Origin of the sequence: Roseovarius sp. (genome assembly GCF_965228755.1) — a bacterium.
Taxonomy (GTDB): Bacteria; Pseudomonadota; Alphaproteobacteria; order Rhodobacterales; family Rhodobacteraceae; genus Roseovarius.
Genome location: NZ_CBDDIG010000003.1, coordinates 1 through 109,577, shown reverse-complemented (window position 1 = coordinate 109,577; position 109,577 = coordinate 1). Strand labels below are relative to the sequence as shown.

Sequence of the window (109,577 nt, the reverse complement as noted above, 5' to 3'; positions counted from 1 at the left end):
CCATCGCGGGGGCCCTGCCGGAGATGCTGCGCAACATGACACCGGCCAACGACGCGCGGCCGTGGCTGAGCCGCGTGGTGCCCTCGCTTCTGGTCGAGGGGCTGACGCTTGCCGGGGAGTGACCTTTCGCTGCTGATTGACGCGGCGCGGCAGGCGGGCGAGGTCGCTTCGGGGTTCGCCGCCGAGACGGCCAAGCGCTGGGACAAGCCGGATGGCCTGGGCCCGGTGACGGAGGCCGACCTCGCCGTGAACGAAGTGCTGGAGCGGGTGCTGCGCGGGGCGCGGCCCGACTATGGCTGGCTGTCGGAGGAGAGCGAGGACGGGGAGGCGCGGCTGGCCTGCCGGCGCATCTTCATCGTCGATCCGATCGACGGCACGCGGAGCTTCATCGAAGGCTCGGGCACCTGGGCGCATTCGCTGGCGGTGGTGGAGGATGGCACGGTGACGGCGGGGGTGGTCTTCCTGCCGATGCGTGACAGTCTCTATGCCGCCGCGACGGGGCAGGGTGCGACGCTGAACGGCACGCCGCTGAAGGTCTCGGACCGGACGGAGCTGACCGGCGCCTCGGTGCTGGCGGCCAGGCCCGGCTATGCGCCGCAGCACTGGCGCGGCGCGGTGCCGGAGGTGAAGCGCCTCTACCGTCCGTCGCTCGCCTACCGGCTGAGCGTGGTGGCCGAGGGCCGGGCCGACGCGATGTTCACCCTGCGCCCGACATGGGAATGGGACGTGGCCGCCGGCGACGTGATCCTGCGCGAGGCGGGTGCGGCGACCTCGGACCGGGCGGGAAAGCCGCTTGTCTTCAACAACCCGCATCCGCAGGTCAACGGCATCGTCGCCGCCAACCCGGCCCTGCACGGGGCGATCACCGGCGCGCTGGTGGTGTGAACCCGGCCCGCCGGGCGCGCCCCTCCCGGCGCAAACGAGATTGCCTTTTCTTCTTGGTCGAAATATCCCGGGGGGAGCGTTGAAATCTTCGATTTCGACGTGGGGGGCTGGCCCCCCTGTTTCGGTCGGATCGCCCGCAGGGCGGTCCGATCCCTTTTGAAGACCGACGGGAAGCCCCGAAGAATGGCCCGATCCGACAACCTGACCGGTGCGCTGCTGATGATGGCGTCGATGGCGGCCTTCACGCTGAACGACACCATGATGAAGCTGATGGCGGGCGAGATCCCGCTGTTCCAGCTGCTGTTCCTGCGCGGCGTGCTGACCACCGTTGCCGTGGCGGTGATCGCCTGGCGGATGGGGGCGCTGCGGGCGCAGGTGTCGCGGCGCGACCGGTGGGTTATCTTCTGGCGCACGGTGGGCGAGACCGGGGCCGCCTATTTCTTCCTGACCGCGCTGTTCAACATGCCGCTGGCGAACGTCACCTCGATCCTGGCCGCGCTGCCGCTGACGATCACGCTGGCGGCCGCCATCTTCCTGCGCGAGCCGGTGGGGTGGAAGCGGCTGGCGGCGATCGTGGTGGGGTTCGCGGGGGTGATGCTGATCGTCCGGCCGGGTGCGTCGGATTTCAACGTCTATTCGCTTTACGCGCTGATCGCGGTGGGGTTCGTGACGTTGCGCGACCTGTCGTCCCGGCGGCTGTCGCCGCAGACGCCGTCGATGCTGGTGACGCTGATCACCTCGGCCGTGATCATGGTGTTCTTCGGTCTGGGCAGCCTTGCGGACGACTGGGCGCCGATGGATGGCCGCGCGCTGGGGCTGACCGCGGGGGCGGCGTTCATGATCATCGGCGGCTACCTGTTCTCGATCATGGTGATGCGGGTGGGCGAGATCAGCTTTACCGCGCCGTTCCGCTATACCGGCCTGATCTGGGCGCTGGTGCTGGGCTGGCTGGCCTTCGGCGAGTGGCCCGAGACGATCACCCTGGCCGGCGCCGCGATCGTGGCGGGCAGCGGGCTTTTCACGCTCTACCGCGAGTCGCGGCTGGCCCGGGCCGAGCGCATCGCGCAATCCGCGCGCACCCGCCCGCGGGGGATGTGACGGGCGGGGCAGACCGGCCCCGGGCCAGGCACATAAGGCGTTCCGCCCGGCACAAACCCGCGCGGGAGGCTGTTGACAACGATTCCGACTCCGCCTATACGCCGCTCCATCCCGGCCAATGGGGCATTCCCCGAGAGCCGATATCAGAACTGTAGTGGTCATGATCCGGGCGGTGTGCGCCCCGATCCTCTGGAATTCCACCGCGTCGTACCGGCAGGTAGCAGGGTACGGGTGCGGTTATTGCGTTTTGCGGACGCGTAAGGCGCGCATTTTGATGAAACCCGCACGGGGATGCCCGTGCAGACACATGTGTTGAGAGACGGGGAAAGAGACCCAATGCCAACGATCCAGCAGCTGATCCGCAAGCCGCGGCAGCCGAAAACAAGAGCCACCAAATCCATGCACCTGCAGGGCTGCCCGCAGAAGCGTGGCGTTTGCACGCGCGTCTACACCACGACGCCGAAGAAGCCGAACTCGGCCATGCGGAAGGTTGCCAAGGTGCGCCTGACCAACGGCTACGAGGTCATCAGCTACATCCCCGGTGAAAGCCACAACCTTCAGGAACACTCTGTCGTCCTGATCCGCGGCGGCCGTGTGAAAGACCTTCCCGGCGTCCGTTACCACATCCTGCGCGGCGTGCTCGACACGCAAGGCGTCAAGGACCGCAAGCAGCGCCGCTCGAAATACGGCGCCAAGCGTCCGAAGTAAGAGGAAGAGAAGATGTCCCGCCGTCACGCTGCTGAAAAACGCGAAATCCTGCCCGATGCCAAGTTCGGCGACCGGGTTCTGACGAAATTCATGAACAACCTGATGATCGACGGCAAGAAATCCGTTGCCGAGCAGATCGTCTACAACGCGCTCGACCGGGTCGAGGACAAGGTCAAGCGCGCGCCCGTCGAGATTTTCCACGAGGCGCTCGACAACATCAAGCCGTCGGTCGAGGTTCGCTCGCGCCGGGTTGGTGGCGCCACCTACCAGGTGCCGGTCGAGGTTCGCCCGGAGCGCCGCGAGGCGCTGGCCATCCGCTGGCTGATCAACGCGTCGCGCGCCCGGAACGAGAACACCATGGAAGAACGCCTCGCCGGCGAGCTGCTGGATGCTGTGAACAGCCGCGGCTCGGCCGTGAAGAAGCGCGAAGACACCCACAAGATGGCCGAAGCCAACAAGGCCTTCAGCCATTACCGCTGGTAAACCCTAGAGGCATCTGACCAATGGCACGCGATTATCCGCTGGAACGCTACCGCAACTTCGGCATCATGGCCCACATTGATGCCGGCAAGACCACGTGTTCGGAACGCATCCTGTTCTACACCGGCAAGTCCCACAACATCGGCGAGGTGCATGACGGCGCCGCGACGATGGACTGGATGGAGCAGGAACAGGAACGCGGCATCACCATCACCTCGGCCGCGACCACGACCTTCTGGCAGTGGCAGGAAGACCCGACCAAGGAAGGGACCTCCGACACCAAGTACCGGATGAACATCATCGACACGCCCGGCCACGTCGACTTCACCATCGAGGTGGAACGCTCGCTGGCCGTGCTCGACGGTGCAATCTGCGTACTGGACGCCAACGCCGGTGTCGAACCCCAGACCGAGACCGTGTGGCGCCAGGCCGACCGGTACAAGGTGCCGCGCATCGTCTTCGTCAACAAGATGGACAAGATCGGTGCCGACTTCTTCAACTGCGTCGAGATGATCGAAAGCCGCACCGGCGCCAAGGCCGTTCCGATCGCCCTGCCGATCGGCGCCGAGAGCGAGCTGGAAGGCACCATCGATCTCGTGACCATGGAAGAATGGGTCTGGAAGGGCGAGGACCTGGGCGCCTCCTGGACGCGCGGCCCGATCCGCGACGAGCTCAAGGACGTGGCCGAGGAATGGCGCGGCAAGCTCATCGAGAACGCCGTCGAGATGGACGACGACGCGATGATGGAATACCTCGAAGGCAACGAGCCCGACATCCCCACCCTGCGGAAACTGATCCGCAAGGGTACGCTGTCGCTGAGCTTCGTGCCGGTTCTGGGCGGGTCCGCCTTCAAGAACAAGGGTGTCCAGCCGCTGCTGAACGCCGTGGTCGACTATCTGCCCAGCCCGATGGACGTGGTCGATTACATGGGCTTCGCGCCGGATGACGAGACCGAGACCCGGAACATCGCGCGCCGCGCCGATGACTCGATGCCGTTCTCGGGCCTGGCGTTCAAGATCATGAACGACCCGTTCGTGGGCTCGCTGACCTTCACCCGGATCTATTCGGGCGTCCTGAAGAAGGGCGACAACATCATGAACTCGACCAAGGGCAAGAAAGAGCGCATTGGCCGGATGATGATGATGCACTCGAACAACCGCGAGGAGATCGAGGAAGCGTTCGCGGGCGACATCATCGCGCTGGCGGGTCTGAAGGACACCACCACCGGTGACACGCTGTGCGACCCGAAGAACCAGGTCGTGCTGGAAACGATGACCTTCCCCGACCCGGTGATCGAGATCGCCGTCGAGCCGAAGACGAAGGCCGACCAGGAGAAGATGAGCCAGGGCCTGGCGCGGCTTGCCGCCGAAGACCCGTCCTTCCGCGTCGAGACCGACCTCGAGTCGGGCCAGACGATCATGAAGGGCATGGGCGAACTTCACCTCGACATCCTCGTCGACCGCCTGAAGCGCGAGTTCAAGGTGGAAGCCAATATCGGCGCCCCGCAGGTGGCCTATCGCGAGACCATCGGTCACGAGATCGAGCACACCTACACCCACAAGAAACAGTCGGGTGGGTCGGGCCAGTTCGCCGAGGTCAAGATGATCATCAGCCCCACCGAGGCGGGCGAAGGCTACAGCTTCGAAAGCCGCATCGTCGGTGGCTCGGTGCCGAAGGAATACATCCCCGGCGTCGAGAAGGGCATCGAGAGCGTCATGGACAGCGGCCCGCTGGCCGGCTTCCCGGTGATCGACTTCAAGGTCGCGCTGATCGACGGCAAGTACCACGACGTCGACTCGTCGGTCATGGCCTTCGAGATCGCCGCCCGGATGTGCATGCGTGAAGGTCTCCGCAAGGCCGGCGCCAAGCTGCTTGAGCCGGTCATGAAGGTCGAGGTGATCTCGCCGGAGGAATATACCGGCAACGTCATCGGCGACCTGACCAGCCGTCGCGGCCAGGTGTCGGGGCAGGAGCCCCGCGGCAACGCCATCGCGATCAATGCGAACGTGCCGCTGGCCAACATGTTCGGCTATATCAACACGCTGCGTTCGATGTCCTCGGGCCGCGCGCAGTTCACGATGCAGTTCTCGCATTACGATCCGGTTCCGCAGAACATCTCGGACGAGATCCAGGCGAAATACGCTTAACGGGATGCCGGGCTGAAGCCCGGCCTACCCACCCACCGTAGGCCGGGCTTCAGCCCGGCACCCGAAAAGACAAGGAGGCCATCATGGCAAAGGAAAAGTTTGACCGTTCGAAACCGCACGTGAACATCGGCACGATTGGGCACGTTGACCACGGCAAGACGACGCTGACCGCGGCGATTACCAAGCAGTTCGGCGAGTTCAAGGCGTATGACCAGATCGACGCGGCGCCGGAAGAGAAGGCGCGCGGGATCACCATCTCGACCGCGCACGTGGAGTACGAGACCGAGGCGCGCCACTACGCCCACGTCGACTGCCCCGGCCACGCCGACTACGTGAAGAACATGATCACCGGTGCCGCCCAGATGGACGGCGCGATCCTGGTGGTGAACGCGGCCGACGGCCCGATGCCGCAGACCCGCGAGCACATCCTGCTGGCCCGCCAGGTGGGCGTGCCCGCGCTGGTGGTGTTCCTCAACAAGGTCGACCAGGTCGACGACGAGGAACTGCTCGAGCTGGTGGAAATGGAAGTCCGCGAACTTCTGTCGGCCTATGACTTCCCGGGCGACGACGTGCCGATCGTGGCCGGCTCGGCCCTGGCCGCGCTGGAAGACCGCGACGACAACATCGGCAAGGACAAGATCGCCGAGCTGATGGCCGCCGTCGACGAGTACATCCCGACCCCCGAGCGCGCCGTGGACCAGCCCTTCCTTATGCCGATCGAGGACGTGTTCTCGATCTCCGGCCGCGGGACGGTTGTGACCGGTCGTGTCGAGCGTGGCGTGATCAACGTGGGCGACGAGATCGAGATCGTCGGCATCAAGGACACCAAGAAGACGACCTGCACGGGCGTCGAGATGTTCCGCAAGCTGCTCGACCGCGGTGAGGCCGGCGACAACATCGGCGCGCTGCTGCGCGGTGTCGACCGTGACGACATCCAGCGGGGCCAGGTGCTGTGCAAGCCGAAATCGGTGACGCCGCACACCAAGTTCGAGTGCGAGGTCTACATCCTGACCAAGGATGAAGGCGGCCGTCACACGCCGTTCTTCGCCAACTACCGCCCGCAGTTCTACTTCCGGACGACGGACGTGACCGGCACCGTGACCCTGCCCGAGGGCACCGAGATGGTCATGCCCGGCGACAACCTGAAGTTCGGTGTCGAGCTGATCGCCCCGATCGCCATGGAAGACGGCCTCCGCTTCGCCATCCGCGAAGGCGGCCGGACCGTCGGCTCCGGCGTCGTGTCGAAGATCATCGAGTAAGAACTACCCCAAGGGTTCGACGAGGGAGGCCGGGTGGTCCGGCCTTCCTCCTATCAACTCCAACGCCGCGAAAGGCTACCCCAATGCAAAGCCAAAACATTCGCATTCGGCTGAAGGCATTTGACTACCGCGTACTGGATGCCAGCACGCAGGAGATCGTCAACACCGCCAAACGGACCGGTGCCGAGGTACGTGGGCCGATCCCGCTGCCGAACAAGATCGAGAAGTTCACCGTTCTGCGTGGCCCGCACGTGAACAAGAAATCCCGCGACCAGTTCGAGATCCGCACCCACAAGCGGCTGCTCGACATCGTCGACCCCACCCCGCAGACCGTGGACGCGCTGATGAAGCTCGACCTCGCCGCGGGCGTGGACGTTCAGATTTCGGTTTAAGGGAGGGTAACGATATGTTGCGCTCTGGCGTAATCGCAAAGAAAGTCGGCATGACCCGGCTTTTCATGGAGGACGGGAAGCAGGTTCCCGTGACCGTCCTTCAACTGGACAAGCTTCAGGTGGTCGCACAGCGCACCGCCGAGAGCCACGGCTATTCGGCCGTTCAGCTGGGTGCCGGCACGGCCAAGGCGAAGCGGACCTCGAAGGCCATGCGCGGCCATTTCGCCGCCGCCAAGGTCGAGCCCAAGCGCAAGATCGCGGAATTCCGCGTGGCGCCCGAGAACATGATCGACGTGGGTGAGGAAATCACCGCGAACCACTATTTCGAGGGTCAGTTCGTCGACGTGTCGGGCACCTCGATCGGTAAGGGCTTCCAGGGCGGCATGAAGCGGCACAACTTTGGCGGCCTGCGCGCCAGCCACGGTGTGTCGATCAGCCACCGCGCCCACGGGTCGACCGGCCAGTGCCAGGACCCGGGCAAGGTGTTCAAGGGCAAGAAGATGGCCGGCCACATGGGCGCCGTCCGCGTGACCACGCAGAACCTGCAGGTCATCAAGACCGATGCCGACCGTGGCCTGATCATGGTCAAGGGCGCGGTTCCGGGCTCGAAGGGTGGCTGGGTCACGATCAAGGACGCGGTCAAGAAGCCGTTCCCGGAAAGCGCGATCCTGCCCGCGGCCCTGAAATCGGAAGCCGAGGCTGCCGCCAAGGCCGCCGAGGAAGCCGCTGCCGCCGCCGCTGCCGAGGCCGAAGCCGAAGCCAAGCGCCTTGCCGAAGAGCAGGCCGCCGCCGAAGCCGAGGCGCTGAAGGAAGCCGAGGCCGACATCGAAGCCGAGAAGAGCGACGATGACGGTGAGAAGAAGGAAGGCGAGGAATGAAACTCGACGTGATCAAACTGGACGGCGGGAAAGCCGGCTCGGTCGATCTGGGCGAAGAGATCTTCGGCCTGGACCCGCGCGCCGACATTCTTCACCGCGTCGTCCGCTGGCAGCGCAACAAGGCGCAGCAGGGGACCCACAAGGTCAAGACCCGGAGCGAAACCAGCTACTCGACCAAGAAGATCTATCGCCAGAAGGGCACCGGTGGCGCCCGCCACGGCGACCGCAACGCGCCGATCTTCCGCAAGGGTGGCATCTACAAGGGCCCGGTTCCGCGCAGCCATGCGCATGACCTGCCCAAGAAGGTGCGCAAGCTGGGCCTTAAGCACGCGCTTTCCGCCAAGGCGAAAGCCGGCGAGCTGGTGGTGATCGAGGCGGCGGACGGCATTTCCAAGACCAAGGACCTGGCCAAGCAGGTCCGCGACCTGGGATGGAAGCGCGCGCTGATCATCGACGGCTCGGAGGTGAACGCCGAGTTCGCCCGCGCGGCCGCCAACATCGAAGGTCTGGACGTGCTGCCGAGCATGGGCGCGAATGTCTATGACATCCTCAAGCGTGACACGCTGGTGCTCACGAAGGCGGGTGTCGAAGCACTGGAGGCTCGACTGAAATGAGCGCGAAACCGGAACATTACGACGTGATCCGCAAGCCGGTGATCACCGAGAAATCCACCATGGCGTCGGAAGCCGGCGCGGTGGTCTTCGAGGTGGACATCGACAGCTCCAAGCCGCAGATCAAGGAGGCCGTCGAGGCGCTCTTCGGTGTGAAGGTGAAGGCTGTGAACACCACGATCACCAAGGGCAAGAACAAGCGCTTCCGCGGTGTCAAGGGCACCCGAAAGGACGTCAAGAAGGCGTATGTGACGCTTGAAGAGGGCAACACGATCGACGTGACGACCGGTCTTTGATCGGGTGACGTCGGTCGGGGGTTGGCCCTGGCCTTGTGAGAAATAGGACCCCGGCTGCGTGGAGTGGCCGGGGTTTTTTCGTTGGGTGATGTGGTGGAACCAACGATACGGCTTGGCACACGCCCGGAATAGAGGCCGAAGGCCGCCGGGCGAGCGTTGGGAATGGCAGGGTGTAGGCGGTGGAGATGGTTTGGCACCCACCCAACGAGCGCAACACGCGCGGAGTCAAGGGCTTCAGCCCGCCGCGCGATCGCCAGGCCGCCCCGACGGGCTGGCGATTGGGAGAGGGCAGCGCGACATCGCCAGGTTTTTCGGATGCGGAGAGATAAAGTGGTGTCCACGTATGTTGGTTCGCCACCCCGCGGCCTGGCGATCGCGCGGCTTCGAGGCCGTGGGATAGGTGTGTTGTCTCCCACCCCACGCCACAAGCGGCCCGCAGGTGCATTTCTGCCCTTACTCCCTTGACCCCCACCGGTCTCTCGCTTAAACGGACCCATCTGCACTGCCCCGGATTCGTCTGGGGCTGTGTTTTTATTGTTCGCGAGAACATCACCGAACCGGGGACCTTCGGGGCCCTACACCCGAGCCGGGCTGAAGCCCGGCCTACACATAGGCGGATCCCGATCCGCCGTTAGCTAACGGAAGACAGAAAGCATGGCACTCAAGTCGTATAAGCCGACGACGCCGGGCCAGCGCGGGCTGGTGCTGATCGACCGTTCGGAGCTGTACAAAGGACGCCCCGTCAAGGCCCTCACCGAGGGTCTGACCAAGTCGGGCGGCCGGAACAACACCGGACGTATCACTGCACGACGCCGCGGGGGCGGGGCCAAACGGCTCTACCGGATCGTCGATTTCAAACGCAACAAATTCGATGTGGCCGCCACCGTAGAGCGGATCGAGTACGACCCGAACCGGACGGCCTTCATCGCGCTCATCCGCTACGAGGATGGCGAACAGGCCTATATCCTGGCCCCGCAGCGGCTGGCGATCGGCGACAAGGTCGTCTCGTCGGAGCGCGCGGACATCAAGCCGGGCAACGCGATGCCGTTTTCCGGCATGCCGATCGGGACGATCGTTCACAACATCGAGCTGAAGCCCGGCAAGGGCGGCCAGATCGCACGCGCCGCGGGCACCTATGCCCAGTTCGTCGGCCGTGACGGCGGCTATGCGCAGATCCGCCTGTCGTCGGGCGAGCTGCGGATGGTGCGCCAGGAGTGCAAGGCCACCGTGGGTGCCGTGTCGAACCCCGACAACTCCAACCAGGATTACGGCAAGGCCGGCCGCATGCGCCACAAGGGCATCCGCCCCTCCGTCCGCGGTGTCGTGATGAACCCGATCGACCACCCGCACGGTGGTGGTGAGGGCCGCACCTCGGGTGGCCGCCACCCGGTCACGCCGTGGGGCAAGCCCACCAAGGGCAAGCGCACCCGCAACACCAACAAGGCGTCGCAGAAACTTATCCTGCGCTCGCGTCACGCACGGAAGAAGGGCCGCTAAGACATGGCACGTTCTGTATGGAAAGGCCCCTTTGTCGATGCCTACGTCCTGAAAAAGGCCGAGGCAACGCGCGAAAGCGGGCGCAAGGAAGTCATCAAGATCTGGTCGCGCCGCTCGACGATCCTGCCCCAGTTCGTGGGCCTGACGTTTGGCGTCTATAACGGCCAGAAACACGTTCCGGTTCTGGTCAACGAAGACATGATCGGCCAGAAATTCGGGGAATACGCACCGACCCGGACCTATTACGGTCACGCGGCCGACAAGAAAGCCAAGAGGAAGTAAGCCATGGGCAAGGAGAAGAATCCCCGCCGCGTGGCGGACAACGAAGCGATGGCGAAGCTGCGCATGCTGCGCACCAGCCCGCAGAAACTCAACCTGGTTGCCGCGATGATCCGGGGCAAGAAGGTCGACAAGGCGCTGAGCGACCTGACCTTCTCGAAGAAGCGGATCGCGCAGGACGTGAAGAAATGCCTTCAGTCCGCCATCGCGAATGCCGAGAACAACCACAACCTGGACGTCGACGAGCTTGTCGTCGCCGAGGCCTATGTGGGCAAGAACCTGGTCATGAAGCGCGGTCGTCCGCGGGCACGCGGCCGGTTCGGGCGGATCATGAAGCCGTTCTCGGAGCTGACAATCAAGGTGCGTGAAGTCGAGGAGCAAGCCTAATGGGTAACAAAGTCAATCCGATTGGCATGCGCCTGCAGGTGAACCGCACCTGGGACAGCCGCTGGTATGCCGATACGAAGGATTACGGCAATCTTCTTCTGGAAGATGTCCGGATCCGCGAGTTCATCAAGGAAGAGTGCAAGCAGGCCGGCGTCAGCCGCGTGATCATCGAGCGTCCGCACAAGAAGTGCCGCGTCACGGTGCACACCGCGCGCCCCGGCGTGATCATCGGCAAGAAAGGCGCCGATATCGAGAGCCTGCGCAAGAAGCTCGCCAAGATGACCGACAGCGAACTGCACCTCAACATCGTCGAAGTGCGCAAGCCCGAGCTTGACGCCGCGCTGGTTGGCGAAAGCATCGCCCAGCAGCTCGAGCGCCGGGTCAGCTTCCGCCGTGCGATGAAACGGGCCGTGCAGAACGCGATGCGCATGGGTGCTCTGGGTATCCGGGTCAACGTGTCGGGCCGCCTCGGCGGGGCCGAGATCGCCCGGACCGAATGGTACCGGGAAGGCCGCGTGCCGCTCCACACCCTGCGCGCCGACATCGATTATGCCCATGCGGAGGCGTCCACGCCTTACGGCATCATCGGCGTCAAGGTCTGGATCTTCAAGGGTGAGATCATGGAGCACGATCCGTCGGCCCGTGATCGCAAGGCCCAGGAACTTCAGGATGGTCCCGCGCCCCGTGGCGCCGGCGGCCGCCGCTGAGGAGGGATAAGAGATGCTGCAACCGAAGCGCACCAAATTCCGCAAGCAGTTCAAGGGCCGGATCAAGGGCGAAGCCAAAGGCGGCTCGGACCTGAACTTCGGCACCTATGGGCTCAAGGCAACCCAGCCCGAGCGCGTCACCGCGCGCCAGATCGAGGCCGCCCGCCGGGCCATGACGCGTCACATGAAGCGTCAGGGCCGGGTCTGGATCCGGATCTTCCCGGATACGCCGGTGACCTCGAAACCCACCGAAGTGCGGATGGGTAAGGGCAAGGGCTCGGTCGATTTCTGGGCCTGCAAGGTCAAGCCCGGCCGGGTGATGTTCGAGATCGACGGCGTTTCCGACGCCATCGCGAAAGAGGCCCTGCGCCTTGCCGCGATGAAGCTGCCGATCAAGACCCGCATCGTGGTCAAGGAAGACTGGTAACGTCATTTGCCTGCAAATGACGCAGGCGGTGTAGCGGATTTCGAAGAAATCTGCGGGCCGCCTCGCCCGAGAGAATTCGGAACCCCCGTCGAGAGATCGGCGGGGGTTTTGGTTTTTTTGGGGGGGCGGGCATGGTGGGTTGGCACCCACCCTACGGCGGGCTGCGTCCATCGCTTAAGGGTTGAGACATCGGGCCGGGGATTGATACGTTGGCGTTTGTCTGTTTCATCTTGAAAAGGGGTTTTTCTTGAAGGGTTTTGAGAATGCTTTTGCGCCTGACATTGCTGGTCTGGCTCGTGGCCGTGTCATGTGGGAAGGCCCAGCCGATGCGTGATCCGACTGCGGACGCCAACGAGTTGCTGGACGCCATGATTGGGTTCTCCGCGCAGATGTTGCGCGAACATGGTGAGTTTTACCCTTATGGCGCGGCGATGTTGCCCGATGGTGAGATCACGGCCGTGGGCGCCTATGACGGCGATGAAACTCCTGCGTCGCAGGACGTGATCGACTTCCTTGTTGAGGGATTTCAGGCGGCGGCCAAGTCGCAGGAATATGTTGCAACTGCGCTCTTTTTCGATGCGCGTGTCAACCTGCCTGATGGCGGCGGAGAAAGTGACGCAGTTGTCGTCAATATAGATCACGTGAACGATTTTTCGGTGATCCTGGTCATTCCTTATTCCCTTGGCAACGACACTTTGACGCTAGGCGAGGAAGTCACGTACGAGGGAGATCATACGATATTTCCGCGCGATTGATCCAAAAACCAACTGTCCACACAAGGTGCCAGGATCGCTGTTTCGGGGCTTTTATATGAAGGACCGGTGCATGGATGTCCGCGCGGCTGGGCCGACCTTTGGCGGAGCCATTGACGTCGCCGGGGAAGCGTGACTGTGGCTCGTTGCCCGCCCCGGGCTTGACCCGGGGCCTTTGCGTTGCAAGAGGTCCCGGCTCGGGGCCGGGACGGGTGTTTGTGGGGGTGCGGTGCGTTTGCACCCAGCCTACGAGATGCGCACTGCCACCTGTTGGTGTTCGTGGTTGTAGGTGAGGTACTCGTAGGTCAGGCCCCGGGCTGCCACGAATTCCTGGAAGGCCTTGTATTCGCCGTCTTCCCAGCCGCTGTAGTTGAAATACTCGTCGAAGACGATGACCGTGCCGGGGACGATCCGGTCGGACAGGCCGTCGAAGATGGTCCTGGCGGAGCTGTAGAGGTCGCTGTCGACATGGAGGTAGGCGACAGGCTCCGGCGGGGAGGGGAGGGACGCGAGGAAGGGGGGCAGTGTGTCGGCGAAAAGGCCCTTGTGGAGGGTGACGTTGTCGGGCACCTCCGGCAGGGTGGGGCGCGAGAACTTGGCCGCCGGGAAGCCGTCGCGCCAGGGTTCGGGGAGGCCCTCGAAGCTGTCGAACCCGTGCAGGTGCCAGTTTCTCTTGCCGGCGATATAGGTGGCCGTGCGGGCCTCGAAGACGCCGAATTCCAGCACCAGCCCGTCGAGCGTGACCGCCTCGATCGCCACGTCGTGGACCTCGTGCCAGCGGCGGACGGATTGCACCAGCGGCATGTGGCGGCGGACATAGGCGGCGGTGGATTGCGTCGCCTCCTGCTGCAGGGCGAGCGAGATGTCTGAGACGGCCGAGCGGTAGAGCCGCAGGATGCGCGCCCGGATACGCTCGCGAAGGCGGGTGATCATGGTGGTCCTGCTCCTCTTGCCGGTCGACGGGCGGCTTATCTCCCAGACGGCGGCAAAGCTCAATGCTTTCGGGGCTCGCGCTGGCCGGGGCGCTGCGCTAGACCGGGGGCATGGCCCAGATCGACTCGCTTTTCGTCACCCGTCTCTACCGTGCCCCCCTGACCGAGCACGGGCCCGCCATCGATGCAGATGAGCTGGAGGCGTCATGCTATTCCATCGCCGAGGATGACGAGGCGGGGCAGGCCTGGTGCGAGGAGAACGGCTATCCGGGCTATACCTCCTATGCCTCGCTGACCGACCTGCCGTGGCGGTTTCCGATCTTCGCGGACGTGGTCAAGGCGCTGGATGCGCATGTGGCGGCGTTTGCGGAGGACCTGGAGTTCGACCTCGACGGGCGGGAATTGAAGCTGGAGGATATCTGGATCAACATCCTGCCCGAGGGAGGCAGCCATGGCAGCCATATCCACCCGCATTCGGTGATTTCCGGCACGACCTACGTGGCGATGCCCGGCGGGACCAGCGCGTTGAAGCTGGAAGACCCGCGCCATGCAAGGATGATGGCGGCGCCGGCGCGGAAGAAGGACGCGCGGCGGGAGCTGCGGACCTTCATCTACGAGGCGCCGAAGGTGGGGGATGTGCTGCTGTGGGAAAGCTGGCTGAGACACGAGGTGCCGGCGAACATGGCCGAGGATGATAGGATTTCGGTGAGCTTCAATTACGGGTGGGGGTGACCCCAGTTTGATTTATGCCCTCGCGCGGAATCGAGGGCGAAGCCCGCCGCGCATCGACGGGCCGCCCCGACGGCACGGCGATTTGGTGAGGTAGGCGCGACGTCGTGAGGGTGGATGTGCTTGGCGGGGATAAAGTGGCGTCCACCGCCGTTGGTTCGCCGCACCGCGGCCCGCCGATGCGCGGCTTCTCGGTCGGCCGAATGGTGGGTTCGCACCCGCCCTACGGAAATCGGAACTTCCCCCTTGCCCTGTCGCCGCGCCTCCCTTATAGAGCCCAAATCCGCGAGCCCGGGATGCCCCCGGGATTCGCTTGTTTGCAATTCATCCACCGGGTTTGCAGGTGACCCTGAGCCAATCGTCAGGGGCCGACCGGTGTTTTGAGAGAAGGACGATGGCGACATGAACGCTGCAGAGCTGCGTGACAAAACGCCCGACCAGCTGCGTGAAGAGCTGGTGAACCTGAAGAAAGAGCAGTTCAACCTGCGCTTTCAGGCCGCGACCGGCCAGATCGAGAACCCCGCCCGGATGAAGACCGTGCGCCGCAACGTGGCGCGCGTCTTGACCGTGCTGAACGAAAAAGCCGCGTCCGCGGCAGCGGAATAAGGAGGCCACCCATGCCCAAGCGTATCCTGCAAGGCGTCGTGACCTCTGATGCCAACGCGCAAACCGTGACCGTCTCGGTCGAACGCCGCTTCAAGCACCCCGTGCTTCAGAAGACCATTCGTAAGTCCAAGAAATACCGGGCTCACGACGAGAAGAACACCTACAAGGTGGGCGACCAGGTCCGCATCATCGAATGCGCACCGAAGTCCAAAACGAAACGCTGGGAGGTGCTGGAAGCCTGAGGCTCTAGCACACCCGGTTTGAGCGAAACCCTGGGGTCGTTACCCCAAAGGTCGGGAGAAACCAAATGATCCAGATGCAGACCAATCTGGATGTGGCTGACAATTCCGGTGCCCGGAAGGTTCAGTGCATCAAGGTCCTGGGTGGTTCCAAGCGTAAATACGCCTCCGTCGGCGACGTGATCGTCGTCTCGGTGAAGGAAGCCATCCCCCGCGGCCGTGTGAAGAAGGGCGATGTCCGCAAGGCCGTCGTCGTGCGCACCGCCAAGGAAATCCGCCGTGAAGACGGCACCGCGATCCGCTTCGACCGCAACGCCGCCGTCATCCTGAACAACGCAGGTGACCCGATCGGCACCCGTATCTTCGGGCCGGTCGTGCGCGAGCTGCGCGCGAAGAACTACATGAAAATCATCTCGCTCGCCCCGGAGGTGCTGTAAGATGGCTGCTAAACTCAAGAAGGGCGACAAGGTCGTCGTGATCTCCGGCAAGGACAAGGGCAAGGAAGGCACAATCACTTCCGTCGACTCGAAAGCCGGCAAGGCCGTCGTCGACGGCGTGAACATGGCCATCCGCCACACCCGCCAGAGCCAGCAGAGCCAGGGCGGCCGCCTTCCCAAGGCGATGCCGATCGACCTGAGCAACCTGGCGATGCTCGACAAGAACGGCAAACCCACCCGCGTCGGCTTCAAGATCGACGGCGACAAGAAGGTGCGTTTCGCCAAGACCACGGGGGACGTGATCGATGCTTGATACCGAGAATTACACCCCGCGCCTGCGCCAGCAGTTCCGCGAGACGATCCGCCCCGCGCTGAAGGAAGAGTTCGGTTACACGAACGACATGATGATCCCGCGGCTGGACAAGATCGTCCTGAACATCGGCTGCGGCGCCGAGGCGGTGAAGGATTCCAAGAAGGCCAAGTCGGCCCAGGAAGACCTGACGCTGATCGCCGGTCAGAAGGCCGTCGTCACCAAGGCGAAGAAATCCATCGCCGGCTTCCGCGTGCGTGAAGACATGCCGCTGGGCGCGAAAGTGACCCTGCGCGGCGACCGGATGTACGAATTCCTCGATCGCCTGATCACCATCGCGATGCCCCGGATCCGCGACTTCCGCGGCGTGTCGGCCAAGTCCTTCGACGGCCGCGGCAACTATGCGCTGGGCCTGAAGGAGCACATCGTCTTCCCCGAAATCAACTTCGACAAGGTCGACGAGGTGTGGGGCATTGACATCATTATCGGAACCACGGCGAAGACCGACGCTGAAGCCAGGGCGCTGTTGAAGCATTTCAATATGCCCTTCACCAGCTGAGCCGGGAGGAATTTGACATGGCTAAAAAAGCAATGATCGAACGCGAGAAGAAGCGTCAGCGCCTGGTGAAGCAATACGCCGCCAAGCGTGCCGCTCTGAAGGAAATCATCAGCGACGAGTCGAAGCCGATGGAAGAACGCTTCCGTGCCTCGCTCAAGCTGGCGGAACTGCCGCGCAACAGCTCGGCCACCCGCCTGCATAACCGCTGCCAGCTCACCGGCCGGCCGCACGCCTACTACCGGAAACTGAAAGTCAGCCGGATCGCCCTGCGCGACCTCGGCTCGGCCGGTCAGATGCCGGGCGTGGTCAAGTCGAGCTGGTAAGGAGGGACATGAGATGAACGATCCTATCGGCGATATGCTGACCCGTATCCGCAACGCGGGCATGCGCGGCAAGTCCACCGTCATGGTGCCGGCCTCGAAGATGCGCGTGCGCGTGCTGAACGTGCTGGCGGACGAGGGCTATATCCGTGGCTTCGAAGATGCCACCGACAGCCGCGGCCACCCCGCCATCGAGGTCAGCCTGAAGTATTTCGAAGGCGCCCCCGCCATCCGCGAGATGAAGCGGGTCTCGAAACCCGGCCGCCGGGTGTACATGGGCGTCAAGGACATTCCGTCGGTCCGCCAGGGCCTCGGCGTGTCGATTGTCTCGACCCCGCAGGGTGTGATGTCGGATGCAAACGCACGGGCGGCCAACGTTGGCGGCGAAGTGCTTTGCACCGTATTCTAAGGAGGCCTGATTATGTCTCGTATCGGTAAACAACCCGTGGCCCTGCCCGATGGCGTCACTGCCTCGCTCAGCGGCCAGACGATCGAGGTGAAAGGCCCGAAGCAGACCAAAAGCTTCACCTTCACCGACGACGTCACCATCGCGATCGAGGACGGCCAGGTCACCGTTGCGCCGCGCGGCAAATCCAAGCGCGCGCGTCAGCAGTGGGGCATGAGCCGCACGATCATCGCCAACCTCGTTCACGGATCGAAAGAGCCCTTCAAGAAAGAGCTCGAAATCCAGGGCGTCGGTTACCGGGCGCAGGTTCAGGGCAATGTCCTGAAGCTGAACCTCGGCCTGTCGCACGATGTGGATTTCCCGATCCCGGAAGGTATCACTGTCACGGCGCCGAAGCCCACCGAACTGGTGGTCGAGGGCCATGACAAGCAGCTCGTCGGTGAAGTCGCGGCCAATATCCGCGACTGGCGGCGCCCGGAGCCCTACAAGGGCAAGGGCATCCGCTACAAGGGCGAGTATATCTTCCAGAAGGAAGGCAAGAAGAAGTAAGGACGCGACAGATGGCAAACAGCAAAAGACAACTGTTCCAGAAACGCCGCCTGCGCGTTCGGAGCAAACTTCGCAAGGTCAATGCCGGGCGTCCGCGCCTGAGCGTGCACCGCTCGTCGAAAAACATGAGCGTGCAGATCATCGACGATGTGAACGGCGTCACCCTGGCTTCGGCCTCGACGCTCGAGAAGGATCTCGGCTTCGTCGGCAAGAACACGATGGATGCGGCGAAGAAGATCGGCGCCACCATCGCCGAACGCGCCAAGGCGGCGGGCATCACCGAGGCCCAGTTCGACCGCGGCGGGTTCCTGTTTCACGGCCGGATCAAGGCGCTGGCGGATGCCGCGCGCGAAGGCGGCCTGAAAATCTAAGGCGCAGGTGCCCCGGTCTACCGGGGCGCCTCGATGATCCGGGTCGGGGGCACGAGGCCTTCCGACACCTGGATTGGACAAATTCTAGGCCCGCGAGGGCGCCAGGAAAGGATGCCAGATGGCAAGAGATGACAACCGCCGCGGAGGTCGCGATCGCGACGAAGCGCCGGAATTCGCCGATCGCCTTGTCGCGATCAACCGTGTTTCGAAAACCGTGAAGGGCGGCAAGCGCTTCGGGTTTGCAGCTCTCGTCGTCGTGGGCGACCAGAAGGGCCGCGTGGGCTTCGGCAAGGGCAAGGCCAAAGAGGTGCCCGAGGCGATCCGCAAGGCCACCGAGCAGGCCAAGCGCGGCATGATCCGCGTGCCGCTGCGCGAAGGCCGCACGCTGCACCATGACGGTTACGGCCGTCACGGCGCCGGCAAGGTGATCATGCGCACCGCGCCGCAAGGTACCGGTATCATCGCCGGTGGTCCGATGCGCGCCGTGTTCGAGATGCTGGGCGTTCAGGACGTAGTGGCCAAGTCGGTCGGCACGCAGAACCCCTACAACATGATCCGTGCCACGCTGGACGCGCTGCAGTTCCAGGCAAGCCCGCGTCACGTGGCACAGCGCCGCGGCAAGAAGGTCGCCGACATCCTGAAACGGGATGAAGGTCCGAAGGGCGAACACCCGGCCGACACGGCCGCGGAAGCGTAAGGAGACAGGGACATGGCCAAAACCATCGTCGTCAAGCAGGTGGGCTCGCCCATCCGCCGCCCCAAGGAACAGCGCGCCACGCTCGTTGGCCTGGGGCTGAACAAGATGCACAAGACCCGTGAGCTGGAAGACACCCCCTCGGTGCGCGGCATGATCAACAAGATCCCGCACCTGGTGGAAATCGTCGAAGAGCGCGGTTGAGTTAAGGTTTGGTGGGTTAGTACCCACCCTACGGATAGGCGCCCCGGTCAGAGATGGCCGGGGCGTTTTTCGTTTGTGGTTGTGGGGCAGAGGCAGCCCGAATAGCGCCGAAGGCGCCGGGCGAGCGCCGGCCCGTCCCCACGGGCAGGCGCTTTGTTCTTGGCACCATAAAGTGCGGGCCGGTGCCGTTGCAGCGCCTACCCACGGGCCGGCGCTCGCCCGGCGGCAGCGGTGTCGCGCCCCGGGCTTGACCCGGGGCCCCTGGCCGCGCGAGGTCCCGGCTCGGGGGCCGCGACGGGGGCCTGCGGCATTCCTCCCGTTGCCCCGGCGCGAGCGGTCTGCCAAAAGAGAAACAGATCCCCCGGAGACCCGCCCCCGTGCCCGCCATCGACCTTGAAACCCTGATCCGCGAGTTCATCACGCTTTTCGTCGTGATCGACCCGATCGGCACGCTGCCGGTCTTCTATTTCGCCGTCGCGGGCGTGCCGGAGAAGCTGCACTGGCGGCTGGCCGTGCGGGGTGTTCTCGTGGCCGCGATCGTGCTGATGGCGTTCCTCGTGCTGGGGCAGGTGGTGCTCGAGGCGATCGGGCTGCGACTGGGGTCGTTCCAGATCGCGGGCGGGCTGATCCTGTTCGTTTTCGCGCTGCAGATGATCTTTGGCGAGGCCAAGGCCGAGCGCGAGATCGAGGCGGCGGAGAAGGACCACATGAGCGGCGCGGTGTTCCCGCTGGCGATGCCCTCGATCGCCTCGCCGGGGGCGATGCTGGCGATCGTCATCCTGACCGACAACAACCGGAATTCCATTCCGGATCAGTCGGTTACGGCGGGACTCCTGGTGGTGGTGCTGCTGATCACGCTGCTGCTTCTGCTGTTGGCGAGCCGGTTGAAACGGGTGATCGGCAACACCGGGGCGAACGTGATCAGCCGGGTGATGGGGATGATCCTGGCGACGGTGGCGGTGGACGCGGTGCTGAGCGGGCTGGAAGTGGTGGGCGTGCTGAGCCTTGTGGGGGCGGGGTAGGAGAGGTGGATTTCACCCATCCTACGGGCGGCCCCTGTCGGACGCGATGTCCTAAGCGCCGTGGATCAGTGGCAATGGTAGGGTTTCGACCCGGCGTGGCAGCATTTTCCCGGAGGCGAACTCTTGCGGCATCCGCCGCTGTGCCAGACATCGTCTGCCAGTAAGCCCTGCGGCGCGCCCTGGTTGACTGCGAAAACCGGGCTGGACGAGGCCAGGATGCTGATGATCGCCGCTGTGATGAACCGCTTCATGTTAATCTCCCCCCACATGATGCGTTAACAGTTTACTAACTTTTTGCCTTTCGGGGTAAAAAATATCGAATTCGGGGAGGGGCAGGTTCGTCTAGCCGGCCGAAGTCGCGGGACGGGCAGGGGCCCGCCCGATCAATGCACAGCCCAGCGTCTCGCGCAGGGCCGCGGCCAGTTCGTCGACGGTTTCGGTCGAGACGTACATGCCGCCCGTCCGGTCGGCGAGGCACTTGGCGACGGTCGTGCCGTCATAGCCCTCGGCCTCGGGGCTGTTCCAGCTGAACGGGTCGTAGACCACGCGGAAACCGATGACGTGGACGGTGAGGTCGTACCCTTCCGCGGCCAATGTCGCGCCGAGGGCGCAGGGGCGGCCGCCGCAGGTTTCGTTGCCGTCGGTGACCAGCACGACGATGCCGGGGGTGCTGCGGTAGTCCAGCGTTTCCGCGGCCGCGAGGACGGAGGCGGCGAGCGGGGTGAGGCCCTGTGGGGCGAGGGTGTCGATGGCGCCGGTTATCGCGTCGGCCGCGTCGGGGATGGGGGCGAAGCGGAGGTCGATGCCGGTGCAGCTTCGGTCGCCGCCGGGGCCGTAGACGAGGAGGCCCACGCGGCGGAAGGGGGCGATCTGGGGCATGGCGCGGTGCATGGCCGTGCGGGCCTCGGCGATGCGGGTGGGCTGGCTGATGTCGGCGCCGATCTCGGCCATGGAGGCGGAGCCGTCGAAGACCAGCATGGCATCGGTGGCGCAGCTCGGGGCGGCGGGGCTGGACGCGAGGGCGAGGGCCGAGGCGAGGAGGGCGGCGCGGAGGGTCATGGGAGAAGGAGATAACGCGGGGGGCGAGAAATCAATCGGGTTTGGTTGGGGGGTGGCGGTTTCGGCTGGGGGCGCGCGGCGGGCGTCACCGGGGCCGTTGCGCCGCGGGTCCGCCCCGCGACCTCCGCCCCCGCACAGGCCCCTTGATCCGCCCGCGCAACCCGTCTATACGCGCCCGGTGGCCCGGGATGGGCCCGACTCGAAAACCAAGACATGCCGAGGTTGTCCTCACCCGCTTCGGGGGGCACATCCGGCTCAGGAGAAGCGATATGAAACTGAACGAACTGCGCGACAACGCGGGCGCGACCAAACCCCGCAAACGTGTCGGCCGTGGCCCGGGCTCGGGCATGGGCAAGACCGCCGGCCGTGGTATCAAGGGCCAGAAATCCCGTTCGGGCGTGGCCATCAAGGGCTATGAAGGCGGCCAGATGCCGCTCTACCAGCGTCTGCCCAAGCGTGGCTTCAACAAGCCGAACCGCAAGAAATACGCCGTGGTCAACCTCGGCCTGATCCAGAAATTCGTCGACGCCAAGAAGATCGACGCCGGCAAGCCGATCACCGAGGACGTGCTGGTCGAAAGCGGCCTCGTGCGCCGCAAGCTCGACGGCATCCGGGTGCTCGCCAAGGGCGAGATCAGCGGCAAGCTGACGCTGGAAGTCACCGGCGCGTCGAAATCGGCCGTCGAGGCGGTCGAGAAGGCGGGTGGCTCTCTGAATGTCACAACCGCGCAGGCGGCCGAATAAGAGGTTGTGAGCGGCCTTCGCGCCGCTTACATAGCCCCTAGTTTTCCTTAGGACGCCGCCTTTGCCGGAAAACGGCTCTGGCGGCGTTCGTTTATAAAGAAAAAGAGACCCGCGCATGGTATCCGCAGCAGAACAAATGGCCGCCAACACCAGTTGGTCCGCCCTTGGCAAGGCCACCGATCTTCGCAAGCGCATCCTGTTCACCATCGTCCTGCTCATCGTCTATCGCCTCGGCACCTATATTCCGGTTCCGGGCATCGACGGCGCCGCGCTTCGCGACTTCATGGATGATGCGAGCCAGGGCATCGGCGGGATGCTGTCGATGTTCACCGGCGGTGCGCTGGGGCGGATGGGGATCTTCGCGCTGGGGATCATGCCCTATATCTCGGCCTCGATCATCGTGCAGCTCATGACGGCCATGGTGCCGGCGCTGGAGCAGCTAAAGAAAGAGGGCGAGCAGGGGCGCAAGAAGATCAACCAGTACACCCGCTACGGCACGGTGGCCCTCGCGACGCTGCAATCCTACGGGCTTGCCATGAGCCTTGTCTCGGGCGACCTGGTACAGGCGGACCTTCCCGTGCCGTTCTTCGTGGCCTCCTGCATGATCACGCTGGTGGGCGGCACGATGTTCCTGATGTGGCTGGGCGAGCAGATCACCGCGCGAGGCGTGGGCAACGGCATCTCGCTGATCATCTTCGTGGGCATCATCGCCGAGATCCCGGCGGCGCTGGCCCAGTTCTTCGCCTCCGGCCGCAGCGGCGCGATCAGCCCGGCGGTGATCGTCGGCGTGATGATCATGGTGGTGGCCGTGATCGCCTTCGTGGTGTTCATGGAGCGCTCCTTGCGCAAGATCCACATCCAGTATCCGCGCCGCCAGGTCGGCATGAAGGTCTATGACGGCGGGTCGAGCCACCTGCCGGTCAAGGTGAACCCGGCGGGCGTGATCCCGGCGATCTTCGCCTCTTCGCTGCTGCTTCTTCCGGTGACGCTGTCGACCTTCTCGGGCCAGAACAGCGGGCCGGTGATGTCGACCATCTCGGCCTATTTCGGCCCCGGCCAGCCGCTCTACCTGGTGTTCTTCGCCGGGATGATCGTGTTCTTCGCCTATTTCTATACCTACAACGTGGCCTTCAAGCCCGATGACGTGGCCGACAACCTCAAGAACCAGAACGGCTTCGTTCCCGGCATCCGGCCCGGCAAGCGGACGGCGGAGTATCTCGAATACGTGGTCTCGCGCATCCTCGTGCTGGGTTCGGCCTACCTTGCGGCAGTTTGTCTCCTTCCCGAAATCCTTCGTAGCCAATTCGCCATTCCCTTCTATTTTGGCGGCACGTCGGTTCTCATCGTGGTGTCGGTTGTCATGGACACGATCCAGCAGGTGCAGTCGCATCTCCTGGCGCACCAGTACGAGGGCCTCATTGAAAAATCGCAATTGAGTGGCAAGGGACGCAAGCGCGCCCGTCGGAAAGGAACGGCACGCCGATGAATATCATTCTTCTTGGACCGCCCGGCGCGGGCAAAGGCACACAGGCGCAGATCCTTGTCGAGAAGCGGGGCATGATCCAGCTTTCGACCGGCGACATGCTGCGCGAGGCCAAGGACAGCGGCACCGAGATGGGCAAGGTCGTGGCCGAGGTGATGGCGCGCGGTGACCTGGTGACCGACGAGATCGTGATCGGGCTGATCCGGGAGAAGATCCAGGGCGAGAATGGCGGCGGGTTCATCTTCGACGGCTTCCCGCGCACGCTGGCCCAGGCCGATGCACTGGCCGATCTGCTGGAAGAGACCGGACAGACGCTGGATGCCGTGATCGAGCTTCAGGTGGATGACGAGGTTCTGGTGCGCCGCATCGTCGGGCGCGCCGAGGAGGCCGCGGCCGCCGGCCAGCCGGTGCGGGCCGACGACAACGAGGAAAGCCTCAAGCAGCGGCTGATGGAATATTACAAGAAGACCTCGCCGCTCATCGGCTATTACTATGCCAAGGGCCAGCTGACCTCGGTCGACGGGCTGGGCGCCATCGACGAGGTGTCGGGGGAGATCGACGGCAAGCTGGGCTGAGGCCCGCGCCCCACGCTTGGCGCTTTCACGGAAAGCGTCTAACCTCCGGTCCCACGGGTCGGAGGTTTTTTCATGAAGGTCATTTGCATCGCGGGGCTTGCCCTTCTGGCCACGCCGCTTCGGGCGGAGATGGATTTCGTCACCGACCGGGCGCTGTGCGGGCTGGAGATGATCGAGCGGCACGAGCGCGGCATGAGCTTTGACGGCAAGTGGTTTTCCGAGATCGAGTATTCCTGCGAACTGTCGGAGCCCATCCCGCGCCCCGACTGGACCCGGGACGCCACCCATATCCGCCCCGGCTACTGCGAGGAGCCCGGCGCGCTTTACCCCAAGGTTTTCGTGCTGCGGACCTTTCAATCGGAGCCGGGCCTGCTATATGTCTACGAGGACGAAACGGGCAGTGCGCGGGCTTATTTCCTGTGCAGTGACTGACAGGCCCCGCGGGGGGCTTGACGCCTTTGGCATTTGCTCCTAAGCACCACCATCTCATGAGAGAAAATGATTCTTTTCCGGGTCGCACCCGGGGCCGAATCGACCACCTGCATCAGCTGCGGCCCGGACGGAACCGTCTCGGGCCTACGTTGTGAAAAAAGGTTCTGGCACTACGGAACCGCAACACAAGAGGACACGACACTTGGCACGTATCGCCGGCGTTAACATCCCGACCCACAAACGGGTCCCGATCGCCCTGACATATATCACTGGTATCGGCCACTCCTCGGCCAAGGCCATCTGCGAAGCCGTCAACATCGACGTCACCCGCCGGGTGAACGAGTTGAGCGACGCCGAAGTGCTTGCCGTGCGCGAGCATATCGACGCCAACTACACCGTCGAGGGCGACCTGCGCCGCGATGTTCAGATGAACATCAAGCGGCTCATGGATCTCGGCTGCTACCGTGGCCTGCGCCACCGCCGGAACCTGCCGGTTCGCGGCCAGCGTACCCACACCAACGCCCGCACCCGCAAGGGCCCGGCGAAACCCATCGCCGGCAAGAAGAAGTAAGGGAGGGCAGCAGATATGGCACGTGATACCCGCCGCGGCGCACAGCGCGGCAAACGCAAGGTCTCGAAGAACATCGCCACGGGCGTGGCGCATGTGAACAGCTCTTTCAACAACACCAAGATCCTAATCTCGGACGTGCAGGGCAACGCGATCGCATGGTCTTCGGCCGGCACAATGGGCTTCAAGGGTTCGCGCAAGTCGACCCCCTACGCCGCCCAGATGGCAGCCGAGGATGCAGGCCGCAAGGCGCAGGAGCACGGCATGAAGACCCTCGAGGTCGAAGTGCAGGGCCCCGGTTCGGGCCGCGAAAGCGCCCTTCGCGCCCTGGCCGCGATCGGTTTCAACATCACGTCGATCCGTGACGTGACCCCGATCGCCCATAACGGCTGCCGCCCGCCGAAGCGTCGCCGGGTCTGATCTTACCGACTATCGGTGGGGCCGCGTGTTCGTTCACGGCCCCATTCCGTCATTTTAAACCTCGGGCGTTCTTGGCCTTCGGACATGGGGCCGAGAACAGGAATGGAGGGACCGCATGATCCACAAGAACTGGGCAGAACTGATCAAGCCGACGCAGCTGGACGTGAAGCCGGGCAACGACCCGCTGCGCCAGGCCACCGTCGTGGCCGAACCGCTCGAGCGCGGCTTCGGTCTGACCCTCGGCAACGCGCTGCGCCGCGTGCTGCTGTCGTCGCTTCAGGGCGCCGCGATCACCTCGGTGCAGATCGACAACGTGCTGCACGAATTCTCGTCGGTGGCCGGTGTGCGCGAAGACGTGACAGATATCGTCCTGAACCTCAAGGGCGTAGCCCTGCGCATGGAAGTGGAAGGGCCCAAGCGCCTGTCGATCTCGGCCAAGGGGCCGGGCGTCGTCACCGCCGGCGACATTTCCGACAGCGCGGGCATCGAGATCCTGAACAAGGATCACGTGATCTGTCACCTCGACGAGGGCGCCGACCTGTTCATGGAACTGACCGTGAACCAGGGCAAGGGCTATGTCGCCGCCGACAAGAACAAGCCGGAAGACGCGCCGATCGGCCTCATTCCGGTCGACGCGATCTATTCGCCGGTCGTCAAGGTCAGCTATGACGTGCAGCCCACCCGCGAGGGCCAGGTGCTGGACTATGACAAGCTGACCATGAAGGTCGACACCGACGGGTCGGTCACGCCGGACGACGCGGTGGCCTATGCCGCCCGCATCCTGCAGGACCAGCTTTCGATCTTCGTCAACTTCGAGGAACCCGAATCCGCCGGCCGCCAGGACGAGGATGACGGGCTGGAGTTCAACCCGCTGCTTCTCAAGAAGGTCGACGAGCTCGAGCTTTCAGTGCGGTCCGCGAACTGCCTGAAGAACGACAATATCGTCTATATCGGCGACCTGATCCAGAAGACCGAAGCCGAGATGCTGCGCACCCCGAACTTCGGCCGCAAGTCGCTGAACGAGATCAAGGAAGTGCTTTCGGGCATGGGCCTGCACCTCGGCATGGATGTCGAGGACTGGCCGCCGGACAACATCGAGGATCTGGCGAAGAAATTCGAGGATCAGTTCTAAGCATTGGTGGGTTTCACCCACCCTACGGGAGATCGTAGGGTGGGGGGCAACCCGCCGCACAATGGGCGTCGAGCCCCAAGGAGAGCCGGTGACACGCATCGCCGGCCGGACAAAGCAAAACCGCCCGTAGAGGGCAAATAGGAGTAAGAAACATGCGTCACGCACGAGGCTACCGCCGCCTGAACCGCACCCACGAGCACCGCAAGGCGCTGTGGGCGAACATGGCCGGCTCGCTCATCGAACACGAACAGATCAAGACCACCCTGCCCAAGGCGAAAGAGCTCAAGCGGGTGATCGACAAGCTCATCACGCTGGGCAAGCGCGGCGACGTGCATGCGCGCCGCCAGGCCGCCGCCCAGCTCAAGCAAGACATCCACGTCGCCAAGCTCTTCGACGTGCTGGGCCCGCGCTACAAGGAACGCTCGGGCGGCTATGCCCGCGTCCTGAAGGCCGGCTTCCGCTATGGTGACATGGCGCCGATGGCGATCATCGAACTGGTCGACCGCGACCTCGACGCCAAGGGCAAGGCCGACAAGGAGCGCGTCGCGCTCGAGGATGCCGACGAAGAATAAGAAACCGCCCTTCCGGGCTTGTTTCCACCCCCGCCGGTTCCGCTGGCGGGGGTTTTTCTATCCCGCCCCACGTTTCTTCTGGCCGGAAATATCCCGGGGGGTCCGGGGGGCTGGCCCCCAGGGTGCCGGCCACGGGCGCCCACGCCCGCATTTTTCACGTGACATGCCCGGCAAGCCCCGCTAGCGTGCCCCCCATGACACGCACCTTTGCCGCATTCTGGTATTTTTATGCTCCGAGCCATATGGCGGCGGGAAGGGTCTGCGCGTTCTGACAAAACGTTGACAGTGACACACCAAACCGAACCGCCCTCACCGGCGGTTTTTTCATGTCACCGCCGGGGGCCAGCCCGAAGGACAGATCCCATGGCGACGACGACACAGAACCTCCGCATCACGAAGATGCACGAACTCCTCTCCCCCGCGACGGTGCGCGCGCGGCATCCCGTGAGTGACCCGGCCGCACAGACGGTGCAGGAGGGCCGCGCCGCGATCCGCGCCATTCTCGACGGGCGCGACGACCGGATCGTCGCGGTGGTCGGGCCCTGCTCGATCCACGATCCGGTGGCGGCGGTGGAGTATGCCGGCCGCCTGCGTACCCTGCGGGACGAGCTGTCGGACGCGGTGGAGCTTGTCATGCGGGCCTATTTCGAGAAGCCCCGCACCATCGGCGGCTGGAAGGGGCTGATCAACGATCCGGGCATCGACGGCTCTTTCCGCATCAACGAGGGGATCGAGACGGCGCGCACGCTTCTGCTGCAACTGGCCGAGATGGGCTTGCCGGTGGGGACGGAGTTCCTCGATACCACGGTGCCGCAATACATTGCCGACTTCGTGGCCTGGGGCGCCATCGGGGCGCGGACGACGGAAAGCCAGATCCACCGCGAGATGGCGTCGGGCCTGTCCTGCCCGGTGGGGTTCAAGAATGGCACCCGCGGCAACGTGCAGATCGCCATCGACGCCGTGCGCTCGGCCGCGCAGCCACATCATTTCATGGGGCTGACGGAGGAGGGGCAGGCGGCCATCGTCGGCACCGGCGGGAATGCCGACTGCCACGTCATCCTGCGCGGCGGGGGCGGCACGAATTACGATGCGGCCTCGGTCGAGGCGGCTTGCGCGAAAATGGTGAATGACGGTTTGCGGCCGCAGGTGATGATCGACGCGAGCCACGCCAACAGCGGCAAGGACCCCGAGAAACAGCCGGAGGTGCTGGACGAGATCGGCGCGCAGGTGGCGGCGGGCGACCGCCGGATCACCGGCGTGATGGTGGAAAGCCACCTTGTCGCGGGCGCCCAGAAGGTGGGGCAGGGGCCGCTGGTCTACGGCCAGTCGATCACCGATGGCTGCCTTGGCTGGGAGAAGACGGAAACCGCGCTGCACGGCTTGGCCGACGCCGTGCGCGCGCGGCGGGGCGGGCTGGCCCGCAAGGCGGGCTGAGCCCCGCCCGGGCCGGGCCCTGCAACGGGGCCCGGCAACCTTCATGACAACTTGCAATCCGCCCGCCGGCCCAGCATATCAGAGGGGCAGCCGAGAAAACGGAGGGCGGACATGCGTTGGATACTGGTCATCTGTCTCCTCCTCGCCGGCCTGTCCGCCCGGGCCGAGATGCAGGTGCCGACCAGCCAGGTCGAGATCCAGACCGGTTTCGTGCCGGTGGTGAAGAAGGTCTCTCCGGCGGTGGTGAACATCTATGCCCGCCGGGTGGTCAGCGTGCAGAGCCCGTTTTCCAGCGACCCGTTCTTCCAGGACCTGTTCCGCGATTTCGGCACGCCGCGGCAGCGGGTGCAGAACAGCCTTGGTTCGGGCGTGATCCTCGGGAAAGACGGGATCGTGGTGTCGAATTACCACGTGGTGGGGGAGGCCACGGATATTCGCGTCGTGCTCAACGACCGGCGGGAGTTTTCGGCCAAGGTGCTTCTGGCCGACGAGGAGAGCGACCTTGCCATCCTGCAGATGGAGAACGCCCGCGACATGCCGGCGCTGACCCTGCGGGACAGCGATACGGTGCAGGTGGGCGAGCTGGTGCTGGCGCTGGGCAACCCGTTCGGGGTGGGGCAGACGGTCAGCAGCGGGATCGTCTCGGGGCTCGCGCGGTCGGGCACCGCGACCGGCAACGCGCGGGGCTATTTCATCCAGACCGATGCGCCGATCAACCCCGGCAACTCGGGCGGTGCGCTGGTCGACGTGAATGGCAGCCTGATCGGCATCAACACCTCGATCCTCAGCCGCTCGGGCGGGTCGAACGGGATCGGCTTCGCCATCCCCTCGCGGCTGGTGTCGCAATTCGTGGCACAGGCGCGCGACGGCAAGAGCGTGTTCGAGCGGCCGTGGGCGGGGATGGATGGCCAGCCGGTGACGGCGGACATGGCCGAGGGGCTGGGGCTGGCGGCGCCGGGCGGCGTGGTGATCTCGCAGCTTCACCCGGCCAGCAGCTTCCTCGAGGCGGGCTACCAGCCGGGGGACGTGATCACCGCGGTCGAGGGGCACCCCGTGAACACCCCGGCCGAGATGATTTTTCGCATGTCGGTAACCGGCATCGGCGCGGAGGCGCGGATCGCCCATGTGCGCAACGGCGAGCGGGGCGAGGCAACGGTGCGCCTGATCGCGGCGCCGGACGTGCCGCCGCGCGGGCAGCTGACGACGGGGCGGAACGCGGCCATTCCCGGCATGGTGCTGTCGACGGTGAACCCGGCGGTGATCGGGGAGTACGGCCTGCCGCTGTCGGCGCAGGGCGTGGTGGTCGACGACCCCGGCCAGATCGGGCTGCGCGCCGGGCTTCGGGCGGGGGATATCCTGCGCGGGATCAATGATGTGACGGTCGAAACCGCGACCGAGGCCGAGGCCGCGCTGGAGGAGGCGCGGCGGCACCTGTTCCTCGACGTGCAGCGCGGCACCCAACGCATGACCATGCGGTTCCGGTTGTAAGCCGATGAGCGACCTGTTCGATACCCAGCCCGAGGCGCTGCCCGACACCGCACCGCGCCCGCTGGCCGACCGGCTGCGTCCGCGCAAGCTGTCGGACGTGATTGGCCAGCAGCAGATGCTGGGGCCGGAGGGGCCGCTGGGGGTGATGCTGGCCTCGAACAGCCTTGGCTCGCTGGTGTTCTGGGGGCCGCCGGGGGTGGGAAAGACCACCATTGCAAGGCTCCTGGCGGACGAGACCGACCTGCATTTCGTGCAGATCAGCGCGATCTTCACCGGCGTGCCGGACCTGCGGCGGGTGTTCGACGAGGCCAAGCACCGCCGCGCGAACGGGCAGGGGACGCTGCTGTTCGTCGACGAGATCCACCGGTTCAACAAGGCCCAGCAGGACAGTTTCCTGCCGCATATGGAGGATGGCACCATCCTTCTCGTGGGGGCCACGACCGAGAACCCCAGCTTCGAGCTGAACGCCGCGTTGCTGAGCCGGGCGCAGGTCTTCGTGCTGGAACGGCTGTCGCTGGCCGACCTGGAACTGCTGACGCAGCGGGCCGAGGCGGAAATCGGCAAGCCGCTGCCCCTCGACGGCCCGGCGCGCGAGGCGCTGCTGGAGATGGCCGATGGCGACGGGCGGGCGCTTCTGAACCTGATCGAGCAGGTGGCGGCGTGGAAGACCGACGGCAAGCTCGACGTCAAGGGCCTGACCTCGCGGCTGATGCGGCGGGCGGCGAAGTATGACAAGAGCGGCGACGAGCATTACAACCTCATATCCGCGCTGCACAAGTCGGTGCGCGGGTCCGACCCCGATGCCGCGCTCTACTGGTTCGCGCGGATGCTGGAAGGGGGCGAGGACCCCCGTTACCTGGCCCGGCGCATCACCCGGATGGCGGTGGAGGATATCGGCCTGGCCGACCCGCAGGCGCAGACCCACTGCCTGCACGCCTGGGAGGTGTACGAGCGCCTCGGCAGCCCCGAGGGGGAGCTGGCCATCGCGCAGGCGCTGACCTACCTGGCGCTGGCGCCCAAGTCGAACGCGGCCTACAATGCCTACAAGGAGGCGCGGAGACAGGCCCAAAAGACCGGCAGCCTGTCGCCGCCCAAGCATATCCTGAACGCGCCCACCAAGCTGATGAAGGAGCAGGGTTACGGCAAGGGCTATGCCTATGACCACGATGCCGAGGACGGGTTTTCCGGGCAGGATTACTTCCCCGAGGGCATGAAGCGCCCGGTGCTGTACCAGCCGGTCGAGCGCGGGTTCGAACGGGAGTTGAAGAAACGCGTGGATTATTTCGCCAAGCTTCGGACCAAGCGCAACGAGTGAGCGGGCCCGGGTGGCGGATGCAATCGCCGCGTCAGGAAATGTCGTTTTCTGACCGCCCCGTCAGATCGGTGACGGGAGGGGCGGCGCGACCGCGACGTAAGCCGCTTTCACAGCGGGCCCTATCCATGCGGCTTTCTTCAAAAAATCGTGGAAAGGCAAACTCCACACTGGAAGACTCGCCGATTTCGTGTTTTGCTATCAATATGTCGCATTCAAGCCGCCCGAAATCCGATAAGGGAGAGAAGCTTTGACGGTGATACCGCAATCCCGCGGACCGTCCGACATTATGAAGAATTCCAGGGAGACAATATGACCAAGAGAACAGATCAATTCCTGATTGATCGGCTCGCCGAAGCCGCCCGCGAGGGGAAGATTTCGCGCCGGTCCTTCATGAACTATTCGCTGGCCGCCGGCATGTCCGCCTCGGCCGCCACGGGGCTCTGGACCACCAAGGCGAACGCCCAGCCCAAGCAGGGCGGCACCTTCCGCGTCGGGATGCATGACGGCAACTCCTCGGACACCCACGACCCCGGCCAGTACGTGTCGCGGCAGCAGATCTACCTCGCGCACCAGTATCGCAGCTACCTGACCCTGATCGAGCCCGATGGCTCTCTCGGCCCGGACCTTGCCAGCGACTGGTCGGCGAACGAGGACGCGTCGGTCTGGACCTTCGAGATCAACCCCGATGCCTCGTTCCACAGCGGCCGGCCGGTGATGGCCTCGGACGTTGTCGCCTCGCTCAACCACCACCGCGGCGAGGAAAGCACCTCGGCGGCGAAATCCCTGCTGACGTCGGTGACCGATGTCACGACGGATGGCGATCACACCGTCGTCGTCTCGCTGGAAAGCGGCATCGCCGACCTGCCCTGGCTGATGACCGACTATCACCTCGCCATCTGCCCCGGCAACGAGGATGGCAGCATCGACTGGCAGTCGGGCGACGGCTCGGGCCCCTACAAGATCGACCAGGGCGAATGGGGCGTCAGCTGGAAGCTGAGCCGGCATGACGGCTGGCACCTCGAAGGCGCCTATTTCGACAAGGTCGAGATGCTGGTGCTGAACGACCCGAACGCCCGCCAGACCGCGCTGGTGACCGGCGATGTCGACGCGGTGTCGCTGATCGACATCAAGACCTCGGCGCTGCTGGAGCGCGACCCGAACATCGAGATCGAGAACGTGCCCTCGGCGGCCGCGATCACCATGCCGATGTTCTGCGACACGGCGCCGTTCGACGATGTCAACGTGCGCAACGCGCTGAAACTGTCGATCGACCGCAACGAGATCATCGAGAAGATCGCCTTCGGCGCGGCCACGATCGGCAACGACTTCCACCATTCCCCGGCCCAGCCCTACTGGCCCGAGGATATCGAACAGCGGGAATACGACCCGGACCAGGCCAAGTCGCTTCTGAAGAAGGCCGGCGCCGAGGACCTCACGGTCAGCATCTCGACCGCCGACAGCCTGTTCTCGGGCGCGGTGGACCTGTGCGTTCTGTACGCCGAACAGGCCAAGCAGGCGGGCATCACCGTCAAGGTCGTACGCGAGCCGAACGACGGCTACTATTCCGACGTCTGGCTGAAGAAACCGTTCTGCGCGGTGTCCTGGGGCGCGCGCCCCACGCCCGACGTGATGTACACGCTGGCCTACAAGGCCGACGCCGACTGGAACGAGAGCCGCTGGCAGAACGAGGAGTTCAACGACCTTCTGCTGAAAGCCAAGTCGGAGCTCGACGACAGCCTGCGTGCCGAGATGTACCACGACATGGCCATCCTCGCGAAGGACGACGGCGGGACGATCATCCCGATGTTCAACAACTTCGTCTACGCGCGCCGGGCCAACGTGAAGCGGGGCGAGAACCTCGCCGCCAGCTGGGAGCTTGACGGCGCCCGCGGCCCAAGCCGCTGGTGGTTCGAAGACTGATCCAGAAAGGGCCCGGCGCCATGTGCGCCGGGCCTTGCCATTCGGCCGCCCCGGCGGCCCAAGACGAAGAAGAAAAGGGGACCAGGACCGACATCACACCACAATCGAAGAATCCGGTCTTCGTACGGCCTCTGAATGACATGCCCATTGGGCACGGGGGGAAGGAACCGGACCAGAAACACCAAGAATTGCCCGGCAGCGACCGGGAACAAGTCCAACAAGACGACATACCAGGGAGAAGATATGACCAAGAAACACGATCAGATGATGATCGACCGGCTGGCGGATGCCGCCCGCGAAGGCAAGATCTCGCGCCGCTCGTTCATGAATTATTCGCTGGCCGCGGGGATGACCGCTTCGGCCGCCACCGGTCTCTGGACCTCCTCTGCCAAGGCCGAACCGCAGAAGGGCGGCCATTTCCGCCTCGGCGCGCATGACGGCAACACCTCCGACACGCATGATCCGGGCACTTACCTGTCGTTCTCGATGATCCAGGTGGCGCATACCTTCCGCAGCTACCTGACCCTGATCGAGCCCGACGGCTCGCTCGGGCCGGACGTGGCGACGGACTGGTCGGCCACCGAGGACGCGAAGGAATGGACCTTCAAGCTGAACCAGGACGCCACCTTCCACAGCGGGGCCAAGGTCACGCCGAACGACGTGATCGCGTCGATGAACCACCACCGCGGCGAGGACAGCACCTCGGCGGCGACCGCGCTGCTGACCGATGTCGACGATATCGTCGACAACGGCGACGGCTCGATCACGTTCAAGCTGGCCTCGGGCAACGCCGACCTGCCTTGGCTGATGACCGACTATCACCTGGCGATCTGCCCGGCGAACGAGGATGGCTCGATCGACTGGAAATCGGGCGACGGCTGTGGCCCGTACAAGCTGACCAATGCCGAGTTCGGTGTCAGCTACGAGTTCGAGCGGCACGAGGACTGGCACCTCGAGGGCGCCTATTTCGACAGCGTCACCGTCACCGTGCTGAACGACCCCAACGCGCGCCAGACCGCGCTGGTCACCGGCGATGTCGACGCGGTCACGCAGATCGAGCTGAAGACGCTCGCCCTGCTGCAGCGCGACCCGAATATCGAGATCGACCAGGTCGCCTCGGCCGCGGCGATCACCATGCCGATGTTCTGCGACCAGGCGCCGTTCGACAATGTCGACGTGCGCAACGCGCTTAAACTGTCGATCGACCGGCAGGACATCATCGACAAGATCGTCTTCGGCACGGCGACCATGGGCAACGATTTCCACCATTCGCCGGCCATGCCCTACTGGCCCGAGGATATCGAGCAACGCCCGTATGACCCCGACCAGGCCAAGTCGCTGCTGAAGAAGGCGGGGATGGAAGACCTCACCGTCGAGATCAGCGTCGCCGACTCGGTCTTCTCGGGTTCGGTCGACATGTGCGTGCTCTATGCCGAACACGCCAAGGCCGCCGGCATCAATATCAAGGTCAAGCGCGAGCCGAACGACGGGTACTATTCCGACGTCTGGCTCAAGAAGCCGTGGTGCTGTGTGCAGTGGGGCGCGCGTCCGACGCCGGACGTGATGTATTCGCTGGCCTACAAGGACGATGCGGCGTGGAACGAAAGCCATTGGCAGAACGAGCGGTTCAACGAACTGCTGCGGATGGCCAAGTCGGAGATCGACGACGCCAAGCGCGCCGAGATGTACCGCGAGATGGCGATCCTCGCGAAGGACGATGGCGGCACCGTCATCCCGTTCTTCCCGGATTTCGTCTATGCCCGCCGCAAGAACGTCAAGCACGGGCCGGAACTGGCCGCGAGCTGGCAGATGGACGGCGCCCGCGCCTGCAGCCGCTGGTGGTTCGAGGGCTGACACGACACGACCGGCCCCGGCGCGAAGGCGCCGGGGCTTCACCGTCCGGCCCACGGCGCGACGCCCCGGCCCGGACCCATCGCCTAGGCGGGTCATCCAGACAGTCATACCCAGCCCGCCAAGGCTAAAAATATCTGTATACCCGGTCACCGGAACAGCCATGAGCGCGGGACCAAGGGGCAACAGCAGGAGGGACAGATGGGAGACATACTTGGGCTCGTTGGAAGACGGCTCGGGCTCGGGCTGATCATTCTACTGGTCATCTCGGTCATCATTTTCTTCATGGTCGAACTGCTGCCGGGCGACATCGCCCAGGCGGTGCTCGGCCAGGGGGCCACGGAAGAGAACCTGCGCGCCCTGCGCCGGGAGATGGGCCTCGATCAGCCGGCGATCATCCGGTATCTCGACTGGCTCAGCGGGGCCGTCATGTTCGACTTCGGCAACTCGATCGTCACCGGCGAATCCGTCGCCCGCACGATCAGCGACCGGTTCATGAACACGCTCTTCCTTGCGGCCTATGCCGCGGTCATCGCGGTGCCGGTCTCGATCGTCCTCGGCGTGATCGTGGCGCTGCTGCGCAACTCGATCTTCGACCGGGTCGCCAACGTGGTGTCGCTGTCGTTCATCTCGTCGCCGGAATTCTTCCTCGGCTACATCCTGATCCTCTACTTCGCGGTCAAATGGGGCATGTTCCCGGCGATCTCGAGCCTGAGCGAGGGGATGTCCTTCCTCCAGCTTCTCGAGCGCACGTTCCTGCCGGCGCTGACGCTGGTGCTGGTGGTGATGGCGCACATGATGCGGATGACGCGGGCGGCGATCATCAACCTGCTGGCCTCGCCCTATATCGAGATGGCCCGCCTCAAGGGCGCGCCGCCGTGGCGGGTGATCGTCAAGCACGCCCTGCCGAACGCCTGGGCGCCGATCATCAACGTGGTCGCGCTGAACCTCGCCTACCTGATTACCGGCGTGGTCCTGGTCGAGGTGGTCTATGTCTATCCCGGCATCGGGCAGGCGCTTGTCGACGCGGTGTCGAAGCGTGACTTCCCGGTTGTCCAGGCCTGCTGCCTGATCTTCGCGGCGACCTTCATCCTGCTCAATCTCGCAGCCGATGTTGGCGCCATTCTCACCAACCCGCGTCTGCGGCATCCGAAGTAAGGAGGCAGTCACATGAGCTGGTTTGTAATCGGATATTACACGCTGCTTCTGGGCGGTTCCTGCCTTGCAGCTTACTTCAACAAGAGATCGGCGTTCCTGCTGCTGTTCTCGCTGACGCTGGTGTCCTTCGTTCTGGGCATCATCGGCGGCACGGGCGCGCTTCGGGCAGTCGCGATCTGCGCGGGCGTTCTGGCGCTGGCGGCGATGGTCTCCTACGCGTTCCGCGAGTTCCTGATCGCGCTGGTCTCGGACGAGATGGCCAAGGAACTGCGGACCGCGCCGCTGACGGCGGCCTTCGGGATGTTCGTCATCTTCACCTACGCGATCATGGGCATCTTCGCCCCGTTGATCGCGCCCTATGGTGAGGCACAGGTGATCGCCTCGGCCTTTGCGCCGGCGGATTCGAACATGCTGCTCGGCGCCGACCAGCTGGGCCGCGACATGTTCAGCCGGATCGTCTATGGCACGCGCAACTCGGTGGGGCTGGCCCTGTCGGCGACGCTGGCGGCGTTCTTCTTCGGGGCGCTGGCCGGGCTTCTGGCGGCCACCAAGGGCGGCTGGTTCGACCAGTTCATGGGCCGGCTGGCCGACGTGATCATGTCGATCCCGTCACTGATCTTCGCGCTGCTGATGCTGTCGATCTTCGGGCCGCAGATCATCGTGATCATCATCGCCGTGGCCATCATCTACGCGCCGCGCGTCTTCCGCCTGACACGGGCGGTGGCGGGCAACGTCGTGGTGATGGACTATATCGAGGCCGCGCAGCTGCGCGGCGAGGGCATGTGGTACCTCATCCGCCGGGAAATCCTGCCCAACTCGACCGCCCCCCTGGTGGCCGAGTTCGGTCTGGAATTCTGCTTCGTGTTCCTGCTGGTGGCGGGTCTGTCGTTCCTCGGGCTCGGTATTCAGCCGCCCACGGCGGACTGGGGCTCGATGGTGCGTGAGAACGCGACCCTGATCTCGTTCGGAGACATCACCCCGCTGATACCCGCGGCCGCCATCGCGCTGCTGACGGTCGGGGTGAACTTCGTGGTCGACTGGATGCTGTTCCGGTCCTCTGGCCTGAAGGAGAAATAAAAATGGCGACCAAGTTCAAGGACAGCGATGTCCTGCTCAAGGTGAAGAACCTGAAGATCCAGGGCTACAGCGACGAGCAGTGGATCGACATCATCAAGGGGGTCGACCTGACCCTCCACCGTGGCGAGGTGATGGGCCTGATCGGGGAATCCGGTGCCGGCAAATCCACCATCGGCGCCGCCGCCATGGGCTATGCCCGCGACGGCACGCGCATCTCGGACGGCTCGATCGAGTTCGACGGGATGGAGCTGACGACCGCCAGCGAAAGCGAGAGGCGCGCCCTACGGGGCTCGCGGATCGCCTACGTGGCACAATCGGCGGCGGCCTCGTTCAACCCGGCGCACAAGCTGATCGACCAGCACACCGAGGCGCCGGTGCAATACCGCATCAAGAAACGGATGGAGGCGCAGGAGGACGCGGTGGAGCTTTACCGCCGCCTGCGCCTTCCCAACCCCGAGGAGATCGGCTTCCGCTATCCGCACCAGGTGTCGGGCGGGCAGCTTCAGCGGGCGATGACGGCGATGGCCATGTCCTGCCGGCCCGACCTGATCATCTTCGACGAGCCGACCACCGCGCTTGACGTGACCACCCAGATCGAGGTGCTGGCGGCCATCCGCGACATCGTCGATCAGTTCAACACCGCCGCGATCTACATCACCCACGACCTGGCGGTCGTGGCGCAGATGGCCGACACGATCAAGGTGCTGCTGAAGGGCGAGGAGGTCGAGGAGGCGCCCACCAAGGAGATGCTGGAAAGCCCGAAGGAGGACTATACCAAGTCGCTCTGGGCGGTCCGCAGCTTCAAGCGGGATCAGAAGCACCGGCCCAAGGACGCCACGCCGCTCATCTCGGTGCAGAACGTCGACGCCTCCTATACCGGCGGGGCGAAGGTGCTGGATGACGTGTCCTTCGACATCCACGAGGGCATGACCGTGGCGGTCGTGGGCGAATCCGGTTCGGGCAAGTCCACCACGGCGCGGGTGATCACCGGGCTGCTGCCCCCGTCCAAGGGGCAGGTGCTGTTCAAGGGAGAGCCTTTCCCGCCCTCCTACAAGGACCGCAGCCGCGACCAGTTGCGCCAGTGCCAGATGATCTACCAGATGGCCGACACGGCGCTGAACCCGAAGGTGCGGATCTCCGAGATCATCGGCCGGCCAGCGCAGTTCTATTCCGGCCTGACCGGCGCGGCGCTCAAGAACCGGGTGGACGAGTTGCTCGACCTGATCGAGCTGGAACCGTCGAAGTTCTACAACCGCTTCCCGCCAGAGCTGTCGGGCGGGCAGAAACAGCGGATCGGCATCGCCCGGGCGCTGGCGGCCGAGCCCACCTTCATCATCTGCGACGAGGTGACATCGGCGCTCGACCAGCTTGTGGCGGAGGGCATCCTGAAGCTGCTCGACCGGCTGCAGAACGAGCTGAACCTGGCCTACATGTTCATCACCCATGACCTTGCCACCGTGCGGTCGATCGCCGACGAGGTGGTGGTTATGCAGCACGGCAAGGTGGTCGAGCAGGGGCCCAAGGACGAGATGTTCACGCCCCCGCACCACCCCTATACCGACCTGCTGCTCAGCTCGGTTCCCGAGATGGACCCCGACTGGCTGACCACGCTGCTGGAAGAGCGCGGCGTCGACAACGTGGGCGATGCGGCCTCGGCCAGGATCGACCCGGGCGACGAGAAGGTCGAGGGCACCGAGACCAGCGGAAGCTGACGGCCCGTCACAAGCAAAAACGGCGGAGGGTCACCCCTCCGCCGTTTCGCGTCGAATACCAGATTTTTTCTGATTGTCAGCCGATGATCCACATGGCCGAGCCCACCATCGCCGCAACGATGAGGCCATAGACGATCACCACCGATTGCCAGCTTGCGCTGTGCATGCGCAGCTCGCGGTTCAGCTCATCTCGTGTCATTCTCGGTTTCCTTCCCGGAACGGGGGACAGCACGATGCCGTCCGGGGGTGTCAAACTACAAACGCCGCGCGGTAGATACCGCCCGGCGCCTTTTCGGTTGTGAAGAGCGTGGTACCGGGCGCAGGGGGCGCCCGCCCTGCCTTTATGCGGTGATGGCCATTGCCGAGAGCACCAGCGTACCGACGAGCAGACCGTATACCAGCACAACCGACTGCCAGGTGGCACTATGCATACGAAGTTCGCGGTTCAGTTCATCGCGGGTCATGTCCAGCCTCCTGGGTCTAGAGTGGGTCAGGTCCGAGTCGCGTTTCGCTGCGGCTCATAGCCCGCATATATGGCGCAAGTGGATTCGCGCAACAGAAATGAAGATTAAAATCTATGCAATCCGTGCATACCCGGGCAGACCGCCGGTCATGGCTGTGGATAACGCAAAAAAATACCGTGTTTACAATGGCTTGCGTTTTATGTGCCGTTGCGTCAGGCGGCGGACTTCCCGGGCCCCTGTAGCGCCATTACCACAAGGTCGCCCTCGTCGCGGGCCTTCATGGCCAGTGCGGCGGCGTGGGCGGCGGCGGCGGTGGTGTAGTAGGGGATCTTGTCGTAGAGCGCAACCGAGCGGATCTCGCGGCTGTCCTCGACCGCCTGCGCGCCCTCGGTGGTGTTCATCACCAGCGCGATCTGCCCGTCCTTGAGCATGTCGACCACGTCGGGCCGCCCCTCGTAGACCTTGTTGACCACCTCGCAGGCGATCTCGTGCCCTTCGAGGAAGGCCGCAGTGCCGCGGGTCGCCACGATCTCGAAACCCATGTCCACCAGCGTCTGCGCGGTCTCGACCAGTTGCGGCGTCTTGTCGGCATCCTTGATCGAGAAGAACACCTTGCCGCTTTCGGGCAGCACCGCGCCCGCGCCCATCTGCGCCTTGAGGAAGGCGCGGGGGAAGGACACGTCCCAGCCCATCACCTCGCCGGTCGAGCGCATTTCCGGGCCGAGGATGGTGTCGACACCGGGGAAGCGGGCAAACGGCATCACCGCCTCCTTGACCGAGAACCACGGCATCGCCGGGTCGGCCAGCGTCATCTGGTCGGCCATCGGCAGGCTGCCGGGCTTGGCGTCGGCGGGGTAGGGGCCGCGGTTGGGGAAGGCATCCAGCGTCTCGCCCGCCATCAGCCGCGCGGCGATGGAGGCGATGGCACTGTCGGTCGCCTTGGCGACGAAGGGCACGGTGCGGCTGGCGCGGGGGTTCACCTCGATGAGGTAGATGTCGCCCTCCTTGACCGCGAACTGCACGTTCATCAGCCCGCGCACGCCCAGCTCCAGCGCCAGCGCTTCGGTCTGGCGCTTGATCTCGTCGATCGTGTCCTGCGCGAGCGAGTAGGGCGGCAGCGAGCAGGCACTGTCGCCCGAGTGCACGCCGGCCTCCTCGATATGCTGCATGATGCCCGCCACGTGCACCCGCGTGCCGTCGCACAGCGCGTCGACATCGCATTCGATCGCGCCCGACAGGTAGCCATCGAGTAGGACCGGGCTCTTGCCCGACACCACGACCGCTTCCTTGATGTAGCGTTCGAGGTGCGCCATGTCGCGGACGATCTCCATCGCCCGGCCGCCCAGCACGTAAGACGGGCGGATCACCAGCGGGAAGCCGATGCTCTCGGCAATGGCCAGCGCCTGGGTGTCGCTCGACGCAATGCCGTTCTTCGGTTGGCGCAGGCCCAGCTTGTTGACCAGCGCCTGGAACCGCTCGCGGTCTTCGGCAAGGTCGATGGCGTCGGGCGAGGTGCCGAGGATCGGGATGCCCTCGGCCTCGAGGTCATTGGCCAGCTTCAGCGGCGTCTGCCCGCCGAACTGCACGATCACCCCGTGCAGCGTGCCGTTCTCCTGCTCGACCCGCAGGATCTCCATCACGTGCTCGAAGGTCAGCGGCTCGAAATAGAGCCGGTCCGAGGTGTCGTAGTCGGTCGACACGGTCTCGGGGTTGCAGTTGATCATGATCGTCTCGTAACCCGCATCGGTCAGCGCGAAACAGGCGTGACAGCAGCAGTAGTCGAACTCGATCCCCTGGCCGATCCGGTTCGGCCCGCCGCCGAGGATGACCACCTTCTTGCGTTTCGAGGGCCGCGCCTCGCATTCCACCTCGCCCATCATCGGGGCCTCGTAGGTGGAATACATGTAGGGGGTCTGCGCCTCGAACTCGGCCGCGCAGGTGTCGATCCGCTTGAAGACGGCGGTGACGTTGAGCGCATGGCGCGCCCGGCGCACCTGCCCCTCGGTCCGCCCCGTCAGCGCGGCCAGCCGGGCATCGGTAAAGCCCATCATCTTGAGCGCGCGCAGCCCGTCCTCGTCGACCGGCAGGCCGTCCTTGCGCACCCGCTCCTCGGCCTCGACGATCTCGCGGATGCGGGCCAGGAACCAGGGGTCGTACTTCGTCGCGTTGAAGATGGCGTCATCCGACAGCCCGTGGCGCATCGCCTGGGCGATGGTGCGCATCCGGTCGGGCGTCTGCAGGCTGAGCGCCTTGATCACGGCGGCCTCTTCCGGGGCGCCCTCGATCTCGACCTCGTCGAAGCCGGTCAGGCCCGATTCCATCGAGGCCAGCGCTTTTTGCAGCGATTCGTGGATGGTGCGGCCGATGGCCATCGCCTCGCCCACCGATTTCATCGCGGTGGTGAGGTAGGGCTGCGAGCCGGGGAATTTCTCGAAGGCAAATTTCGGGATCTTGGTGACGACATAGTCGATGGTCGGCTCGAAGCTCGCCGGCGTCACCTTGGTGATGTCGTTGTCGAGCTCGTCGAGCGTGTAGCCCACGGCCAGCTTGGCGGCGATCTTGGCGATGGGGAAACCCGTGGCCTTGGACGCCAGCGCCGAGGAGCGCGACACCCGCGGGTTCATCTCGATCACGACCATCCGGCCGTCCTCGGGATTGATCGCCCATTGCACGTTCGACCCGCCGGTCTCGACCCCGATCTCGCGCAGCACGGCAATGCTGCCATTGCGCATGATCTGGTATTCCTTGTCGGTCAGCGTCAGCGCCGGGGCCACGGTGATCGAATCGCCGGTATGCACGCCCATCGGGTCGACGTTCTCGATCGAGCAGACGATGATCGCGTTGTCCGCCTTGTCGCGGACGACCTCCATCTCGTACTCCTTCCAGCCCAGAAGCGATTCGTCGATCAGGATCTGGCTGACGGGGGAGGCATCGAGGCCCGACTTGCAGTAATATTCGTAATCGTCGCGGTTATAGGCCACGCCCCCGCCGGTGCCGCCCAGCGTGTAGGCGGGGCGGATGATCGCCGGCAGGCCCACATGCTCGAGCGCGGCCATGCACTCTTCCATGTTGTTGGCAATGGTGGCCTTGGGGTTCTCGATTCCCAGCCGGTCCATCGCCTCGCGGAAGAGTTTCCGGTCCTCGGCCATCTCGATGGCCTCGCGGTTGGCGCCGATCAGCTCGACCCCGAACTTGTCCAGAACGCCCATATCGGCAACGGCCAGGGCCGTGTTCAGGCCCGTCTGACCACCCATCGTGGGCAACAGCGCGTCGGGGCGTTCCTTCTCGATGATGCGGGCCACCACCTCGGGCGTGATCGGCTCGATATAGGTGGCGTCGGCCAGGCCCGGATCGGTCATGATAGTGGCCGGGTTCGAGTTCACCAGGATCACCCGGTAGCCTTCCTCGCGCAGCGCCTTGCAGGCCTGTGCGCCGGAATAGTCGAACTCGCAGGCCTGCCCGATGATGATGGGACCGGCGCCGATGATCATGATGGACGAGATATCGGTTCTCTTCGGCATGGTCGTTTCCCCGGGGCAGCGCAAATTGTTGGCGGTTATATCCATCACGCGCCTCTGTGCAAGGGGGATCGCAAAGCCGTGTGGACCTGCCGTTTTTGGGGATGTGGCCGGAAGCGTGACAGCGTAGGCAGGCGCGGGGAGGCGACAGAAGGATGCAGCACGATGCAGATTCGCTTCGATCATGGCCCGGATGGCGGGCCGGCCCTCTTCGGGGCGCCTCGCCGGATGATCACGGCCGACACGCTGTCGGAGGTGCCCCGCGCGCTTGCCGCGCTGGACACGGCGCGTGCCGACGGCGCGTGGCTTGCCGGGTTTGCCAGCTACGAGCTGGGCTATGTGCTCGAGCCGCGGCTGGCCGCCCTGATGCCCGGCAACCGCCGCCTGCCGCTCCTCTGCTTCGGTGTCTACGAGGCGCCGCAATCCGCAGCCCCCCTGCATTCCGGCCCGGCGGCGCTCGACCGGTTCCGCCCGGCATGGTCCGAGGCAGACTACACCGCCGCCTTCGAGCGCGTGCACGCCTTTATCGGCGCCGGTGACATCTACCAGGCAAACCTGACCTTCCCGGTCACCATGCAGGCCCACGGCACGCCAGAGGCGCTCTACGCGGCGCTCACGGCCATCCAGCCGGTGCGCCACGGTGCGCTGGTCACCGGCCATGACGGCCCCGACATCCTGTCACGCTCGCCCGAGCTGTTCTTCCGCACCGATGCCACGGGCCGGATCGAAACCCGACCGATGAAAGGCACCCAGCCCCGCAGCGATGACCCGGCCGAGGACGCCCGCCGCCGCGCCTTCCTCGCATCGGACGAGAAGAACCGCGCCGAGAACCTGATGATCGTCGACCTGCTGCGCAACGACATCTCCCGCGTCTGCACCCCCGGCAGCGTCCGCGTGCCCGAGCTCTTCGCCGTCGAAAGCTACGAAACGGTCCACCAGATGACCTCGCTCGTCACCGGCCAGATGCGCGGCGGCACGGGCCTGTCGGACATCTTCCGCGCGCTCTTCCCCTGCGGCTCGATCACCGGGGCGCCGAAACTGCGGGCGATGGAGATCCTTGCCGGTCTCGAAACCGCCCCGCGCGAGATCTATTGCGGCAGTATCGGCTGGGCCGCGCCTGACGGCCGGGCCGAGTTCAACGTGGCCATCCGCACGCTGATGCTGGAGAGGGCAGGGGCCGTGCTCAACCTGGGCGGCGGCGTGGTGCATGACAGCACCGCCCCGTCCGAATACGAGGAAGCGCTCTGGAAGGCGCGCTTCGCCCGGCGCCTCACCCCGGCCTTCGCCTGAGCGATACCGGCCGGGGGAACGTCGCGCGGCATCACTCCGCCGCGTGGCGCAGATCGTCCTTCTCGTCCTGGCAATACAGGTAATCCCGCGTCAGCGGCACCGCGTCCTGCTGCTTGGTCAGCTGGAACTGGAACACAACTTGCCGGTTGTGGCGGAACGTCATCTCGCAGGCGATCAGGTAATAGCGCCACATCCGGCAGAACCGGTCGTCATACAGCTCCCGCGCGCGGTCGATATTGGCCATGAACCGGTCGTGCCAGTGGCGCAGCGTCTCGGCGTAATGCAGGCGCCAGACCTCGACATCGGTCGCGAACAGGTCCTGGTTCTCGATCGGCCGCATCGCTTCCGACAGGGCCGGGCAATAGCCGCCGGGGAAGATGTATTTCAGGATCCACGGGCTCGTCGTGCCCGGCGGGTCGGACCGGCCGATCGTGTGGATGAGCGCGATGCCGTCATCGGTCAGCAGGCGCTTCACCGTGCGGAAATATTCCTCGTAATGCGGGATGCCCACGTGCTCGAACATGCCGACCGAGACGATCCGGTCGAACTGGCCCTTCACGTCGCGGTAATCCATCAACTCGAAGGTGCACCGGTCGGCCAGCCCCGCCTCCTCGGCGCGCTTGTTGGCCATGTTGTACTGCTCGGTCGAGAGGGTCACGCCGGTGACCTCGGCGCCGTAATCGCGCGCCAGCGTCAGGCCCATGCCGCCCCAGCCGCAGCCGATATCCAGCACCTTCATCCCCGGCTCGATCAGCAGCTTGCCGGCGATATGATGCTTCTTGGCCTCCTGCGCCTCCTCGAGCGTCATGTCGGGGCGGCGGAAATAGGCGCAGGAATACTGCCGGTCGGCATCGAGGAACAGGTCGTACAGCTCGCCCGAGAGGTCATAGTGATGCGCCACGTTCGCGCGCGACCGGCCCACGGGGTTGAATTGCTGCAGGTGGCGCATCATGTGCCGCCCCAGCGCCAGCGGCTTGCGGAACCACGGGTCGCCCTGCATGCCGACGTTGCGGATGGCCAGCTCGAGGAAGCCGGACAGGTCGTCATCCTCGATGGTCAGGCGCGCGTCCATATAGGCTTCGCCCACCGCCATGTCGGGCGACATGATGATCTTGCGCGGCAGGGTCGGGTCGTGCAGCGTCACCGAGATCGGCTTGCCGGTCCCGTCGCCATAATGCCGTGTCGTGCCGTCAGGAAAGGTAAGCCGGAAATCGCCGACATGCATGAGATGGGTAAGAAACCCATCGAAAATCTTGTCCCACATGGTTCACCCCATCTTGGTCTTGCGGATCTGCGCCCACCCACGGCGCCCTGTCGCGATGTAGTAAAACCTGCCTAAAAACACCCGGTTCCCCCGGCTATCTGCTCGCTAACCGGTATTTTCGCCGAAAATCATGCACCTGTAAACGATTTTGCAACCTTTCCGTGGCGGCTGGAAGGGCGGCAGCCCTTGACTTTGCCGCCCCGGCCATGTGTATCGGCGCGGACCGAGAGCAAGGGCCGCCCGGGCCCGGTGAGAGGGTATCATGCACGCATTCCGCAGCCACACCTGCGCTGAACTGACCAAGTCGAACGTGGGCGAGACCGTCCGCCTGTCGGGCTGGGTGAACCGCATCCGCGACCATGGCGGGGTTCTGTTCATCGACCTGCGCGACCATTACGGCATGACCCAGGTGCTCTGCGATCCCGACAGCCCGGTCTTCTCGCAGGTCGAGAAGGTCCGCTCGGAATGGTGCATCCGCATCGACGGCACCGTGAAGGCGCGCGACGAGAGCCTCGTGAACCCGCGCATCCCCACCGGCGAGATCGAGGTCTATATCCGCGATATCGAGGTGCTGGGCGCCGCGGCCGAACTGCCCCTCATCGTCTTCGGCGACCAGGAATACCCCGAGGAAACCCGCCTGCGCTATCGCTACCTCGACCTCCGCCGCGAGGCGATGCAGCGCAACATGACGCTGCGCTCCGACGTGGTCGCCTCCTTCCGCCGTCGCATGTGGGACAAGGATTTCCGCGAGTTCCAGACGCCGATCATCACCGCGTCCTCGCCCGAGGGCGCGCGCGACTTCCTCGTGCCCTCGCGCCTGCACCCTGGGAAATTCTACGCCCTGCCGCAGGCCCCGCAGCAGTTCAAACAGCTGATCATGATGTCGGGCTTCGACAAGTATTTCCAGATCGCGCCCTGCTTCCGCGACGAGGATCCGCGCGCCGACCGCTCGCCGACCGATTTCTACCAGCTCGACATGGAAATGTCCTTCGTCACCCAGCAGGACATCTTCGACACCATCGCACCCGTCATCGCGGGCGTGTTCGAGGAGCATGGAAAAGGCGCCAAGGTCGACGACCCGGCAAGCTGGCCGCAGATCCCCTACAAGGAAGCGGCGCTCAAATACGGCACCGACAAGCCCGACCTGCGCAACCCGATCGAGATGCAGGACGTCTCCGAGCATTTCCGCGGCTCGGGCTTCGCCATCTTCGCCAAGCTGCTGGAACAGGACGGCACCGAGATCCGCGCCATCCCGGCACCGACGGGCGGCAGCCGCAAGTTCTGCGACCGGATGAACAGCTTCGCCCAGAAGGAGGGCCTGCCGGGGATGGGCTACATCTTCTGGCGCGACCAGGGCGAGGGGATGGAAGCGGCCGGCCCGCTGGCCAAGAACATCGGCCCCGAGCGCACCGAGGCGATCCGCGAACAGCTGGGCCTCGGCGTGGGCGATGCCGCCTTCTTCCTCGGCGGCAAGCCCGCCGCCTTCGAACGTGTCGCCGGCAAGGCCCGCGACGTGATCGGCGAGGAGCTCGAACTGACGGAACAGAACCGCTTCGCCTTCGCCTGGATCGTCGACTTCCCGATCTACGAGAAGGACGAGGAGACCGGTGCCATCGACTTCGAGCACAACCCCTTCTCGATGCCGCAGGGCGGGATGGAGGCGCTCGAGGGCGACCCGCTCGCCGTCAAGGGCTATCAGTACGACCTCGCCTGCAACGGCTACGAGATCGTCTCGGGCGCCATCCGGAACCACAAGCCGGAGATCATGTTCAAGGCCTTCGAACTGGCCGGCTATGACGAGGCCGAGGTGCGCAAACGCTTCGGCGCCCTCGTCAACGCCTTCCAGTACGGCGCGCCGCCCCACGGCGGCTGCGCGGCGGGCATCGACCGCATCGTCATGCTGCTGGCCGGTACCTCGAACATCCGCGAGGTCATCATGTTCCCGATGAACCAGCGCGCCGAGGACCTGATGATGAACGCACCGTCCGAACCGACCTCGGATCAGCTCATGGAACTGGGGTTGCGGGTCATTCCGCAGGAGTGACCCCGCCCTGCGCCAGGGTCAGTCCTCCAGACTATCCTCGCGCTTCTCCTCGATCAGCCCGCGTTCCTCTTCCTTGCGCTTGAGGAACCGGCCGCCGAAGGCCTCTGTCTCCTCCTCGGCGAAGACCTCCCTGGCGCGGGTGAAGACGTCGTCCTCCTCCTCGTCCATGTGGTGCTCGTAATCGTGCTTCAGCGTCTCGAACCGCTGCAGCCAACCGGGCGAGGACATGTCCATCTCGTTCAGCTCTTCCAGGATGTCGTCCATCTGCTGATGCTCGTGCACCGAGTGGCGCGCGGCGTCCTGACCCCAGGTCTTGTTCATCAGCTTGGAATAGAACGTCTCCTCCTCCGCCGCCGCGTGTGATTTCACGTCTTCGTAGAAGGCCGCCCAGGCCGTGCGGCGCTCCTCGCTGTCGCCCGAGGTGTCGGCAATCTGTTTCAGCAGCTTGCGGTGGGTCTGGTGGTCGTCCTGGATGGCATCGTAGATCGACGGCATGTCTCGGTTTCCCTGGATTACGTCAAAAACGTATCAACGCAGAGCGTTCGGCGGAGTTCCGCACGCCGCGGCGTCACCCGTCACAAACCCGCGACGGAAGGTGAAACAGCCCGCGTTCCATGTTATGTAGACCTTGACGTTCCGACCCATTTCGAGCCCGCCCCATGAGCTTTGATCCCGAACGTGCCGCAATCCGCTTCGGATGCGGACTTTCGCCGCGAATTGCGCCACCCGAATCTGCCGAGCAGATGCTCTCGCGGCTCACCGGTCCCGACCGCGCGGCCGAGGCGTTTCCGATTCCGGGGTTTTCCGCCGCGGTTGCGCATTACGTCGCGATCCGAAAAGCGCGCAAGGCCCACCGATCGGCCCGGACCGAGGCCGAGCAGACGGCCAAGCTCAAGGCCCGCCGAAAGACCGAACGGGCCATGTTTCGCGACGGCGGTCGCTGGCTGGCCAGCGTGATGCGGCGCCGGGCCCTGACCGAAGACGGTTTTCGCGAGCGTCTGGTGGCCTTCTGGGCCGATCACTTCACCGCGTTCGAGAAGGGCGGGGCACTTCAGTTCAGCCATGCCATCTATGCCGAGGAGGCGATCCGGCCCCACGTGGCCGGTCGCTTCGCCGACCTGCTGCGCGCTTCGGCCACGCATCCGGTGATGCTCCGGTTTCTCGACCAGGGGCGTTCGGCCGGACCCAACAGCCGCGCAACGGCGAAGAACGAAAAGCTGGCCGGGCTGAACGAGAACCTCGCCCGCGAGATGCTGGAGCTGCACACGCTCGGGGTGGACGGGCCATATGGCCAGGCCGACGTGCGGCAACTGGCCGAGCTTCTGACGGGGCTGACCTATCGTCTGAAGGGCGGTTTCGAGTTCCGCCCGGCCTTTGCCGAGCCCGGCGCGGAAACGGTCCTGTCGGTCGAGTATGGCGGCCCCGGCAAGGCCCGGCTCGAGGACATCTACGCCGCTTTCGACGATCTCGCCCGTCACCCGGCCACGGCCCGGCACATCGCCCGCAAGCTGGCGGTGCATTTCGTCTCCGACACGCCCGACGAGGCGCTCGTCGATACCATTGCGGCACGCTATGCGGAAACCGACGGCGACCTGCCCGAGGTCTATGCGGCGATGCTCGACCACCCGGCCGCCTGGGCCGACCAGCCCGGCAACATCAAGCAGCCGCTGGATTTCGTCGGCTCCAGCCTGCGGGCGCTCGACATCGTGCCGAAACACATCCCCGACGACAAGCTGGGCCGGATGCGGCGGCTTTTCCTCACTCCCCTCCTGCTCATGGGGCAGGAGTGGGGACAGCCCGGAGGCCCCGACGGCTGGCCCGAAGCCGACGCCGAGTGGATCACGCCCCAGCGCCTCTCCGCCCGGCTGATCTGGGGCATGACGGTGCCGTTCGAACTTCGCCGCGTGCTGCCCGACCCGCGGGAGTTCGTCGAGACCGCCCTCGGCCGCCGCGTGCCGGAAGAGGTGCGCTTTGCCGCCCGCGCCGCCGAAACCCGGGCCGAGGGGGTCGGCATCGTGCTCGCCTCCCCCGCCTTCCAGCGCATGTAAGGATCTCTGCCATGACCCGCCAGACCCTGTCCCGCCGCCTGTTCCTGACCCGGAGCGCGGCGCTCGGCTGTTCGCTCGCGGCCAGCCCGCTGGTGACGCCGGTGACCATGGCCAGCGCGCCGGGCGAGAACCGGCTGGTCGTCCTGATCCTGCGCGGCGGGCTCGACGGGCTGGATGCCGTGCGCCCGTATGGGGCGCCAGAGTTCGGCGACTATCGGGGCAGCCTGCTGGACGGGGCGGTGCCGGGTGAGCTCGACCTCGACGGGTTCTACGCGCTGCACCCGGCGCTGGCGCCGCTGATGCCGCTGTGGCAGGCGGGCGAGCTGGGTTTTGCCCATGCCGTCTCGACCCCCTACCGGGACAAGCGCAGCCATTTCGATGGGCAGGACATCCTCGAGGCTGGCACCGCCTCGCTCGGCCGCGCGCAGGAGCGTGACGGCTGGCTCAACCGCCTGCTGCAGGGCCTGCCCGGCACCGAGGCGGAAACCGCCTACGCCATCGGCCATTCCGACATGCTGCTGACACGCGGCAAGGCGGACGTGGCCAACTGGTCGCCCGATGCCGCCCTGCCGCTCAGCCCGCAGGCGGAAAAGCTGCTCGACATGGTCATGCATGGCGATCCGCTGTTCCGTGATGCCACCGCCGAGGCGATTGCCCTCTCGCAGGTCAGCCTCGCCCTGTCCGGCCAGGCGGGTGCGGCGGACGCGGCGCTCGACAGTTCCGGCATGATGGGCACCATGCAGGACAGCATGGCGGGCGCCGGCAAGAAGAAGGACGGGCTAGACGAGATCGCCCGTTTCGCCGCCGGTCGGCTGCGCGGCGACACCCGCATCGCGGCGTGGTCGGTCAACGGGTTCGACACCCATTCCAGGCAACCCAGACAGCTCTCGCGGTCGCTCGACGACCTTGCCGGCAACATCCTCGCCCTGCGCGAGGCGCTGGGCCCGGTCTGGGAAAAGACCGCCGTTGTCGCCATGACGGAGTTCGGCCGCACCGCGCGCGCCAACGGCACCGGCGGCACCGATCACGGCACCGGCGGCGCGATGCTCTTTGCCGGCGGCGCGCTGCGCGGCGGACGGGTGGTGGGCGACTGGCCGGGGCTGGCCGAGGCCGACCTCTACGACCGACGCGACCTGATGCCCACCCGCGACGTGCGCGCCCATGCCGGCTGGATCATGCGGCAGCTTTTCGGCCTCGACGCCGGGCTGATCGAGCGCACCGTCTTTCCGGGGGTCGAGCTTGGTCCCGACCCGAAGCTGATCCTCTGACGCCCGCCACGGACCGCCCGGGCGCCCCCGCGGCGTTCGGAAGGACAATTCGGGACGCCTGGCACCCAGCGGCCTGCGGCAATGGGGGCGAGTCCCGACCGGCGCGTTTTCCTTTCCATTTTCCGCGCGGCGGGCCTATTCTGCCCTCAAAATGCAGGCAGAAGAGGGCAATCCGATGCAAGATGCGCGGCCACTGGGGCCGGCCGTTCCCGACTGGACACCGCCGCCCCTGCCCACGGGCGAGGCGATGGCAGGGCGCTATGCCGAGCTCGAGGCGCTCGATGCCGACCGTCATGCCGCCCTGCTCTACAAGGCGTTCGACGGGCATGACGATGTCTGGGATTACATGCCCGACGGCCCCTTCGCCTCGGCCGCGCAGTTCCATCGCTGGATGCGCGGCGCCACCCAGCGCGACGATATCCTCTTTTACGCCATCCGCGACAAGGTCAGCGGCACCTATGGCGGCTTCGCCTCCTACCTGCGGATGCAGCCCGCGGCGGGCTCGATCGAGGTGGGCTTCATCGCCATGTCGCCCCAGCTTCAGCGCACGCGGGCCGCGACCGATGCGATGTACCTGATGATGAAATGGGCCTTCGAGGCGGGGTATCGCCGCTACGAATGGAAATGCGATGCGCTGAACCGCCCCTCGCGCCGCGCGGCGCAGCGGCTGGGCTTCACCTACGAGGGCGTCTTTCGGCAGGCCACGGTGGTCAAGGGCCGCAACCGCGACACCGCCTGGTTCGCCGTGATCGACAGCGAATGGCCCGCGCTGGAGGAGGCCTTCCGCGCCTGGCTTTCGCCCTCGAATTTCGATGCCGAGGGACACCAGAAGGAGCGGCTGAGCGATCTCACCCGCCTCGTGCGCGCCGGCTCGGACCCTTCGCTGAAATAGCCGCGCCCGGCCTGCCTGCTATGGCCCTCCGGGCCGTCCTGCCGGCAGGTCCGGCTTCCGGTCAGGCCAACCATGTCGCGTCCCGCCAGATCCGGCCGCCTCGATGCCTCTCAGATCGCCGCCCGGCTCTCGATCCGCGCATGTACCATCTGCATCAGCCGCGCCACCTTCTCGCGCTGCGGATCACCCTGGCAACGGCTGCGGGCCAGGTCGCTCGCCGCGCGTTCCAGCGTGTGATCCCGGGCCGAGCGCGCGACCCCGCCCAGGAACTGCACCACGTAGTCGATCGTCGGCCCGTCCTGCCGCTGTTCCAGCAGGGTCGCCACGTGGGACATGTCATCACAGAACGCCACATTATCGGGGTGAACCGCCTCCTGCGTCACGGCGCGCGGGCCGCTGGGCACCGCGTCGGGGGGCAGGGCCGACAGGATCGTCTCCTGGAACGTGGCCAGGCTGTCGAGCGGCTTGGCCAGGAACCCGTCCGCCCCGGCCGCCAGCGCCTCCGTCTCGGCCCTGTCGTCGCCGCTCAGCCCGAGCAGCACGCCCACCCGCGGTACCGCGCGGGCCAGCTCGTCGATCAGGTCGAGCCCCGATCCATCCGGCAGCCCCATGTCGATGATCGCCGCCGAGGGCCGGTACACCTTCAGGTGCCGCCGCGCCGAGGCGAGGCAATCCGCCCGCCTGATCCGCGCGCCGCTGCGCAGGCACATCAGGCGCAGGGTTTCACAGGTATAGCGGCTGTCCTCGACCACAAGGATGGTCATGCCCAGAAGCGGGCGGCTGGCCGTCGGCCGGGTCGGGCTGCGGAAACTGTCGGGCGTTGTCATCGGCTGCTCCCTTGCTGCGATGCGACTCACGCTAGGCCATCACGCCTAATGAACGGTTAAGCGCTGCCCGGCGGGCCGGGGGTGCGCTGTCCTGCCGCTTGCACGCGCCCCGCGGCCCCGGCATAACGGCCCCAGCCAACCAGCCCGAAGGATGCCCCCATGATCGGACGCCTCAACCATGTCGCCATCGCCGTGCCCGACCTCGAGGCCGCGGCCGACCAGTACCGCACCGCGCTCGGTGCCAATGTGGGCGCACCGCAGGACGAGCCCGATCACGGCGTCACCGTCATCTTCATCGAGCTGCCCAACACTAAGATCGAGCTGCTCTATCCGCTGGGCGAGGACAGCCCGATCAAGGGCTTTCTCGAGAAGAACCCCTCGGGCGGCATCCATCATGTCTGCTACGAGGTCGACGACATCCTCGCCGCCCGCGACCACCTGAAGGAAAGCGGCGCCCGCGTGCTGGGTTCGGGAGAGCCCAAGATCGGCGCCCATGGCAAGCCGGTGCTGTTCCTGCACCCCAAGGATTTCAACGGCTGCCTCGTGGAACTGGAGCAGGTCTGATGGGCATCGCCTCGGGCATCGTCCTGTTCATGGTGGTCTGGTTCATGACCTTCCTCGTCGTGCTGCCCCTGCGCATCCAGACGCAGGGGGAGGCGGGCGAGGTGGTGCCGGGCACCCATTCCGGCTCGCCGGAGAAGCATCACCTGAAGAAGAAAGCGCTGATCGTGACGGGGGTCTCGGCGGTGATCTGGTCGATCCTCGCCTATATCATCATCACCGGCACGATCACCGTGCGCGATATCGACATGTTCGACCGGATGGGCCCCGCGACCGAAGTGGCCTCCTGAGGCCGATGCGTTAACCCGGCGAATGTCGGTCAAGAACACCGACAAAATACCGACGTTATACCGACGCGATACCGATACCCGGTTTCCCCGCCATATCAACGCGTTAACCCCGATTCGCGTCCAACCCCGCCGTCACAGCGGCAATTCCGTCGTTTCCTTGATCTCCTCCATCACGAACGACGCCGACACATCTCCCATCGGCACCTTCGCCACCAGCCTCTGGTACAGCCGGTCATAGCCCTTCATATCCGCCACCCGGGCCCGGATCAGGTAGTCGAGTTCGCCGGTCATCCGGTAGACCGCCTGCACCTCCGGCATGGTCTTGGTGGCCCGCGCAAACCGCTCCAGCCAGTCGGCATCATGGGCGGCGGCCTTGATCTGCATGAACACCGTCAGGCCGAAGCCCAGCCTCTCCGCATCCAGCAGCGCCACGCGTTTCCGGATGATCCCCGCCGCCTCCATCGCCTTGACCCGCCGCCAGCAGGCGTTGCGCGACAGGCCCACCCGCTCGCCAAGCTGGTCGAGCGGCAGGTCGGCACTGCGCTGGAGTTCGGTCAGGATGCGCCGGTCGATATCGTCAATTTCGCTCATGATTTGTAGGATACTTGGGAAATCATCCCGCAATCAATCGGGTTCTTCGTGAAATTGGGAAAACTGCCACGGCGCGGCACGTTAAACATATGGCAAGGAAATTGGCGCAGACAGGAGTACACGATGATCACGAAGACCTTCCTCGACCACCCGCGCAGCGTGGATGAAACCTATCTCGAACACGCGGCCTTTGCCGGCAAGTTCAGCGTCAAACTCTTCGCCGCCGGGTTCTGCGCGCTGGTTCACGCCGTCATCCCCTGCCTGTTCGAAAAGACGGCCAGCCGGATGATCGCCGAGATGTACGCCAAGACCCACAATCGCGGATCCTGAGCCGGGTCAGTGGGTGGCGGTTTTCGAATAGAGGTTGATCACCACGATGCCCGCGACGATCAGCGCCATCCCCAGGATCGCGGGAAAATCGACCCCCTGTTTGAAGAACAGCCAGCCGAGGAACGCCGTCAAACAGATGCCCAGACCCGACCAGATCGCGTAGGTGATGCCCAGCGGCATGTATTTCAGCACGATCATCATCAGGTAGAAGGCCGAGCCGAACCCGGCCACCACGCCCACCGAGGGCCAGAAACGGGTGAATTGCTGCGATGCCTGCAGACAGGTGGACCCAACCCCTTCGCAGAGAACGGCCAGCAGCAGGATGAGGTAGACTTTCAGCATGGGGCGCACCTGGGGCTCGGGGTGGGACTTTCGCCCATATCGCAGGGGTTTCACGGCGGGGTCAAGCGACGCCGCCGCGCGCCTCTGCCGCCTGAGCCCTTCCTGCCACCGGGGGCGCCGGGGTGCCTAGCCCGCCAGCGCCTTGTCGAGGTTTTCATCGATCTTCTCGAGGAATCCCATGGTGGTAAGCCAGCCCTGATCGGGCCCCACCAGCAGGGCGAGGTCCTTGGTCATCGACCCTGATTCCACGGTCTCGACGATGACCCGCTCCAGCGTGGTGGCGAAGGTCATCAGCGCCTTGTTGCCGTCCAGCTTGGCCCGGTGTTTCAGCCCGCCCGTCCAGGCATAGATCGAGGCGATGGAGTTGGTCGAGGTCGCCTCGCCCTTCTGGTGCTGGCGATAGTGGCGGGTGACGGTGCCATGGGCCGCCTCGGCCTCGACGATCCTGCCGTCGGGCGTCATCAGTTGCGAGGTCATCAGGCCAAGCGAGCCGAAACCCTGCGCCACGGTGTCGGATTGCACGTCGCCATCGTAGTTCTTGCAGGCCCAGACGAAGCCGCCGCTCCACTTCATCGCACAGGCGACCATGTCGTCGATCAGCCGGTGCTCATAGGTGATCCCGGCCTCCTCGAACTTGTCCCTGAACTCGGCCTCGAACACCGCTTCGAACAGCAGCAGGAACTGGCCATCATATTGTTTCAAAATGGTATTCTTGGTCGACAGGTAAAGTGGCCAGCCCATCGACAGGGCATAGTTCATCGACGCCCGCGCGAAATCGCGGATCGAGTCGTCGAGGTTGTACATGCCCATGTAGACGCCGGAGGAGGGGGCGTCGAACACCTCCTTCTCGATCACCTCGCCGTCCTCCCCGACAAACTTGAGGCTCAGCTTGCCGGGCCCCGGAAACTTGATGTCCGTCGCGCGGTACTGGTCCCCATAGGCATGGCGCCCGATCACGATGGGCTTGGTCCACCCCGGCACGAGGCGCGGCACGTTGCGGCAGATGATCGGCGCCCGGAACACCACGCCGCCAAGGATATTGCGGATCGTGCCATTCGGGCTGCGCCACATCTCCTTGAGGCCGAACTCCTCGACCCGGGCCTCGTCCGGCGTGATGGTGGCGCATTTGACGGCGACGCCCACCTCCTTGGTCTTCTCGGCGGCGTCGATGGTGACCTGGTCGCTCGTTGCATCCCGGTTCTCGATCCCGAGGTCGTAATAAAGCAGGTCGATATCCAGATAGGGCAGGATCAGCTTCTGCTTGATGAAATCCCACATGATGCGGGTCATCTCGTCGCCGTCCATCTCGACGATGGGGTTGTCTACCTTGATCTTCGACATGTCATGCTCCTCGGCAAGGGTGCCTGCAAAAGAATACGGGCCGCCTTGGGGATGACCCAGGACGGCCCGTCTTGCAAGGGGAAGGGGCGGTTAGCCCATGATCGCGTTCAGCGTCTCGCTCGGGCGCATGACCGAGGCGAGCTTCTTGTCGTCGGGGTGGTAATAGCCGCCCGTATCGGCCGGCTTGCCCTGAACGGCGGCCAGTTCGCCGGTGATCTTTTCCTCGTTTTCCGCCAAGGCCTTGGCGATCGGCCCGAACTCCTCGGCCAGGGCGGCATCGTCGGATTGCGCGGCCAGCGCCTCGGCCCAGTAGCGGGCGAACCAGTAGTGGCTGTCGCGGTTGTCGGGCTCGCCCACCTTGCGGCTGGGGGACCGGCCGTGATCGAGGATACCCTGCGTGGCGGTCTCGACCGTTTCGCCAAGCACGCGGGCGCGGGCGTTGTTCTTGGCGTCGGCGAGGAACTTGAAGCTTTCGCCAAGCGCGCAGAACTCGCCCAGGCTGTCCCAGCGGAGGTGATTTTCCGCCTGCAGCTGCTGGACGTGTTTCGGGGCCGAGCCGCCGGCGCCCGTCTCGAACAGCCCGCCGCCGTTCATCAGCTTGACGATCGACAGCATCTTGGCCGAGGTGGCCAGTTCGAGGATCGGGAACAGGTCGGTCAGGTAGTCGCGCAGCACGTTGCCGGTGATGGCGATGGTGTTCTCGCCCTTGGTGATGGTCTCGAGGCTGGCGCGGGTGGCCTCGCGCGGGGGCATGATCTCGAACTTGTCGGCCACGCCCTTGGCATCGAGGATCGGCTTCACGAAGCGGATCAGCTCGGCGTCGTGGGCGCGGTTCTCGTCGAGCCAGAAGATGGCGCGGTAGCCGGTGGCCTTCTGGCGTTCGATGGCGAGGTTCACCCAATCCTCGATCGGCGCCTTGCGGGCCGAGGCGGAACGCCAGATGTCGCCTTTTTCAACGCTGTGCTGATGCAGCACGGTGCCGTCATCCAGCACCATCTTGACGGTCCCGTCCTCCGGGATTTCGAAGGTGGTGGGGTGGGAGCCGTATTCCTCGGCCTTCTGGGCCATCAGGCCGAGGTTCTGAACGGTGCCCGCGGTGGCCGGGTTCAGTTTTCCGTTGGCTTTGAAGAACTTGATCGTCTCGTCGTAGACCGGAGCGTAGGAGCTGTCGGGGATCACGCAGACCGCGTCGTGCTCCTTGTTGTCGGGGCCCCAGCCCTTGCCGCCCGAGCGGATCAGGGCAGGCATCGAGGCGTCGATGATCACGTCCGAAGGCACGTGCAGGTTGGTGATGCCGCGGTCGCTGTCGACCATGTACATGGGCGGGCGGGTGTCGCGGGTTTTCTCAATGGTTTCAAGGATTTCCGTCTTGTCCTTGACCCGTTCCAGCAGGTCGCCGAGGCCGGAATTCGGGTTGACGCCGGCTGCCTTCATCTCGTCGCCGTACTTGTCGAAGACGGGCTTCAGCCATTGCTTGACCGCGTGGCCGAAAATGATCGGGTCGGAGACCTTCATCATCGTGGCCTTCATGTGCAGCGAGAAGAGCACGCCTTCGGCCTTGGTCTTCTCGATCTCGTCGGCGAGGAAGGTGTCGAGGGCCTTGGCGCTCATGTAGGTGGCGTCGACGACGGTGCCCTCGGGGTAGCTGACGCCGTCTTTCAAGACGGTCTCGCCATTCGCGGTTTCAAGGACGATCTTTGCCGTTGCCGCCTTGTCGAGGGTGGCGGATTTCTCGTTTGAAAAGAAGTCGTTGGCCGACATGGAGGCGACGCGGGTCTTGCTGTCGGCGGTCCATTCGCCCATGCGATGGGGGTTGTTCTGGGCGAATTTCTTGACCGGGGCCGCGGCGCGGCGGTCGGAGTTGCCTTCGCGCAGGACGGGGTTCACCGCCGAGCCCTTGATGGCGTCGTAGCGGGCGCGGATCTCTTTTTCCTCGTCGGTCTTGGGGTCGTCGGGGTAGTCGGGGATGTCGAAGCCCTGGCCCTGAAGCTCGCGCACGGCGGCGACGAGCTGGGGCACGGAGGCCGAGATGTTGGGCAGCTTGATGACGTTCGCCTCGGGCTGTTTCACCAGTTTGCCCAGCTCGGCAAGGTCGTCGGTGACGCGCTGGTCGTCCTTCAGCTTGTCGGGGAAGGTGGCGAGGATGCGGCCGGCCAGCGAGATGTCGCGGGTGCCGATCGACACGCCGGCGGCGGCGGCGAAGCGCTGGATGATCGGCAGAAGCGAGGCGCTGGCAAGCTCGGGTGCCTCGTCGACCTTGGTGTAGACAATATCGGGATTGGAGTTGTCGGCCATCGGTGATCCCTCTTGATCCGGGTAAGACGCGTTTGGGCGCGTCATAGCCTATCGCGGCGCCTCTGGAAAGACGGTATGCGACTGTATACCGGAAAAAGTGGCGAGGGCCAGCGGGAGGCCGCGCAGGAGGGGCGCGGCGGGGTCAGCCGTCGTAATGCTCGATCTTTTCCAGCTTCCGCATCAGCAGGGTGCCGCCCAGCACGCAGGCGAGGACGCCGGTGAAGAGCGGCAGGGGCGTTCCGTTGAACGCGAGGCCCACGGGAACGGTCAGGATCACCGAGCCGACCGTGCCGATGCTGGCGATGACGCTGGCGGCCATGCCGGCGATGTGGCCCAGGGGCTCCATCGCGAGGGCGTTGAGATTGCCGAGCGTCAGCGCCGCCTGGAAGAAGACGGTGGTCTGCCACGCGACGTAGACCGCGAAGTCGATGCCCGGCGGCAGGCCGATCAGGAAGAGGGTCAGGGTGATCGCCGTCAGGCAGACCTGGGCCATGAGCGCGAAGCTGACCAGCCGGCGCATCCCCAGACGCATGACCAGCGCCGCGTTGACGAAGCTGCCGGTGCCGGCGAGCAGGGCGATGACGAAGAACCAGTAGGGGAAATCGTCGGTGCGGTCGAAGGTGGCGCTGAAGATCTGCTGGATCGAGCTGATCGAGGAGAAGAGCGTGGTGAAGCAGAGGATCTGCACGGCGATCGACAGGCGGACGGTGCGGTAGGACAGCACCTCCTTCACCGCGGCCCAGAGCGAGCGGGGCCGGAAGGGGCGGCGGCGTTCGGCGGGCAGGGGTTCGGCGAGGCGGAGCAGCATCCACAGGGTGGTGCAGATGGTGAAGAGGATGAAGATGCCGAAGATGCCGCGCCAGCCGGTGAGCGCGATGACGCCGCTGCCGGCGAGGGGAGCCACGGCGGGGACGAGGGTGAAGACCATCATCACGAAGGAAATGAGCCGCGCCATCTCGCGCCCGGCATAGAGGTCGCGGATGATGGCGAGCGCGACGATGCGGGCCGCGGCGGCGCCGAGCCCCTGCAGGATGCGCGCCGCGACGATCAGTTCGAGCGAGGGCGCGATCATCGCCATCAGCGCGCCGGTGATATAGACTGCCGCGCCCGCAAGGATGACCGGCTTGCGCCCGAAACTGTCGGAGAGCGGGCCGGTGAAGAAGGTGCCGCAGCCGAGCCCCAGAAGGAAGGAGGCCACGACGAGCTGGGCCCGGTTGACCGCCTCGGGGGTAAGTTCCGCGCCGATCCGGGGCAGGGCGGGCAACATCGCGTCGATGGAGAACGCGACGGTGGCCACGAGCATCGCCATGAGGGCGACGAATTCGATGCGCCCGATGGGCGCGCGGCCGGGCTGGGGAGTTTCGGAAACGCTCATCCCTGGGCGCTATCATGCTGTGCGGATATGCGCCATAGGCGGGGTGCGCACATGTCGAAGGCCGTTCGCGCACATATGCGGGCGGGAACCTTTCCGCCCGGTTAATGCGCCGGACCGGGGTGGCGCGCGCCCCGCAACAGGGAAGGAGCGGAGGCGCGCGCCGGGTGACGGGCCCTAGTGGGCCGTCATCTCTTCGACGATCTGATCGACGGTCAGATCGGCCGGGTAGTAGGTGGGCCAGTTGGTGACCTCTTCAAGCAGGGCGGCGCGGTCGTCGCCCCAGTAGAGGTGGTAATGGTCGGCCTTGGCGGGGGCGATGCGATGGTCGCTGAACTGGATGTAATCGGGTGCGTCCTCGTCGCCTTCGGTCTTCTGGAAGATGAAGCGGACGCCGCGGTTGCCCTTCTTGTAGGTCAGCACCTCGTAGCCGTCATCGGCATAGGTGCCCGAGACGGAGGTGTCGCCCTCGTGGAAGGTGACCTGATCGCCGACGATCTCGATGCGGTCGACATCGGTGGCGTAGCCGATCTCGTAATAGGCGCGGTATTCCTCGGCGGTCTTGTCGCCGTGGGCGGCCTTGTGCGCCATCACCGGGGTGAGGCTGCCATCCACCAGGTAGGGGTAGACCGATTGCCAGTCTCCTTCCCAGTCGGAAAGGGCGCGGGCTTCGATCTGGCTGTCCTCGAAATATCCCTTGTAGATCTCGGCCTGCTGCTTGGAGTCGGAATGGGAATGGTCGTGGTCGTGATCATGGGATTTCTCGGTGGAGTCGGAGGCGAGCGCCGGGGTGGCGAGGGTGAGCAGGGCGCCGGTGGCCAGGGCGGCGGCGCGGCTGAGGAAGAGCGTTTGCATATGGTCTTTCCCTTTCGGGTTGGTGTTGGCAGGGCCGGGGGGCGAGCCGCCCGGCGTGATTCGCTACGTTATATCGTAACATTGCCAGCGTTAGAACACCTGCGCCGGGGTGGCAACGGCGCGGGGGGCGGTTCTGGAGGGGAAAGGTGTTAAAGGAAGATTACCGCCGGGGGGGATCCGGCCGGGTGTCGGTATTGGCGGCGTGGTCCTGCGCGTCGTCATGGACGTGCGGCGCGTGGCGGACCTTGCCGATCAGCCACTCGGTATGCTCCTTGCGTTGACGCATCGCGAAGGCACCGAACTGCTGGATGGCAACGGCGAAGATGCCGAGGCCCACGAAGATGAAGATCGTGGTGCCGATCTTGCCCGTCGCGGTGGCGGGCACCAGCTCTCCATATCCCACGGTCGAGAGGGTCACGACGGTGAAGAAATAGCTGTCGATCCACGACCAGCCTTCGACATGGTGGAAGAAGATCGTGCCGCCGATGATGATGGCCGGCAGGGTGGAGAATAGGGCGATGATGCGGCGCCAGTTCATCCCTTGCCCCCTCGATCCTCAGCCGTTGCCGGCCTGCGCGGGCTGGTTGTTGAGCTCGTCGATCACCTTGATCCAGAGCTCGGGCGGCTGGCAGCCGGGCACGGCATGCTTGCCCGCGACGATGAAGGTGGGCACGCCGGTGATCCCCATTTCACGAAAACCGGCATCCTTCTTGTGGATACCTTCGAGGTCGGCATCGGATTTGAGCAATTTAAGCACCACGGCGGCATCCATCTCGGCCCCGTCGGCGATATCGGCCAGCGTGTCGTGATCGGCAATATCGCGACCGTCGTGGAAATAGGCACGGAAGAGCGCCATGGCGACGGCCATCTGCTTGCCCTCGATGCCGGCCCAGTGGATCAGGCGGTGGGCGTCGAGCGTGTTGGGCGTGCGCTTGATGCCGGCGAGGTTGAGGTTGAGCCCTGCGGCCTCGGCTGCCTCGACGATGGGGGCATAGGCGCGTGCCGCGCCTTCCTGACCGCCGAATTTCCGTTCGAGGTAGGTGTGGCGGTCCATCCCCTCGGGCGGCATGTCGGGGTTGAGCTGGAACGGGTGCCACTCGATCTCGAACGGGTGGTCGGGGCGTTCGGCCAGCGCCTTGTCGAGCAGGGTTTTCCCGATATAGCACCAGGGGCAGATCGTGTCGGAGATGATATCAAGCTTGACCATGGAGCGCCTTGTAGATCGGCCGCAATTCGCGGCGCAGGATTTTGCCGTTCGCGCCGGTGGGCAACGCGTCGAGGTGGAAGAAACCGCGGGGGCATTTGTAGCCTGCGAGCCGCTCTTTCGCAAATGCGTGCAGTTCGGCCTCGGGCAGCGGTTCGGGACCGGTGTAGAAGGCCATGATCAGGCGGGCGTCGGCCTTGACCTCGATATCGGTGACCGCGGCCTGGAGGATGCCGGGATGGGCGTTGAGCACCGCCTCGACCTCCATCGGGGAGACGCGGAAGCCGCCGGCGTTCATCATGTCGTCGGCGCGGCCGAGATAGGTGATGGCGCCGGTGTCGTCCATCACGCCCTGATCGCCGGTGAGGAACCAGTCGCCGCGGAACTTGGCCGCCGTGGCCTCGGGCGCGCCGAGATAGCCGAGCATCAGGCCGGGGTCGGAACGGTGGATGGCGATGGTGCCTTCCTCGCCCAGCGGCACGGGGCCGTTGTCGCCGATGATGGCGACGCGGCGGCCGGGCTGGGGGTAGCCGAGGGTGCCTTGTGGCGCCTGATGGCCCGGCGCGGCGGAGATGAAGGTGGAGCATTCGGACATGCCATAGGCCTCGAAGATCTCGGTGCCGGTGGCGGTGCCCCATGCCTCGCGGATGGTGTCGGCGAGCTTTTCGCCGGCGGAGAGGCCGTGGCGGAGCTTGGACAGGTCGAGTGGCGTGCCGTCCTTGAGGAACTTGCGATAAACGCCCGGCGCGGCGGCGAAAATCGTGGCGTCGTGGCGCTTCATCAGCAGGGGAAGCTGGCCCGCGTCGATGCCGGATTGGGGGATGAGGGCGGTGGCGCCGGCTGTCCACGGGTCCATCAGGCCGGTGCCCAGCGTGTAGGTCCAATTGAAGGCGCCGGCGTGGCAGAGGCGGTCGGTGTCGCGCAGGCCGTACCAGCCGTCGACCATCATCTGCCGGGCCCAGATGGCGCGGTGGGCGTGCATCACCGCGCGGGGTGTGCCGGAAGTGCCGGAGGTATAGATGATGTAGGCCATGCGGTCCGGGTCGCCCATGTCGAAATCGGCCGGGGGGAGGGCGCGCATGGTGGCGAGGGCATCGGGGGTGATGACGGGGATGTCGGTGTCAGGGCAGGCGATGGCGGGGTCGCGGAGGATGGCGCCGGGGGCGGTGGTGGCGATGATGCCGGCGACCTCGCGCTCGGTGAGCTGCGAGGAGGTGGGGACGGGGACGAGGCCGACGGCGATGGCGCCGAGATAGGCGATGGGGAATTCGACGGTGTTGCCGAGGCGCATGAGGACGCGGTCGCCGGGCTGGAGGCCGGTTTGCAGGAGGCCCGTGCCGGTGCCGAGGACCGCCTGTTTCAGCTTGGCGTAGCTCCAGCGTTCGGCGCCGGAGAGGCCGAGGACGGCGAGCGCCACCTTGTCGGGCGACGCGTCGGCGTGGCGCAGGACGTGGGCCGCGAGGTTGAAGGGCGCGGGGCAGGGCGCGAAGGCCGGAGAATTTGTCTGGGACACCATGGGTTTGCTCTAGGCACAGGCGGGCTCAGTTGCAAGTCGTTCGGGCCGGGCGTATAGCGTTTCGCATGAAGGAAACGCTGCCCGGAAACCTTATCAGGATCTCGCGCCAGAACGGGGCGGAGGAGCAGGCCGAACCGCTCAACCTCGGCGAGCGGGTGCGGGAGCTTCGGAAGGGGCGTGGCTGGACGCTGGAGCAGGCGGCGAAGCAGGCCGGGCTGGCGCGATCGACCCTGTCGAAGATCGAAAACGGCCAGATGTCACCGACTTACGAGGCGTTGAAGAAGCTGGCCGTTGGCTTGCAGATCTCGGTGCCGCAACTTTTCACGCCGCCGCAGCGGGACCAGATCAGCGGGCGGCTGGCGGTGACCAAGGCGGGCGAGGGGACGCATCACGCGACCACCACGTACGAGCATGAATTGCTGGGCGAGGCGCTGTCGAAGAAGCGGATGCTGCCCTATCGGGCGCGGATCAGGGCGCGGTCGGTCGAGGAGTTCGACGGCTGGGTCCGGCATGACGGGGAGGAGTTCCTGTACGTGCTGACCGGGGTGGTGCGGCTCTTCACCGAGTTCTACGAGCCGATCGAGATGCGCCGGGGCGACAGCGCCTATTACGACGCGACGATGGGGCATAACGTGGTTTCGGTCAGCGACGAGGATGCCACGATCTTGTGGGTGACCTCGCTGGCCTGACGACTCGGTGGTTAACGGGGTTGTTTTGCTGGGATTCCAACGTCGGTATCACGTCGGTATTTTGTCGGTATCGCGTCGGTGCGGGGCCGGTGGCCGGGGGCCGTTGACACAAGGCGCGTTGCGCAACGGCCCGGCTTTAACGCTATTTTCAGATTTTCCGGTCAGGGTGTGGGTCAGCCGTTGCCCGCAAGCCGGTGATAGATGTGGGTGAAGGTCGCCGCGCCGAGGATCGGGATGATGAGGTTGATGAGCGGGATCGAGAGCGGCAGTGCCATCAGGATGCCCGCCAGCCAGATCGTCGTGACGTGGCGGCGGCGCTGTTCCTTGGCCTTTTGCCGGCCGACGCGGCGGATGGCGACGAGGGTGAAATACTCCATCCCCAGGAGGTAGCCGTTCATCGCGTAGAAGATGAAGGGCGCGGCGGGCGTGAAGGCGACGTAGAGGAACAAGGCCAGGAGGTTGGCGGCGATGATGATGCCGAGGAAATTGATCGTGTCCTTCACCGCCTCGCCGAAAGGTACGCGGTTGGCCGGCGGCAGGCGCGGGTAATGGCGGTCTTCGACGGCCTGTGCGACCTCGTCGAGGAACATGGACGTGATGGCCGAGGCCACCGGCACCATCAGGAAGGCCGAGAGGAACAGCATCAGGAAGAGGGAGCCGAAACTGAGCAGGTCGCCGACCCATGTGACCTCGCCCACGATGGGGAGGTTGGTCGTCTCGCCCGTCAGCCACTCGATCACGGCGAGGAGCCCGGCATAGGTGGCGATCAGCAGCGCCAGCGTCAGGCCGATGCCGAGAAACAGGACCTTGCGGAAGCGCGGGTCGCCCAGTTGGCCCAGGGCCTTGAAGAAGCTCGAGAAGATCATTCGCTTACCCAGGTGGTGATGGCGTCGAGATTGGGGCGAGGGCGGTCCGGCGGGGCCGAGGTTTCGGTGCCGATATGGATCAGCCCGGCAATGCGTTCGCCCGCGTCGAGGCCGAAACCCGTCTCGGCAAAGTCGCGGTCATGGACGGCCCAGCCGGTGAGCCAGTTGGCGCCCCAGCCCGAGGCCAGCGCGGCATTGAGGAGGGCGAGGCAGACGGCCCCGGCGGAGTAGGTCTGTTCGAGGAGCGGAATTTTCCCAGAGGGTTTCTGTACCTCGACCACGGCGACGGCGAGATGGGCATCGGTGTACTGGGCGCGGGCCTTGGCGATATCCTCGGGCGGTTTGCCGAGCCGTTCGCCGCATTCGTCGACCTGCCCGGCGAGGCGCAGGAGCGCACCCCGCTCCAGCACGATGAAGCGCCAGGGTTCGAGCTTGCCGTGATCGGGGCTGCGGGCCGCGGCGGTCAGGATCGGCATCAGCGCCGCGCGGTCGGGCACCGGGGTGGTGAGCGTCTTGGCGGGGCGCGAACGGCGGTTGAGCAGAAACTCCATCGCGGCCGGGTTCGGATCGGGCATGCACGTCTTCCTGTCCTGTTGCGCGCTTACATGTCGGGTGCCAGCGCGCGGGGGTCAACCCTGCATCTTGCGCGGGACGGGGAAAGCGGGCAGGGAGTCGGGCCATGAAACTGCCCGATCTGAGTCATCTTGCCGAGGCCGGCACGACCGTGACGGTGCGCGTGACGCCGAAGGCCGCGGCCAACGGGATCGTGCTGCGCGACGGGCAGATCCGGGTCAGCGTGACGGTGGCGCCCGAGGGCGGCAAGGCGAACGCGGCGGTGCAGAAGCTGTTGGCGAAGGCGATGGGCGTGCCGAAATCGCGGCTCGAGCTGATCCGGGGCGCGACGGCGCGTGACAAGGTTTTCAGCGTTCGTTGAGCGTCTTGCCGTTCAGCGAATAGACCCCTTCGGGCAGGTTCAGCGCCGCGCCGAGATCGCGCAGCTGGGCCGGGGAGAGGGTGATCTTCTCGACCCGGTCGGTGCGCGGATCGTATTGCTCGATCGTGACGCATTCCTCGAAGGCGTTGATGATCACGTCTTCCTCGAGCCGGGGGCGGCCTTCGTCGACGAGGGTGATGACGGTGGCGTCGAATTCGTGTTCGATGGAAAACATGGGGCCACCTTATTCGCTTGGCGAGCCATTGCAAGCGGGGCCGTGCGGAACCATTGGGGGGCTGGCCAGCGGGGCAAACCCTGCTAGAACCAAGGGGAAGGACGATTGAGGATAGCGATGCGCTGGTTTCTACTCGTGAGTGTGATGATCGGTCTGGCGGGGTGCGTGACCACCGCGCCGGCCCCTGGGCCCAATGCGGTATCTCGGGCGCCGCAATCGCCGGGGGCGGGCGACCTTGCCCGGTTCCGGGCGGTGGTCAGCCGGGTGGAGCCGGTGGCCGAAGGAATTTGCCGCAGCCGGACGCGCTCGTCGAATTGCGATTTCCGGATCGTGCTGGATGACCGCGCGGGCCTGCAGCCCAACGCCTACCAGACGCTGGACAAGAACGGGCGGCCGATCCTGGCGTTTACCCGGTCGCTTCTGGCGGATGTGCAGAATGCCGACCAGCTGGCCTTTGTCATGAGCCACGAGGCGGCGCACCATATCGCGGGCCACATCCCGCGGCAGCAGCAGAACGCCATGGCCGGCGCGATCCTGATGGGCGGGCTGGCCTCGCTTTCAGGGGCGAATTCGGCCGGGATCGAGGCGGCGGTGAACATGGGCGCGGGCGTGGGTGCGCGGCGGTATTCCAAGGATTTCGAGCTGGAAGCGGACGCCATCGGCACGGTGATCGCCCACAAGGCGGGCTATAACCCGGTGCTGGGGGCGGAGTATTTCATGCGGATCGCCGACCCGGGCGACAGTTTCCTCGGCACCCACCCGCGCAATGCCGACCGGATCCAGACCGTGCGGCGCGTGGCCGCCGGGCTCTGAGCCGCGGGGCATGCAGCAACTGCCGGATGTGGTACGCGACCGGGGGTCGAAATATGCCGTCTCGGGCGGCGTGGCGGCCAGCCGGGAGGCGGCGGAGGCCTTCCTGGTCGAGCTGAAGCGGGACAAGAAATTCGCCAAGGCCACGCATAACACCTGGGCGGTGATCCTGTCGGACGGGACGCCGCTGAAGGGGGATGACGGCGAATCGGGCGCCGGCAACGTGATTTTGCGGATGCTGGAACGGGATGGCGTGACGGACCGGATCGTCGTGGTGACGCGCTGGTATGGCGGCAAGCACCTGGGCGGCGACCGGTTCCGGCATGTGCAGACCTGTGTGCGCGCATGGCTGGAGGCGTTCGGTTGATGCAGGTCAAGGACGCGGGGTGCGCGGCGGTCTAGCCTTGGTGGCGTACAACGCGACGGGAGAGACGACATGCCCAACCTGACCTACAAGCGCCATGCCGATCTGGTGGACCGGATGGCGAATGCCCTCGGGATCGACCTGGAAGAGAAGATCATGCGCGGCAAGCTGCAGATCGACACGCTGGGGGAGGCGGTGTTGCGCTGTACCGGCTGTGCCGATCCTTGCGGCTGCGAGAAATGGCTGGCCGCGCAGGTGGAGGTGGCGGAGCAGGCGCCGCCGATGTGCCGGAATGCCGAGCTGTTCGACGGGCTGAAGGACGGTCGGCGGTTCTGAGGCCGCCGCGTCAGAGCGGCATCTGCACGGCGCTTGCCAGGGCCGCCGAGATGCCCATGAAGAAGCAGCCGGTCGCCACCAGCACGAAGGTGTGCCAGATGGCGTTGGCGTAGCGCAGCGATTCCCAGCAGTAGAAGATCACCGCGACCGAGTAGATGATGCCGCCGGTGAGGATCAGCCAGAGGCTTTGCGGGGGCAGCAGCGTCCAGAGCGGGATGAGGAGCGCCACGCCGATCCAGCCGAGGGCGACCTGGGGCCACCAGCCGGTGGTCATGGCGCCGCGGGCGGCCATGAGTTTCGCGGCGGCGCCGACGAGGGCCAGAAGCCAGACGACGCCCAGCACGATGTAGCCGAAGGCGGTGCCGAGCAGCACGCTGAGCGGCGTGAAGGTGCCGGCGATCTTGAGGTAGATGGCGGCATGGTCGATGCGGCGGAGGATCGGGCGGGCGGCGGTATGGGCGCCGAGGTGATAGGCGGCCGAGGCTGTGAGCATGAGGATGAGGCCGGCGGCATAGACCGAGGTGGCCACGAAGGTCGACCACGGCATCTGCTGGTACCACATCCAGAAGATCGTGGCGACGCCGGCGAGCGCCGCGGTGACGCCGATCACGTGGACGATGCCGTCGGCCCAGCGTTCGGCGCGGGTGTAATTGGGATAGGACATGGTCCCGGTACCTCCTGCCCGGTTGATGGCATCTCTCCACGACATCCTGATGTCGGCATCCGCGCAAAACTGTGGTTTGTTTTCGGCCGGTTTGAAACCGGGGCCGACGCGACGTCATGGGGTAGATCAAGCGCTGTGGGGGGCGGTTGGTTCCCGTGGGGCCGGGCGGAGGGTGCCGGGATGGGCGGCGCGGCGCCGGTGTCAGGCGCGGGTGATCTGACCCCAGAGATCGTACTCTCCCGCTTCGTCCACCTCGACCGTGACGATATCGCCGACCGAGAGCGCCTCGGTGCCTTCGTCGATGAAGAGACAGCCGTCGATTTCGGGGGCGTCGGCCTTGGTGCGGCAGGTGGCGATGCCGTCTTCGTCGATGTCGTCGACGATCACGTCTTGTACAGATCCGACCTTGGCGGCCAGTTTATCCGCGGAAATGGCCTGTGCCTTTTCCATAAACCGCTGCCAGCGTTCTTCCTTAACCGGTTCGGGCACGTGGTCGGGGAGGGCGTTGGAGCGGGCGCCTTCGACGTTTTCGTATTTGAAGCAGCCGACGCGGTCGAGACGCGCTTCGTCGAGCCAGTCGAGGAGGGTCTGGAATTCCTCCTCGGTTTCGCCCGGGTAGCCGACGATGAAGGTGGAGCGCAGGGTAATATCGGGGCAGATCGCCCGCCACGCGTTGATTTCGTCGAGGGTTTTCGCCGCCGCCGCGGGACGCGCCATGCGTTTGAGCGTGTCGGGATGGGCGTGCTGGAAGGGGATGTCGAGATAGGGCAGGATGCGCCCTTCGGCCATCAGCGGGATCAGGTCGCGCACATGCGGATAAGGGTAGACGTAGTGCAGGCGGACCCACGCGCCCAAGTCGCCCAGGTCACGGGCGAGGTCGGCGATATGGGCGCGGTGGCTGCCGGTTTCGGCGTGTTTCGTATCGACCCCGTAGGCGGAGGTGTCCTGGCTGATGACGAGGAGTTCACGCACCCCGTTCTCGACCAGCTTCTCGGCCTCGCGCAGGACCGCGTGGGCCGGGCGCGAGGCGAGGCGGCCGCGCATGTCGGGGATGATGCAGAACTTGCACTTGTGGTTACAGCCCTCTGATATCTTTAGGTAACTGTAATGTCGGGGTGTGAGTTTCACGCCTGAGGAGGGCAGCAGGTCGACGAAAGGATCGGGGCTGGGCGGGACGGCGGCATGGACCGCGTCGAGCACCTGTTCGTACTGGTGGGGCCCGGTGACGGCGAGCACCTTGGGGTGGGTGCCGGTGATGTATTCGGGCTCGGCCCCCAGACAGCCGGTGACGATCACGCGGCCGTTTTCCTGAAGCGCCTCGCCGATGGCTTCGAGGCTTTCGGCCTTGGCGCTGTCGAGGAAGCCGCAGGTGTTGACGATGACCGCGTCGGCCCCGCCGTAATCGGGGGAAATGCCATAGCCCTCGGCCCGGAGCCGCGTGAGGATCCGCTCGCTGTCGACCAGCGCCTTGGGGCAGCCGAGGGAGACCATGCCGATGACCGGCTGGCCGGGGCGGCGTGCCTCGGAAATGGTGGAGCGCGCGAGATCGGGGCGCAGGTCGGGGGGGTTGGTGCTCATGTGGCGCGATATAGTCGCTCGCGCCCCCGCGCGAAAGTGAAAACGAGGTTGTTGCGCGGGGCGCCGGGGCCTAACCTTGCGGGAAAAGACGCGGAGGGGTGAGCGGTATGCGTTGGATCGTGCGGGCCTTCGGGCTGTTGCTGCTGGCGGTGGTGCTGGTGGCGGGTGTTTTCCTGCTTCTGCCGGGCGACAAGATCGCCAAGGTCGCGGCGAGCCAGTTGTCGAGCTGGACCGGCCGCGAGGTGACGATGAGCGGGGAGACGACGCTGAGCTTCTATCCCATTCTCGGCGTCAGTACCGGGGCGGTCACGGTGGCCAATGCCGAGTGGAGCGACGGGCCGCCGATGTTCCGGGCCGAGAGCCTGAAGATCGGGGTGGAGCCGCAGGTTCTGTGGGGCGGCGATATCCGGATCACCGGGCTGGAGGCGGTGGGGCCGGTCATCAACCTCGAGAAGGCCGCCGACGGGCGGGTGAACTGGGAGCTGAATGTCGAGGGCGTGGCGCCGTCGGGTCAGGCGGGCGAGGGCGCGTCGGAGCAGGCGGACGGGATGGCACGGTCGGACCGGCTGGCGCTGACGCTGGACCGGGCGTTGGTGCAGGATGCGACGTTTCTCTACACCGATCACGGCACCGGCGAGCGGACCGAGATGCGCGGCATGGCGTTCGACTTGCGCTGGCCCGAGTATGAAGGGCGCGCGACGTTCGACATGACGCTGCGGCCGGCCGGGGAGGCGGTGCGGGTCGAGGGGTATCTCGACCGGGTGGGCGAGTTCATCGACGGCGCGGTGAGCGACGTGAAGGCGACGGTCAGCACGAAGGGGGGCGAGGCGACCTTCCTTGGCCGGGCGAGTGCCGCGCCGGAGCTGCAGGGCCGGGTGACGGCGGCGGTGTCGGATACGCGCGCGTTCATGGCGTCGCTGGGTCTGCCGGCGGCGGATATTCCGGCCGGGCTGGGGCGGAGCGTGAATGGCGAGACGCTGGTGACCTACAGCGCCGATCAGCGGCTGTCGCTGCGCGAGGTGGCGTTGCAGCTTGACGGCAACCGGATCGGCGGGGCGGCGGACGTGGACCTGGGCGGCGAGCGGCCGGTGGTGTCGGCGCAGATCAACGCGGGCGCGCTGGACCTGACGGGGATGGAGAGCGAGAGCGGCGGCGAGGCGAGCGCGGGGCGCGCGTCGGTGGCGGCGGACAAGGGGTGGTCGACCGAGCCGATTGACGCCTCGGCGCTGGGGCTGGCGAATGCCGAGGTGGCGCTGACCGCCGAAAGTGTCGACCTAGGCGATCTGAAGGTGGGCAAGGTGCGGTCGATGATCACGCTGGACCGGTCGCGGCTGGTGTTCGACCTGCGTGAAGTTCGGGCGTATAACGCGTTGATTACCGGGAATTTCGTTGTGAACAACCGCTCGGGCCTGTCGGTTGGTGGCGACCTGAAGGCGGCGGGGATCGACATGGAGCGGTTCCTGACCGATGCCGCCGGGATCACGCGGTTTTCCGGCGAGGCGGATGCCAGCCTGAACTTCCTTGGCGTGGGCAACACGGAGCAGGCGATCATGAGTTCGCTGAGCGGGAAGGGCGCGGTTCAGACCGGGCGCGGGGTGATCAAGGGGTTCGACCTCGACAAGCTGATGCGGTCGGGCGTGGCGACCGGGGGCACGACGATCTTCGACACGATGGGGGCGACGTTCACCATCGAGAACGGGGTGGCGCGGAACGATGACCTGTTGCTCAAGCTGCCGCTGGCGAAGGCGGAGGGGGAAGGGATGATCGCGCTGGGTCAGCGGCGGATCGATTACCTGTTCACGCCCGTGCTGCTGGAGGGGGAGAGCACCAAGGGGCTGGCCATTCCGGTGCGGATCCGGGGGTCGTGGGACGATCCGGAGATCCGGCCGGACATGGAGGCGGCGATCGACCGGAACTTCCGGGAGGAGAAGAAGGAGCTGGAGGAGAAGGCCGAGAAGGAGGTGCGGCGCGCGGTGGAGAAGGAGCTGGGCGTGAAGGTGGAAGAGGACGAGTCGGTCGAGGATGCGCTGAAGCGGAAGCTGGAGGAGGAGGCCACGAAGGGGCTTCTGAAGCTTTTCGAGTGATGCAGGATCGGCGCGCAAGGGGTTGAGATGGTGTTGAATTCGGTTGACGAGGCCTTTGTCGGGCGGCTGCGGGAGGTGCTGCCGGAGGCGGCGTTTCGCGAGGTGACGCCGGCCTACCTGGAGGAGCCGCGCGGGCGCTGGGCCGGCCGGGCGGGTGTGCTGGTGGCGCCGGATTGCGTGGAGGATGTGGCGGCCTGTGTGCGGGCGGCGGCCGAGGCAAGGGTGCCGGTGGTGCCCTATGGCGGCGGCACCGGGCTGGTCGGCGGGCAGATCGTGGCGGAGGGGCCGGCGCCAATGCTGCTGAGCCTCGAGCGGATGCGGAAGGTGCGGGGCGTCTGGCCCGAGGAGAACGCGATGGAGGTCGAGGCGGGGGCGATCCTGTCGGACATCCACGCGGCGGCCGAGGCGGTGGACCGGCTGTTCCCGCTGTCGATCGCGGCGAAGGGGAGCGCGCGGATCGGCGGGATGCTGGCCACCAATGCGGGCGGGGTGAACGTGCTGCGCTATGGCAATGCGCGGGCGCTGTGCCTCGGGGTGGAAGCGGTGCTGCCGGACGGGCAGGTCTGGCACGGGCTGCGGCGGCTGCGGAAAGACAACATGGGGTATGACCTGCGCGACCTGCTGATCGGCTCGGAAGGGACGCTGGGGGTAATCACGGCGTCGACGCTGGTGCTGCACCCGAAGCCCGCGGGCGAGGGGACGGCGCTGATGGCGGTGCCGGGGCCCGGCGAGGCGCTGAAGCTGCTGGCGCTGGCGCGGGCGCACATGGCGGAGGGGGTGTCGGCCTTCGAGCTGATGCACCGGGCGGGTTTCGAGTTCCTGGCGGAGACGATGCCGGATGTGCGGTTGCCGTTCGACGAGGCGCCGGAGTGGCTGGTGCTGATCGATATCGGGCTGGCCAAGGGGCTGGAGCCGGCGGGGGCGCTTGAGACGCTCTTTGCAGAGGCGTTCGAGGCGGGGCTGGTGAGCGACGGCATGGTTGCCCAGTCGGAGGCGCAGCGGGCCGCGTTCTGGGAAGTGCGGGAGACGATCCCCGAGGCCAACCGGAGGATCGGGTCGGTAAGTTCGCACGACATTTCCGTGCCGCTGGGCGCGCTGCCGGAGTTCATTGCGCGGGGGAACGAGGCGATGGCGGCGCTGGGGGCGTTCCGGGTCAATTGCTTCGGGCATGTGGGCGACGGGAACCTGCATTACAACGTCTTCCCGCCGAAGGGGGAGCGCAAGGAGGCCTTCACCGGGCAGCGGGACGAGATCAAGCGGGTGGTGCATGACCTGGTGCATGAATTGGGCGGGTCGGTGAGTGCCGAGCACGGGGTCGGGCGTTTGAAGGTCGATGACCTGGAGCGCTATGGCGATACGGCGAAACTGTCGGCGATGCGGGCGATCAAGCGCGCACTGGATCCTTTGGGGATCATGAATCCGGGGGCCGTGTTGCGGGCGGGTTAGGGGGCGCTGCCCCCCGCGTTGAAATCAGGGGATTTCAACGCTCCCCCCGGGATATTTGCCCCAAGAAGAAGCAGGGCGTCTGCACTTTCATCTTTCTGAAAATACTCAGAATCCGACGGGTCAGACCGGGAGAGACGTTGTCCGTTTGAGCGCCTTCAGGGAGAAGCTGGAGTGGACGGCGCGGACCACGTCGCTGCGCAGGAGGGCGTTGGTCATGAAATGCTCGTAGCTTTCAACGTCGGCGGTGTGGATTTTCAGCATGTAGTCGGCGCTGCCGGTGATGGCGTGGCATTCGAGGATCTCGGGGTGCCGGTCGATCAGGCGGGAGAAGGCGGCGAGCGACGCCTCGGAGTGGTCCTGTAGCGAGACGGTGGCGAAGACGCAGAGCTTGGCGCCCACCTTCCCGGGGTCGAGGAGGGCGACGCGGGCGGTGACGATGCCGGCGGCGTCGAACTCCTGCAGCTTGCGCCAGAGGGTGCTTTGGGCCATGCCGACGCGGTCGGCCAGCGTGGCCAGCGAGGCGGCGCTGTCCTGCTGGATTTCCCGGAGGAGGGCCTTTTCCTGATCAGAAAATTTCATATGAGGGAGGGTAGCGGAAAAATTTCTTGAATTCCACGGATTTCAGAGGGCGATCGGGAAAACTCTTCAGCCGCGTCGTGGTAGGATGGTGGAAAGGAGAGAGGCCATGGACACGAACAGCACCTATACGTCGAAAACGCCGGATGCGGAGGGGTTTTACAGCTATTCGCCGGAGGAGGATGCCGTCTGGGGCGAGTTGTTCGAGGCGCAGATGGTGTATTTGCGGGACAAGGCGACACCGGAGTATTTCGAGGGGGTCGAGCTGCTGGGCCTCAAGGCCGGGAAGGTGCCGCAGGTCAAGGAAATCGACGCGCGGCTGGCGGAGCTGACCGGGGCGGGGGTTGAAGGCGTGCCGGCGATCATTCCGCCGAGCCGGTTTTTCGACCTGCTGAGCCAGAAGAAGTTCCCGGTGGCGACCTTCCTGCGGCGGCGGGAGCAGATGGAGTATATCGAGGAGCCGGACCTGTTTCACGAGGTGTTCGGTCATTGCCCGCTGCTGACCAACCCCGATTACGTGGCCTTCATCGAGGGCGTGGGGAAGAAGGCGAAGGCGCTGGGCAAGGGCTATAGCTGGCACCTGTTCCGCCTGTTCTGGTTCACGGTGGAGTTCGGGATGATCCGCCATGGGGACGGGTACCGGGCGTTCGGCGCCGGGATCGTGTCGTCGCCCGCCGAGGCCGCGCATGCCACGGGCGGCGAGGCGGTGATCGAGCCGTTCGACCTGAACCGGGTGCTGCGGATGCCCTACCGGATCGACATCGTGCAGCCGGTCTATTTCGCCATCGACGATTTCGCCCAGCTTGCCGCGACGCTCGAGGAGGACTGGCAGGCGGCGATCGACGGGGCGCGGGAGCAGGGCGACCTGCCGGCGCCGTTCGACAAGGCGGCCTGAGCGAGGTTTCGTTTCCTATACGCGCCTGTCTGGGCTAAGCCCCTCTGTGTGATTTTCAATGCAAGGGGCGTGTCCAATGGCCGATCTTCTGACCATCGAAAACCTCGGCAACCTGCTGATGCTGTGTTTTTTGCAGGCGGTGCTGGGCTTTGACAACCTTCTCTATATCTCGATCGAATCCCAGCGGGCGCCGGTGGCGCAGCAGAAATCGGTGCGGTACTGGGGGATCATCATTGCCGTGGCGCTGCGGGTGGTGCTGCTATTCGTGATGATCGAGCTGATCGATGCGCTGGCCGAGCCGTTCTACGTGTTCGACTGGGAGGGGGTTCTGACCGGGGGCGTGAATTTCGCGACCTGCGTGTTCATCGTTGGGGGTATCTTCATCATCTACACGGCGGTGAAGGAGATCAGCCATATGCTGACCATCGAACACCTGGATACGGACATGAGCGACAAGCCGGGCAAGTCGGCCGCGCAGGTGGTGATCATGATCGTGATGATGAACCTGATCTTTTCCTTCGACTCGGTGCTGTCGGCGCTGGCGATCACGGATGTGTTCCTCGTGCTGGCGACGGCGATCATCCTGTCGGGGCTGGCGATGCTGCTGCTGGCGGACGGGGTGACGCGGTTCCTGGAGAAGAACCGGATGTACGAGGTGCTGGGCCTGTTCATCCTGCTGATCGTCGGTGTCGTGCTGCTGGGCGAGGCGGGGCAGGCGGCGGCGCATGCGGTGCATGACGAGGCGCTGGCGCTGCGGTTCTTCGGCTACGAGGTGGTGCCGATGTCGAAGACGACCTTCTACTTCTCGGTCATCGTGCTGGTGGCGGTGGAGGTGATCCAGTCGGGCTATACCCGGAAGCTGAACGCGCAGCGGCGCACGGCGTCGCGCCATTGAGGCGGTTATCGGGGCGGGACAGGGTGTTAAGGCGATGTTTACCCTAGCAACGCCTGACGCCATGACCTAAGTTTCGGGGGAGTCAAGAGCCACCGACAGCGGGAGATGGCCCGGCATGGCGCGCCTGTTAATGCTCGTTATCCTGGCACTGGCGCTGGTTGCGCTGGCCGGTTTCGCCGTGTCCGCCCTGACGCGGGCCACGCGCGAGGCCCGGTCGCTGGGACAGGAGATCGCGCTGACCACAAGGGGAACGAGTGTGCAGAAAATCGCCTATGCGGCCCTGTTCATCCTGATGCTCGGTGTCACGAGCGGCCTGCTTGGAGGGCTGTGAAGGGCATGGCGCGGAAATTCGGCGGCAAATACAGCCCGGACGGCAGCGATGCGCAGGGGCCCGACCAGACCGACGCGGTTCTGTTTCGCGGGGCGCGGGTCGATCCGGCCGGTGCGCGGGCGAACCTGATGTTCCTGCCCGCGGCAGTGGTGCTGTTCACTTCGATCACCGCTGGCGCGACCGGGCTGGCGCTGGGCGTGGCCTCGGCCGGGGTGCTGGCGCTGTCGGCGTGGATGCTGCGCAACGGGCTGAGGGCGGAGGCCGCGTATAATGCGCGGAAGGTGGCGCGGAGCCCGGGCATGCCGCGCAAGCTGTTCTCGTCCATCCTGGCGGGGCTGGGGATTGCGATTGCCGCCTACAAGGCCGAGCCGGGGCTGGTGGCGCCGGTGATCTTCGGCGCGGTGACGACGGGGCTGCATGTGTTTTCCTTCGGGGTCGACCCGATGAAGAACAAGGGCATGGAAGGCGTCGACCAGTTCCAGACCGACCGGGTGGCGCGGGCCGTGGACAAGGCCGAGGCCTATCTGAGGGAGATGTGGGACGCGGTGCAGCGTGCCGGCGACCGGCAGGCCGAGGGCCGGGTCGAGCGGTTCCAGGCCAGCGTTCGGGAGATGCTGCGCACCGTCGAGAACGATCCGCGCGACCTGACCGGGGCGCGCAAGTACCTGACGGTGTACCTGATGGGCGCGAAGGACGCGACGGTGAAGTTCGCCGATGTCTACGCGCGGTCCCGCGATGCCAGGGCGCGGGAGGATTATTTCGGTCTGCTGACCGATCTGGAACAGAATTTCAACGCCAAGACCCGGGCGCTTCTGAGCGACGATTCCGCCGATCTGGAGATCGAGATCGAGGTGCTGCGCGACCGGCTTGAACGCGAGGGCATTCGCCCGGCCAACCCCAACGGATAAGGACCCGAACGTCATGTCTGATAACATTCGCCAGAAAGCCGAGGCCTCGCTGGCCGAAGTCGAGGAAGTGAGCCGCGTGATCCTGCCGGAGCCGGCGGAGGCCAATGCCATCGTGCCGCTGGCGCAGGCGGACCCGGCGCAGGGGGCCGAGATCCGCAAGCGGATGGACGAGATCGACATGAGCGATACCAACTCGATCGTGTCCTTCGGCTCGGGCGCGCAGGCGGAGTTGCAGGAGATTTCGCAATCCATGCTGTCGGGCGTGCGCAACAAGGATGTGGGCCCGGCGGGCGACAGCCTGCGGAACATCGTGACGACGATCCGGGGCTTCTCGGTCTCGGAGCTGGACGTTCGGCGCGAGCGGACGTGGTGGGAGAAGCTTCTGGGCCGGGCCGCGCCCTTTGCCAAGTTCACCGCGCGGTTCGAGGACGTGCAGGGGCAGATCGACAGGATCACGGATGATCTGCTGGGCCACGAGCATGTGCTGCTAAAGGATATCAAGTCGCTCGACCTGCTCTATGACAAGACACTGACCTTCTATGACGAGCTGGCGCTGTATATCGCGGCGGGCGAGGAGAAGCTGAAGGAGCTGGACGAGCAGGTGATCCCGGCCAAGGACAAGGAAGTACAGGTCGCGCCGGAGGATCAACAGGTGATGAAGGCGCAGGAGCTGCGCGATTTGCGGGCGGCGCGGGATGACCTGGAACGCCGGGTGCATGACCTGAAGCTCACGCGGCAGGTGACGATGCAGTCGCTGCCGTCGATCCGGCTGGTGCAGGAGAACGACAAGAGCCTTGTCACCAAGATCAACTCGACGCTGGTGAACACCGTGCCGCTGTGGGAGACGCAGCTGGCGCAGGCGGTGACGATGCAGCGTTCGGCCGAGGCCGCGGCGGCGGTCAGGGATGCCAACGACCTGACCAACGAGTTGCTGACCGCCAATGCCGAGAACCTGCGCGAGAGCAACAAGATGATCCGGCAGGAGATGGAACGCGGCGTGTTCGATATCGAGGCGGTCAAGAAGGCCAATGCCGACCTGATCGGGACGATCGAGGAAAGCCTGCAGATCGCCGACGAGGGCAAGGCCAAGCGGGCCGCCGCCGAGGAGGATCTGAAGAAGATGGAAAAGGATCTGCGCGACACGCTGGCATCGGCCAAGTCACGCCGCGACGGGGTTGGCGACACTGCCGGCACCGCCGTGCCGAAGAGCTGAGGCATCATTTGAAAAACGCATTCGGAACTGGGTGGCAGAGGCCGTTTCGGATCGGCGCGCTTGCCGGCGTGCTTGCGCTGTCGGCCTGCGAAACGCCGGAGGTGCCGACGAGCAAGCCGCATGCCCGGCCCGACGGGCTGGTGACGGAAAAGCCCCATGAGCCCTCGGCCGAGAGTGCGGCGCTGAGCCGGTATTACAATCGGCTTCAGGCGCAATTGCTGACCCAGGGCCTGTTGCGGACGGGCGGCGGCGGGGTGGACACGCCCTATACCGAGCGGGACATTTCGCGCAATTTCGAGCGGATCGCGTTCTACAACGAATATGTGCCGGGCGCGGGGCTTCAGGAATCTAAGGACGATCCGGACCTGCTGCGCAAATGGGTCAAGCCCGTGCGGATCGCCATCGAGTACGGGAAGACCGTTCCGGAGGAGATAAAGGAGGGCGACACGGCCTCGATCCGCGGCTATGCGGCGCGGCTGTCGCGGGTCACCGGGCACGATATCGCGCTCGATGACAATGCGCCGAACTTCCACGTGATCATCGCCTCGGAGGACGACCGGCAGGATACGGTGGCCCGGGTTCTGGCGCTGGCCCCGACCATCGGAGCCGCGTCGCGGGACATCTTCGAGAACCCGCCGCGCAAGTTCTACTGCTTTGTCATGACCTTCGGGCGGCCCGGTGCGAGCTATACGCTGGAAAAGACGATCGTGCTCATTCGCAGCGAACAGCCCGATTTGATGCGCCGGTCGTGCATTCACGAAGAGATCGCGCAGGGGCTCGGGATGAACAACGACAGCGCGACGGCGCGCCCGTCGATCTTCAACGACGACAATGAATTTGCCTTCCTGACGACACATGATGAAGAATTGCTGCGGCTGTTGTATCATCCGAGCCTGAAACCGGGGATGACGCTGGATCAGGCCCGCCCGCTGATCAGCCGGATACTGGACGGGGACCCGGGGCAGATTTGATATTTGAGGAGACCTGAGACATGGGCATTTTCGATTTCCTGACGGGCGAGTTCATCGACGTCATCCACTGGGTCGACGACACGCGCGACACGATGGTCTGGCGGTTCGAGCGCGAGGGGCACGAGATCAAGTACGGCGCCAAGCTGACGGTGCGCGAGGGGCAGGCGGCGGTGTTCGTGCATGAAGGCCAGCTGGCGGACGTGTTCACGCCGGGGCTTTATATGCTCGAGACCAACAACATGCCGATCATGACGACGCTGCAGCACTGGGATCACGGGTTCCAGTCGCCGTTCAAGTCGGAGATCTATTTCGTCAACACGACGCGGTTCAACGACCTGAAATGGGGGACGAAGAACCCGATCATGCTGCGCGATCCGGAGTTCGGGCCGACGCGGATCAGGGCGTTCGGGACGTACTCGGTCAGGGTGAGCGACCCCGCGAAGTTCCTCAGCGAGATCGTGGGCACCGATGGCGAGTTCACGATGGACGAGATCAGCTTTCAGATCCGCAACATCATCGTGCAGAGTTTCAGCCGGATCATTGCCGGGAGCGGCATTCCGGTGCTGGACATGGCGGCGAACACGGCCGACCTGGGAAAGCTGATCGCGTCGGAAATCTCGGCCGTGGTGGCGGAGTACGGCTTGATCATCCCGGAGTTCTATATCGAGAACATTTCCCTGCCCCCCGCGGTGGAGGAGGCGCTGGACAAGCGCACCTCGATGGGGCTGGCGGGCGACCTGGGCAAGTTCACCCAGTATTCGGCGGCCGAGGCGATGACCGCGGCGGCGAAGAACCCCAGCGGGGGCGCCGGGATCGGGGCCGGGCTTGGCATGGGGATGGGCATGGCGATGGCGCAGCAGCTGTCGGGCAATCAAGGGCCGTGGGGCAATAACGGGCAGGGCCAGCAGGCGCCGGCCGCCGCGCCGCCGCCCCCGCCGCCGGTCGAGCATGTCTGGCACATCGCCGAGAACGGGCAGACGCATGGGCCGTACTCGAAGGCGGCGATGGGGCGGATGGCCAGCGAGAACAAGCTGACCCGCGACAGCCTTGTCTGGACCGCAGGGCAGGATGGCTGGCTCAAGGCCGGGGAGGTGCAGGAGCTGGCGCAGTTGTTCACCATCCTGCCGCCGCCCCCGCCGGGGGCGTGATGGGGCCAAACGCCGAGTGTCGCCGGTTCCTGCTTCCAGGTCTTGGCCTTGTGGCCGGGTTCTTGCCCGCCGTGGCCGTGGCCGGTGCCGGGGTCGAGCAGCTTGAGGTGCCGGTGGCCCATCGCGAGGCCGCGGTGGCGATCACCCTGTTCTATCCTGCCGGTGATGTTGAAACGGAGGCCGTGGGCGGAACCGCCGTGTTCGCGCCGGTCGACGCGGCGCCGGGTGCCGTCGCGCTGGAGGGACAGCATCCGCTGGTGCTATTGTCGCATGGTGGAATGCGCTCGGCGCCCGGGGGTGGCGACTGGTTGGCCATCCGGCTGGTGAAGGAGGGGTACGCCGTCGCCGTGGTGCGCGGCCCTGCGCTTGGCCCCGCCGATGCGACACGGGCGCCGGCGGAGCTGTGGCAACGGCCGAAGGACATGTCGGCGGCCCTGGACGTTCTGGAGGAAGATCCGCGCGTCGACCCGGGCCGGGTGGGCGCCGTGGGCGTTTTCCTTGGCGGCACCGCCGTGCTGCAGCTGGCCGGGGCGCGGTTGTCGGCCGGGGCCGTGGCGGGGGCCTGTGAGGCACCGGGGCAGAGCATGGATTGCGGGTGGTTCGATGCGGCCGGCGTGTCGCTGCACGATGTGGCGACTGGCCCGCTCGAGGGGCCGTTGCAGGAGGGCCGGGTGGCGTCGGTGGTGGCCATCGATCCGGAATTCGCCGCCGCGTTCGAGACCGCGTCCTTTGCCGACCTGTCGGGGACCGCGCATGTGCTCAACCTCGGGGCGGCGGAGGATGTGCCGGCGGCCCTGGATGCCGCGCAGCTGGCCGGGGCGGTGGCCTATGGGCGGGTTGACGGGGCGGACCGGTTCGATGCCTTCCCCGAATGTACCGGGCGCGGGCCGGCCATCCTGGCGGAGGAGACGGGGGATGACCGGCTGTGCACCGGTCTGGAAGAACACGATCGGGCGGAAATTCACGATCGGATCGCCGAAGAGGTGGCGCGCAGGCTGGGCTCGGGTATGCTCGGCGCCGATATCACGCAGTAATTCAGGGTTTGCCCATGGTCGACACTCCGCCCCCCGCGCCCGACGCCGAAGCCGACGCTCCGCCGCCCGCTGCCCCGGAAGAGCACCGGTTCCCCTGTGAGCAGTGCGGGGCGGATTACCGGTTCGACCCGGACAGGGGGGAGCTTGTCTGTGACCATTGCGGGCACGTGGAGGAGATCGCGCAGGCGGGGCCGTGGCAATCAACCATCCGCGAGCTGGATTTCCAGTCGGCGCTGGCCGGAGAGCTGGGCGACGAGGAGATCGAGGAGACGCGGGTTCTGGAATGCCCGAGCTGCGGGGCGCGGGTGGAGTTCGACGACGCCACCCATTCCAAGGAATGCCCGTTCTGCGCCACGCCCGTGGTCACCGGCACCGGCACGCACCGGCATATCAAGCCCAAGGGGGTGCTGCCTTTCGCACTGGACGAGCGGGCGGCAAGGACGGCGATGACCGAGTGGCTGGGCCGGCTGTGGTTCGCGCCGGGGGGCTTGCAGGAGTATGCCCGCAAGGGGCGGAAGATGCAGGGGATCTACGTGCCCTACTGGACCTTCGATGCCGATACCAAGTCGAGCTATCGGGGGGAGCGGGGCACGGTCTACTACGAGACCCGCACGGTGACCCGGAACGGCAAGCGCGAACAGGTCAGGGTGCAGAAGGTGCGCTGGCGCTCGGTGTCGGGGCGGGTGGCGCGGTTCTTCGACGACGTGCTGGTGCTGGCCTCGCGGACGCTGCCCAAGCGGTACACGGATGCGCTGGAGCCGTGGGACCTGTCGGCGATGGAGCCCTACCGGCCGGAATTCCTGGCCGGGTTCCGGGCCGAGGGCTACCAGGTGGAGCTGGAAGAGGGGTTCGTCGAGGCGCGGGCGCATATGGACAACGTGATCGCCCGCGACGTGCGGTTCGATATCGGCGGCGACCGGCAGAGGATCCACGACATCGACACCGCGATCAGCGACGTGACCTTCAAGCACGTGCTGCTGCCGGTGTGGCTGGCCGCCTACAAGTACCGGGGCGAGACCTATCGTTTCGTCGTCAACGGCCGCACCGGCCGGGTGCAGGGCGAGCGGCCGTGGTCGGCGTGGAAGATCGCCGTGGCGGTGGTGCTGGGGCTGATCGTGGCGGGTGGCGTGGGCTACTTGATTTCGCAAAACAGTTGAAGGAGGCCCGAGTGCCGGAGGATTTCGACGCGCTCAATCGCGTGATGGACGGGCGTTACAGTTGCCGGGGGTTCCGGCCCGAGCCGGTGCCGGAGGAGGTGACCCGCCGGATCGTGGAGACGGCGGGCAAGGCCGCGTCCTGGTGCAATGCCCAGCCGTGGCGGGTGGTGGTGACGCAAGGGGACGAGACGGAACGGTTCCGGTCGGCGTTGCTGGAGGAGGTGGCCGGTGGCAAGCCGGGGCCGGATCTCGCCTGGCCCGAGGACTATCCGGGGGTTTATGGCGAGCGGCGGCGGACCTGTGGCTACCAGCTTTACAGTGCCGTGGGGATAGACCGGAAGGACCGGGCGGCACGGGCCGAGCAGGCGATGCGGAACTTCCACCTGTTCGACGCGCCGCACGTGGCGATCGTGCATTCGGAGGCGAAGCTGGGGGCCTATGGCGCGCATGATTGCGGGGAGTTCGTGCTGGGCTTCATGCTGGCCGCGACGGCGCAGGGGGTGGCGACGGTGGCACAGGCCTCGGTTGCGGGCTATGCCGATTTCATCCGCGGCCATTTCGGGCTCGATGACAGCCGGATGGTGCTGTGCGCGATTTCCTTCGGGTACGAGGATCCGGATCATCCGGCCAACGCGTTCCGGACGGAGCGGGCGAAGGTGCGGGAGTTGCTTGATCTGAGGGGGTGAGGGGTCTGGCTCGGACGCCGCGCATCGGCGGGCCGTGGGGCGGCGATCCGACGGGGTTGGCCTGGTGCTTTATGGTGGCCACGTCCCTCCATGCTCACGAGGGTGCACCTGCCTCACCAAATCGCCGGTCCGTCGGGGCGGCCCGCCGATGCGCGGCGGCCTTCGGCCTCGATTCCGCGCTGTTGCCAGACGATACCCAAAAGAAAACCCCCGCCGGCAGATGCGGGCAGGGGTTCAACTCGTCGTCTCTGAACGAAATCAGTCCCAGCCGACCTCGTTGAAGATGGTCTGGGCCGCCTTGGCGTTGCGGCTGAAGGCGGCGGTGGGGGTGGTGTCGTCGGCCTTGAACTCGCCCAGCCGGTCGGTCGCCTCGGCGCCCGGGGCGCCTTCGACGGCCGGGTACTCGTTGTTCTGTGCCGCGAAGTGGGATTGCGCGAAATCGCTGGTCAGGAACTCGAGGAACTTGACCGCGTTCTCGGCATTGGGGGCCGCCGCGGTCATCGAGGCGGTGGCGAGGTTCACGTGGGCGCCGCGGTCGTCCTGGTTGGGCCAGACCCAGCCGATGCTGTCGATCTCTTCCGAGAGGCCGTCAACGTCGCCGCCGAAGCCGCGCAGGAAGTAGTAGTGGTTGGCCACGGCAACGTCGCATTCGCCCGAGATCAGGCCGCGCAGCTGGTCGGTGTCACCGCCCTGGGGCGCGCGGGCCATGTTCTCGACGATGCCGGCGGCCCAGTCGCGGGCGGCCTCTTCGCCATGGACCTCGATCATCGAGGCGAGCAGCGACTGGTTGTAGACGTTCGAGGAGGAGCGGATGCAGATCTTGCCCTTCCACTCGGGCTCGGCCAGCGCCTCGTAGGTGGCGGGCGGGGTCTCGACGCGGTCCTTGGCGTAGAAGATGATGCGCGCGCGCTGCGAGACGCCGAACCAGAGGTTCTCGGGGTGCTGGAACTGTTCCGGCACGCGCTCTTCGATCACGTCGGAGGTGAAGGGCTGCAGGACGCCCGCCTCTTCGGCGCGGTCCATGCGGCCCACGTCGACGGCGATGAAGATGTCGGCGGGGCTGTTGTCGCCCTCGGCCTCGAGCCGGGCGATGATCTCGTCGGCGTCGGCCTCGATCCGGTTGACGGTGATGCCGGTCTCTTCGGTGAAGGCATCGAACAGCACGTCGTCGGAATCGTAGTGACGGCTTGAGTAGATGTTGACCTCCTGCGCGAAGCTGGGCGCGGCAAGGGCCATGAGCGCGGCGGCGGTGGTCAGCGTGCGGGTGAGACGGTGCATTCGGAGTGATCCTTCCTCGATATTCCGACTGAATTTCTGGGTTTTCTGATCATATGTCTGACAAAATTAGTCAAGTCAAATCGGATAATCGGCGCCGGGCCCGGGGGGACGCACCGGAGGAAGGCGCCGATCGACCGGAAAACGCAGCGTAAAACTTGCGCCGAAGGCCAAAGGCTTTCATGCTGTTCCAACGGAGGAAATGACGGCGGATCCACTTGGCAATCCGCCGCGAAGGGAGGAGACGGCAATGAGTTTTGCCACGCGTCAGGACGTTCTCGACATTCAGAACGAGGTGCCGTGGGAGGAGCGGGACCGGCCGGAAACGCTCTACCAGATGCTGCGGAACGTGGCGGAGGCCTTTCCCGACCGCCCGGCGATCAGCTACCAGCTGTTTTCCGGCGCGACCGATCCGGCGCAGACGCTGACATGGCGGCAGTTCCACGACCAGGTCTGCCAGGCCGCGAACCTGTTCCGGTCGCTGAAGGTGGAGGAGGGCGACGTGGTCGCGCTGATCCTGCCCAACTGCCTCGAGACCGCGACGGCGATGGTGGGGGCGATGGTGGCCGGCATCGCCAGCCCGATCAACCCGCTGCTTGAGCCCGAGAATATCGGTGCCATCCTGCGCGAGACCAACGCCAAGGTGGTGGTGACGCTGAAATCCTTCCCGAAGACGGATATCGCCCAGAAGACCGCCGAGGCGGTGCGCCACGCGCGGCAGGTGCATACGATCCTCGAGATCGACCTCAACACCTACCTCCGCCCGCCGAAAAGCTGGATCGTGCCCTTCCTGCGGCCGAAGATGATCGGCAAGCACCATGCCGACATCAAGGATTTCGTGGCCGAGGCCGGGCGGCAGAACACCACGCTCGATTTCGCCGATTCCGCGGGCGACCGGGTGGGCGCCTATTTCCATACCGGCGGCACGACGGGCATGCCCAAGGTCGCGCAGCACCGGTATTCGGGGATGGTCTATAACGGCTGGCTGGGCGATCAGTTGCTGTTCTCGGAACAGGACAACATCATGTGCCCGCTGCCGCTGTTCCACGTGTTCGCGACGCACGTGATCCTGATGGCGATGATCAAGTCGGGGGCGCATGTGGTGTTTCCAACGCCCGCCGGTTATCGCGGCGACGGGGTGTTCGACAATTTCTGGAAGCTGTGCGAGCGGTGGAAGATCACCTTCGTGATCACCGTGCCCACGGCCGTGTCGGCGCTGATGCAGCGCAAGGTGGATGCGGACCTGTCGACGGTGAAGAACGCGTTTTCCGGCTCGGCGCCGATGCCGCTGGAGCTGTTCAAGCGGTTCGAATCGGCCACCGGCATGGCGGTGATCGAGGGCTACGGGCTGACCGAGGCGACCTGTCTCGTGGCCTGCAACCCGCCGACGGGGGAGAAGAAGGTGGGCTCGGTCGGTTGCCCGCTGCCCTATACGGATGTGCGGATTTACAATGCCGGGAACGCCGAGGACCCGGTGGAGGCCGCGACCGACGAGGTGGGCGAGATCTGCATCTCGAACCCCGGTGTCTATCCCGGCCACACCTATACCGACCCGACGAAGAACGAGAAGCTGTACTATCACGACAAGTACCTGCGCACCGGCGATTTGGGCCGGATCGACGCGGACGGGTATCTCTGGATCACGGGCCGGGCGAAGGACCTGATCATCCGGGGCGGGCACAATATCGACCCGGCCGAGATCGAGGAGGCGCTGATGGCGCATTCCGAGGTGGCGATGGCCGGTGCGATCGGTCAGCCGGATGCCTATTCGGGCGAGATCCCCTGCGCCTATGTCGAGCTGGTCGAGGGCGGGAGCGTGACCGGCGAGGAGCTGGTGGAGTATTGCAAGACCCATGTCCACGAGCGCGCCGCGCAACCGAAGTTCATCGAGGTACTGCCGGAACTGCCGAAGACGGCGGTGGGCAAGGTCTTCAAGCCCGACCTGCGCAAGCGGGCCATCACCCGCGTCTACAATGCCGAGCTCGAGAAGGAAGGGCTGGCCGCGCGGGTGGTCGAGGTGATCGACTCGAAGAAGCAGGGCCTGACCGCGCGGATCGAGAAGACCGGCGACGTGGACGAGGCGAAGCTGAAAGAGGTGCTGGGCCGGTTCACGCGGCCCTGGGAATGGGCGAAGCCGGCGGGCGGTTGAGCCCGCGCTTCGGGGTTTCAGAAAACGACTTTTCGGGAAAGCGCAGGATCCGGGTCATGCCACCGCATGATCCGGGTCGAGCGGTGGCGCGGGTGCGGCCATGGTCGCGCCTGCGACATCTGAAAAGGAGTTTACCCATGTTGTTGAAGGACAAGATCATCATCGTCACCGGTGCGTCGAGCGGGATCGGGGCGGCGGCGGCGCTGAAGCTTGCGGAGCAGGGCGCGAAGCTGGTGCTGGGCGCCCGGCGAGAGGCCGAGCTGCGGCAGATCGAGGGGCAGATCAACCAGTCGAACGGGGCCGCCGTTGCGGTGCCGGGGGATGTGTGCGAGGCCGGGTACGCGGACGCGTTGGTCGCCATGGCGACAGAGCGGTTCGGCGGGCTGGACGGGGCGTTCAACAATGCCGGGATCCTCGGGAGCGGCGCGATGGTGGCCGAGACGGCGCCCGAGGACTGGGACGAGGTGCTGGCGACCAACCTGACCGCCAGCTACCACGCCGCACGGGCACAGATCCCGGCGCTGCGGACGCGGGGCGGCGGTTCGCTGGTCTTCACCGGGTCGTTCATCGGCCACACCGCGACCCTGCCGGGGATGGGTGCCTACGCGGCCTCGAAAGCCGGGCTGGTCGGGCTCATGCAGGGCATCGCGGTGGAGCACGGGGCGGAGGGGATCCGGGCCAACGTGCTGATGCCGGGCGGAACGATGACGCGGATCGCGTTGGATGCGGCAACGAACCCGGAGACGGCGGCCTTCATCGCGGGCCTGCACGCGCTCAAGCGGCTGGCGGAGCCGGAGGAGATCGCCGACGCGGCGCTGTTCCTGCTGTCGGACATGGCGAGTTTCGTGACCGGCTCGGCGATGCTGGCGGACGGAGGGAACTCGATCTGCAAGGTGTGAGGGTAGGTTGTTAAGAAAGAAGCCGGCACGGTCTGTGCCGGCTTTGGCCCGTGGGCGGATTGCTGTAGAAATACAGGCATGAAAGGCAGGGCCCATGTCGATCTATCAAGGCAATGAGTGATGTCGAGCGGGCGGTCGTCCGCCTTCTTCAGGGCGTGGCCACCCGCGACACCGTAATCCGACGGGATGCCTGGCGGCGCCTGGTCGATGTCGGGCCCGGGGCCGTGCCGCATGTTCTGGCGAAGCTCGACTCGGCGGCGTGGGGCGCGCGGCCGAAGGGGCCGTCATTCCTGTATCTGGGCGTGCTTCTGTCGTTGCTTCATACGCTCGATGTGCCTGCCTTTCGGGCGGAGATCGGGCGGTTGCGAGCAGCGCGGTTGCATGACCGGCATCGGCGCGTCGTGGATTTCATGGCGAAGATGAGCGATGCAGAACCGGTGCTGCATTTGACGGACGGGACGCCGGTTTTCGTGGCGGAGGAGATCGAGGACCGGGAGCGGATTGCCGGGTATGTTGCCCGGTGGGCTCGGACACCGGGTGTGGCGCTTGGCGACGTCTCGCGGATCGACGTGATCGGGTGGTCGGGAGACATGGAGTATGTCGGTCTCTACCGGATCTGCGAGTCGGCCATCGTGCTGACCTGGCCCGCCGGGCGGGCACGGGGGTTGCTGCGGTGGTGGCGGCGGATCGTGGGGGAGCATACGTTTTATCACGAGGTGGGGCACCATGTGTGCGGGCATCTCGAGGGCGGGCGGGAACCTGAGCAGGAACGCGAGGCGGATGATTTTGCGCGATGGACCATGTATGCGGCGCATCCTTGGTTCTTCAGAACGGTGAAAACCCTGCTTCTTCCATTCAAGCCGATTGTCCATCTTTGGATGCGACTACGCCGTCGACGAACGAAGGCGGCGCCCCAAAGCCCCGAGTGAGGCTTGGAGAGATGATCGGCGGGCATGGAAAAACGCCGCCAGCGGGGCTGGCGGCGTTTGACGTTTCCGGTTCTGCTACACGACGTTACGAGACGTCCTTGTAGCTGATCTCGCGCTTGTCCTCGCCGGTCTTGCCACGGCGGACGAGCAGGCGGTTGAGCGCGTTCACATAGGCCTTGGCGGAGGCGAGGACGGTATCGGTGTCGGCCGACTGGCCGGTGGCGATGTTGCCCTCCTCCTCGAGCCGGACGGAGACGGTGGCCTGCGCGTCGGTGCCCTCGGTCACGGCATGCACCTGGTAGAGCGACAGCCGCGCGTCGTTGGGGTGCAGTTCGCGGACCGCCTTGAAGGTCGCGTCGACCGGGCCGTCGCCGGTCTGGGTGGCGGATTTCTCCTCGCCGTCGATGGACATGACCAGCTTGGCCTCGGCCGGGCCGCCGGTGCCGCAGACCACGCGCAGGGACTTGATGACGAGGCGATCCTTCGCCTCGTCCTCGCCTGCGGCGACGAGGGCCACGAGGTCTTCGTCATAGACCTCCTTCTTGCGGTCGGCGAGATCCTTGAAGCGGTAGAACACGTCGTCGAGCTGGTTGGCGCCCAGCTCGAACCCGAGATCCTTGAGCTTGGCGCGGAGCGCGGCGCGGCCCGAGTGCTTGCCCATGACGATATTGGTCTCGGCGAGGCCCACATCTGCCGGGCGCATGATCTCGAACGTCTCGGCGTTCTTGAGCATGCCGTCCTGGTGGATGCCGGATTCGTGGGCGAAGGCGTTCTTGCCGACAATGGCCTTGTTGTACTGCACGTTGAAGCCCGAGACGGTGGCGACGCGGCGGCTGATATGCATGATCTTGGTGCTGTCGACGCCGGTGTAATAGGGCATGATGTCGTTGCGCACCTTGAGCGCCATCACCACCTCTTCCAGTGCGGTGTTGCCGGCGCGCTCGCCGAGGCCGTTGATGGTGCATTCGATCTGCCGCGCCCCGCCCGCGACGGCGGCCAGCGAGTTGGCCGTGGCCATGCCGAGGTCGTTATGGCAGTGGGTGGCGAAGACCACCTCGTCGCCGCCCGGCACCTCGGCGATCAGGCGGCGAACCAGGTCGGCGGATTCCACCGGCGCGGTGTAGCCCACGGTATCGGGGATGTTGATGGTGGTGGCCCCGGCCTTGATGGCGATCTCGACCACGCGGGCGAGGTAATCCCATTCGGTGCGGGTGGCATCCATCGGCGACCATTGCACGTTGTCGCAGAGGTTGCGGGCGTGGGTCACGGTTTCGTGGATGCGGTCGGCCATCTCGTCCTGCGTGAGGTTGGGGATGGCGCGGTGCAGGGGCGAGGTGCCGATGAAGGTGTGGATGCGCGGGCGCTCGGCGTGCTTGACCGCCTCCCAGCAGCGGTCGATATCCTTTATGTTGGCGCGGGCGAGGCCGCAGATGACCGAGTTCTTGGCGTTCTTCGCGATCTCGCTCACAGCGCGGAAATCGCCCTCGGAGGCGATGGGAAAGCCCGCCTCGATGATGTCGACGCCCATATCGTCGAGCAGCCCGGCGATCTCGAGCTTTTCGTCATGGGTCATGGTGGCGCCGGGGGATTGTTCGCCATCGCGGAGGGTCGTGTCGAAGATTACGACGCGATCTTTGTTCGCCTGCGGCGAAACGCGGTCCTTGTTCGCGTCTGGCGAAACACGGTCTTTGTCAGCGTTTGTCATGTCTGGTCTCGTTTTGTTGTCCTAAGCCTGGTGGCGCGAAGAAGGCGTATCCTCTGAGCGGTCGCGCCGGCTCACGGCACGCTCAGAGGCGGCTTAGGAGCAGCAGGACGGGAAGGCAAGCCGCGCGCGGGCGGGTGGCCTTGGGTGCGATATGGTCCTGCATCATCATGGGGCGAAGTATAGGGATGGTGCGCGGGCTTGAAAACCCCCGGATTTCACGGGTCGCTTGATACCGGGCACGGGCGCTTTAGGTCCGCTTGCATGGAAACGGCATTGGTGATCGGGGCGTCGGGCGGGATCGGTTCGGCTGTGCGCGCAGCGCTGGAGGCTCGGGGCGTGGCGGTGACGGGGCTGTCGCGGTCGGAGGACGGGCTGGACGTGACCGACGAGGGGTCGGTCGCGCGTTGTCTCGGTGATCTGGAGGGGCCGTTTGACCTGGTCTTCGTGGCGACCGGGGCTCTGGAGCTTGACGGTCGCGGGCCGGAGAAATCGCTGAAACACCTGGAGGCCGACGCGATGGTGGCGCAGTTTCGGCTGAACTGCGTGGGGCCGTCGCTGGTGCTGAAGCATTCGGTGAGGTTGCTGCCGCGCAAGGGGAGGGCGGTGTTCGCGGCGCTGTCGGCGCGGGTCGGGTCGATCGGCGATAACGGCTTCGGTGGCTGGTACAGTTACCGGACGGCGAAGGCGGCGCTGAACCAGATGATACATACCGGGGCGATCGAGCTGGGGCGGACGCACAAGGGCGCGATCTGCGTGGCGCTGCATCCGGGCACGGTGGAGACGGCGTTGACGGCGGACTACGCGAAGGGCCATCCGACCGTTCCGGCGGCGGAGGCGGCGGCGAACCTGCTTGCGGTGATTGACGGGCTGGGGCCCGGCGATAGCGGGCAGTTCCTTGACTGGCGGGGGGAGCGAGTGCCGTGGTGAAGCTGGTTCTGGTGCTGGGGGATCAATTGTCGGACGGGGTGGCGGCGCTGAAGGCGGCGGACAAGTCCGAGGATATCGTGGTGATGGCGGAGGTGGGGGACGAGACCGGCTACGTGCCGCACCACCCGAAGAAGATCGCTCTGGTGCTCTCGGCCATGCGGCATTTCGCGACGCACCTGGAGGACGAGGGCTGGACGGTCGCCTATACGAAGCTCGACGATCCGGGGGCCACGAAGTCGATCGTGGGCGAGTTGATGCGGCGGGGGCTGGACCATGACACCAGCGAGGTGATCGCCACCAGCCCGGGCGAATGGCGGCTGGTGGAGGCGCTGGAAAACGCGCCGCTGAAGGTGACGATGCTGCCCGACGACCGGTTCGTGGCGAGCCTCGACGAGTTCAACGACTGGGCCGAGGGGCGCAAGGAATTGCGGATGGAGTATTTCTACCGCGAGATGCGCCGCAAGACCGGGCTCTTGATGGATGGCGACAAGCCCGAGGGCGGCAAGTGGAATTACGACCATGACAACCGCAAGCCGGCCTCGGACGACATGCTGCGGGCCAAGCCCATGCAGTTCACGCCGGACGAGGTGACGGAAGAGGTGCTGGACCTGGTCGAGACCCGGTTCGGGAAGAATTTCGGGGAACTGCGGCCGTTTCATTTCGCCGTGACACGGGGGCAGGCGCTTCGGGCGCTCGATCATTTCGCCAAGGAATTGCTGCCGGAATTCGGGCCCTACCAGGATGCGATGCTGGCCGGCGACAAGTACCTGAACCATTCGCTTCTGAGCGCATATCTGAACATCGGCCTGCTGGATCCTGTGGAAATCTGCACCCGTGTGGAAGAGGAATGGAAAGCCGGTCGCGTGCCGCTCAACTCGGCCGAGGGGTATATCCGGCAGGTGATCGGCTGGCGGGAATATGTGCGCGGGCTCTATTTCCGGGAGGGGCCGGATTACGCCGCGCGCAACGGGCTGAAGCATGACCGCGCCCTGCCGCCGCTCTACTGGGGGGCGGAGACGAAGATGGCCTGCCTCGAGGCGGCGGTGGCGCAGACGCGGGACGAGGCCTATGCCCACCACATCCAGCGGCTGATGGTCACCGGCAATTTCGCCCTGCTGGCGGGGGTGGACCCGACCGAGGTCCATGAATGGTACCTGTCGGTCTATTTCGATGCCTTCGAATGGGTCGAGGCGCCCAACACGGTGGGGATGAGCCAGTATGCCGATGGTGGGATCATCGCGTCGAAGCCATACGTGAGCTCGGGCAATTACATCGACCGGATGTCGGATTACTGCGGCACCTGCGCCTATTCGGTGAAGAAGAAGACGGGCGAGGGGGCCTGCCCGTTCAACCTGCTCTACTGGCATTTCCTGGTGCGGCACCGGGAGCGGTTCAAGGGCAATCCGCGGATGGCGCAGATGTACCGGACATGGGACCGGATGGAGAAGGCCAAGCGCGATACGGTGATGGATGAGGCGGAGGCGTTTCTGAAAAAGCTCGACGCCGGGGAGCCTGTCTAGCTGGGGAGCCTCCGGCGGGGATATTTGGGGCCAGAAGAAGCGACAGGGCGCGCCATGCTTCTTCTGGCCGGAAAATATCCCGGGGAGCTTGAGGGGCTGGCCCCTCAATCCGGAGGGATGAACCGGGCTATTCGGTGGATTGGGGCTCGTCCGCGCCGTCTTCGGTGGGCTGGGCGTCCTGGGTGGCGGCCTCCTGCGTCGTGGAGTCCTCGGTGACCGTTTCGGTCAGCGCGCCGTCGAGCCATTCGCCGCTGGCCTCCTCGCCGCTGGCATAGCGCATGGTGCCCTCGCCCTGGCGCTTGCCGCGCAGGAAGGTGCCTTCGTAGACATCGCCGTTGGTGTAGGTGGCCACGCCCTGGCCGGAGATTTCGCCCTCCTGCCATTCGCCTTCGTAGGTGAAGCCATCGGGCATGACGATCTTGCCCTGGCCGTGGCGCTGGCCGTCGGCGAACTGGCCTTCGTAGACGGTGCCGTCGGGATAGGTGGCGGTGCCCTGGCCGTGGCGCTGGCCGTCCTGCCATTCGCCCTCGTAGCGGTAGCCGTCGGCATAGGTCATGGTGCCGGTGCCGTGGTTGCGGGCGTTCTCGAACTCGCCCTCGTAGACCAGCCCATTGGGATAGGTGGCCTTGCCGGTGCCGTCGATCACGCCGCCGGTCCACTCGCCCTCGTAGGTGGAGCCGTCGGGATAGGTGATCTTGCCCATGCCGTTGGCGAGGTCGTCGCGGAACTCGCCCACGTAGACGGAGCCGTCGGGGTAGGTGACGGTGCCCTGGCCGGAGATCTTGCCGGCCACCCAGTTGCCCTCGTAGCGGTAGCCGTCGGTGCCGGTGAAGGTGCCCTGGCCGTGGCGGCGGTCTTCGGCGAACTCGCCCTCGTAGATATCGCCGTTGTTGTAGACCACGCGGCCCGTGCCCTCGCGCCGGCCGCGGACGAGGTCGCCCTCGTAGACGTCGCCGTTGGGCTGGGTGAGCTTGCCCTTGCCGTCTATCTGGCCGTCTTTCCAGCGGCCCGCGTAGATCAGCCCGTCGGGCATGGAGAGGGTGCCTTCGCCCTCGCGGGCGCCGTTGACGACCTGGCCCTCGTAGACCGCGCCGTCAGGGTATGTGATCTTGGCCATGCCCTCCTTGACGCCGTCGACCCATTCGCCGTCGTAGACATAGCCGCCGGGGCTTTCCATGCGGCCGCGGCCGTGATGCATGGCGTTGCGAAACTCGCCGTCATAGCGGACGCCGTTGGCATAGACCGCCACGCCGCGCCCGGTGATCTTGCCGTCGAGCCATTCGCCCTCGTAGGTGCCCTCGTCGGCGAAGATGATCTTGCCCACGCCGTGGGGCTTGCCGCGCAGGAACTGCCCCTCGTAGACCGAGCCGTTGGGGAAGCGTGCGGTGCCCTGGCCGCGGATCTCGCCCTCGACCCATTCGCCGGAATATTCGTAGCCATTGGGAAGCGTATAGGTGCCGGTGCCGTGCTGGAGCCCGTCCTTGAACGTGCCCTCGTAGATGCCGCCATCCTCGTATTGCTTGGTCTGCACCTCGCCATCCTGCGCGAGGGCGGCGCCGGCGGTACCGGCGACTGCGAATACGAGTAATCTGGTCAGCGTTCTGCTCATGTCTGCCTCTGTTGCCCCGGCCTGCGCCCCTGCAGGTGGGGCAAATCTAGTGGACCGGGCTTATGGTGACAACGGGTTTTGGTCAAATCGCCTTTCCCTCGCGGTGTCATCTGCTAAATCAGGCGGGGACGACCGGCAAGGGAAGGGCCCGCGCATCATGACCGACAGGTTTCGCCTGACACTGGCACAGCTCAATGCGACGGTAGGCGATCTGGCGGGCAATGCCGCGCTGGCGCGCGAGGCGTGGGAGGAAGGCCGCAAGGCCGGTGCGCAGATGGTTGCGCTGCCCGAGATGTTCATCACCGGCTACAACACGCAGGACCTGGTGATGAAGCCGGCCTTTCACCAGGCGGCGATTGCCGAGATCGAAAAGTTGGCCGTGGATTGCGCCGACGGCCCGGCACTGGCCATCGGCGGGCCGGCGCTGGAGGGGGCGGGGCTTTACAACGCCTATTACATCCTGAAGGGCGGGCGGACGAGCGCGAAGGTGCTTAAGCATCACCTGCCCAACGAAACGGTGTTCGACGAGGTACGGATCTATGACGTGGGCCCGGTGGGCGGGCCTTACGTGGTGGATAGTGTGCGCATCGGCAGCCCGATCTGCGAGGACAGCTGGTACGATGACGTGTCGGAGACCCTGGCCGAGACCGGGGCGGAGTTCCTGGTCGTGCCCAACGGCTCGCCCTATTACTGCGGCAAGCTGGACACGCGGCTGAACCTGATGGTGTCGCGGGTGGTCGAGACCGGGTTGCCGCTGGTCTATCTGAACCTCGTGGGCGCGCAGGACGACCAGGTGTTCGACGGGGGCACCTTCGTCCTGAACCCCGGCGGCGAGCTGATGGTGCAGATGCCGCTGATGGAGGAGGCGATCTCGCACGTCGATTTCGTGCGTACCGAGGAGGGTTGGCGCGCCGAGCCGGGGGAGCTGGCGCATATCCCCGAGGGGTTCGAGCAGGATTACCACGCGATGGTGCTGTCGCTGCGGGATTACCTGGCGAAGACCGGGTTCAGGAAGGTGTTGCTGGGGCTTTCCGGCGGGATCGACAGCGCGATCGTGGCCACCGTGGCGGTGGATGCGCTGGGCCCGGAGAACGTGCGCTGCGTGATGCTGCCGTCGGAAAATACCTCGCAGGCCTCGCTGGACGATGCCAAGGCGGTGGCCGAGAACCTGGGCTGCCGGTATGATTTCGTGCCGATTTCCGAGGGGCGGGCGGCGATCACCAACACGCTGGCGCCGCTGTTTGAGGGGCTGGAGCCGGACCTGACCGAGGAGAACATCCAGTCGCGGCTGCGCGGCCTTCTGCTGATGGCGATGTCGAACAAGTTCGGGGAGATGCTGCTGACCACCGGCAACAAGTCGGAAGTGGCGGTGGGATATGCCACGATCTATGGCGACATGGCGGGCGGGTACAACCCGATCAAGGACATGTACAAGACGCGGGTGTTCGACGTCTGCCGCTGGCGCAATGCCAACCACCGGGCGTGGATGAAGGGGCCCGGGGGCGAGGTCATTCCGCAGAACGTCATCCAGAAGCCTCCCTCGGCCGAGTTGCGAGAGGATCAGAAGGACAGCGATTCGCTGCCCGATTACCCGGTGCTGGACGGCATCCTGAAGATCCTCGTCGACCAGGACGGCTCGATCTCGGATTGCGTGGCCGCGGGATATGCCCGCGAGGATGCGAAGAAGGTGGAGCACCTGCTTTACATCTCGGAATACAAGCGGTTCCAGTCGGCGCCCGGGACAAGATTGTCGAAGCGGGCGTTCTGGCTGGACCGGCGCTATCCGATCGTCAACCGCTGGCGCGACGGCAGCTAGGCGTCAGGCGTCAGTTGTCGTCGTCGCCGCATTTGCCGTTCTTGCAGCCGTCCTCTTCGTCGCCGGGGTCGCGGCCTCCGCCGCTGGCCTGGGCCTGTTGAGCGGTGATCGCGACGGCCATGGCCGCGGCGGGCACACCCAGCAGGGTGCCGAGAATGACGTTGCGCCGAGAGACGAGGGTCTTCCGTTCATCGAGTTTCATCTGGTTATCCTCCCCTGAAACGGATGAGCCAGAATACTCCATAACCGGATTTCGCGCAAATTGGCGCCCCGGGACGGCGCCGTGAGGGCAGGTTTTGCGTGATTTCGGGGGGCGTTTGCCGGGCGTTGCCCGGACCGGATTGGGCTCCGCCCGTTCGAACCTCAAACCGTCCACTGGACGGTTTGCCGGGCAAAGCCCGGACCGGTTCTCACTCCCACCAGCGATCTATGGAGGCGATATCGTCGTCGGACCAGCCGAAATGGTGGGCGAATTCGTGGATGGTGACATGGGCCACGAGATCCTCGATATCGACGTCGCCCCGGTCGCGCCATTCGGCGAGGATGGGTTCGCGGAAAAGCCAGACGCTGTCGGGGCCGAGGGGCTGGTGGATGACCGATTTCTCGGTCATCGGGATGCCGTCGTAGAGACCGGTCAGCTCCAGCGGGTCGGCCATGCCGAGGTCGTCGAGCATCCAGCGTTCGGGCCAGTCGACAACGCGCAGCGCCACCTCCTTGGCGGCGGGCTGGAAGCCGTCGGGAAGGTCGGCGATGGCGGCGCGGGCCATCTCCTCGATCTGGGCAAGGCTGGGGTCGGGGCGTGACATGCCCCAGATATGCGGCGCGGCGCGCCGGATTGGAAGGGCGCGCCGCGGGTATTTCAGAGCATCATCTGGTAGCTGGTCGGCACGAAGCGAAAGCCGTCGCCCTGCTTCTCGGCATAGCCGGTGCCGGGCCACGGCATGTGGTAGCCCACGAAGGGCAGGTCGTCGGCGGCCATCATGTCAAGCAGCTTGCGGCGGGTAGCGGCGGCCGCGTCCTTGTCCATGTCGAATTTCACGTGCCAGTCGGGATGGGCGAGCGACCAGACGTAGTGGTTGGCGAAATCCGCCGCGATCAGGAAGCTTTCGCCCTCGCTTTCGATCATGTGGACCATGTGGCCGGGCGTGTGGCCGAAGGCGGCCATTGCCGTGTGGCCGGAAAAACCGCTGGCGCCGTCCTCCATCATCTTGGTCCGGTCGGCGAGTGGGCGCATCTTCGCCTCGAAGGTTTCGTTCTCTGCCTGTGCCCAGTGGTCGAACTCGACCTGGCCGGTGGCATAGGCCGCGTTGGGGAAGGTGGGCGTTTCGCCATCCGACAGCCCGCCGATATGGTCGCCATGCATGTGGGTGAGCACGACGAGGTCGATCATGTCGGCGCCGTAGCCTGCGGCCTCGAGCGCGGCGGTGATGCCGGCGGGGTCGAGCCCGGTGTCGAAGAGCACGAGCTGTTCGCCGGTATTGACCACGGTGGGGGTGAAGAAGAACTGGGCCTGATCGGTGGGCAGGTTGGCCTCGGCCGAGACCGTCTCGAACTCTTCCTCGCTGACGTTGAGGCCGAAAATGGAATGCGGGTCGGGCCGGGGCGTGCTGGCGGCGAGAAGCGTGGTGACTTCGAAAGCGCCCAGCTTGAAGCGGTTGTGGGTGGGGGTGGATGCGCCCATCATCGGGGCGGCGGCATGTGCGATGCCGGTGCCGGCAAAGGGCAGAGCGGCGGCGGCCGAGAGAACGGAGCGGCGGGTGAGCAGGGTGGTCATTGGCAGTCCTCCTTGTTGTCCGAGCGGAGTGTAGCGCGGGGATCGTGACAGCTCAGACATGCTCACGCCAATGTGACCCGCGGGGAGCGGCCCCGGCCATGGGGGCCGAGCATTCTGGACAATCGGGCCCGCCTGTGACATTGCCCGCTGCGACCATCCGGAGCATGAGCCAATGACCACCACCCGTTTCGCCCCGTCGCCCACCGGTTACATCCACGTGGGCAACCTGCGCACCGCGCTGATGAATTTCCTGATCGCGCGCAAGGCCGGGGGCACCTTCATCCTGCGGATCGACGACACCGATCCGGAGCGGTCGAAGGAAGAATATGTCGATGCCATCAAGGAAGACCTCGAATGGCTGGGCCTGACATGGGACCGGGTCGAGCGGCAGTCGGAGCGGCTGGACCGTTACGCGGAAGCCGCCGACCGGCTGCGCGAGATGGGTCGGTTCTACGAGGCGTTCGAGACGCCGACCGAGCTGGACCTGAAGCGGAAGAAGCAGCTGAACATGGGCCGGCCGCCGGTTTACGACCGGGCGGCGCTGTCTTTGTCTGACGAGGAGAAGGACAAGCTGCGGGCCGAGCGGGGCGATGGCGTGTGGCGGTTCAAGCTGGATCATGAGCGGATCGATTGGGACGACGGTATCCTCGGCCCGGTGTCGATCGACGCGGCCAGCGTGTCGGATCCGGTGCTGATCCGCGGCGACGGGCAGGTGCTGTACACGATGGCCTCGGTCGTCGATGACACCGAGATGGGCGTGACCCATGTCGTGCGCGGATCGGACCACGTGACCAACACCGCGACGCAGATCCAGATCATCGAGGCGCTGGGCGGCAACGTGCCGTCGTTCGCGCATCATTCGCTGCTGACCGGGCCGATGGGCGAGTCGCTGTCGAAGCGGCTGGGCACGCTGAGCCTGCGCGACCTGCGGGCGCAGGGGGTGGAGCCGATGGCGCTTCTGTCGCTGATGGCGCGGCTGGGCTCGGCCGATCCGGTGGAGCTTCGCGGTAGCGTTGACGAGCTGGTCGAGGGGTTCGACATCACGCGGTTCGGGGCGGCGCCGACGAAATTCGACGCCAATGACCTGTTCCCGCTGAGTGCGCGGATCCTGCACAATCGGCCGTTTTCGGACGTGAAGGCCGAGATCGCCGCGCTGGGCGTGCCGGACGACCAGGCCGAGCGGTTCTGGGAGGTGACGCGCGAGAATGTCTCGACGATCAAGGATCTGGGTCCGTGGTGGGTGATGTTCCGCGACGGGGCGGAGCCGGATATCGCCGAGGAAGACCGGGAATTCGTGGCCGAGGCGATGGCGCTGCTGCCCGAGGGGCCGTATGACGGAGAGACCTGGGGCAAGTGGACCGCCGAGGTGAAGGAGAAGACCGGGCGCAAGGGCAAGGGGCTGTTCATGCCGCTGCGCAAGGCGCTGACGGGTCAGAGCCACGGGCCGGACATGAGCCAGGTGCTGCCGCTGCTTCAGACGATCAAGGCGAAGCGCTAGCGCCGAAGGCGTCCTCGTAGGTTTTCTTCATCCGCGCGCGTTCCCATTCGATGGCGAGCGCCGACTGTCCGTAGTCGAAGGTGTGCCTGGCCCAGTCGCGCGCGGCCCGGGCCATGCGGTCGTTGCCGGCATCCTGAAGCGCGTCGAGCGCGTGAAGCACGCGGCGCTGGACCTCGAGATGCCCGGCGCCGTCGCGGGCGACCCCGGCGAAGGCGTATTCGACCAGGCTTTCGGGCGAGACCTCGGTGACGAAGATGCGGGTATAGGCCGGCGCATCGTCGTTGCGCGGCGTGGTGGCCCATTCCCACAGCAGGCGTTCCTGCCGGCCGACCACGTCGATGGCGGTGCCGGGGTCGTTGATGCCGGGCGACAGGGCGCGCGAGGCGATTTCGGACAGGACCAGCAGGCCATAGGTGGCATCCTGTTCGAAGGTGCGGAACTCGCCGATGGTGAGGCCCGCCTGCACCTGTTCGATCTGATCCTCGTCGAGGCCCGCCACGTGGCCCACGGTCTGCCCCTTTAGCACGAAGGTGCCGGGCGGGGTGGTGAACCAGACGCGGGCGGCCGCGCCCGGCAGGCAATCGTCGATATGGGGCAGGTTCATCACCTGGATGTAGCCCGAGTTGGGGGCGGGAAGCGGCTTGGCGTCGGGCGGGATCACCGTGTCCCCGGTCAGCGGTGTCGCGGTCAGGGCGGGGCTTTGCCGGGTGGTCATCAGGCTGGCGCGCGCCTCCTCGTCGGTCTTGCGCAGGGTGGCGTCCATGCTGCCGAGATCGCTGAGGCGGTCGATCCAGCGCAGCATGGCGAGGATTACCAGCACCACCACCAGCACGGTCATCCCCATGAGGATCACCGCCGAGCCCTCGGCATGCAGCCCGGCCTGCACGAGGATGATGGAACTGAGCGAATAGACGAAGGCGCCGATGAAGGTGGCCAGCGCCGTGTGGGTGACGGTATCGTTCAAGAGGATGCGGTGGGCACGGGGCGTGGCCTGGGCCGCCGCCGCGTGGTGGGCGGTGACCATGACGTTGAGGGAGAAGGTGCTGACCGCCAGCATGCCCGAGGCGAGGATCTTCAGCACCGGCATCACCGCGTCGGTGCCGAACCGCTGGCGCAGGGCTTCGGGCAGGATGGTCTCGAACGCCATCGCCAGCCCCGAGGCCAGCAGCGCCAGCACCGAGATCAGCGCGACCCGGATCCAGAGGCTGCGGACGAAGCGCAGGATCTTGAGCGCGGTGCCCGAGACGATCGCCGATCTTTCCATGAAGGTTTCCTTTTCCGTCTTCGCAGCCTAGGCGACTAGCGGGTGAAAAGGCGAACCTTTCTTTCGGCCAGCATGTCATCGACGAGGGCGCGCTCGTGCTCGTTGAGCGTGCGGTGGCGGGGGTAGACCGGGTCGTTGCGGTCGTCGAGCACCGGGGCGTCCCATCCATCCGTCGTGTCGAAAAACCGCTGCACCCCCTGTTCGCCGAATTCGCGCAGATAACCCTGCACGACCACGTCTATATAACTCAGCAGCGCCGGGCAGGTTTCATCGGGCGCGCCATGCTTGCCCTCTGGAATGGTGTAGACGGCGATTTCGGGGTGGTGGGCGAGGCCGTGGGTGATCTGTTCACGCGCGGCGACGCGGTCATAGGCGCCCTCGCGTTCATCGAGCGCGGCCCAGTCGGCGGCGGGGACCGGCGCGATCAGCCCGTCGATCTCGGCGGTGGGATCGGGGATGACGGTGAGATAGGCGACCGGGCGGATGACGGTGTGCCGCCAGACCCGGCGCCAGCCTTTCAGGCGGGCCATTTCGGCGTTCTGGAAATGGTGGGTGTCGCGGTTCACGAGGCTGCCGTAGCCGAAGAAATAGGCGTCGGGCAGGTCGGGTTCAGAAGTTGTATCCGCCATGTATCTTTTGATCTGTGTCATGGTGCGCCCCTTTATGTGCCTGCAATATCTTCGGACATCAAGCCGGGGGAGGCCAACAGACATGCGCGTTACCAAGCGGACCAACATCGCGTTCAGGGTTCTCATGTTCTGTGGCGTCCATGCCGGCAGGCTGGTGACCAAGGCCGAAATCGCCGAGCGCTGCAACACGTCGGAAAGCCATCTGGCCCAGGTGATCAACCGGTTGGCGCAGCTTGGCTACCTGCATACGCAGCGGGGCCGGTCCGGGGGCATCACGCTGGCGCGGCCGATGGCCGAGATCGAGGTGGGCGGGGTGTTCCGCGACCTCGAGGCGCAGGCGCCGCTGGCGGAATGTTTTGCCGATATCGACAACACCTGCCCGCTTGTCGAGGCCTGCCGGCTGCGCGAGGCGATGGCCGATGCGGCCGAGGCCTTCTATGGCCATCTCGACCGGATGACGCTGGATGACCTGATCTGCGAGAACGTGGCGCTGGCCGATATCCTGCGCCCGCCGGCTTGCGTGAAGCGGGCTTGAAACGACTCGTCCCGTATACTAGCGTACACCCAGATCGAAACGGGAGAACTGGCAACAGCCGGTGCCGAAGGAGCAACCGCCCCGGAAACTCTCAGGCCTCAGGGACCGTTTTGCATCTGAAGTGAACTCTGGAGAGATCCCGGCAGCAGGACCGGGGCGCCGAAGGGATAGCGATCTCAGGCAGAAGGACAGAGGGGGCATCGGAAAGGGCGCGCGCAGTGCGTGCCGAAACGATGCCGGATGCGACCCACCACGCGACCCGGCCTTGAAGAGCGAGAAAGGTGCGGGATGAGCGATCTCGGCAGGACGCCGCTATACGATTTGCACGTGGAACTGGGCGCGAAGATGGTGCCCTTTGCCGGCTACGAGATGCCCGTGCAGTACAAGCTTGGCGTCATGAAGGAGCATCTTCATACGCGCGAGAAGGCCGGGCTGTTCGATGTCAGCCACATGGGGCAGGTGATCCTGCGGCACGAGGGCGGCTATGGCCCGGTGGCGCAGGCGATGGAGGGGCTGGTGCCGGTGAGCCTTCTGCCCCTGGGCGAGAAGCGGCAGCGCTACGGGTTCTTCACCAATGACGCGGGCGGCATTCTCGACGACCTGATGATGACCAACCGGGGCGATCACATGCTGGTGGTGGTCAACGCGGCCTGCAAGGAGGCCGATATCGCGCATATGAAGGCGGGGCTGCCGGGCGTCGAGGTGGCCGAGCAGCGCGACCGCGCGTTGCTGGCGCTGCAGGGCCCGGCGGCGGAAGCGGTGCTGGAGCCGGTGGCGCCGGGCTGCGACATCATGAAATTCATGGATACCGGCATTTTCAACTCGGATTTCGGGGAACTGTGGGTGTCGCGCTCGGGCTATACGGGCGAGGACGGCTACGAGATCTCGGTGCACGCGACCCATGCCGAGGCGCTGGCGCGGCACCTGCTGGCGCATGAGGCGGTGGAACCCATCGGGCTTGGCGCCCGCGACAGTTTGCGGCTGGAGGGCGGGCTTTGCCTTTACAGCCACGATATCGACGAGACGACCAGCCCGGTGGAGGGGAACCTTGCCTGGGCGATCCAGAAGGTGCGCCGCAATGGCGGCGACCGGGCGGGCGGTTTTCCGGGCGCCGAGCGTATCCTGAACGAGCTGGACGAGGGCACGCCGCGCCTGCGCGTGGGCCTTGCCCCCGAAGGCCGCGCGCCGATGCGCGAGGGTGTGCAGCTTTTCGCCAACGAGGAGGGTGGCGAGGCCATTGGCCACGTGACATCCGGCGCGTTCGGTCCGACGGTGGGCGCGCCGGTGTCGATGGGCTACGTGCCCGCCGAGCTGTCGCGCCCCGGTGCCCGGCTTTACGGCGAGGTGCGCGGCAAGCGCCTGCCGGTGCGGGTGGCCGAACTGCCCTTTACGCCTGCCAATTTCAAACGCTGATCCAACACGAGGGAGACCCACATGAAATTCACCGAACAGCATGAATGGCTGAAGCCCGAAGGCGACGAGATTGTCGTCGGCATCACCGAACATGCCGCCAACGAGCTGGGCGATATCGTTTTCATCGAGCTGCCCGAGGAGGGCAAGACCGTCAGCAAGGATGACGAGATCGTGGTGATCGAAAGCGTCAAGGCCGCATCCGACATCATGGCGCCGGTCGATGGCGAAATCACGGAAGTGAACGAGGCGATCGTCGACGAGCCGGGCAAGGTGAACGAGGACCCGATGGGCGATGGCTGGTTCTTCAAGATCAAGCCCTCGGACCCCAGCCAGATGGACGACCTGATGGACGAGGCCGCGTACCAGCAGTTCATCAGTTGAGGCGTGCCGCATGGGGGCGGCCGTTGCGCCGCCTCCGGCGGGAGTATTTGGCGAAAGATGAAAGCCGGGCGGCGCGGCCTGCGCCGGCCCGCAATTCCAGACGAGGTTAAGAGATGCCCTTCAAACCCACCGACTACCTGCCCTACGATTTCGCCAACCGCCGCCATATCGGCCCCTCGCCGGAAGAGATGGAGGAGATGCTGAAGGTGGTGGGCGCCGAGAGCCTCGATGCGCTGATCGACGAGACCGTGCCGAAGGCGATCCGGCAGGAAAAGCCGCTCGATTTCGGCAAGCCAAAGTCGGAGCGGGAACTGCTGCATTACATGCGGGAGGTGTCGTCGAAGAACAAGGTGCTCGTCAGCCTGATCGGGCAGGGCTATCACGGCACGGTGACGCCGCCCGCGATCCAGCGGAACATCCTCGAGAACCCGGCGTGGTACACCTCCTACACACCCTACCAGCCCGAGATCAGCCAGGGCCGGCTCGAGGCGCTTTTGAACTTCCAGACCATGATCAGCGACCTGACGGGGCTGGAGATCGCCAATGCCTCGCTTCTGGACGAGGCAACGGCCTGTGCCGAGGCGATGACCATGGCGCAGCGGGTGTCGAAATCGAAGGCCACGGCGTTCTTCGTCGACCGCGATTGCCACCCGCAGAACATCGCCGTGATCAAGACGCGGGCCGAGCCGCTGGGCATCGAGGTGATCGTCGGCAACCCCGACAAGCTGGAGGCCGACAAGGTGTTCGGCGCGATCTTCCAGTATCCCGGCACCTATGGCCACGTGCGCGATTTCAGCGACCAGATCGCGGCGCTGCATGAGCATCAGGGGATCGGCGTCGTTTCCGCCGACCCGCTGTCGCTGACCCTGCTGAAGGAGCCGGGCGCGATGGGGGCGGATATCGCCGTGGGCAGCACCCAGCGCTTCGGTGTGCCGATGGGCTATGGCGGGCCGCACGCGGCCTACATGGCCTGCCGCGAGCCGATGAAGCGGGCGATGCCGGGGCGGATCGTGGGCGTGTCGGTGGACAGCCACGGCAACCGGGCCTATCGCCTGGCTCTGCAGACCCGCGAGCAGCATATCCGGCGCGAGAAGGCCACCAGCAATGTCTGCACCGCGCAGGCGCTTCTGGCGGTGATGGCGTCGATGTATGCCGTGTTCCACGGGCCCAAGGGGCTGAAGGCCATCGCGCAGCGCATCCACCGCAAGACCGTGCGGCTGGCCCGCGGGCTGGAGGAGAACGGGTTCAAGGTGGACCCCAAGGCGTTCTTCGACACGATCACCGTGGATGTGGGCCCGCTTCAGGCCGCGGTGATGAAATCGGCGGTGGACGAGGGGATCAACCTGCGCCGCGTGGGCGAGACCCGCGTCGGCATCACCATCGACGAGGCGACGCGGCCGGAAAGCGTGGAAGGCGTCTGGCGGGCCTTCGGGATCCAGCGGAAGGATGACGATTTCGAGCCCGAGTACCGGGTGCCCGAGAAGATGCATCGGACGTCCGAGTACCTGACCCACCCGATCTTCCACATGAACCGGGCCGAGACCGAGATGATGCGCTACATGCGGCGGCTGGCGGACCGCGACCTCGCGCTCGACCGGGCGATGATCCCGCTGGGAAGCTGCACGATGAAGCTCAACTCGGCCGCCGAGATGATGCCGGTGAGCTGGCGCGAGTTCTCGGGTCTGCACCCGTTCTGCCCGGAGGACCAGGCGCAGGGCTACAGGCACCTGATCGACGACCTGAACGCCAAGCTGTGCGAGATCACCGGCTATGACGCCATTTCCATGCAGCCCAACTCGGGCGCGCAGGGGGAATATGCGGGGCTGCTGACCATCGCCGCCTATCACCGCGCGAATGGCGAGGGGCACCGCAATGTCTGCCTCATCCCGATGAGCGCCCATGGCACCAACCCGGCCAGCGCCCAGATGGTGGGCTGGAAGGTGGTGGTGGTGAAATCCGGCAAGAGCGGGGATATCGACCTCGAGGATTTCCGGGCCAAGGCGGAAGAGCATTCCGAGAACCTGGCCGGCTGCATGATCACCTATCCCAGCACCCATGGCGTCTTCGAGGAGACGGTGCGCGATGTCTGCCAGATCGTGCATGACCATGGCGGGCAGGTCTATATCGACGGGGCGAACCTCAATGCGATGGTGGGGCTGGCACGGCCCGGCGACGTGGGCGGCGACGTGAGCCACCTGAACCTGCACAAGACCTTCTGCATTCCGCATGGCGGCGGCGGGCCCGGCATGGGGCCGATCGGGGTGAAGGCGCACCTGGCGGATCACCTGCCGGGCCACCCGGCGACGGGGGGCGCGGCCGGGCCGGTCTCCGCCGCGCCCTTTGGCTCGCCCTCGATCCTGCCGATCAGCTGGGCCTACATCCTGATGATGGGCGGCGCCGGGCTGACGCAGGCGACGCGGGTGGCGATCCTGAACGCCAACTACGTCGCCAAGCGGCTCGAGGGGGCCTATGACGTGCTCTACAAGGGGTCGCAGGGGCGGATCGCGCATGAATGCATCCTCGACACCCGCCCCTTTGCCGAAAGCGCCAAGGTGACGGTGGACGACATCGCCAAGCGGCTGATCGACAACGGGTTCCACGCGCCCACGATGAGCTGGCCGGTGGCGGGCACGCTGATGGTGGAGCCCACGGAAAGCGAGACCAAGGCCGAGCTCGACCGGTTCTGCGAGGCGATGCTGGCCATCCGCGAGGAGATCCGGGACGTGGAGGAGGGCCGCATCGACGGCGAGAACAACCCGCTGAAGAACGCGCCGCACACGATGGAGGACCTGGTGAAGGAATGGGAGCGGCCCTACAGCCGCGAGCAGGCCTGTTTCCCGCCGGGCGCTTTCCGGGTCGACAAGTACTGGCCGCCGGTCAACCGGGTCGACAACGCCTATGGCGACCGGCACCTCGTCTGTACCTGCCCGCCGATGGAGGAATATGCCGAGGCGGCGGAGTAACCCGCCCGGCAACGGCGGGGCTTTACGGAGCCCCGCGCTTCCTCTAATCGCCGTCCGGATGGACCCATGTCCGGGAGGCGGTGATGGTCAAGACGGAACGCTTCGTCTTTTACCTGGTCGATGAATTTGCGCATCTGTCCTTTTCCTGCGCGGTCGAGCCGCTCAGGATCGCCAATCTCGTGTCCGGCAAACCGCTCTACGAGTGGAGCTTCGCCTCGGAGAACGGTGAGACGGCGCTCGGCAACAACGGCACCGTCGTGCGGGTGCATGGCGGGTTCGACCAGCCGGTGAAGGCGGACCGGCTGTTCCTGCTGGCCGGCTCGAACATGCGCAACCACCTGACGAAGCGGCTCCTGTCGGCGCTCCGGCGCGAGCGGTCGCATGGCACGCAAATCGGGGCGCTGTGCTCTGCGGCCTATATCCTGGCCTATGCCGGGATGCTGGACGGGATGCGCGCGGCCATTCACTGGGCCTATCACGACCTTTTCGTCGAGGAGTTCCCGAACGTGGAGCTAGTGCCCAATGTCTTCGTCGCCGACGAGAAGATCATCACCGCCTCGGGCGGGACGGCGACGGCGGACCTGATGCTGCACCTGATGGGGCAGGCGCACGGGGCGGACCTGGCCAACGAGGTGGCCGACCAGATGGTCTACAACACCGTGCGCGAGGCCTCGGCCACGCAGAAGGTTTCGGTCCAGGCGCGGCACGGGATGCGCAACCCGCACCTGACCCAGGCGGTGCAGATCATGTCGGAGTCGATCGAGGACCCGGTGCCCACGGCAGAGGTCGCCCGGCAGGTGGGGATCTCGACCCGCCAGCTCGAGCGGCTGTTCGGCCAGTACCTGGAGCGGTCGCCGTCGAAATACTACCTCGAGATGCGGCTGCAGCGGGCGCGGAACCTGCTGTTGCAGAGCGAGAAGTCGGTGACCGAGATCGCGGTGGCGACGGGGTTCCGCTCGACCACCCATTTCGCGCGGGTCTACCGTGGCCTTTTCGGGGTGTCGCCGGGTGGACAGCGGGCGCGCCTGACCTGACTTGGCGGCGCCTGGTCTGACTGTCGGATACCTCCGGCGGGGATATTTGGGCCAAGAAGAAGCCGGGTGACGTGCTTCTTCTTGGTTGGAAATATCCCGGGGGGAGCGTTGAAATCTCCTGATTTCAACGTGGGGGGCTGGCCCCCCTGCTGCGCTCTCAGTCCAGCAGGAAGGAGAAGGTGTCGCGCAGGCGGGTCCAGCTTTGTTCGTCGGGGGCGGCGAGGACGTAGCTGTGCATCTTCCCGGCCACGAAATCGGAGCCGTCGAGCATGCGCGCGACGCCGCCCGCTTTCCGGGTGATCAGCACGCCGGCGGCGTGGTCCCACGGCTTGGGCGGGCCGGAGAGGAGGAAATCCATCCCGCCCTGCGCCAGCGTCCGGTAATGGTGGCAGGAACAGCGCAGGGCCGTGGTGAAGGCGAAGCGGGGCAGGGTTTCGGCGAGCGCTGCGCGCTTGTCTTCCGGCAGGTTGTAGATGGGCACGTAGCCCGACAGGTCGGCCAGTTCGGCGCCCTGCGAGACGCTGAGCGGGCGGTCGGCGCCGAGGCTGCGGGCGAGCGTCGCGCCCTCGCTGCCTTCGTCGGCGGTGATCCAGTCATCCATCACAGGGTCGTAGAGCAGCCCCCAGACCGGGCGGCCGAAGCGGGTGGCCGAGAGGATCACGCCGAAGAGCGAGAGGCCGTGGGCGAAGTTCCAGGTGCCGTCGACCGGGTCGATGATGAAGGCCAGTTCCGCCTCGGCCAGCTTGTCGGTGATCGAGGGATCGTCGGCCGCGGCCTCCTCGCCCACCACGAGGGCGTGGGGGAACATCTGCTGGATGCCGCGCGCGAGCATCGCCTCGGCCGCGATGTCGGCGGCGGTGACGAGGTCGAACCGGTCGGCCTTGGCCGAGATGTCGGCGTGGCCGAGATTGCGGAAATGCGGCATGATCTCGGTCTTGGCGGCGCGGCGGACGAGGTTCACGAGGCTGGTCTGCTGGGCCGGGCTGAGCGGCGAGGTCAGCGGGATGGGCAGGCTGTCGGGCATGGGCGATTCCCCTTTCGGGCTGGCTTGGGCCATGAAGTGCCACCCTTGGCCGGGAAGTTCAACTTGGGCCTAGTCCTGTGCGCGGAGAACGCGGGCCGGCTTGGCCGAGACCGGGCCGAGGGCGAAGGCGAGGCCGGCGAGCAGGCTGATGACCGCGCCGCCCGCGACGATCAGCACGGCCGGGCCCCAGGCGATCTCGAAGCCGGTGTCCATGATGTAGTGGCTGACCGCCCAGCCGCCGGCGATGCCCGCGAAGAGCGCCACCAGCCCGGCGGCCATGCCGAGGAGGCCCGAGCGCAGGGTCAGCCCGGCAAGGATGCGGGCGCGGGTGGCGCCGAGGGTTTTCAGGATCGCCGCCTCGTAGCTGCGCGAGCGCTGGTCGGCGGCGGCCGCGCCGATGAGGACGAGGAAGCCGGTGAGCAGCGTCGCCGCCGCCCCCCAGGCCGTGGCGGAGGCGAGGCCCGCCAGAAGGTCGCTGACCTGGTCGATGGCGTCGCGGACGCGGATGGCGGTGATGTTGGGGTAGCTGTCGGAGAGGTCGCGGAAGATCGCCGCTTCGGCGGCCTCGTCGGCATAGACGGTGGCGATGAAGGTATGCGGCGCGGCTTCGAGCGCGGCCTGGTTCATGACCATGATGAAGCCCATTCCGGCGGTCGAGAAATCGACCTCGCGGAAGGAGGTGAGGGTCGCCGTGATGTCGCGGCCGAGGATGTTGACGGTGATCTCGTCGCCGAGCTTGAGCCCCATCTCGGCGGCTTCTTCGGCCGCGAAGCTGACCTGCGGCGCGCCCTCGTATCCTTCGCCCCACCAGTCTCCGGCGGTAATCGTGGTGCGGGAGGGCAGCGCGTCGGCATAGGTGATGCCGCGGTCGCCCTGGACGACCCAGTGTTCGCCCGCGACCTCGGATGCGGGCCGGCCGTTGATGCGGCTGAGGATGCCGCGCAGCATGGGGGCGTTGTCGATGCGGCTGACGCCGGGGTC

The 109,577-nt window shown here is 65.8% G+C and carries 117 protein-coding genes and 2 riboswitches (1 of these 119 running past the window's edge); of the genes, 83 read left to right on the top strand and 34 right to left on the bottom strand.

What is annotated here, in order from left to right; genetic code table 11:
* The 17 genes from ACO07J_RS02100 to ACO07J_RS02020 all read left to right on the top strand — a co-directional run.
* A protein-coding gene (locus ACO07J_RS02100) for a TldD/PmbA family protein (protein WP_422025835.1) crosses the window boundary here: on the top strand, positions 1–122 show its final stretch. 1,225 nt of this gene lie to the left of the window's left edge; the window shows 122 of its 1,347 coding nt (coding positions 1,226–1,347); the start codon falls outside the window, past its left edge; its stop codon occupies positions 120–122.
* Positions 109–885 carry a 3'(2'),5'-bisphosphate nucleotidase CysQ gene (locus ACO07J_RS02095; protein WP_422025833.1) on the top strand — a complete coding sequence of 259 codons (777 nt, stop codon included), beginning with the start codon at positions 109–111 and terminating at the stop codon, positions 883–885. Before ACO07J_RS02100 ends, ACO07J_RS02095 begins: the two co-directional genes overlap by 14 nt.
* A gap of 183 nt (positions 886–1,068) precedes the next feature.
* Positions 1,069–1,983 (top strand): DMT family transporter, encoded by a 915-nt coding sequence (locus ACO07J_RS02090; RefSeq protein ID WP_422025831.1) that lies wholly within the window; start codon positions 1,069–1,071, stop codon positions 1,981–1,983.
* 336 nt (positions 1,984–2,319) lie between these two features.
* Positions 2,320–2,691: a 30S ribosomal protein S12 gene (rpsL, locus tag ACO07J_RS02085; protein ID WP_057817984.1), complete on the top strand. Its 372-nt coding sequence runs from the start codon at positions 2,320–2,322 to the stop codon at positions 2,689–2,691.
* A gap of 12 nt (positions 2,692–2,703) precedes the next feature.
* Positions 2,704–3,174 carry a 30S ribosomal protein S7 gene (gene rpsG / locus ACO07J_RS02080; protein ID WP_057817982.1) on the top strand — a complete coding sequence of 157 codons (471 nt, stop codon included), beginning with the start codon at positions 2,704–2,706 and terminating at the stop codon, positions 3,172–3,174.
* Between the two features lie 20 nt (positions 3,175–3,194).
* Entirely contained in the window at positions 3,195–5,318 is a 2,124-nt protein-coding gene (gene fusA, locus ACO07J_RS02075; RefSeq protein ID WP_422025829.1) for an elongation factor G, read from the top strand.
* An 83-nt stretch (positions 5,319–5,401) separates the two neighbouring features.
* Positions 5,402–6,577 carry an elongation factor Tu gene (gene tuf / locus ACO07J_RS02070; protein WP_422025827.1) on the top strand — a complete coding sequence of 392 codons (1,176 nt, stop codon included), beginning with the start codon at positions 5,402–5,404 and terminating at the stop codon, positions 6,575–6,577.
* Positions 6,578–6,660: 83 nt separating this feature from the next.
* The gene (gene rpsJ / locus ACO07J_RS02065; protein ID WP_007817142.1) at positions 6,661–6,969 is read left to right on the top strand and encodes a 30S ribosomal protein S10; all 309 of its coding nucleotides are present in this window, start codon (positions 6,661–6,663) and stop codon (positions 6,967–6,969) included.
* Positions 6,970–6,983: 14 nt separating this feature from the next.
* A complete protein-coding gene (rplC, locus tag ACO07J_RS02060) occupies positions 6,984–7,847 on the top strand; it encodes a 50S ribosomal protein L3 (RefSeq protein ID WP_422025824.1) in 864 nt (287 codons plus the stop codon).
* On the top strand, positions 7,844–8,461 hold the full coding sequence (gene rplD, locus ACO07J_RS02055) for a 50S ribosomal protein L4 (protein WP_422025822.1): 618 nt from the start codon (positions 7,844–7,846) through the stop codon (positions 8,459–8,461). The genes rplC and rplD overlap by 4 nt, the downstream gene beginning before the upstream one ends.
* Positions 8,458–8,754, top strand: coding sequence for a 50S ribosomal protein L23 (locus ACO07J_RS02050; protein ID WP_300895664.1), 297 nt, complete (start codon positions 8,458–8,460; stop codon positions 8,752–8,754). The genes rplD and ACO07J_RS02050 overlap by 4 nt, the downstream gene beginning before the upstream one ends.
* Positions 8,755–9,408: 654 nt before the next feature.
* Positions 9,409–10,251, top strand: a complete 843-nt coding sequence (gene rplB, locus ACO07J_RS02045; RefSeq protein WP_422025820.1) for a 50S ribosomal protein L2 — start codon at positions 9,409–9,411, stop codon at positions 10,249–10,251.
* A gap of 3 nt (positions 10,252–10,254) precedes the next feature.
* Complete coding sequence (rpsS, locus tag ACO07J_RS02040) at positions 10,255–10,533, top strand: 30S ribosomal protein S19 (protein WP_057819270.1); 279 nt, start codon at positions 10,255–10,257, stop codon at positions 10,531–10,533.
* A 3-nt stretch (positions 10,534–10,536) separates the two neighbouring features.
* A complete protein-coding gene (rplV, locus tag ACO07J_RS02035; RefSeq protein ID WP_300895666.1) occupies positions 10,537–10,917 on the top strand; it encodes a 50S ribosomal protein L22 in 381 nt (126 codons plus the stop codon).
* On the top strand, positions 10,917–11,624 hold the full coding sequence (rpsC, locus tag ACO07J_RS02030; protein ID WP_350158824.1) for a 30S ribosomal protein S3: 708 nt from the start codon (positions 10,917–10,919) through the stop codon (positions 11,622–11,624). The genes rplV and rpsC overlap by 1 nt, the downstream gene beginning before the upstream one ends.
* Positions 11,625–11,637: 13 nt before the next feature.
* Entirely contained in the window at positions 11,638–12,051 is a 414-nt protein-coding gene (gene rplP / locus ACO07J_RS02025; RefSeq protein ID WP_057819264.1) for a 50S ribosomal protein L16, read from the top strand.
* A gap of 263 nt (positions 12,052–12,314) precedes the next feature.
* Entirely contained in the window at positions 12,315–12,806 is a 492-nt protein-coding gene (locus ACO07J_RS02020) for a hypothetical protein (RefSeq protein WP_422025817.1), read from the top strand.
* Between the two features lie 243 nt (positions 12,807–13,049).
* Here the strand turns inward: ACO07J_RS02020 and ACO07J_RS02015 are convergent, their stop codons facing one another.
* The gene (locus ACO07J_RS02015; RefSeq protein ID WP_422025815.1) at positions 13,050–13,736 is read right to left on the bottom strand and encodes a TylF/MycF/NovP-related O-methyltransferase; all 687 of its coding nucleotides are present in this window, start codon (positions 13,734–13,736) and stop codon (positions 13,050–13,052) included.
* 110 nt (positions 13,737–13,846) lie between these two features.
* On the opposite strand from ACO07J_RS02015, the gene ACO07J_RS02010 reads away from it, so the two are divergent.
* The 13 genes from ACO07J_RS02010 (at position 13,847) to ACO07J_RS01950 (ending at position 20,181) form a co-directional block, all read left to right on the top strand.
* Positions 13,847–14,467 carry a 2OG-Fe(II) oxygenase family protein gene (locus tag ACO07J_RS02010; RefSeq protein ID WP_422025813.1) on the top strand — a complete coding sequence of 207 codons (621 nt, stop codon included), beginning with the start codon at positions 13,847–13,849 and terminating at the stop codon, positions 14,465–14,467.
* 399 nt (positions 14,468–14,866) lie between these two features.
* Positions 14,867–15,070 carry a 50S ribosomal protein L29 gene (gene rpmC, locus ACO07J_RS02005; RefSeq protein WP_300895669.1) on the top strand — a complete coding sequence of 68 codons (204 nt, stop codon included), beginning with the start codon at positions 14,867–14,869 and terminating at the stop codon, positions 15,068–15,070.
* Between the two features lie 11 nt (positions 15,071–15,081).
* Positions 15,082–15,312, top strand: a complete 231-nt coding sequence (gene rpsQ / locus ACO07J_RS02000) for a 30S ribosomal protein S17 (RefSeq protein ID WP_422025811.1) — start codon at positions 15,082–15,084, stop codon at positions 15,310–15,312.
* A gap of 65 nt (positions 15,313–15,377) precedes the next feature.
* Positions 15,378–15,746 (top strand): 50S ribosomal protein L14, encoded by a 369-nt coding sequence (gene rplN, locus ACO07J_RS01995; protein WP_057819253.1) that lies wholly within the window; start codon positions 15,378–15,380, stop codon positions 15,744–15,746.
* 1 nt (position 15,747) lies between these two features.
* Positions 15,748–16,059, top strand: a complete 312-nt coding sequence (gene rplX / locus ACO07J_RS01990) for a 50S ribosomal protein L24 (protein ID WP_422025809.1) — start codon at positions 15,748–15,750, stop codon at positions 16,057–16,059.
* Entirely contained in the window at positions 16,052–16,615 is a 564-nt protein-coding gene (gene rplE, locus ACO07J_RS01985; protein WP_422025807.1) for a 50S ribosomal protein L5, read from the top strand. The genes rplX and rplE overlap by 8 nt, the downstream gene beginning before the upstream one ends.
* Before the next feature lie 17 nt (positions 16,616–16,632).
* The gene (rpsN, locus tag ACO07J_RS01980; protein WP_057819247.1) at positions 16,633–16,938 is read left to right on the top strand and encodes a 30S ribosomal protein S14; all 306 of its coding nucleotides are present in this window, start codon (positions 16,633–16,635) and stop codon (positions 16,936–16,938) included.
* Positions 16,939–16,951: 13 nt separating this feature from the next.
* Positions 16,952–17,344, top strand: coding sequence for a 30S ribosomal protein S8 (rpsH, locus tag ACO07J_RS01975; RefSeq protein ID WP_057819245.1), 393 nt, complete (start codon positions 16,952–16,954; stop codon positions 17,342–17,344).
* Between the two features lie 12 nt (positions 17,345–17,356).
* Complete coding sequence (gene rplF / locus ACO07J_RS01970) at positions 17,357–17,890, top strand: 50S ribosomal protein L6 (RefSeq protein WP_422025804.1); 534 nt, start codon at positions 17,357–17,359, stop codon at positions 17,888–17,890.
* Positions 17,891–17,901: 11 nt separating this feature from the next.
* On the top strand, positions 17,902–18,261 hold the full coding sequence (rplR, locus tag ACO07J_RS01965; protein ID WP_057819241.1) for a 50S ribosomal protein L18: 360 nt from the start codon (positions 17,902–17,904) through the stop codon (positions 18,259–18,261).
* Positions 18,262–18,379: 118 nt separating this feature from the next.
* Positions 18,380–18,958, top strand: a complete 579-nt coding sequence (gene rpsE, locus ACO07J_RS01960; RefSeq protein WP_057819239.1) for a 30S ribosomal protein S5 — start codon at positions 18,380–18,382, stop codon at positions 18,956–18,958.
* Positions 18,959–18,970: 12 nt separating this feature from the next.
* Positions 18,971–19,159, top strand: a complete 189-nt coding sequence (gene rpmD / locus ACO07J_RS01955) for a 50S ribosomal protein L30 (RefSeq protein WP_057819237.1) — start codon at positions 18,971–18,973, stop codon at positions 19,157–19,159.
* 377 nt (positions 19,160–19,536) lie between these two features.
* A complete protein-coding gene (locus tag ACO07J_RS01950) occupies positions 19,537–20,181 on the top strand; it encodes a MarC family protein (protein WP_422025801.1) in 645 nt (214 codons plus the stop codon).
* A gap of 65 nt (positions 20,182–20,246) precedes the next feature.
* On the opposite strand, the gene ACO07J_RS01945 is transcribed toward ACO07J_RS01950, so the two are convergent.
* Positions 20,247–20,432, bottom strand: a complete 186-nt coding sequence (locus ACO07J_RS01945) for a hypothetical protein (protein ID WP_422025799.1) — start codon at positions 20,430–20,432, stop codon at positions 20,247–20,249.
* 91 nt (positions 20,433–20,523) lie between these two features.
* Positions 20,524–21,240: a vWA domain-containing protein gene (locus ACO07J_RS01940; protein WP_422025798.1), complete on the bottom strand. Its 717-nt coding sequence runs from the start codon at positions 21,238–21,240 to the stop codon at positions 20,524–20,526.
* Positions 21,241–21,509: 269 nt separating this feature from the next.
* Between ACO07J_RS01940 and rplO the strand changes: the two genes are divergently transcribed.
* The 16 genes from rplO (at position 21,510) to ACO07J_RS01860 (ending at position 39,120) form a co-directional block, all read left to right on the top strand.
* Positions 21,510–21,983 (top strand): 50S ribosomal protein L15, encoded by a 474-nt coding sequence (gene rplO / locus ACO07J_RS01935; RefSeq protein ID WP_422025796.1) that lies wholly within the window; start codon positions 21,510–21,512, stop codon positions 21,981–21,983.
* 115 nt (positions 21,984–22,098) lie between these two features.
* Positions 22,099–23,469, top strand: coding sequence for a preprotein translocase subunit SecY (gene secY / locus ACO07J_RS01930; protein WP_422025794.1), 1,371 nt, complete (start codon positions 22,099–22,101; stop codon positions 23,467–23,469).
* On the top strand, positions 23,466–24,041 hold the full coding sequence (locus ACO07J_RS01925) for an adenylate kinase (RefSeq protein WP_422025792.1): 576 nt from the start codon (positions 23,466–23,468) through the stop codon (positions 24,039–24,041). Before secY ends, ACO07J_RS01925 begins: the two co-directional genes overlap by 4 nt.
* A 72-nt stretch (positions 24,042–24,113) precedes the next feature.
* Positions 24,114–24,473, top strand: coding sequence for a hypothetical protein (locus ACO07J_RS01920; protein WP_422025790.1), 360 nt, complete (start codon positions 24,114–24,116; stop codon positions 24,471–24,473).
* 202 nt (positions 24,474–24,675) lie between these two features.
* Positions 24,676–25,044, top strand: coding sequence for a 30S ribosomal protein S13 (gene rpsM, locus ACO07J_RS01915; protein WP_422025788.1), 369 nt, complete (start codon positions 24,676–24,678; stop codon positions 25,042–25,044).
* A gap of 15 nt (positions 25,045–25,059) precedes the next feature.
* The gene (rpsK, locus tag ACO07J_RS01910) at positions 25,060–25,461 is read left to right on the top strand and encodes a 30S ribosomal protein S11 (RefSeq protein WP_422025786.1); all 402 of its coding nucleotides are present in this window, start codon (positions 25,060–25,062) and stop codon (positions 25,459–25,461) included.
* A 115-nt stretch (positions 25,462–25,576) separates the two neighbouring features.
* Positions 25,577–26,593 (top strand): DNA-directed RNA polymerase subunit alpha, encoded by a 1,017-nt coding sequence (locus ACO07J_RS01905; RefSeq protein WP_300895683.1) that lies wholly within the window; start codon positions 25,577–25,579, stop codon positions 26,591–26,593.
* A gap of 152 nt (positions 26,594–26,745) precedes the next feature.
* Positions 26,746–27,165 (top strand): 50S ribosomal protein L17, encoded by a 420-nt coding sequence (gene rplQ / locus ACO07J_RS01900; RefSeq protein WP_350131053.1) that lies wholly within the window; start codon positions 26,746–26,748, stop codon positions 27,163–27,165.
* Positions 27,166–27,528: 363 nt separating this feature from the next.
* On the top strand, positions 27,529–28,599 hold the full coding sequence (locus tag ACO07J_RS01895; RefSeq protein WP_422025783.1) for a 3-deoxy-7-phosphoheptulonate synthase: 1,071 nt from the start codon (positions 27,529–27,531) through the stop codon (positions 28,597–28,599).
* Positions 28,600–28,710: 111 nt separating this feature from the next.
* Positions 28,711–30,087, top strand: a complete 1,377-nt coding sequence (locus ACO07J_RS01890) for a trypsin-like peptidase domain-containing protein (RefSeq protein ID WP_422025781.1) — start codon at positions 28,711–28,713, stop codon at positions 30,085–30,087.
* 4 nt (positions 30,088–30,091) lie between these two features.
* On the top strand, positions 30,092–31,402 hold the full coding sequence (locus tag ACO07J_RS01885) for a replication-associated recombination protein A (protein WP_422025778.1): 1,311 nt from the start codon (positions 30,092–30,094) through the stop codon (positions 31,400–31,402).
* Positions 31,403–31,711: 309 nt separating this feature from the next.
* A complete protein-coding gene (locus ACO07J_RS01880; protein WP_422025776.1) occupies positions 31,712–33,322 on the top strand; it encodes an ABC transporter substrate-binding protein in 1,611 nt (536 codons plus the stop codon).
* A gap of 243 nt (positions 33,323–33,565) precedes the next feature.
* Complete coding sequence (locus ACO07J_RS01875; RefSeq protein WP_422025774.1) at positions 33,566–35,176, top strand: ABC transporter substrate-binding protein; 1,611 nt, start codon at positions 33,566–33,568, stop codon at positions 35,174–35,176.
* 198 nt (positions 35,177–35,374) lie between these two features.
* Entirely contained in the window at positions 35,375–36,331 is a 957-nt protein-coding gene (locus tag ACO07J_RS01870) for an ABC transporter permease (RefSeq protein ID WP_422025772.1), read from the top strand.
* 12 nt (positions 36,332–36,343) lie between these two features.
* Complete coding sequence (locus ACO07J_RS01865; protein ID WP_422025770.1) at positions 36,344–37,408, top strand: ABC transporter permease; 1,065 nt, start codon at positions 36,344–36,346, stop codon at positions 37,406–37,408.
* Between the two features lie 2 nt (positions 37,409–37,410).
* Entirely contained in the window at positions 37,411–39,120 is a 1,710-nt protein-coding gene (locus ACO07J_RS01860) for an ABC transporter ATP-binding protein (protein ID WP_422025768.1), read from the top strand.
* A 76-nt stretch (positions 39,121–39,196) separates the two neighbouring features.
* Here the strand turns inward: ACO07J_RS01860 and ACO07J_RS01855 are convergent, their stop codons facing one another.
* The 3 genes from ACO07J_RS01855 to carB all read right to left on the bottom strand — a co-directional run bounded on the left by ACO07J_RS01855 (position 39,197) and on the right by carB (position 43,105).
* Positions 39,197–39,319: a hypothetical protein gene (locus ACO07J_RS01855; protein ID WP_422025766.1), complete on the bottom strand. Its 123-nt coding sequence runs from the start codon at positions 39,317–39,319 to the stop codon at positions 39,197–39,199.
* 142 nt (positions 39,320–39,461) lie between these two features.
* Positions 39,462–39,584 (bottom strand): hypothetical protein, encoded by a 123-nt coding sequence (locus tag ACO07J_RS01850; RefSeq protein ID WP_300895694.1) that lies wholly within the window; start codon positions 39,582–39,584, stop codon positions 39,462–39,464.
* Positions 39,585–39,796: 212 nt separating this feature from the next.
* Positions 39,797–43,105 (bottom strand): carbamoyl-phosphate synthase large subunit, encoded by a 3,309-nt coding sequence (gene carB, locus ACO07J_RS01845; RefSeq protein WP_422025764.1) that lies wholly within the window; start codon positions 43,103–43,105, stop codon positions 39,797–39,799.
* A gap of 162 nt (positions 43,106–43,267) precedes the next feature.
* Between carB and ACO07J_RS01840 the strand changes: the two genes are divergently transcribed.
* Complete coding sequence (locus ACO07J_RS01840) at positions 43,268–44,392, top strand: aminodeoxychorismate synthase component I (protein WP_422025762.1); 1,125 nt, start codon at positions 43,268–43,270, stop codon at positions 44,390–44,392.
* Positions 44,393–44,423: 31 nt separating this feature from the next.
* On the opposite strand, the gene ACO07J_RS01835 is transcribed toward ACO07J_RS01840, so the two are convergent.
* On the bottom strand, positions 44,424–45,656 hold the full coding sequence (locus ACO07J_RS01835; RefSeq protein WP_422025760.1) for a class I SAM-dependent methyltransferase: 1,233 nt from the start codon (positions 45,654–45,656) through the stop codon (positions 44,424–44,426).
* Positions 45,657–45,918: 262 nt separating this feature from the next.
* On the opposite strand from ACO07J_RS01835, the gene aspS reads away from it, so the two are divergent.
* Positions 45,919–47,700: an aspartate--tRNA ligase gene (gene aspS, locus ACO07J_RS01830; protein WP_422025758.1), complete on the top strand. Its 1,782-nt coding sequence runs from the start codon at positions 45,919–45,921 to the stop codon at positions 47,698–47,700.
* Between the two features lie 18 nt (positions 47,701–47,718).
* Here the strand turns inward: aspS and ACO07J_RS01825 are convergent, their stop codons facing one another.
* A complete protein-coding gene (locus tag ACO07J_RS01825; protein WP_422025756.1) occupies positions 47,719–48,195 on the bottom strand; it encodes a hemerythrin domain-containing protein in 477 nt (158 codons plus the stop codon).
* 248 nt (positions 48,196–48,443) lie between these two features.
* Between ACO07J_RS01825 and ACO07J_RS01820 the strand changes: the two genes are divergently transcribed.
* The 3 genes from ACO07J_RS01820 (at position 48,444) to ACO07J_RS01810 (ending at position 51,908) form a co-directional block, all read left to right on the top strand.
* Positions 48,444–49,748, top strand: a complete 1,305-nt coding sequence (locus ACO07J_RS01820) for a DUF1800 domain-containing protein (protein ID WP_422025754.1) — start codon at positions 48,444–48,446, stop codon at positions 49,746–49,748.
* Between the two features lie 11 nt (positions 49,749–49,759).
* Positions 49,760–51,016: a DUF1501 domain-containing protein gene (locus ACO07J_RS01815; RefSeq protein ID WP_422025752.1), complete on the top strand. Its 1,257-nt coding sequence runs from the start codon at positions 49,760–49,762 to the stop codon at positions 51,014–51,016.
* A 175-nt stretch (positions 51,017–51,191) separates the two neighbouring features.
* On the top strand, positions 51,192–51,908 hold the full coding sequence (locus ACO07J_RS01810; protein WP_422025750.1) for a GNAT family N-acetyltransferase: 717 nt from the start codon (positions 51,192–51,194) through the stop codon (positions 51,906–51,908).
* 110 nt (positions 51,909–52,018) lie between these two features.
* On the opposite strand, the gene ACO07J_RS01805 is transcribed toward ACO07J_RS01810, so the two are convergent.
* Positions 52,019–52,735, bottom strand: a complete 717-nt coding sequence (locus ACO07J_RS01805) for a response regulator (protein WP_422025749.1) — start codon at positions 52,733–52,735, stop codon at positions 52,019–52,021.
* Positions 52,736–52,894: 159 nt separating this feature from the next.
* On the opposite strand from ACO07J_RS01805, the gene mce reads away from it, so the two are divergent.
* Together mce and ACO07J_RS01795 are read left to right on the top strand one after the other, a co-directional pair.
* Positions 52,895–53,299 (top strand): methylmalonyl-CoA epimerase, encoded by a 405-nt coding sequence (mce, locus tag ACO07J_RS01800; RefSeq protein ID WP_422025747.1) that lies wholly within the window; start codon positions 52,895–52,897, stop codon positions 53,297–53,299.
* Positions 53,299–53,586 carry a DUF1467 family protein gene (locus tag ACO07J_RS01795; protein WP_422025745.1) on the top strand — a complete coding sequence of 96 codons (288 nt, stop codon included), beginning with the start codon at positions 53,299–53,301 and terminating at the stop codon, positions 53,584–53,586. Before mce ends, ACO07J_RS01795 begins: the two co-directional genes overlap by 1 nt.
* A 132-nt stretch (positions 53,587–53,718) precedes the next feature.
* On the opposite strand, the gene ACO07J_RS01790 is transcribed toward ACO07J_RS01795, so the two are convergent.
* Entirely contained in the window at positions 53,719–54,177 is a 459-nt protein-coding gene (locus ACO07J_RS01790; RefSeq protein WP_422025743.1) for an Lrp/AsnC family transcriptional regulator, read from the bottom strand.
* A gap of 123 nt (positions 54,178–54,300) precedes the next feature.
* On the opposite strand from ACO07J_RS01790, the gene ACO07J_RS01785 reads away from it, so the two are divergent.
* Positions 54,301–54,507 carry a DUF6356 family protein gene (locus ACO07J_RS01785; RefSeq protein ID WP_422025741.1) on the top strand — a complete coding sequence of 69 codons (207 nt, stop codon included), beginning with the start codon at positions 54,301–54,303 and terminating at the stop codon, positions 54,505–54,507.
* A 6-nt stretch (positions 54,508–54,513) separates the two neighbouring features.
* Here the strand turns inward: ACO07J_RS01785 and ACO07J_RS01780 are convergent, their stop codons facing one another.
* The 8 genes from ACO07J_RS01780 to ACO07J_RS01745 all read right to left on the bottom strand — a co-directional run bounded on the left by ACO07J_RS01780 (position 54,514) and on the right by ACO07J_RS01745 (position 63,432).
* A complete protein-coding gene (locus ACO07J_RS01780) occupies positions 54,514–54,849 on the bottom strand; it encodes a DMT family transporter (RefSeq protein WP_422025739.1) in 336 nt (111 codons plus the stop codon).
* Between the two features lie 126 nt (positions 54,850–54,975).
* Entirely contained in the window at positions 54,976–56,190 is a 1,215-nt protein-coding gene (locus ACO07J_RS01775) for an NADP-dependent isocitrate dehydrogenase (RefSeq protein ID WP_422025737.1), read from the bottom strand.
* Positions 56,191–56,280: 90 nt separating this feature from the next.
* Complete coding sequence (locus ACO07J_RS01770) at positions 56,281–58,485, bottom strand: NADP-dependent isocitrate dehydrogenase (protein WP_422025735.1); 2,205 nt, start codon at positions 58,483–58,485, stop codon at positions 56,281–56,283.
* Between the two features lie 142 nt (positions 58,486–58,627).
* Positions 58,628–59,860 (bottom strand): multidrug effflux MFS transporter, encoded by a 1,233-nt coding sequence (locus ACO07J_RS01765; protein ID WP_422025733.1) that lies wholly within the window; start codon positions 59,858–59,860, stop codon positions 58,628–58,630.
* A gap of 174 nt (positions 59,861–60,034) precedes the next feature.
* The gene (locus ACO07J_RS01760; RefSeq protein WP_422025731.1) at positions 60,035–60,712 is read right to left on the bottom strand and encodes a ZinT family metal-binding protein; all 678 of its coding nucleotides are present in this window, start codon (positions 60,710–60,712) and stop codon (positions 60,035–60,037) included.
* Positions 60,713–60,872: 160 nt separating this feature from the next.
* Positions 60,873–61,250, bottom strand: a complete 378-nt coding sequence (locus ACO07J_RS01755) for a potassium channel family protein (protein ID WP_422025729.1) — start codon at positions 61,248–61,250, stop codon at positions 60,873–60,875.
* Positions 61,251–61,268: 18 nt separating this feature from the next.
* A complete protein-coding gene (locus ACO07J_RS01750) occupies positions 61,269–61,919 on the bottom strand; it encodes a DsbA family oxidoreductase (RefSeq protein WP_422025727.1) in 651 nt (216 codons plus the stop codon).
* Positions 61,906–63,432, bottom strand: a complete 1,527-nt coding sequence (locus tag ACO07J_RS01745; RefSeq protein ID WP_422025725.1) for a class I adenylate-forming enzyme family protein — start codon at positions 63,430–63,432, stop codon at positions 61,906–61,908. Before ACO07J_RS01745 ends, ACO07J_RS01750 begins: the two co-directional genes overlap by 14 nt.
* Positions 63,433–63,497: 65 nt before the next feature.
* Here ACO07J_RS01745 and ACO07J_RS01740 point away from each other — a divergent pair, with 65 nt between their 5' ends.
* The gene (locus ACO07J_RS01740; protein ID WP_422025723.1) at positions 63,498–64,121 is read left to right on the top strand and encodes a helix-turn-helix domain-containing protein; all 624 of its coding nucleotides are present in this window, start codon (positions 63,498–63,500) and stop codon (positions 64,119–64,121) included.
* Between the two features lie 173 nt (positions 64,122–64,294).
* Here the strand turns inward: ACO07J_RS01740 and ACO07J_RS01735 are convergent, their stop codons facing one another.
* Positions 64,295–64,987 carry an EI24 domain-containing protein gene (locus ACO07J_RS01735; RefSeq protein WP_422025721.1) on the bottom strand — a complete coding sequence of 231 codons (693 nt, stop codon included), beginning with the start codon at positions 64,985–64,987 and terminating at the stop codon, positions 64,295–64,297.
* The gene (locus ACO07J_RS01730; protein ID WP_422025719.1) at positions 64,984–65,562 is read right to left on the bottom strand and encodes a nitroreductase family protein; all 579 of its coding nucleotides are present in this window, start codon (positions 65,560–65,562) and stop codon (positions 64,984–64,986) included. Before ACO07J_RS01730 ends, ACO07J_RS01735 begins: the two co-directional genes overlap by 4 nt.
* A 104-nt stretch (positions 65,563–65,666) precedes the next feature.
* Here ACO07J_RS01730 and ACO07J_RS01725 point away from each other — a divergent pair, with 104 nt between their 5' ends.
* Entirely contained in the window at positions 65,667–65,921 is a 255-nt protein-coding gene (locus tag ACO07J_RS01725) for a DUF167 domain-containing protein (RefSeq protein WP_422025717.1), read from the top strand.
* Here ACO07J_RS01725 and ACO07J_RS01720 read toward each other — a convergent pair.
* Positions 65,908–66,156, bottom strand: coding sequence for a hypothetical protein (locus tag ACO07J_RS01720; RefSeq protein ID WP_350131020.1), 249 nt, complete (start codon positions 66,154–66,156; stop codon positions 65,908–65,910). The genes ACO07J_RS01725 and ACO07J_RS01720 overlap by 14 nt on opposite strands.
* A 117-nt stretch (positions 66,157–66,273) precedes the next feature.
* Here ACO07J_RS01720 and ACO07J_RS01715 point away from each other — a divergent pair, with 117 nt between their 5' ends.
* From ACO07J_RS01715 to ACO07J_RS01705, 3 genes are all read left to right on the top strand, one after another.
* Positions 66,274–66,969, top strand: a complete 696-nt coding sequence (locus ACO07J_RS01715; RefSeq protein WP_422025715.1) for a M48 family metallopeptidase — start codon at positions 66,274–66,276, stop codon at positions 66,967–66,969.
* A gap of 10 nt (positions 66,970–66,979) precedes the next feature.
* Positions 66,980–67,333 carry a YigZ family protein gene (locus ACO07J_RS01710; RefSeq protein WP_422025713.1) on the top strand — a complete coding sequence of 118 codons (354 nt, stop codon included), beginning with the start codon at positions 66,980–66,982 and terminating at the stop codon, positions 67,331–67,333.
* 69 nt (positions 67,334–67,402) lie between these two features.
* The gene (locus ACO07J_RS01705) at positions 67,403–67,666 is read left to right on the top strand and encodes a DUF6455 family protein (protein ID WP_422025711.1); all 264 of its coding nucleotides are present in this window, start codon (positions 67,403–67,405) and stop codon (positions 67,664–67,666) included.
* 10 nt (positions 67,667–67,676) lie between these two features.
* Here the strand turns inward: ACO07J_RS01705 and trhA are convergent, their stop codons facing one another.
* Both trhA and rimO read right to left on the bottom strand, forming a co-directional pair.
* The gene (gene trhA / locus ACO07J_RS01700) at positions 67,677–68,330 is read right to left on the bottom strand and encodes a PAQR family membrane homeostasis protein TrhA (RefSeq protein ID WP_422025709.1); all 654 of its coding nucleotides are present in this window, start codon (positions 68,328–68,330) and stop codon (positions 67,677–67,679) included.
* Between the two features lie 201 nt (positions 68,331–68,531).
* Positions 68,532–69,908, bottom strand: a complete 1,377-nt coding sequence (gene rimO, locus ACO07J_RS01695) for a 30S ribosomal protein S12 methylthiotransferase RimO (RefSeq protein WP_422025707.1) — start codon at positions 69,906–69,908, stop codon at positions 68,532–68,534.
* Positions 69,909–70,015: 107 nt separating this feature from the next.
* Here rimO and ACO07J_RS01690 point away from each other — a divergent pair, with 107 nt between their 5' ends.
* A complete protein-coding gene (locus tag ACO07J_RS01690; protein ID WP_422025706.1) occupies positions 70,016–71,992 on the top strand; it encodes an AsmA family protein in 1,977 nt (658 codons plus the stop codon).
* A gap of 27 nt (positions 71,993–72,019) precedes the next feature.
* Complete coding sequence (locus tag ACO07J_RS01685; protein ID WP_422025704.1) at positions 72,020–73,438, top strand: FAD-binding oxidoreductase; 1,419 nt, start codon at positions 72,020–72,022, stop codon at positions 73,436–73,438.
* Positions 73,439–73,558: 120 nt separating this feature from the next.
* Here ACO07J_RS01685 and ACO07J_RS01680 read toward each other — a convergent pair whose 3' ends face one another.
* The gene (locus ACO07J_RS01680) at positions 73,559–74,017 is read right to left on the bottom strand and encodes an Lrp/AsnC family transcriptional regulator (protein WP_422025702.1); all 459 of its coding nucleotides are present in this window, start codon (positions 74,015–74,017) and stop codon (positions 73,559–73,561) included.
* Between the two features lie 106 nt (positions 74,018–74,123).
* Here ACO07J_RS01680 and ACO07J_RS01675 point away from each other — a divergent pair, with 106 nt between their 5' ends.
* From ACO07J_RS01675 to ACO07J_RS01630, 10 genes are all read left to right on the top strand, one after another.
* Positions 74,124–74,909 carry a phenylalanine 4-monooxygenase gene (locus ACO07J_RS01675; protein WP_422025700.1) on the top strand — a complete coding sequence of 262 codons (786 nt, stop codon included), beginning with the start codon at positions 74,124–74,126 and terminating at the stop codon, positions 74,907–74,909.
* A gap of 76 nt (positions 74,910–74,985) precedes the next feature.
* Positions 74,986–75,804, top strand: a complete 819-nt coding sequence (locus ACO07J_RS01670; RefSeq protein WP_422025698.1) for a TerC family protein — start codon at positions 74,986–74,988, stop codon at positions 75,802–75,804.
* A gap of 115 nt (positions 75,805–75,919) precedes the next feature.
* A complete protein-coding gene (locus ACO07J_RS01665; RefSeq protein ID WP_422025696.1) occupies positions 75,920–76,135 on the top strand; it encodes a hypothetical protein in 216 nt (71 codons plus the stop codon).
* 5 nt (positions 76,136–76,140) lie between these two features.
* On the top strand, positions 76,141–77,043 hold the full coding sequence (locus tag ACO07J_RS01660) for a 5-bromo-4-chloroindolyl phosphate hydrolysis family protein (protein ID WP_422025694.1): 903 nt from the start codon (positions 76,141–76,143) through the stop codon (positions 77,041–77,043).
* A 13-nt stretch (positions 77,044–77,056) separates the two neighbouring features.
* Positions 77,057–78,256, top strand: a complete 1,200-nt coding sequence (locus ACO07J_RS01655; RefSeq protein WP_422025692.1) for a toxic anion resistance protein — start codon at positions 77,057–77,059, stop codon at positions 78,254–78,256.
* Positions 78,257–78,264: 8 nt separating this feature from the next.
* Complete coding sequence (locus ACO07J_RS01650; RefSeq protein WP_422025690.1) at positions 78,265–79,227, top strand: DUF2927 domain-containing protein; 963 nt, start codon at positions 78,265–78,267, stop codon at positions 79,225–79,227.
* Between the two features lie 20 nt (positions 79,228–79,247).
* The gene (locus ACO07J_RS01645) at positions 79,248–80,375 is read left to right on the top strand and encodes an SPFH domain-containing protein (RefSeq protein WP_422025688.1); all 1,128 of its coding nucleotides are present in this window, start codon (positions 79,248–79,250) and stop codon (positions 80,373–80,375) included.
* Positions 80,376–80,425: 50 nt separating this feature from the next.
* Entirely contained in the window at positions 80,426–81,409 is a 984-nt protein-coding gene (locus tag ACO07J_RS01640) for an alpha/beta hydrolase family protein (RefSeq protein WP_422025686.1), read from the top strand.
* 14 nt (positions 81,410–81,423) lie between these two features.
* Positions 81,424–82,566 (top strand): TFIIB-type zinc finger domain-containing protein, encoded by a 1,143-nt coding sequence (locus ACO07J_RS01635; RefSeq protein ID WP_422025685.1) that lies wholly within the window; start codon positions 81,424–81,426, stop codon positions 82,564–82,566.
* Between the two features lie 11 nt (positions 82,567–82,577).
* Complete coding sequence (locus ACO07J_RS01630; protein ID WP_422025683.1) at positions 82,578–83,252, top strand: nitroreductase; 675 nt, start codon at positions 82,578–82,580, stop codon at positions 83,250–83,252.
* A 258-nt stretch (positions 83,253–83,510) separates the two neighbouring features.
* Here ACO07J_RS01630 and ACO07J_RS01625 read toward each other — a convergent pair whose 3' ends face one another.
* Positions 83,511–84,530, bottom strand: a complete 1,020-nt coding sequence (locus tag ACO07J_RS01625) for an extracellular solute-binding protein (RefSeq protein WP_422025681.1) — start codon at positions 84,528–84,530, stop codon at positions 83,511–83,513.
* A 247-nt stretch (positions 84,531–84,777) separates the two neighbouring features.
* Between ACO07J_RS01625 and ACO07J_RS01620 the strand changes: the two genes are divergently transcribed.
* From ACO07J_RS01620 to ACO07J_RS01610, 3 genes are all read left to right on the top strand, one after another.
* A complete protein-coding gene (locus tag ACO07J_RS01620) occupies positions 84,778–86,676 on the top strand; it encodes an acyl-CoA synthetase (RefSeq protein WP_422025679.1) in 1,899 nt (632 codons plus the stop codon).
* 137 nt (positions 86,677–86,813) lie between these two features.
* Complete coding sequence (locus ACO07J_RS01615) at positions 86,814–87,575, top strand: SDR family oxidoreductase (RefSeq protein WP_422025677.1); 762 nt, start codon at positions 86,814–86,816, stop codon at positions 87,573–87,575.
* A 113-nt stretch (positions 87,576–87,688) separates the two neighbouring features.
* Positions 87,689–88,504, top strand: coding sequence for a hypothetical protein (locus ACO07J_RS01610; protein ID WP_422025675.1), 816 nt, complete (start codon positions 87,689–87,691; stop codon positions 88,502–88,504).
* 85 nt (positions 88,505–88,589) lie between these two features.
* On the opposite strand, the gene ACO07J_RS01605 is transcribed toward ACO07J_RS01610, so the two are convergent.
* A complete protein-coding gene (locus ACO07J_RS01605; protein ID WP_422025673.1) occupies positions 88,590–90,209 on the bottom strand; it encodes a 2-isopropylmalate synthase in 1,620 nt (539 codons plus the stop codon).
* A gap of 261 nt (positions 90,210–90,470) precedes the next feature.
* Here ACO07J_RS01605 and ACO07J_RS01600 point away from each other — a divergent pair, with 261 nt between their 5' ends.
* Entirely contained in the window at positions 90,471–91,136 is a 666-nt protein-coding gene (locus ACO07J_RS01600) for an SDR family NAD(P)-dependent oxidoreductase (protein WP_422025671.1), read from the top strand.
* Positions 91,130–92,656 (top strand): cryptochrome/photolyase family protein, encoded by a 1,527-nt coding sequence (locus ACO07J_RS01595; protein WP_422025669.1) that lies wholly within the window; start codon positions 91,130–91,132, stop codon positions 92,654–92,656. Before ACO07J_RS01600 ends, ACO07J_RS01595 begins: the two co-directional genes overlap by 7 nt.
* Before the next feature lie 127 nt (positions 92,657–92,783).
* On the opposite strand, the gene ACO07J_RS01590 is transcribed toward ACO07J_RS01595, so the two are convergent.
* Positions 92,784–94,265, bottom strand: coding sequence for an MORN repeat-containing protein (locus tag ACO07J_RS01590; protein WP_422025667.1), 1,482 nt, complete (start codon positions 94,263–94,265; stop codon positions 92,784–92,786).
* A gap of 157 nt (positions 94,266–94,422) precedes the next feature.
* On the opposite strand from ACO07J_RS01590, the gene ACO07J_RS01585 reads away from it, so the two are divergent.
* A complete protein-coding gene (locus ACO07J_RS01585; RefSeq protein ID WP_422025665.1) occupies positions 94,423–96,081 on the top strand; it encodes an NAD+ synthase in 1,659 nt (552 codons plus the stop codon).
* A gap of 10 nt (positions 96,082–96,091) precedes the next feature.
* On the opposite strand, the gene ACO07J_RS01580 is transcribed toward ACO07J_RS01585, so the two are convergent.
* From ACO07J_RS01580 to ACO07J_RS01570, 3 genes are all read right to left on the bottom strand, one after another.
* Positions 96,092–96,283: a hypothetical protein gene (locus ACO07J_RS01580; RefSeq protein ID WP_422025663.1), complete on the bottom strand. Its 192-nt coding sequence runs from the start codon at positions 96,281–96,283 to the stop codon at positions 96,092–96,094.
* A gap of 208 nt (positions 96,284–96,491) precedes the next feature.
* Entirely contained in the window at positions 96,492–96,887 is a 396-nt protein-coding gene (locus tag ACO07J_RS01575; protein WP_422025661.1) for a metallopeptidase family protein, read from the bottom strand.
* Positions 96,888–96,940: 53 nt separating this feature from the next.
* The gene (locus ACO07J_RS01570; protein WP_422025659.1) at positions 96,941–97,855 is read right to left on the bottom strand and encodes an MBL fold metallo-hydrolase; all 915 of its coding nucleotides are present in this window, start codon (positions 97,853–97,855) and stop codon (positions 96,941–96,943) included.
* Positions 97,856–98,027: 172 nt separating this feature from the next.
* On the opposite strand from ACO07J_RS01570, the gene gltX reads away from it, so the two are divergent.
* Complete coding sequence (gene gltX / locus ACO07J_RS01565) at positions 98,028–99,353, top strand: glutamate--tRNA ligase (RefSeq protein WP_422025657.1); 1,326 nt, start codon at positions 98,028–98,030, stop codon at positions 99,351–99,353.
* Here the strand turns inward: gltX and ACO07J_RS01560 are convergent.
* On the bottom strand, positions 99,337–100,617 hold the full coding sequence (locus tag ACO07J_RS01560) for a DUF2254 domain-containing protein (RefSeq protein WP_422025655.1): 1,281 nt from the start codon (positions 100,615–100,617) through the stop codon (positions 99,337–99,339). The two genes, gltX and ACO07J_RS01560, sit on opposite strands and share 17 nt — an antisense overlap.
* Positions 100,618–100,652: 35 nt before the next feature.
* Positions 100,653–101,267 (bottom strand): gamma-glutamylcyclotransferase family protein, encoded by a 615-nt coding sequence (locus ACO07J_RS01555; RefSeq protein ID WP_422025653.1) that lies wholly within the window; start codon positions 101,265–101,267, stop codon positions 100,653–100,655.
* A 61-nt stretch (positions 101,268–101,328) separates the two neighbouring features.
* On the opposite strand from ACO07J_RS01555, the gene ACO07J_RS01550 reads away from it, so the two are divergent.
* The 5 genes from ACO07J_RS01550 (at position 101,329) to ACO07J_RS01530 (ending at position 107,572) form a co-directional block, all read left to right on the top strand.
* A complete protein-coding gene (locus ACO07J_RS01550; RefSeq protein ID WP_422025651.1) occupies positions 101,329–101,781 on the top strand; it encodes an RrF2 family transcriptional regulator in 453 nt (150 codons plus the stop codon).
* Positions 101,782–101,811: 30 nt separating this feature from the next.
* Positions 101,812–101,899, top strand: a riboswitch (glycine riboswitch).
* Positions 101,900–101,983, top strand: a riboswitch (glycine riboswitch). It begins immediately after the preceding riboswitch.
* 86 nt (positions 101,984–102,069) lie between these two features.
* Positions 102,070–103,194, top strand: coding sequence for a glycine cleavage system aminomethyltransferase GcvT (gcvT, locus tag ACO07J_RS01545; protein ID WP_422025649.1), 1,125 nt, complete (start codon positions 102,070–102,072; stop codon positions 103,192–103,194).
* A gap of 21 nt (positions 103,195–103,215) precedes the next feature.
* The gene (gene gcvH, locus ACO07J_RS01540; protein ID WP_300895758.1) at positions 103,216–103,575 is read left to right on the top strand and encodes a glycine cleavage system protein GcvH; all 360 of its coding nucleotides are present in this window, start codon (positions 103,216–103,218) and stop codon (positions 103,573–103,575) included.
* Positions 103,576–103,688: 113 nt separating this feature from the next.
* Entirely contained in the window at positions 103,689–106,538 is a 2,850-nt protein-coding gene (gene gcvP / locus ACO07J_RS01535) for an aminomethyl-transferring glycine dehydrogenase (protein ID WP_422025647.1), read from the top strand.
* 83 nt (positions 106,539–106,621) lie between these two features.
* Positions 106,622–107,572 (top strand): GlxA family transcriptional regulator, encoded by a 951-nt coding sequence (locus ACO07J_RS01530; protein WP_422025645.1) that lies wholly within the window; start codon positions 106,622–106,624, stop codon positions 107,570–107,572.
* A 157-nt stretch (positions 107,573–107,729) separates the two neighbouring features.
* On the opposite strand, the gene ACO07J_RS01525 is transcribed toward ACO07J_RS01530, so the two are convergent.
* Both ACO07J_RS01525 and ACO07J_RS01520 read right to left on the bottom strand, forming a co-directional pair.
* Entirely contained in the window at positions 107,730–108,596 is an 867-nt protein-coding gene (locus ACO07J_RS01525) for an inositol monophosphatase family protein (protein WP_422025643.1), read from the bottom strand.
* 69 nt (positions 108,597–108,665) lie between these two features.
* Positions 108,666–109,577, bottom strand: a 912-nt coding sequence (locus ACO07J_RS01520; protein ID WP_422025641.1) for an ABC transporter permease, incomplete at its 5' end; no start/stop codon positions are given.

Coding starts and splice junctions, on each gene's coding strand:
- ACO07J_RS02090 (WP_422025831.1), top strand. CDS start 1,069: ATGGCCCGATCCGACAACCTGACCGGTGCGCTGCTGATGATGGCGTCG.
- rpsL (WP_057817984.1), top strand. CDS start 2,320: ATGCCAACGATCCAGCAGCTGATCCGCAAGCCGCGGCAGCCGAAAACA.
- rpsG (WP_057817982.1), top strand. CDS start 2,704: ATGTCCCGCCGTCACGCTGCTGAAAAACGCGAAATCCTGCCCGATGCC.
- fusA (WP_422025829.1), top strand. CDS start 3,195: ATGGCACGCGATTATCCGCTGGAACGCTACCGCAACTTCGGCATCATG.
- tuf (WP_422025827.1), top strand. CDS start 5,402: ATGGCAAAGGAAAAGTTTGACCGTTCGAAACCGCACGTGAACATCGGC.
- rpsJ (WP_007817142.1), top strand. CDS start 6,661: ATGCAAAGCCAAAACATTCGCATTCGGCTGAAGGCATTTGACTACCGC.
- rplC (WP_422025824.1), top strand. CDS start 6,984: ATGTTGCGCTCTGGCGTAATCGCAAAGAAAGTCGGCATGACCCGGCTT.
- rplD (WP_422025822.1), top strand. CDS start 7,844: ATGAAACTCGACGTGATCAAACTGGACGGCGGGAAAGCCGGCTCGGTC.
- ACO07J_RS02050 (WP_300895664.1), top strand. CDS start 8,458: ATGAGCGCGAAACCGGAACATTACGACGTGATCCGCAAGCCGGTGATC.
- rplB (WP_422025820.1), top strand. CDS start 9,409: ATGGCACTCAAGTCGTATAAGCCGACGACGCCGGGCCAGCGCGGGCTG.
- rpsS (WP_057819270.1), top strand. CDS start 10,255: ATGGCACGTTCTGTATGGAAAGGCCCCTTTGTCGATGCCTACGTCCTG.
- rplV (WP_300895666.1), top strand. CDS start 10,537: ATGGGCAAGGAGAAGAATCCCCGCCGCGTGGCGGACAACGAAGCGATG.
- rpsC (WP_350158824.1), top strand. CDS start 10,917: ATGGGTAACAAAGTCAATCCGATTGGCATGCGCCTGCAGGTGAACCGC.
- rplP (WP_057819264.1), top strand. CDS start 11,638: ATGCTGCAACCGAAGCGCACCAAATTCCGCAAGCAGTTCAAGGGCCGG.
- ACO07J_RS02020 (WP_422025817.1), top strand. CDS start 12,315: ATGCTTTTGCGCCTGACATTGCTGGTCTGGCTCGTGGCCGTGTCATGT.
- ACO07J_RS02015 (WP_422025815.1), bottom strand. CDS start 13,736: ATGATCACCCGCCTTCGCGAGCGTATCCGGGCGCGCATCCTGCGGCTC.
- ACO07J_RS02010 (WP_422025813.1), top strand. CDS start 13,847: ATGGCCCAGATCGACTCGCTTTTCGTCACCCGTCTCTACCGTGCCCCC.
- rpmC (WP_300895669.1), top strand. CDS start 14,867: ATGAACGCTGCAGAGCTGCGTGACAAAACGCCCGACCAGCTGCGTGAA.
- rpsQ (WP_422025811.1), top strand. CDS start 15,082: ATGCCCAAGCGTATCCTGCAAGGCGTCGTGACCTCTGATGCCAACGCG.
- rplN (WP_057819253.1), top strand. CDS start 15,378: ATGATCCAGATGCAGACCAATCTGGATGTGGCTGACAATTCCGGTGCC.
- rplX (WP_422025809.1), top strand. CDS start 15,748: ATGGCTGCTAAACTCAAGAAGGGCGACAAGGTCGTCGTGATCTCCGGC.
- rplE (WP_422025807.1), top strand. CDS start 16,052: ATGCTTGATACCGAGAATTACACCCCGCGCCTGCGCCAGCAGTTCCGC.
- rpsN (WP_057819247.1), top strand. CDS start 16,633: ATGGCTAAAAAAGCAATGATCGAACGCGAGAAGAAGCGTCAGCGCCTG.
- rpsH (WP_057819245.1), top strand. CDS start 16,952: ATGAACGATCCTATCGGCGATATGCTGACCCGTATCCGCAACGCGGGC.
- rplF (WP_422025804.1), top strand. CDS start 17,357: ATGTCTCGTATCGGTAAACAACCCGTGGCCCTGCCCGATGGCGTCACT.
- rplR (WP_057819241.1), top strand. CDS start 17,902: ATGGCAAACAGCAAAAGACAACTGTTCCAGAAACGCCGCCTGCGCGTT.
- rpsE (WP_057819239.1), top strand. CDS start 18,380: ATGGCAAGAGATGACAACCGCCGCGGAGGTCGCGATCGCGACGAAGCG.
- rpmD (WP_057819237.1), top strand. CDS start 18,971: ATGGCCAAAACCATCGTCGTCAAGCAGGTGGGCTCGCCCATCCGCCGC.
- ACO07J_RS01945 (WP_422025799.1), bottom strand. CDS start 20,432: ATGAAGCGGTTCATCACAGCGGCGATCATCAGCATCCTGGCCTCGTCC.
- ACO07J_RS01940 (WP_422025798.1), bottom strand. CDS start 21,240: ATGACCCTCCGCGCCGCCCTCCTCGCCTCGGCCCTCGCCCTCGCGTCC.
- rplO (WP_422025796.1), top strand. CDS start 21,510: ATGAAACTGAACGAACTGCGCGACAACGCGGGCGCGACCAAACCCCGC.
- secY (WP_422025794.1), top strand. CDS start 22,099: ATGGTATCCGCAGCAGAACAAATGGCCGCCAACACCAGTTGGTCCGCC.
- ACO07J_RS01925 (WP_422025792.1), top strand. CDS start 23,466: ATGAATATCATTCTTCTTGGACCGCCCGGCGCGGGCAAAGGCACACAG.
- ACO07J_RS01920 (WP_422025790.1), top strand. CDS start 24,114: ATGAAGGTCATTTGCATCGCGGGGCTTGCCCTTCTGGCCACGCCGCTT.
- rpsK (WP_422025786.1), top strand. CDS start 25,060: ATGGCACGTGATACCCGCCGCGGCGCACAGCGCGGCAAACGCAAGGTC.
- ACO07J_RS01905 (WP_300895683.1), top strand. CDS start 25,577: ATGATCCACAAGAACTGGGCAGAACTGATCAAGCCGACGCAGCTGGAC.
- rplQ (WP_350131053.1), top strand. CDS start 26,746: ATGCGTCACGCACGAGGCTACCGCCGCCTGAACCGCACCCACGAGCAC.
- ACO07J_RS01895 (WP_422025783.1), top strand. CDS start 27,529: ATGGCGACGACGACACAGAACCTCCGCATCACGAAGATGCACGAACTC.
- ACO07J_RS01890 (WP_422025781.1), top strand. CDS start 28,711: ATGCGTTGGATACTGGTCATCTGTCTCCTCCTCGCCGGCCTGTCCGCC.
- ACO07J_RS01885 (WP_422025778.1), top strand. CDS start 30,092: ATGAGCGACCTGTTCGATACCCAGCCCGAGGCGCTGCCCGACACCGCA.
- ACO07J_RS01880 (WP_422025776.1), top strand. CDS start 31,712: ATGACCAAGAGAACAGATCAATTCCTGATTGATCGGCTCGCCGAAGCC.
- ACO07J_RS01875 (WP_422025774.1), top strand. CDS start 33,566: ATGACCAAGAAACACGATCAGATGATGATCGACCGGCTGGCGGATGCC.
- ACO07J_RS01870 (WP_422025772.1), top strand. CDS start 35,375: ATGGGAGACATACTTGGGCTCGTTGGAAGACGGCTCGGGCTCGGGCTG.
- ACO07J_RS01865 (WP_422025770.1), top strand. CDS start 36,344: ATGAGCTGGTTTGTAATCGGATATTACACGCTGCTTCTGGGCGGTTCC.
- ACO07J_RS01860 (WP_422025768.1), top strand. CDS start 37,411: ATGGCGACCAAGTTCAAGGACAGCGATGTCCTGCTCAAGGTGAAGAAC.
- ACO07J_RS01855 (WP_422025766.1), bottom strand. CDS start 39,319: ATGACACGAGATGAGCTGAACCGCGAGCTGCGCATGCACAGCGCAAGC.
- ACO07J_RS01850 (WP_300895694.1), bottom strand. CDS start 39,584: ATGACCCGCGATGAACTGAACCGCGAACTTCGTATGCATAGTGCCACC.
- carB (WP_422025764.1), bottom strand. CDS start 43,105: ATGCCGAAGAGAACCGATATCTCGTCCATCATGATCATCGGCGCCGGT.
- ACO07J_RS01840 (WP_422025762.1), top strand. CDS start 43,268: ATGCAGATTCGCTTCGATCATGGCCCGGATGGCGGGCCGGCCCTCTTC.
- ACO07J_RS01835 (WP_422025760.1), bottom strand. CDS start 45,656: ATGTGGGACAAGATTTTCGATGGGTTTCTTACCCATCTCATGCATGTC.
- aspS (WP_422025758.1), top strand. CDS start 45,919: ATGCACGCATTCCGCAGCCACACCTGCGCTGAACTGACCAAGTCGAAC.
- ACO07J_RS01825 (WP_422025756.1), bottom strand. CDS start 48,195: ATGCCGTCGATCTACGATGCCATCCAGGACGACCACCAGACCCACCGC.
- ACO07J_RS01820 (WP_422025754.1), top strand. CDS start 48,444: ATGCTCTCGCGGCTCACCGGTCCCGACCGCGCGGCCGAGGCGTTTCCG.
- ACO07J_RS01815 (WP_422025752.1), top strand. CDS start 49,760: ATGACCCGCCAGACCCTGTCCCGCCGCCTGTTCCTGACCCGGAGCGCG.
- ACO07J_RS01810 (WP_422025750.1), top strand. CDS start 51,192: ATGCAAGATGCGCGGCCACTGGGGCCGGCCGTTCCCGACTGGACACCG.
- ACO07J_RS01805 (WP_422025749.1), bottom strand. CDS start 52,735: ATGACAACGCCCGACAGTTTCCGCAGCCCGACCCGGCCGACGGCCAGC.
- mce (WP_422025747.1), top strand. CDS start 52,895: ATGATCGGACGCCTCAACCATGTCGCCATCGCCGTGCCCGACCTCGAG.
- ACO07J_RS01795 (WP_422025745.1), top strand. CDS start 53,299: ATGGGCATCGCCTCGGGCATCGTCCTGTTCATGGTGGTCTGGTTCATG.
- ACO07J_RS01790 (WP_422025743.1), bottom strand. CDS start 54,177: ATGAGCGAAATTGACGATATCGACCGGCGCATCCTGACCGAACTCCAG.
- ACO07J_RS01785 (WP_422025741.1), top strand. CDS start 54,301: ATGATCACGAAGACCTTCCTCGACCACCCGCGCAGCGTGGATGAAACC.
- ACO07J_RS01780 (WP_422025739.1), bottom strand. CDS start 54,849: ATGCTGAAAGTCTACCTCATCCTGCTGCTGGCCGTTCTCTGCGAAGGG.
- ACO07J_RS01775 (WP_422025737.1), bottom strand. CDS start 56,190: ATGTCGAAGATCAAGGTAGACAACCCCATCGTCGAGATGGACGGCGAC.
- ACO07J_RS01770 (WP_422025735.1), bottom strand. CDS start 58,485: ATGGCCGACAACTCCAATCCCGATATTGTCTACACCAAGGTCGACGAG.
- ACO07J_RS01765 (WP_422025733.1), bottom strand. CDS start 59,860: ATGAGCGTTTCCGAAACTCCCCAGCCCGGCCGCGCGCCCATCGGGCGC.
- ACO07J_RS01760 (WP_422025731.1), bottom strand. CDS start 60,712: ATGCAAACGCTCTTCCTCAGCCGCGCCGCCGCCCTGGCCACCGGCGCC.
- ACO07J_RS01755 (WP_422025729.1), bottom strand. CDS start 61,250: ATGAACTGGCGCCGCATCATCGCCCTATTCTCCACCCTGCCGGCCATC.
- ACO07J_RS01750 (WP_422025727.1), bottom strand. CDS start 61,919: ATGGTCAAGCTTGATATCATCTCCGACACGATCTGCCCCTGGTGCTAT.
- ACO07J_RS01745 (WP_422025725.1), bottom strand. CDS start 63,432: ATGGTGTCCCAGACAAATTCTCCGGCCTTCGCGCCCTGCCCCGCGCCC.
- ACO07J_RS01740 (WP_422025723.1), top strand. CDS start 63,498: ATGAAGGAAACGCTGCCCGGAAACCTTATCAGGATCTCGCGCCAGAAC.
- ACO07J_RS01735 (WP_422025721.1), bottom strand. CDS start 64,987: ATGATCTTCTCGAGCTTCTTCAAGGCCCTGGGCCAACTGGGCGACCCG.
- ACO07J_RS01730 (WP_422025719.1), bottom strand. CDS start 65,562: ATGCCCGATCCGAACCCGGCCGCGATGGAGTTTCTGCTCAACCGCCGT.
- ACO07J_RS01725 (WP_422025717.1), top strand. CDS start 65,667: ATGAAACTGCCCGATCTGAGTCATCTTGCCGAGGCCGGCACGACCGTG.
- ACO07J_RS01720 (WP_350131020.1), bottom strand. CDS start 66,156: ATGTTTTCCATCGAACACGAATTCGACGCCACCGTCATCACCCTCGTC.
- ACO07J_RS01715 (WP_422025715.1), top strand. CDS start 66,274: ATGCGCTGGTTTCTACTCGTGAGTGTGATGATCGGTCTGGCGGGGTGC.
- ACO07J_RS01710 (WP_422025713.1), top strand. CDS start 66,980: ATGCAGCAACTGCCGGATGTGGTACGCGACCGGGGGTCGAAATATGCC.
- ACO07J_RS01705 (WP_422025711.1), top strand. CDS start 67,403: ATGCCCAACCTGACCTACAAGCGCCATGCCGATCTGGTGGACCGGATG.
- trhA (WP_422025709.1), bottom strand. CDS start 68,330: ATGTCCTATCCCAATTACACCCGCGCCGAACGCTGGGCCGACGGCATC.
- rimO (WP_422025707.1), bottom strand. CDS start 69,908: ATGAGCACCAACCCCCCCGACCTGCGCCCCGATCTCGCGCGCTCCACC.
- ACO07J_RS01690 (WP_422025706.1), top strand. CDS start 70,016: ATGCGTTGGATCGTGCGGGCCTTCGGGCTGTTGCTGCTGGCGGTGGTG.
- ACO07J_RS01685 (WP_422025704.1), top strand. CDS start 72,020: ATGGTGTTGAATTCGGTTGACGAGGCCTTTGTCGGGCGGCTGCGGGAG.
- ACO07J_RS01680 (WP_422025702.1), bottom strand. CDS start 74,017: ATGAAATTTTCTGATCAGGAAAAGGCCCTCCTCCGGGAAATCCAGCAG.
- ACO07J_RS01675 (WP_422025700.1), top strand. CDS start 74,124: ATGGACACGAACAGCACCTATACGTCGAAAACGCCGGATGCGGAGGGG.
- ACO07J_RS01670 (WP_422025698.1), top strand. CDS start 74,986: ATGGCCGATCTTCTGACCATCGAAAACCTCGGCAACCTGCTGATGCTG.
- ACO07J_RS01665 (WP_422025696.1), top strand. CDS start 75,920: ATGGCGCGCCTGTTAATGCTCGTTATCCTGGCACTGGCGCTGGTTGCG.
- ACO07J_RS01660 (WP_422025694.1), top strand. CDS start 76,141: ATGGCGCGGAAATTCGGCGGCAAATACAGCCCGGACGGCAGCGATGCG.
- ACO07J_RS01655 (WP_422025692.1), top strand. CDS start 77,057: ATGTCTGATAACATTCGCCAGAAAGCCGAGGCCTCGCTGGCCGAAGTC.
- ACO07J_RS01645 (WP_422025688.1), top strand. CDS start 79,248: ATGGGCATTTTCGATTTCCTGACGGGCGAGTTCATCGACGTCATCCAC.
- ACO07J_RS01635 (WP_422025685.1), top strand. CDS start 81,424: ATGGTCGACACTCCGCCCCCCGCGCCCGACGCCGAAGCCGACGCTCCG.
- ACO07J_RS01625 (WP_422025681.1), bottom strand. CDS start 84,530: ATGCACCGTCTCACCCGCACGCTGACCACCGCCGCCGCGCTCATGGCC.
- ACO07J_RS01620 (WP_422025679.1), top strand. CDS start 84,778: ATGAGTTTTGCCACGCGTCAGGACGTTCTCGACATTCAGAACGAGGTG.
- ACO07J_RS01615 (WP_422025677.1), top strand. CDS start 86,814: ATGTTGTTGAAGGACAAGATCATCATCGTCACCGGTGCGTCGAGCGGG.
- ACO07J_RS01610 (WP_422025675.1), top strand. CDS start 87,689: ATGAGTGATGTCGAGCGGGCGGTCGTCCGCCTTCTTCAGGGCGTGGCC.
- ACO07J_RS01605 (WP_422025673.1), bottom strand. CDS start 90,209: ATGACAAACGCTGACAAAGACCGTGTTTCGCCAGACGCGAACAAGGAC.
- ACO07J_RS01600 (WP_422025671.1), top strand. CDS start 90,471: ATGGAAACGGCATTGGTGATCGGGGCGTCGGGCGGGATCGGTTCGGCT.
- ACO07J_RS01590 (WP_422025667.1), bottom strand. CDS start 94,265: ATGAGCAGAACGCTGACCAGATTACTCGTATTCGCAGTCGCCGGTACC.
- ACO07J_RS01585 (WP_422025665.1), top strand. CDS start 94,423: ATGACCGACAGGTTTCGCCTGACACTGGCACAGCTCAATGCGACGGTA.
- ACO07J_RS01580 (WP_422025663.1), bottom strand. CDS start 96,283: ATGAAACTCGATGAACGGAAGACCCTCGTCTCTCGGCGCAACGTCATT.
- ACO07J_RS01575 (WP_422025661.1), bottom strand. CDS start 96,887: ATGTCACGCCCCGACCCCAGCCTTGCCCAGATCGAGGAGATGGCCCGC.
- ACO07J_RS01570 (WP_422025659.1), bottom strand. CDS start 97,855: ATGACCACCCTGCTCACCCGCCGCTCCGTTCTCTCGGCCGCCGCCGCT.
- gltX (WP_422025657.1), top strand. CDS start 98,028: ATGACCACCACCCGTTTCGCCCCGTCGCCCACCGGTTACATCCACGTG.
- ACO07J_RS01560 (WP_422025655.1), bottom strand. CDS start 100,617: ATGGAAAGATCGGCGATCGTCTCGGGCACCGCGCTCAAGATCCTGCGC.
- ACO07J_RS01555 (WP_422025653.1), bottom strand. CDS start 101,267: ATGACACAGATCAAAAGATACATGGCGGATACAACTTCTGAACCCGAC.
- ACO07J_RS01550 (WP_422025651.1), top strand. CDS start 101,329: ATGCGCGTTACCAAGCGGACCAACATCGCGTTCAGGGTTCTCATGTTC.
- gcvT (WP_422025649.1), top strand. CDS start 102,070: ATGAGCGATCTCGGCAGGACGCCGCTATACGATTTGCACGTGGAACTG.
- gcvH (WP_300895758.1), top strand. CDS start 103,216: ATGAAATTCACCGAACAGCATGAATGGCTGAAGCCCGAAGGCGACGAG.
- gcvP (WP_422025647.1), top strand. CDS start 103,689: ATGCCCTTCAAACCCACCGACTACCTGCCCTACGATTTCGCCAACCGC.
- ACO07J_RS01530 (WP_422025645.1), top strand. CDS start 106,622: ATGGTCAAGACGGAACGCTTCGTCTTTTACCTGGTCGATGAATTTGCG.
- ACO07J_RS01525 (WP_422025643.1), bottom strand. CDS start 108,596: ATGCCCGACAGCCTGCCCATCCCGCTGACCTCGCCGCTCAGCCCGGCC.